General features: G+C 40.1%; 84 protein-coding genes. 30 read left to right on the forward strand and 54 right to left on the reverse strand.

Annotated features, from left to right (window positions below; all coding sequences use genetic code 11):
- Nucleotides 1-842: T9SS type A sorting domain-containing protein (locus CWD91_RS05120; protein WP_157943721.1), on the forward strand; the 842-nt coding region annotated here is incomplete at its 5' end.
- 97 nt (nucleotides 843-939) lie between these two features.
- Here the strand turns inward: CWD91_RS05120 and CWD91_RS05125 are convergent.
- The 9 genes from CWD91_RS05125 to CWD91_RS05165 all read right to left on the reverse strand — a co-directional run bounded on the left by CWD91_RS05125 (nucleotide 940) and on the right by CWD91_RS05165 (nucleotide 12,352).
- Nucleotides 940-2,106 carry an OmpA family protein gene (locus tag CWD91_RS05125; RefSeq protein ID WP_103440495.1) on the reverse strand — a complete coding sequence of 389 codons (1,167 nt, stop codon included), beginning with the start codon at nucleotides 2,104-2,106 and terminating at the stop codon, nucleotides 940-942.
- A 302-nt stretch (nucleotides 2,107-2,408) separates the two neighbouring features.
- Complete coding sequence (locus CWD91_RS05130) at nucleotides 2,409-2,864, reverse strand: hypothetical protein (RefSeq protein ID WP_103439914.1); 456 nt, start codon at nucleotides 2,862-2,864, stop codon at nucleotides 2,409-2,411.
- On the reverse strand, nucleotides 2,864-4,012 hold the full coding sequence (gene bshA, locus CWD91_RS05135; RefSeq protein ID WP_103439915.1) for an N-acetyl-alpha-D-glucosaminyl L-malate synthase BshA: 1,149 nt from the start codon (nucleotides 4,010-4,012) through the stop codon (nucleotides 2,864-2,866). Before bshA ends, CWD91_RS05130 begins: the two co-directional genes overlap by 1 nt.
- 178 nt (nucleotides 4,013-4,190) lie before the next feature.
- Entirely contained in the window at nucleotides 4,191-7,103 is a 2,913-nt protein-coding gene (locus tag CWD91_RS05140) for a glycoside hydrolase family 3 N-terminal domain-containing protein (RefSeq protein ID WP_103440496.1), read from the reverse strand.
- Nucleotides 7,104-7,207: 104 nt separating this feature from the next.
- Entirely contained in the window at nucleotides 7,208-7,690 is a 483-nt protein-coding gene (locus CWD91_RS05145; protein ID WP_103439916.1) for an ABC transporter ATPase, read from the reverse strand.
- A 184-nt stretch (nucleotides 7,691-7,874) separates the two neighbouring features.
- Nucleotides 7,875-8,666: a (Fe-S)-binding protein gene (locus CWD91_RS05150; RefSeq protein WP_103439917.1), complete on the reverse strand. Its 792-nt coding sequence runs from the start codon at nucleotides 8,664-8,666 to the stop codon at nucleotides 7,875-7,877.
- A gap of 16 nt (nucleotides 8,667-8,682) precedes the next feature.
- Nucleotides 8,683-10,008 carry a (Fe-S)-binding protein gene (locus tag CWD91_RS05155; RefSeq protein ID WP_103439918.1) on the reverse strand — a complete coding sequence of 442 codons (1,326 nt, stop codon included), beginning with the start codon at nucleotides 10,006-10,008 and terminating at the stop codon, nucleotides 8,683-8,685.
- 11 nt (nucleotides 10,009-10,019) lie between these two features.
- On the reverse strand, nucleotides 10,020-10,976 hold the full coding sequence (locus CWD91_RS05160) for an MlaD family protein (RefSeq protein ID WP_103439919.1): 957 nt from the start codon (nucleotides 10,974-10,976) through the stop codon (nucleotides 10,020-10,022).
- Nucleotides 10,977-11,032: 56 nt separating this feature from the next.
- On the reverse strand, nucleotides 11,033-12,352 hold the full coding sequence (locus CWD91_RS05165; RefSeq protein WP_103439920.1) for an N-acetylmuramoyl-L-alanine amidase family protein: 1,320 nt from the start codon (nucleotides 12,350-12,352) through the stop codon (nucleotides 11,033-11,035).
- A 129-nt stretch (nucleotides 12,353-12,481) separates the two neighbouring features.
- Between CWD91_RS05165 and CWD91_RS05170 the strand changes: the two genes are divergently transcribed.
- The 10 genes from CWD91_RS05170 (at nucleotide 12,482) to nhaD (ending at nucleotide 31,694) form a co-directional block, all read left to right on the forward strand.
- On the forward strand, nucleotides 12,482-15,187 hold the full coding sequence (locus tag CWD91_RS05170; RefSeq protein ID WP_103439921.1) for a putative LPS assembly protein LptD: 2,706 nt from the start codon (nucleotides 12,482-12,484) through the stop codon (nucleotides 15,185-15,187).
- A gap of 472 nt (nucleotides 15,188-15,659) precedes the next feature.
- Nucleotides 15,660-18,668, forward strand: a complete 3,009-nt coding sequence (locus CWD91_RS05175; protein WP_103439922.1) for a DNA polymerase III subunit alpha — start codon at nucleotides 15,660-15,662, stop codon at nucleotides 18,666-18,668.
- A 281-nt stretch (nucleotides 18,669-18,949) separates the two neighbouring features.
- A complete protein-coding gene (locus CWD91_RS05180) occupies nucleotides 18,950-19,807 on the forward strand; it encodes a LytTR family DNA-binding domain-containing protein (protein ID WP_103439923.1) in 858 nt (285 codons plus the stop codon).
- Between the two features lie 292 nt (nucleotides 19,808-20,099).
- The gene (locus CWD91_RS05185; RefSeq protein WP_239985665.1) at nucleotides 20,100-21,233 is read left to right on the forward strand and encodes a cytochrome-c peroxidase; all 1,134 of its coding nucleotides are present in this window, start codon (nucleotides 20,100-20,102) and stop codon (nucleotides 21,231-21,233) included.
- A gap of 18 nt (nucleotides 21,234-21,251) precedes the next feature.
- Entirely contained in the window at nucleotides 21,252-22,760 is a 1,509-nt protein-coding gene (locus tag CWD91_RS05190; protein WP_103439924.1) for a parallel beta-helix domain-containing protein, read from the forward strand.
- A gap of 71 nt (nucleotides 22,761-22,831) precedes the next feature.
- Nucleotides 22,832-25,918, forward strand: a complete 3,087-nt coding sequence (locus CWD91_RS05195) for a SusC/RagA family TonB-linked outer membrane protein (RefSeq protein ID WP_103439925.1) — start codon at nucleotides 22,832-22,834, stop codon at nucleotides 25,916-25,918.
- A gap of 32 nt (nucleotides 25,919-25,950) precedes the next feature.
- Nucleotides 25,951-27,402 (forward strand): SusD/RagB family nutrient-binding outer membrane lipoprotein, encoded by a 1,452-nt coding sequence (locus CWD91_RS05200; protein ID WP_157943722.1) that lies wholly within the window; start codon nucleotides 25,951-25,953, stop codon nucleotides 27,400-27,402.
- 19 nt (nucleotides 27,403-27,421) lie between these two features.
- Complete coding sequence (locus tag CWD91_RS05205) at nucleotides 27,422-28,327, forward strand: PKD domain-containing protein (RefSeq protein ID WP_103439927.1); 906 nt, start codon at nucleotides 27,422-27,424, stop codon at nucleotides 28,325-28,327.
- 112 nt (nucleotides 28,328-28,439) lie between these two features.
- A complete protein-coding gene (locus CWD91_RS05210) occupies nucleotides 28,440-29,804 on the forward strand; it encodes an aldehyde dehydrogenase (protein WP_103439928.1) in 1,365 nt (454 codons plus the stop codon).
- 624 nt (nucleotides 29,805-30,428) lie between these two features.
- Nucleotides 30,429-31,694 carry a sodium:proton antiporter NhaD gene (gene nhaD, locus CWD91_RS05215; RefSeq protein WP_103439929.1) on the forward strand — a complete coding sequence of 422 codons (1,266 nt, stop codon included), beginning with the start codon at nucleotides 30,429-30,431 and terminating at the stop codon, nucleotides 31,692-31,694.
- A gap of 260 nt (nucleotides 31,695-31,954) precedes the next feature.
- Here the strand turns inward: nhaD and CWD91_RS05220 are convergent, their stop codons facing one another.
- From CWD91_RS05220 to CWD91_RS05255, 8 genes are all read right to left on the reverse strand, one after another.
- A complete protein-coding gene (locus CWD91_RS05220) occupies nucleotides 31,955-32,161 on the reverse strand; it encodes a hypothetical protein (RefSeq protein ID WP_103439930.1) in 207 nt (68 codons plus the stop codon).
- 364 nt (nucleotides 32,162-32,525) lie between these two features.
- Nucleotides 32,526-35,732 (reverse strand): PVC-type heme-binding CxxCH protein, encoded by a 3,207-nt coding sequence (locus tag CWD91_RS05225; RefSeq protein ID WP_103439931.1) that lies wholly within the window; start codon nucleotides 35,730-35,732, stop codon nucleotides 32,526-32,528.
- Nucleotides 35,733-35,745: 13 nt separating this feature from the next.
- On the reverse strand, nucleotides 35,746-36,717 hold the full coding sequence (locus CWD91_RS05230) for a Gfo/Idh/MocA family protein (RefSeq protein WP_103439932.1): 972 nt from the start codon (nucleotides 36,715-36,717) through the stop codon (nucleotides 35,746-35,748).
- The gene (locus CWD91_RS05235) at nucleotides 36,714-37,733 is read right to left on the reverse strand and encodes an NAD-dependent epimerase/dehydratase family protein (protein WP_103439933.1); all 1,020 of its coding nucleotides are present in this window, start codon (nucleotides 37,731-37,733) and stop codon (nucleotides 36,714-36,716) included. The genes CWD91_RS05230 and CWD91_RS05235 overlap by 4 nt, the downstream gene beginning before the upstream one ends.
- 61 nt (nucleotides 37,734-37,794) lie before the next feature.
- Nucleotides 37,795-38,907, reverse strand: coding sequence for a zinc-dependent alcohol dehydrogenase (locus CWD91_RS05240; protein ID WP_103439934.1), 1,113 nt, complete (start codon nucleotides 38,905-38,907; stop codon nucleotides 37,795-37,797).
- 96 nt (nucleotides 38,908-39,003) lie between these two features.
- Nucleotides 39,004-40,158 carry a Gfo/Idh/MocA family protein gene (locus CWD91_RS05245; protein WP_103439935.1) on the reverse strand — a complete coding sequence of 385 codons (1,155 nt, stop codon included), beginning with the start codon at nucleotides 40,156-40,158 and terminating at the stop codon, nucleotides 39,004-39,006.
- 64 nt (nucleotides 40,159-40,222) lie between these two features.
- Nucleotides 40,223-41,272: a sugar phosphate isomerase/epimerase family protein gene (locus tag CWD91_RS05250; RefSeq protein ID WP_103439936.1), complete on the reverse strand. Its 1,050-nt coding sequence runs from the start codon at nucleotides 41,270-41,272 to the stop codon at nucleotides 40,223-40,225.
- A 23-nt stretch (nucleotides 41,273-41,295) separates the two neighbouring features.
- Entirely contained in the window at nucleotides 41,296-42,432 is a 1,137-nt protein-coding gene (locus CWD91_RS05255) for a ThuA domain-containing protein (RefSeq protein WP_103439937.1), read from the reverse strand.
- A gap of 329 nt (nucleotides 42,433-42,761) precedes the next feature.
- On the opposite strand from CWD91_RS05255, the gene CWD91_RS05260 reads away from it, so the two are divergent.
- The 5 genes from CWD91_RS05260 (at nucleotide 42,762) to CWD91_RS05280 (ending at nucleotide 48,606) form a co-directional block, all read left to right on the forward strand.
- Entirely contained in the window at nucleotides 42,762-43,646 is an 885-nt protein-coding gene (locus tag CWD91_RS05260) for an AraC family transcriptional regulator (RefSeq protein ID WP_103439938.1), read from the forward strand.
- 542 nt (nucleotides 43,647-44,188) lie between these two features.
- Entirely contained in the window at nucleotides 44,189-45,433 is a 1,245-nt protein-coding gene (locus CWD91_RS05265; protein ID WP_103439939.1) for an MFS transporter, read from the forward strand.
- 126 nt (nucleotides 45,434-45,559) lie between these two features.
- Entirely contained in the window at nucleotides 45,560-46,402 is an 843-nt protein-coding gene (locus CWD91_RS05270; protein ID WP_103439940.1) for a sugar phosphate isomerase/epimerase family protein, read from the forward strand.
- Nucleotides 46,403-46,449: 47 nt separating this feature from the next.
- A complete protein-coding gene (locus tag CWD91_RS05275; RefSeq protein ID WP_103440498.1) occupies nucleotides 46,450-47,571 on the forward strand; it encodes a ThuA domain-containing protein in 1,122 nt (373 codons plus the stop codon).
- Nucleotides 47,572-48,003: 432 nt separating this feature from the next.
- On the forward strand, nucleotides 48,004-48,606 hold the full coding sequence (locus CWD91_RS05280; protein ID WP_103439941.1) for a c-type cytochrome: 603 nt from the start codon (nucleotides 48,004-48,006) through the stop codon (nucleotides 48,604-48,606).
- 137 nt (nucleotides 48,607-48,743) lie between these two features.
- On the opposite strand, the gene CWD91_RS05285 is transcribed toward CWD91_RS05280, so the two are convergent.
- From CWD91_RS05285 to CWD91_RS05335, 10 genes are all read right to left on the reverse strand, one after another.
- Nucleotides 48,744-49,622 carry an SDR family oxidoreductase gene (locus tag CWD91_RS05285; RefSeq protein WP_103439942.1) on the reverse strand — a complete coding sequence of 293 codons (879 nt, stop codon included), beginning with the start codon at nucleotides 49,620-49,622 and terminating at the stop codon, nucleotides 48,744-48,746.
- Between the two features lie 19 nt (nucleotides 49,623-49,641).
- Nucleotides 49,642-50,661: a zinc-binding dehydrogenase gene (locus tag CWD91_RS05290; protein WP_103439943.1), complete on the reverse strand. Its 1,020-nt coding sequence runs from the start codon at nucleotides 50,659-50,661 to the stop codon at nucleotides 49,642-49,644.
- Between the two features lie 237 nt (nucleotides 50,662-50,898).
- The gene (locus tag CWD91_RS05295) at nucleotides 50,899-52,326 is read right to left on the reverse strand and encodes an exonuclease domain-containing protein (protein WP_103439944.1); all 1,428 of its coding nucleotides are present in this window, start codon (nucleotides 52,324-52,326) and stop codon (nucleotides 50,899-50,901) included.
- Between the two features lie 160 nt (nucleotides 52,327-52,486).
- Nucleotides 52,487-52,975, reverse strand: coding sequence for a YqiA/YcfP family alpha/beta fold hydrolase (locus CWD91_RS05300; protein ID WP_103439945.1), 489 nt, complete (start codon nucleotides 52,973-52,975; stop codon nucleotides 52,487-52,489).
- A 25-nt stretch (nucleotides 52,976-53,000) separates the two neighbouring features.
- Nucleotides 53,001-53,933 carry an SGNH/GDSL hydrolase family protein gene (locus CWD91_RS05305; RefSeq protein ID WP_103439946.1) on the reverse strand — a complete coding sequence of 311 codons (933 nt, stop codon included), beginning with the start codon at nucleotides 53,931-53,933 and terminating at the stop codon, nucleotides 53,001-53,003.
- 69 nt (nucleotides 53,934-54,002) lie between these two features.
- Nucleotides 54,003-54,569 (reverse strand): hypothetical protein, encoded by a 567-nt coding sequence (locus tag CWD91_RS05310; protein WP_103439947.1) that lies wholly within the window; start codon nucleotides 54,567-54,569, stop codon nucleotides 54,003-54,005.
- Nucleotides 54,570-55,067: 498 nt separating this feature from the next.
- Complete coding sequence (locus CWD91_RS05320) at nucleotides 55,068-55,394, reverse strand: DMT family transporter (protein ID WP_103440499.1); 327 nt, start codon at nucleotides 55,392-55,394, stop codon at nucleotides 55,068-55,070.
- Nucleotides 55,395-55,461: 67 nt separating this feature from the next.
- Entirely contained in the window at nucleotides 55,462-56,307 is an 846-nt protein-coding gene (locus CWD91_RS05325; RefSeq protein WP_103440500.1) for an alpha/beta hydrolase, read from the reverse strand.
- Nucleotides 56,308-56,510: 203 nt separating this feature from the next.
- Nucleotides 56,511-57,050, reverse strand: coding sequence for a dihydrofolate reductase family protein (locus CWD91_RS05330; RefSeq protein WP_103439949.1), 540 nt, complete (start codon nucleotides 57,048-57,050; stop codon nucleotides 56,511-56,513).
- A gap of 286 nt (nucleotides 57,051-57,336) precedes the next feature.
- The gene (locus tag CWD91_RS05335) at nucleotides 57,337-58,776 is read right to left on the reverse strand and encodes a S41 family peptidase (protein WP_103439950.1); all 1,440 of its coding nucleotides are present in this window, start codon (nucleotides 58,774-58,776) and stop codon (nucleotides 57,337-57,339) included.
- Between the two features lie 571 nt (nucleotides 58,777-59,347).
- On the opposite strand from CWD91_RS05335, the gene CWD91_RS05340 reads away from it, so the two are divergent.
- From CWD91_RS05340 to CWD91_RS05355, 5 genes are all read left to right on the forward strand, one after another.
- On the forward strand, nucleotides 59,348-62,404 hold the full coding sequence (locus CWD91_RS05340) for a ligand-binding sensor domain-containing protein (RefSeq protein WP_103439951.1): 3,057 nt from the start codon (nucleotides 59,348-59,350) through the stop codon (nucleotides 62,402-62,404).
- Nucleotides 62,405-62,475: 71 nt separating this feature from the next.
- Complete coding sequence (locus CWD91_RS05345; RefSeq protein WP_103439952.1) at nucleotides 62,476-63,108, forward strand: response regulator; 633 nt, start codon at nucleotides 62,476-62,478, stop codon at nucleotides 63,106-63,108.
- Between the two features lie 123 nt (nucleotides 63,109-63,231).
- A complete protein-coding gene (locus tag CWD91_RS05350) occupies nucleotides 63,232-65,316 on the forward strand; it encodes a hypothetical protein (protein ID WP_157943723.1) in 2,085 nt (694 codons plus the stop codon).
- Between the two features lie 197 nt (nucleotides 65,317-65,513).
- Nucleotides 65,514-65,639, forward strand: a complete 126-nt coding sequence (locus CWD91_RS23055; RefSeq protein ID WP_262509675.1) for a hypothetical protein — start codon at nucleotides 65,514-65,516, stop codon at nucleotides 65,637-65,639.
- A 175-nt stretch (nucleotides 65,640-65,814) separates the two neighbouring features.
- A complete protein-coding gene (locus CWD91_RS05355) occupies nucleotides 65,815-66,537 on the forward strand; it encodes a head GIN domain-containing protein (RefSeq protein WP_157943724.1) in 723 nt (240 codons plus the stop codon).
- Nucleotides 66,538-66,747: 210 nt separating this feature from the next.
- On the opposite strand, the gene CWD91_RS05360 is transcribed toward CWD91_RS05355, so the two are convergent.
- From CWD91_RS05360 to CWD91_RS05370, 3 genes are all read right to left on the reverse strand, one after another.
- A complete protein-coding gene (locus tag CWD91_RS05360) occupies nucleotides 66,748-67,986 on the reverse strand; it encodes a PAS domain-containing sensor histidine kinase (RefSeq protein ID WP_103439955.1) in 1,239 nt (412 codons plus the stop codon).
- Between the two features lie 874 nt (nucleotides 67,987-68,860).
- On the reverse strand, nucleotides 68,861-70,318 hold the full coding sequence (locus CWD91_RS05365) for a hypothetical protein (protein WP_103439956.1): 1,458 nt from the start codon (nucleotides 70,316-70,318) through the stop codon (nucleotides 68,861-68,863).
- A gap of 1,612 nt (nucleotides 70,319-71,930) precedes the next feature.
- Entirely contained in the window at nucleotides 71,931-72,188 is a 258-nt protein-coding gene (locus CWD91_RS05370; RefSeq protein ID WP_103439957.1) for a hypothetical protein, read from the reverse strand.
- A gap of 107 nt (nucleotides 72,189-72,295) precedes the next feature.
- Here CWD91_RS05370 and CWD91_RS05375 point away from each other — a divergent pair, with 107 nt between their 5' ends.
- A complete protein-coding gene (locus tag CWD91_RS05375; RefSeq protein WP_103439958.1) occupies nucleotides 72,296-73,039 on the forward strand; it encodes an SOS response-associated peptidase in 744 nt (247 codons plus the stop codon).
- A 73-nt stretch (nucleotides 73,040-73,112) separates the two neighbouring features.
- Here CWD91_RS05375 and CWD91_RS05380 read toward each other — a convergent pair whose 3' ends face one another.
- The 6 genes from CWD91_RS05380 to CWD91_RS05405 form a co-directional block, all read right to left on the reverse strand.
- Nucleotides 73,113-74,117, reverse strand: coding sequence for a phosphotriesterase family protein (locus CWD91_RS05380; RefSeq protein ID WP_103439959.1), 1,005 nt, complete (start codon nucleotides 74,115-74,117; stop codon nucleotides 73,113-73,115).
- A 37-nt stretch (nucleotides 74,118-74,154) separates the two neighbouring features.
- Nucleotides 74,155-75,012 carry a sugar phosphate isomerase/epimerase family protein gene (locus CWD91_RS05385; protein ID WP_103439960.1) on the reverse strand — a complete coding sequence of 286 codons (858 nt, stop codon included), beginning with the start codon at nucleotides 75,010-75,012 and terminating at the stop codon, nucleotides 74,155-74,157.
- A gap of 77 nt (nucleotides 75,013-75,089) precedes the next feature.
- Nucleotides 75,090-75,623 carry a GNAT family N-acetyltransferase gene (locus tag CWD91_RS05390; RefSeq protein ID WP_103439961.1) on the reverse strand — a complete coding sequence of 178 codons (534 nt, stop codon included), beginning with the start codon at nucleotides 75,621-75,623 and terminating at the stop codon, nucleotides 75,090-75,092.
- Nucleotides 75,624-75,760: 137 nt separating this feature from the next.
- A complete protein-coding gene (locus CWD91_RS05395) occupies nucleotides 75,761-76,177 on the reverse strand; it encodes an SRPBCC family protein (RefSeq protein WP_103439962.1) in 417 nt (138 codons plus the stop codon).
- Nucleotides 76,178-76,362: 185 nt separating this feature from the next.
- On the reverse strand, nucleotides 76,363-77,856 hold the full coding sequence (locus tag CWD91_RS05400) for a YfcC family protein (protein ID WP_103439963.1): 1,494 nt from the start codon (nucleotides 77,854-77,856) through the stop codon (nucleotides 76,363-76,365).
- Nucleotides 77,857-77,931: 75 nt separating this feature from the next.
- A complete protein-coding gene (locus CWD91_RS05405) occupies nucleotides 77,932-78,774 on the reverse strand; it encodes a class I SAM-dependent methyltransferase (protein ID WP_103439964.1) in 843 nt (280 codons plus the stop codon).
- A 280-nt stretch (nucleotides 78,775-79,054) separates the two neighbouring features.
- Between CWD91_RS05405 and katG the strand changes: the two genes are divergently transcribed.
- On the forward strand, nucleotides 79,055-81,310 hold the full coding sequence (katG, locus tag CWD91_RS05410) for a catalase/peroxidase HPI (RefSeq protein ID WP_103439965.1): 2,256 nt from the start codon (nucleotides 79,055-79,057) through the stop codon (nucleotides 81,308-81,310).
- Nucleotides 81,311-81,506: 196 nt separating this feature from the next.
- On the opposite strand, the gene CWD91_RS05415 is transcribed toward katG, so the two are convergent.
- The 14 genes from CWD91_RS05415 to modA form a co-directional block, all read right to left on the reverse strand.
- Nucleotides 81,507-83,792, reverse strand: coding sequence for a glycoside hydrolase family 20 protein (locus tag CWD91_RS05415; RefSeq protein ID WP_103439966.1), 2,286 nt, complete (start codon nucleotides 83,790-83,792; stop codon nucleotides 81,507-81,509).
- Between the two features lie 191 nt (nucleotides 83,793-83,983).
- Complete coding sequence (locus CWD91_RS05420) at nucleotides 83,984-84,664, reverse strand: FAD-binding oxidoreductase (RefSeq protein ID WP_103439967.1); 681 nt, start codon at nucleotides 84,662-84,664, stop codon at nucleotides 83,984-83,986.
- Nucleotides 84,665-84,706: 42 nt separating this feature from the next.
- Nucleotides 84,707-85,723: an L-glyceraldehyde 3-phosphate reductase gene (mgrA, locus tag CWD91_RS05425; protein ID WP_103439968.1), complete on the reverse strand. Its 1,017-nt coding sequence runs from the start codon at nucleotides 85,721-85,723 to the stop codon at nucleotides 84,707-84,709.
- 222 nt (nucleotides 85,724-85,945) lie between these two features.
- The gene (locus tag CWD91_RS05430) at nucleotides 85,946-87,937 is read right to left on the reverse strand and encodes a beta-galactosidase (RefSeq protein ID WP_103439969.1); all 1,992 of its coding nucleotides are present in this window, start codon (nucleotides 87,935-87,937) and stop codon (nucleotides 85,946-85,948) included.
- Between the two features lie 259 nt (nucleotides 87,938-88,196).
- Nucleotides 88,197-89,297: a hypothetical protein gene (locus CWD91_RS05435; RefSeq protein ID WP_103439970.1), complete on the reverse strand. Its 1,101-nt coding sequence runs from the start codon at nucleotides 89,295-89,297 to the stop codon at nucleotides 88,197-88,199.
- A gap of 5 nt (nucleotides 89,298-89,302) precedes the next feature.
- Nucleotides 89,303-91,957 (reverse strand): FN3 associated domain-containing protein, encoded by a 2,655-nt coding sequence (locus tag CWD91_RS05440; RefSeq protein ID WP_157943725.1) that lies wholly within the window; start codon nucleotides 91,955-91,957, stop codon nucleotides 89,303-89,305.
- A gap of 9 nt (nucleotides 91,958-91,966) precedes the next feature.
- The gene (locus CWD91_RS05445; RefSeq protein WP_192877639.1) at nucleotides 91,967-93,688 is read right to left on the reverse strand and encodes an outer membrane protein assembly factor BamB family protein; all 1,722 of its coding nucleotides are present in this window, start codon (nucleotides 93,686-93,688) and stop codon (nucleotides 91,967-91,969) included.
- Between the two features lie 13 nt (nucleotides 93,689-93,701).
- On the reverse strand, nucleotides 93,702-94,364 hold the full coding sequence (locus CWD91_RS05450) for an ABC transporter ATP-binding protein (protein WP_103439973.1): 663 nt from the start codon (nucleotides 94,362-94,364) through the stop codon (nucleotides 93,702-93,704).
- A 1-nt stretch (nucleotide 94,365) separates the two neighbouring features.
- Nucleotides 94,366-95,502, reverse strand: a complete 1,137-nt coding sequence (locus tag CWD91_RS05455) for an ABC transporter permease (RefSeq protein WP_103439974.1) — start codon at nucleotides 95,500-95,502, stop codon at nucleotides 94,366-94,368.
- Between the two features lie 5 nt (nucleotides 95,503-95,507).
- Nucleotides 95,508-96,260: a HesA/MoeB/ThiF family protein gene (locus CWD91_RS05460; protein WP_103439975.1), complete on the reverse strand. Its 753-nt coding sequence runs from the start codon at nucleotides 96,258-96,260 to the stop codon at nucleotides 95,508-95,510.
- Nucleotides 96,261-96,545: a MoaD/ThiS family protein gene (locus CWD91_RS05465; RefSeq protein ID WP_103439976.1), complete on the reverse strand. Its 285-nt coding sequence runs from the start codon at nucleotides 96,543-96,545 to the stop codon at nucleotides 96,261-96,263. It lies immediately after the preceding gene.
- A gap of 1 nt (nucleotide 96,546) precedes the next feature.
- Nucleotides 96,547-97,197, reverse strand: a complete 651-nt coding sequence (locus tag CWD91_RS05470; protein ID WP_103439977.1) for an ATP-binding cassette domain-containing protein — start codon at nucleotides 97,195-97,197, stop codon at nucleotides 96,547-96,549.
- Entirely contained in the window at nucleotides 97,198-97,971 is a 774-nt protein-coding gene (locus CWD91_RS05475; protein WP_239985666.1) for an ABC transporter permease, read from the reverse strand. It abuts the gene before it with no gap.
- A 59-nt stretch (nucleotides 97,972-98,030) separates the two neighbouring features.
- Entirely contained in the window at nucleotides 98,031-99,494 is a 1,464-nt protein-coding gene (modA, locus tag CWD91_RS05480; RefSeq protein WP_103439979.1) for a molybdate ABC transporter substrate-binding protein, read from the reverse strand.
- A 681-nt stretch (nucleotides 99,495-100,175) separates the two neighbouring features.
- Between modA and CWD91_RS05485 the strand changes: the two genes are divergently transcribed.
- From CWD91_RS05485 to CWD91_RS22620, 4 genes are all read left to right on the forward strand, one after another.
- On the forward strand, nucleotides 100,176-101,843 hold the full coding sequence (locus tag CWD91_RS05485; protein ID WP_103439980.1) for an L-lactate permease: 1,668 nt from the start codon (nucleotides 100,176-100,178) through the stop codon (nucleotides 101,841-101,843).
- 10 nt (nucleotides 101,844-101,853) lie between these two features.
- Nucleotides 101,854-104,721, forward strand: coding sequence for an FAD-binding and (Fe-S)-binding domain-containing protein (locus tag CWD91_RS05490; protein WP_103439981.1), 2,868 nt, complete (start codon nucleotides 101,854-101,856; stop codon nucleotides 104,719-104,721).
- A gap of 48 nt (nucleotides 104,722-104,769) precedes the next feature.
- Nucleotides 104,770-105,882 (forward strand): pyridoxal-phosphate-dependent aminotransferase family protein, encoded by a 1,113-nt coding sequence (locus CWD91_RS05495; protein ID WP_205164602.1) that lies wholly within the window; start codon nucleotides 104,770-104,772, stop codon nucleotides 105,880-105,882.
- Nucleotides 105,883-106,115: 233 nt separating this feature from the next.
- Nucleotides 106,116-106,328 carry a hypothetical protein gene (locus CWD91_RS22620; RefSeq protein WP_157943726.1) on the forward strand — a complete coding sequence of 71 codons (213 nt, stop codon included), beginning with the start codon at nucleotides 106,116-106,118 and terminating at the stop codon, nucleotides 106,326-106,328.
- A 638-nt stretch (nucleotides 106,329-106,966) separates the two neighbouring features.
- Here CWD91_RS22620 and CWD91_RS05500 read toward each other — a convergent pair.
- The 3 genes from CWD91_RS05500 to CWD91_RS05510 form a co-directional block, all read right to left on the reverse strand.
- Entirely contained in the window at nucleotides 106,967-108,853 is a 1,887-nt protein-coding gene (locus CWD91_RS05500) for a cytochrome-c peroxidase (RefSeq protein WP_103439982.1), read from the reverse strand.
- 128 nt (nucleotides 108,854-108,981) lie between these two features.
- The gene (locus CWD91_RS05505; protein ID WP_103439983.1) at nucleotides 108,982-110,652 is read right to left on the reverse strand and encodes a metallophosphoesterase; all 1,671 of its coding nucleotides are present in this window, start codon (nucleotides 110,650-110,652) and stop codon (nucleotides 108,982-108,984) included.
- The gene (locus CWD91_RS05510; protein WP_103439984.1) at nucleotides 110,649-111,518 is read right to left on the reverse strand and encodes a tetratricopeptide repeat protein; all 870 of its coding nucleotides are present in this window, start codon (nucleotides 111,516-111,518) and stop codon (nucleotides 110,649-110,651) included. The genes CWD91_RS05505 and CWD91_RS05510 overlap by 4 nt, the downstream gene beginning before the upstream one ends.
- A gap of 400 nt (nucleotides 111,519-111,918) precedes the next feature.
- Between CWD91_RS05510 and CWD91_RS05515 the strand changes: the two genes are divergently transcribed.
- The 3 genes from CWD91_RS05515 to CWD91_RS05525 all read left to right on the forward strand — a co-directional run bounded on the left by CWD91_RS05515 (nucleotide 111,919) and on the right by CWD91_RS05525 (nucleotide 114,028).
- A complete protein-coding gene (locus CWD91_RS05515; protein ID WP_103439985.1) occupies nucleotides 111,919-112,779 on the forward strand; it encodes a helix-turn-helix transcriptional regulator in 861 nt (286 codons plus the stop codon).
- A gap of 96 nt (nucleotides 112,780-112,875) precedes the next feature.
- Nucleotides 112,876-113,094: a hypothetical protein gene (locus CWD91_RS05520; protein WP_103439986.1), complete on the forward strand. Its 219-nt coding sequence runs from the start codon at nucleotides 112,876-112,878 to the stop codon at nucleotides 113,092-113,094.
- A 25-nt stretch (nucleotides 113,095-113,119) separates the two neighbouring features.
- On the forward strand, nucleotides 113,120-114,028 hold the full coding sequence (locus CWD91_RS05525; protein ID WP_103439987.1) for an NAD(P)/FAD-dependent oxidoreductase: 909 nt from the start codon (nucleotides 113,120-113,122) through the stop codon (nucleotides 114,026-114,028).
- A gap of 285 nt (nucleotides 114,029-114,313) precedes the next feature.
- Here CWD91_RS05525 and CWD91_RS05530 read toward each other — a convergent pair whose 3' ends face one another.
- Nucleotides 114,314-115,189 (reverse strand): amidohydrolase family protein, encoded by an 876-nt coding sequence (locus tag CWD91_RS05530; RefSeq protein ID WP_192877640.1) that lies wholly within the window; start codon nucleotides 115,187-115,189, stop codon nucleotides 114,314-114,316.
- Nucleotides 115,190-115,343 lie beyond the last annotated feature (154 nt).

Below are 115,343 nucleotides of genomic sequence, written 5' to 3' on the forward strand. Positions count from 1 at the left end.
CCAACAACGAGGTACGGGCCATAACAATAGATGTGGACGGACTGGTATACGTGGGAGGAAATTTTGATGCAGCCGGGGGAAATACAGCGCCCAGGATCGCCGTTTGGGACGGGACCAACTGGGGCACACTGGGAAGCGGGACAAGCGGATTTGTACAGGCCATGGCCATTACCCAGGATTATATCTATGCCGGAGGGAATTTTGCTGTTGCAGGGAACAATACTGTGAACAGGATCGCTAGGTGGGACCGAGCCTCCCTGCGATGGGATGCCCTGGGACAAGGACTCAGCGGCAATGTGAACGCCATGGTCGTAGATGGCGGATACCTGTATGCAGGGGGGAATTTCGAAACGGCCTCCGATGAGCAGGACATCAACAAGATCGTAAACAACATTGCCCGATGGAGCGAGAACAACGGCTGGGAAGCAATGGGCAACGGAACGGAGGTAGGCGTCGACAACATCGTAAACTCCTTGACATTGGACCTCCTAAAATCCAGGTTGTACGTGGGCGGCACATTTTCTTTAGCCGGGGATTCCAATGCAAGCAATATCGCAATTTGGTCTGAAACATTAATTCTGCCACCTACCAATCCTGAAGATACAGAATTGTTATATCCAAATCCATTCGAGCATCTAATAAATGTAGAAGTGAAAAATTCTTCACAATTCACAATAAATGCTTCACTATTTACCATTTCAGGGATATTTGTAAGCTCGAAAAGTTACTCCATTCAAAATGATATGGTTACATTGGAGTTCCCCATCTTATCCAGTGGTCTATATTACTTGAAATTACAAAATGAGGACACGGATAAAGCGTATAAAATTATTAAAAGATAATAATTAAGAATCCTAAAAATATACTTCCTTGTCACTTCTCGAAAATAAAAAAAGGTCCTTGGCGTAACTCAAGGACCTTTTTTATGGTTATTTATATTTAAAACTTAACCACCTCAAACTCCGACCTTCTGTTTAGTTTGTGTTTAGATTCCGGACAATAGGTATTATTGTCACAATCGTTCACCAATTGTGTTTCTCCAAAACCTTCGCCTGTCAATCTAGAGGTATCTATTCCCTTCTTCCCTATCAAATAATCCAAGGTTTGATTAACCCTCTTTTCTGAGAGCCACTGATTATACTTTTCTGCCCCTCTGGAATCAGCATGTGCACCAACCTTTATGGTCACCTCTGGGTTTTCTTCCATTAACACGGCCAACTTGTCCAACAATTCCTTATATGGCTTGCTCAAGTAAGAAGAATTGAGACTGAAGTAAACATAGCCGAGATCCTTGATTTTATTCTCTAAATCTGTCCTTCTCTTGTTCTCGGCATCCAATCTAGCACGCTCTTCCGCCGCCAAACGGGCCTTTTCCTTTTCTTGCACCAAACGCTCAGCCATAAGCCTAGCTTCTTCCTCTGCCTTCTTAGCAGCAACAATAGAGTCTGATACCCTTTGGGTTTCCTCAATTAAAGCTAGTTTTTCCAGTCCTTTTTTACTTAGTCCATTCTCAATATTAAAGCGGTACAGTACTCCAGCCGAATGTTGCAAATGATTGGTCAAGGATTTGTCCATGGTCCATTTACCTGAGGAGCTTAAATCCAATCCAAAACGATCGGACAACCAAATCCTGAAACCTACTACTCCATTGTAGGTACCCCTACCCTCATTGCTTGTATCTGTATAACCCACGCCAACACCCAAATATGGATCAAACCAGCCAGTCTCACCAATTATCTTATTCAAATCATAACTTAATCTAACGTCCATGCCAAAATAGTCCGATTCCGTAGCATTAATACTTCCATCAATCAGTTTTCCCACTTTATACTTATTATAGGTCCCTATTGCTTCAACACCCAAACCGTTTTTAAAGTATCTACCGATGCTAATTCTTGAAGGAAAAGCAACTGCATTCCATTGATCCTTAAAATCAAATAATTCTTTGATCATATCTCCAGAATCATCTACAAAATTATAGCCCAATCCTACCATCCAACTGCTGGTAACAATACTGTCTTTGGTCGTTAATTGTAATTCTTGGGCACTACTGAAATTAAAGGAAATAGCACATAAAAAAGTAATAGCAAATGCGTAGGTTTTCATAACATTGTAAATTTGGGATTCTATAAAATCTTTGTCCAAAGCTATGGCAATGTTAAATGGACGCCATTTATAATCTTTTAAGTGCTGTAAAATTCGTTAAGTGGTTTCCTACAAAAACTGTATTTAGGAATTCCAATTCCCATTAATTTTTCATCCAAGAAAAAGGTATCTTATCGGATATAATTAGCCCATTATATTGGCTGTAGCGGTAGCCCAGAAACAGTTGGTGAAATTCGTCCAAGAAAAAAATAGTGCTCCAATTTTTAATTTATACCCAGCATAAATTGTAGCATTTAAATGATTTATTGAAAACTAATTTCTTTTTGGGTAACTGGCATCTTATAAATATAAATTGGTGTGGTTGCGGCATTAAGGCTTTCCTTTTTGGAAGAGATCCGTTCCTTTAAACCCATAGTAATATTTCCAAGGGATTCTTCAACAACGACCATTTCCAATCTCCCCACACCCAATTCTGTTCCTGAACAATACACCAATAATAGCTCTTCCGAAAAATCTATCTCCGGTATTGGAAGTCCGGGTTTTCTGGTTTTATTGATCTGAAGAAATAAATTCTTCAATGCTTTTGGATCCCTGACAACTTGAAATTCTGGTTGTTCAACCCCTGAATAATTGTCCTCCATCACTAATTGAAGCTCCCTTGAATCCCGTTCAGAACTGTTGTCCACAGAGCTGGGAACAGTTTTTTGACCTACACAGGCAGTTCCCAAAAGACATATTATAAGTAGCAATAATCGCATTAATTCTGCTGTAAACTCTCGTGCCTAGCCAAAAAGGCCTTTTCATAAACTGCCTCATAAAGCGGCAATACCTTCAAAATATCAAAATCCATGGCAACTTTTGCTGCATTGGATTTGAACAATTCCAAAGTTTGGTCGTCACTTAATATCTTAAGAGCATTTTCGGCCATCTCATTTATATTACCTACATCACTCAAATAACCTGTGATACCCTGTCTGTTGACTTCCGGAATTCCTCCCGTATTACTGGAAATAACCGCCACCCTATTGATCATAGCCTCCAAAGCGGCCAATCCAAAGCTCTCTGTCTCAGATGGCAATAAAAACAAATCGGAAAAACATAATATCCTATCTATTTCATTGCTATTGCCCAAAAAGATGACCTTATTGGCTAAACCAAGCTCCTCACATAAACGTTCTGCACCTTCCTTTTCCGGTCCCTCCCCCACCATAATCAACTTGGCAGGTAATTGCTTTTGAATCTTATTAAAAATATGAATTACATCCGGAATGCGCTTAACCTTTCTGAAATTACTGATATGCGTAATAATTTTTTCATCCTCCGAGGCCATCAGCGAACGCTGACAATCCGTGAAATGCATACTGTATTTCCTTTTATCTATAAAATTCGGGATAACCTCAATGTCCTTTTTTATATCGAACAATTCCAAGGTACTCTCTTTAAGGTTTTGTGAAACCGAGGTAACAATATCGGATTGATTTATACTAAAGTTAACTGCCGGTCTATAAAAAGGATGCTTGCCCACCAAAGTAATATCCGTACCGTGTAAAGTGGTTACCATAGGAATATAAATTCCTTCTTCCTCCAACATCTTCTTAGCCATATACCCAGCATAGGCATGGGGTATGGCATAGTGAACATGCAGCAGCTCTATCCCAAATAACTTTATAGTATCTACCAATTTGCTGGAAAGCGCCAGCTCATAAGGTTGGTAGTGAAATAAGGGATATTCAGGTACATGTACTTCATGAAAGTATATCTTATTGCTCAACAACTCCAAACGCACCGGCTGGCGGTAGGTTATAAAATGTATTTCATGGCCCCTATTGGCCAAAGCAATTCCCAATTCCGTTGCCACCACCCCGCTACCTCCAAAAGTAGGATAACATACTATAGCTATTTTCATTTGTTTATTTTTAATGCATTTTAGAGGTTACATGACACATTCATACCTCACGGATCCCATAACTTTTGGCGTCCAAAAAAAATCTTAGTCGAACGAATATGGATAAAATTTCAGAATGCTTAAAACAAAATGAAAATTAGCCCCTATAAACACCCGTTCATATTTACAAATTAAGGATTTAATTTATTATGGCTTCATAAATGGCCTTCTGTATCCGGGTTCTTAACCCAGATTTAACTAAAAGTGTATTTGAAGCCGAGGGGTAAGTCCTATTGGATAAAAAAACATAGACCAAATCCTTATCAGGATCGGCCCAAGTGTAGGTGCCCGTAAAACCACTATGCCCAAAACTTTTTCTGGAAACCAAACTACAGGCCGGACCCCCACCATGCATTTCAGGTTTATCGAAACCTATACCACGTCGCACATTTTGATCACAGAAATAGCAGGTATTGAACTTCTTTACCGTTCTAGCCTCCAAAAACTGTTGTCCTCCATAAAAACCATTTTGTAGATACATCTGCATAATTTTAGCAACATCATTGGCATTGCTAAAAAGTCCGGCATGACCACCTACTCCGCCCTGCATAGCAGCCCCCATGTCATGCACATACCCTTGTACGGTCTGGTACCGATAATAATTATCTTCTTCCGATGGAACTATATCACCTTTTAAAAAATTATCCAGCGGGTTAAATCCGGTATGGGTTGCACCAATAGGCTTATATAAAAACTCCTCCGCCAAACTATCCAAGCGTTCTTTGTAAGTATCCTCAATGTACTTTTTCATTACATAATAGGCTATATCACTATAACGATATCTATTGGATTTAAGGTGTTGCCTACCAATCCTATTATAGATAGAATCCTTATAAATATCCGCTATATAGAGTTGGTCTGCCACCTTAACCGAATACCCATTCGTTAATTGATGCCTATAAAACTCATTGGATGGTTTTCTTTTATCATCCAAAGTATTGATGTAAAAGGCAATCCAAGCGGGCAATCTTCCATAATGGGATAGGGCCTTTAAGACAGTGACATTTTTTAGCTCAGTATTGGAGTAAGCAGGTATAAGTTCCTCAAATGTATTATCCAGTGCAATTTTACCCTCCTCCTCCATCTTCATTACCATGGGCAAGGTTGCCAAGATCTTGGTAATGGAAGCCAAATCATAAATATGGCCTGGCGTTATTTTTTCATCGGATTGATATGTTGGTTTTCCAAAACCTTTGTTATACACTATCTTTCCCTTCCGCGCGACCACAATTTGGGCCCCTGGGAACATTAAAGAGTCCAAACCATTCTGTACCATTTCATCCACTCTGGCCAATTTGGCCGAACTCATACCCACCCTTTCGGGTATACTATACCCCAAGCGCATTAAGGACTCCACTGGAATAGTGGTGTTTACAGGAAATTCCTGATGGGAGCTAACTGGTAAAACCCCTTTGGCCGGAATGGCCCCAAAAATCACCTGTGCCGTTTTTTCTTGGGCTATTTTACTATTTTGATATCCTATGACCACTGCATCTATACTATCGAAAGACGGCACCTCCAACAAGGCATAAGGTTTTGCAAATAGGGCAAGTATAAGATTGGAAGTTCGCTCTCTAGCGATTTCTCCTAACCAGGAAAGTTCATTTTTGCTAAATTTATAGGGTTTCCAAGGACTTTCATTGCTCTTGTGCAACCCAATGATCACCAAATTGTAATCGCTCAATTTTTGTTTAAGGGTGCTTATGTCCTTTCCGTTAATTTGTGTTACGGTAGCGTATTTCTTCATTTCATTTAAAAATGCATCGCTATCTGCATCCCCGAACTTAACATAGGCAATTTTCTTATTCTCCAATTTCTTTATGGCCATCAAGGAAAAATCATTCTTGACCACCGTGATGGCGTTCTCAATAGCCTCCTCATACAGAACATCATCCTCCAAAGAATTTAAGTCGCTAAATAGATTTTTTGTATCTATTGGTTTATAGTTATTTAGCCCCACTTTATATTTCGCCATCAATATCTTCTTTACGGAAGTTGATAGCCTACTTTCAGAAATTCTACCTTTATTATAGGCCTCCAAAAGTTTAGCTTTGGCTTTTACAACATCCACGGGCATTAAAAGAATATCATTTCCGGCCAAAAATGCGGAAAGTTCTACCTCACCTTCCTTCGCAAAAGTAGACACCCCCTTCATATTAAGTGCATCTGTAAACACCAGACCCTTGAAATTTAACTGCTCCTGCAACACATCACCAATAATTTGTTCGGACAAGGATGAAGGATAACCCTCCTTTATTTCCAGGCTTGGCACACTTAAATGCGCTACCATAACACTGCTTAATCCCTCTTTAATCAATTGTCTATAGGGGTACAATTCAATACTATCCAAACGCTCCCTGGTAAAATCGATTACAGGCAACGCCTTATGGGAGTCCACAGCAGTATCCCCATGACCTGGAAAATGCTTTCCACTGGACAAGACACCAGCGCTTTCCATGCCCTTCATAAAAGCAATCCCCTTTTGAGCCACATTTTCGCGGTCCTCTCCAAAAGAACGATTACCAATTATTGGATTCTGTGGGTTGATATTGATGTCTATATCCGGAGCAAAATTAATGTGCACTCCTAATCTATTGGCATGCCTACCTATTTGATTTCCTACTTTTTCGACTATGGAATTATCCTTTATAGCCCCTAAAGTCATGTTCCAAGGAAAGGCATAGGTTGAATCCAACCTCATGGCCAGGCCCCACTCGGCATCCATACCAATCATTAAGGGAACTTTGGAATTTTTTTGAAAATCATTGGTCAGTTGCGCCTGTCGGACAGGACCACCTGTAGAGAATATAACACCGCCAATATGATGTTCCTTTATTAGTCTTTTAGTTTTTTCTGTACTTGCCTTATCTTGATCGGAAGTAACCATAACCATAAACAATTGCCCCAATTTTTCATCCAGGGACATTTGTCCATAAGTGGCATCTACCCAAGTCTCCTGTGGCAAGGCATCTTTGGTAACCAAAGGGTTCATTTGACCTTGAACCGTATAAAAGGAAATTAAAAAAATTAAGACTACGTAATTTATGCGCATAAAAAAATCCATCCTTGATGGTAACTAACAAATGATTGAATTATTGTATTTATTCGAAAGGCGACCAGAACCCTAGATTGAGTTGCATTCTAGGCCGGTGTGTCCTACATAAAACGGGCATGCCAACTTTCCTCTGCCGGTACCTCCCAATGATTTAGGTATTCGTGCTTATTGGTTACCAAGTTATTAAAGACTATGGTGTTTTTGGAAACCGCTTTTTGTTTGGCCATTTTTTTGAAGTCGACTAAAGTTTTGTAAGCAACAAATTCGCCCTGTTTATAGGAAACGTTCATTTTGTCCAATAGTTCCATATTGTATTTCTTCTCCAACCCCTGTATAAAATGTACCGATGCATCAATGGAACAACCGGAAGCAGCATTAAGCGATTGGTCAAGTGCGAGAATAATAAACCTATTATACCTGATTTCATAACCAGCGCGTAAATCGCTTCCATGAGCGGTCCAATCCGCTATAAAAGTATCCAGTTCCTGTCTTAATTGTTGCAATTCTTCCTCTGAAAAACTCCTACTGGCTTGAAAGATCCAAACTCTAGATTCATCCGGCAATGTGTTAAATTCTACAAGCATTTATTAAATTTTTAATGTTCACCCAAACGCTGATTTTCTATATTGATTTAGTTCATCGTTTGATTCTATTCCACTTGGTCTTGATCTTGGTTTTTCTTAGGTCTTGTTGTTATTTACTTTTATACCGATATGGTCAATTCATTAATTTAACACTTTGCCTACTATCATATAGGCTATGATAATTTTATAAATCCTCGGCCATAGCGATCAACTCGGCAATATCCATCACCACCACAGACGATTCTTTTTCTTTATTCTTCACCCCATCGGTCAACATGGTATTGCAAAAAGGACAGCCTGCAGCTATAATATCAGGTTGCGTTTCCAAGGCCTGCTCCGTTCGTTCAACATTGATATCCTTCTTGCCTTTTTCCGGTTCCTTGAACATTTGTGCACCTCCGGCACCACAACAAAGCCCGCGTTTTTTACAATTCTTCATTTCCACCAACTCGGCATCCAATTTTCGGATCAAATCGCGGGGCGCTTCATACACATTGTTGGCCCTTCCCAAATAACAGGGGTCATGAAAAGTGATTTTTTTGCCTTTAAACTGTCCGCCTTCCACACTTATCCGCCCTTCTTCCAATAGTTGTTTAAGGAATTGGGTATGATGTACCACTTCATAATTTCCTCCGAGCCCTGGATATTCATTTTTTAAGGTATTGAAACAATGCGGGCAAGCTGTTACAACTTTCTTTACCTCATATGCATTTAAAACCTCTATGTTGGTAACTGCCTGCATCTGAAACAAAAATTCATTACCTGCCCTCTTTGCCGGATCGCCGGTGCAGCTCTCCTCAGTTCCCAAAACAGCAAAACTGACATTCGCCTTGTTCAAAATTTTCACAAAGGCTTTCGTTATTTTTTTGGCCCTGTCATCAAAACTTCCGGCACAGCCCACCCAAAATAAAACTTCTGGTTGTTGGCCTGCTGCAAAAAGTTCTGCCATGGTAGGCACTTTCAATTCATTTTCCATTTTAGTGGTAATTACTTTAAGATTCCTTGGACCAGTTAAGCCTATCCATTTGGTTGAATGGCCAAGGTGCCCCGTTATTTTCTATATTTCCCATCATATTATTCAAGTCAGATGGCGCAGCAGATTGTTCCATTACCAAATATTGACGCATATCCATAATAATCGATAATGGGTCTATACTCACGGGACAAGCCTCAACACAAGCATTGCAGGAGGTACAGGCCCAAAGCTCCTCATGGGATATATAATCACCCAACAGCTGTTTCCCATCTGGCACGAACTCTCCTTTGTTGGTATCAATATTCCTGCCAACCTCTTCCAACCTATCCCTGGTATCCATCATAATTTTCCGAGGGGATAATTTTTTACCGGTCTGACTGGCCGGACATTCACTGGTACACCTTCCACATTCAGTACAGGTATAGGCGTTCAACAATTGCACCCATTTAAGGTCCATAACATCCGAAGCCCCAAATTTTTCAGGTATTGGCGCATTCTCATCAGGTGCAGCAAAAGGATCCGCACTTGGATCCATCATTAATCTTACTTCCTTGGTCACAGCATCCAAATTCTCGAACTGTCCCTTTGGTTTTAGCTTTCCGAAATAAGTATTTGGAAAAGCCAAAAGAATATGTAAATGTTTGGAATAATATAGATAATTTAAAAACATTAGGATACCCACAATGTGCAACCACCATGCGGTACGTTCAATCATGATTATGGCCGACATGGACATTTCTTGAAACAAGGGAGCAATAAACTGGCTTACAGGAAAGGCTCCTGCCTTAGTATAATGTGCAGCTTCCATTTGTTGTAATTGATAATCCGAGGCATTCATGGTCAAAAACAGTACCATTAGGACCAATTCTATATAAAGAATTAAATTTCCATCTTTTTTTGGCCAACCGCTCATCTCAGGATTCAAGAATCTCCTCAATTTAATAACGTTCCTACGAATCCAAAAAATAACAACCGCTACAATAACCAATAAGGCTAGAATTTCAAAAGAACCTATTAAAAAACTGTAAAATCCTCCGAAAAATGAGAAAATCCTATGGGTGCCAAAAAGACCATCTATGATGATCTCCAACACCTCAATATTAATAATGATAAAACCTAGATACACTATGATATGTAGAATTCCAGGAATAGGACGCACTACCATTTTTGTCTGGCCAAGGGCAATTCTGAACATATTGTTCCACCGCTGCGATTTATTATCGCTGGTGTCAACATCTTTACCCAATTTAATATTTCGGGTTAGTTTTTTAACGTTACTCGCAAAAAAAACAATTCCCCCAAAAAGTATAATTGCAAAAATAATATTAGGAATATAATCCATAATGTACTTCTCTATTTTTCGGCCGGGTCTTCATTAGGAAGGGCGTAATCTATTTGCTTTTTACCAAAAACGGAAACATTTACATACCGTTTGGGATTTAGGCGAAAATCTTGTAATAATAAATCCAATTCCCTAGAGGCGTTGGCGAGATTGTTATATAACGCTTTATCATTTACCAATTTCCCCAAAGAGCCCTCACCACCTTCAATTTTCGACATCATGTCATTAATGTTGCCCATGGTGGATTGCAAATTTTTGATAGTCTCACCCAAACCGGCATTGACAAGGGTATCGGATAACTTATTAAAATTCTCTGTGATGACACTTAAATTGGAGATGGATTTGTTCAGATTATCTTGATTGTCCGCCAAAAGACTATTTAGCGAATTGGCACTGCCCTGAAAACTTTTCACCAAGATGTTTAGACCCGCTATACTTTCCCTCAAATCCCTTTTTGTTTTGGGACCCAAAATATCATTTACATTCATTAACAACGAATCGGCATTGGTTACGGCCCCTTCCACTTTAGCCTGCAAAGGGGTCAAACGTTGCTGGACCAATTCGGTAAGTCCCGGTCTTGTACTGGATAGCAAGGTATCTCCTGATTTGGCTACTAGGGAACCATCGAAAACTGGCTTGATCTGGATTCCTTTGCCACCTATAATTCCAGTGTCATATAATTCCGCATGACTGTTTTTGGAAAAAGAGAAACTATTGTCAACGGTAAAGGTTACCAATAGGTTGCCTTCAGCATCATTGAACCTAATATCATTTACTTTGCCCACAGAGAATCCATTTATTGTAACCTGAGTGCCAGACTGTAATCCTCCCACATGATTGTACACGGCATAGAAGGTTTTACTATTATCAAAAAGTGGTGTGGATTTTAAATAACTAAAACCAAGTATAAACAAAAGGATGCCCCCTAAGACTACTATACCGGTTTTTATTTCCCTAGATATTTTCAAAAGATTCTATTTTCAGTTCCTAACAAAATTAGAAATAATTTTTAGAAGAGTGACTATTATTCCGATACGTATTTAAGAGCTTCCGTTTCCGAGATACGCACCCCATCTTTATAGGCTACAATATAAGAGGTGTTATATCCTTTTGCATCAGCATTGCTCTTTAAAAGTGTTGCCTGAAAATGGGAATCCGTATTACCATACATGTAACGATATAAATTGTTGTATGGTTCTTTGGAAAGGGTGTTAAGTCCTTTGAAATTCTCCGAATGCAATGGAATATTTTTTGAGCTAGCAAAAATTTGCACCTTAAAAACAATATTTTCCGATTTTTTAGTCGGCTTTTCCACTACTTGGGGCTGCTCTTTCTTTATTGGATCTTTGGCCAACTCCTTGGTCGTATTATCTGTTTCATTCTTTACAACCAATACGGTTTTAGGAATATTCTTGACCGGTTTCTGCTCCAGGACCAGTTGTTCAGATTTTTTGTCCTTTGCACCGGTCTCCTTAGCAACAGTTTTTTCTACAGGTTCCTTAACGTCTCCCTGCTTTGGTTCCGAATTAACTGGGGAACTGTTCAAGGCTACCTGATCATTGCTAGATATCATGTCACCCTTATAAGCTAAAATGGCATCGGCTATGGCCTTGCCCATTTCAATATGCCCTTTTTGAGAATTTAAATAAGCACCTTCATCCTTATTGGTCAAAAATCCTGTTTCAACCAAAACGCTGGGCATAAAAGTCTGATGAAGAACAATAAAACCGGCTTGCTTTACCTTTCTATCGGTTCTTTTCAACTTGTTTGCAAAATTATCCTGCATCAATTTGGCTAGATTAATACTTTGATCCAAAAACTCTTCCTGCATAATGGTTAGGCCAATTATGGATTCTGGGGAATTTATATCGTATGCCGCATATCTGCTCTCATAATTATCTTCCAGATAAATTACCGAGTTTTCCTTTTTAGCTATTTCAAAATTCTGTTTATTGGCGTGCAGTCCCAATACAAATGTTCCCGCTCCATGGGCATCTGAACTATGCGAATCACAATGAACCGAAACAAATAGATCTGCATTGGCCTTATTGGCAATTTCCCCCCTAAGATATAGGTCCACAAAAGTATCATCCTTTCGAGTATAAATGACCTTAATATTGGGATTCTTCTCCAAAATCTCGCCCACTTTTAACACAATCCTTAAGGCTATATTTTTTTCCAAATAACCATTCCCCAAGTTGCCGGGGTCATGGCCTCCGTGCCCAGCATCCAAAACGACTACAAATTTTCCGTCATTGTCATCGACATTCACATTTTTGCCAAAAGAAGTCAGAAAAAATGTTAAAATTATAAAAGGAATAATATAAAACAGTTTCATATTCATATCACTAGAGATAATTTGATCTTTTAATTAGGTTAAATTTATCGCAATACCCTACAGGCAGAACAAAAAATATATGTAAGTTTGAACCCAAAATGTAGCTAAACCGTTACAAAAATAGGATATATAGCTTTGCAATCAAATAAACATCATGTACTTTTCCTATTGCTCCTATTATTTGGTGCCATCACTGCATCTGCCCAAGAAGACCGGATTAAACCACTGCCCATTGTTGCCCAACGAGATACAATAATTGCGCCACTTTTGCCCGATCCAAAATTAAAGGATACCATTTTAAACGACAGTACGAAAATAGACTCTTTAAATGGCAAACAACCTCTTCTCCTGGATAAAATAAAATATAAGGCCAAGGATTATGTAAAGATGAGCCAAAAAGATCAAAAGATTTATCTTTATAACGAAGCAGAACTCTATTATCAGGATACCGAATTAAAGGCCGGGATAATAATAATGGACTACATAAAAAACGAAGTCTATGCCGGGCGAATAAAGGATTCACTTGGGAATTACTCCCAACTGCCATTTTTTAAGCAAGGAACAAATGAGGTTATCCCAGACTCCATAAGGTTCAATTTTGATACTCAAAAAGCCATTATTTGGAACTCCAGAACAGAGCAACAGGCCGGTTTGGGTCAGTTGGGAAGTGATAACATGAAGGTCTACGCAGAGATTACCAAAAAGGAAAACGATTCCGTTTATTTCCTAAGTGAAGGTAAGCTTACTACCTCCAAAGATACTGTTAACCCAGATTATTATATTCGTATTAAAAAGGCCAAATTTGTACCGGGAAAGAAGGTAATCGCAGGATTCAGCAACCTATATATTGCCGATGTGCCCACCCCCGTAGCACTTCCCTTTGCGTATTTTCCCTTGACTACTGGCAGGTCGGCAGGACTGATGATGCCAACTTTTGGCAGTGATAACACTAGGGGATATTTTTTACAAAATGGAGGATACTACGTTCCTATAAGTGACTATGTTGATCTAACCCTAACGGGAGATTTATATAGCAACGGAAGTTATGGTCTTAGAACACAATCTATTTATACCAAAAGATACAAGTATAGGGGAAATGTCAATTTTAGATATGAAAATTTAGTTACCAGTCAAAAAGGGTTCAGTGATTATAGCAGAACCACTATATATAACATTCAAGTTTCACATTCCCAAGACCAAAAAAGTAATCCCAACTCCAGATTTCAGGCATCGGTAAACCTTGGTAGTAGTTCTTACTACAGGAACTCACTGCTACAGCAGAACCTACCAAATACACAGGTGAACAATTTATCTTCATCTATATCCTATTCCAAGACGTTCCCAGAATATCCGTCCGTAAACCTGAGTTTGACCGCCACGCATAACCAAAACACCAATACTGGCGCCGTTGATGTAACCTTACCCACCTTGCAGGCCAGTATGGAGCGTATATTTCCGTTTGCCCCACGTGAAGGAATAAAAAAGGGTATCATTCAAAATGTAAACTTTCAGTATAACCTAAATGCCAGAAATAGCATTAAGACCACTGAAGAGGATTTTTTGACCAGTAGAATGTTCGAAAATTCACTTTTTGGGGCAAGGCATACCATACCCCTTAGCACCAACTTTAAAGTGGCCAAGCATTTTAGTGTAAGTGTTGGCGGTTCCTATGAAGACATTTGGGCCATAGAGACCTATGAAAGAGGTTATGACCAAGAGACCAAAAGAGAAGTTGTTACGGATACCCTTAATGGATTTGACCGCTACAACAAGTATAACTTTAGTGCCAGTATAGGAACAACTTTATATGGACTGGTCAATTTTGGCGAGGACAAAAAAATTCAGGCCATACGCCACGTTATGCGTCCGTCCGTTAGTTATGGCTATGCACCGTCATTTGAACAGTATTACGACAGCTATATTGGTGCCGATGATGAATTGGAACTTTATAGTAGATTTGAAGGTACTCTGAACGGAGCTCCAGGCCTAACCAAATCCAGTTCAATGAGCTTTTCTCTGGGCAACCAGTTTGAAGCCAAAGTCCGCGACAGAGATTCAACCGCGACAAAACCAAAGAAAATATCACTTTTGAGCAACCTCAACCTCTCTACCGGATATAATTTTGAAGCGGATTCCTTAAAACTAAGTGCGGTTAATTTGACCGGAGGAACCAATATACTCAACAACAAAATGGCCATAAACTTTGGTGCCAGTTTGGATCCCTATGCCATAGACAATAATGGAACACGTATAAATACCTTTAATGTGGACAATGGAGGTAGTCTGTTTAGACTTACTTCTGCCAGGGCAAACCTCAGCTATTCTTTGGACAGTAAGACTTTTGGAAAAAAGAAAGAAGAAAAAAAGGAGGACGACAAAGATGAATACGACTATGTTGCATCCAGCGGCGGTAGGGATGATGACCTTTTTGGTAGGGCAAATGACTTTAACGAAAATAGACCTGGCGATGAAAAGGAAAATGACACTGAAGATGTAGAAAACCCCATTTTTGGAACAAAATTGCCCTGGGACCTGCGATTGTCATATGCAGTAAATTACAGCAATTCCAACCGCCAAAACACCATTGGCAGCCATTCCTTGATGTTTTCCGGGAACATCCAACTTTCCCCAAGATGGAAAATCGGTGGGTCTTCTGGTTACGATTTCCAAAATAAAGGGTTCACACTAACGCAATTGCGCTTTGAACGGGATTTGAAGAGTTTTAGGATGAATTTCAACTGGACCCCATTTGGAACCTATAAACGTTGGTACTTCTTTATAGGTATTAAGAGTTCCATTTTAAAAGATTTGAAATGGGAGAACAGGAGTAAATCCAACTAATTGCAGTTAAAGTTTTTAACTCCTTCTTCTCTAACAGTTTATAGACCATTCCATTAATCATTTTTTCCTTAATCTACTTTTGTCCCTATTCACCTTGGCTATAGTTTGCAATTAAAATCACCCAACTGTCAATTAGGTGGGTTAATAAATTCTTACCTTTAACAATAGGATTTTATTGGAGTATTGGCTTTGAGAATTACTGGCGATACACCGCCCTGTGGTGAAAATGGCAAAGACCTATTGGTCCGATTTTTATTATTCCCACAGGAATCATTATGTGGATATCGACCTCTGAAATTGAGTCCATGGCTAAGCCAGGTGTAATGCATATCGGCAAAACAAAGGGTAGAAAAATCTACTGGTATTCATCCTAGCTTGCCCTCAAAAATTTATTAAGAAATAAGGGTCATTTATATACGCCCCAAAATAAATCCATTTACCATTAATGTATCTATTCATTGTGAAGTAAAAAATGTACTTAAACTGCCATACATATTACAGCCTAAGATTCGGTACCCTATCCGAGGTGGAGCTCTTGAAATTGGCCCAAGAAAACCATGTGAATCATCTGGTACTTACAGATATCAACAATACGTCGGCAGGATTAAATTTTGTAAGAAAAGCGCAGGAATTTGGTATTAAACCTATTTTAGGAATCGACTTTAGAAATGGGGTAGATCAATGCTTTATAGGTATAGCCAAAAATAATAATGGATATCAGGAACTGAACAATTTCTTGGCCGACCACCTGCATCATGAAAAAAAATATAAATGCCAAGCTCCTGCCTTTAAAGATGCCTATATAATATATCCGTTCCAAAAAGCAGTGTTGAATAAACAAAAATCCTTTTTGGAAAATGAGTATATAGGTATTTCCATCAGAGACCTAAGACGTCTTCCCTTTTCCGAAGTTTTGCAGTACAGGGATAAATTAGTGGTGCAACAACCGGTAACCTTTCGCAATAAACGCGATTTTAATGCACACCGTTTATTACGTGCCATTGACAATAACATACTGCTAAGTAAACTGACCCCGGCAGAAGAAGCAGATCCGGAAGAAAAAATGCTTCCCTTAGATGATTTGAAATCTGCTTTTTCCGAATATAATTTTATACTGGAGAACACGGAGCGGTTAATGCATTCCTGTAACATCTATTTTGATTTTTCAGATGAACGAAAACCACAAAACTTAGTCACTTACCTTGGCGATACCTCAAAGGATGAGGCTTTATTGGAAAAATTATGTCAAGAGGGTTTGCCCGTAAGGTACAAACATACCGCAATAGGTCCTGTGATTCTGCAGCGACTTCAAAAGGAATTGGATTTAATTAAAAAAATGGGATTTGTGTCCTACTTTCTCATTAATTGGGATATTGTATCACATGCCAGGAAACAAAACTTTTTTTATGTAGGTCGTGGTAGTGGTGCCAACAGTATAGTGGCCTACCTACTTCATATTACCGATGTGGACCCAATTGAACTGGACCTTTATTTTGAGCGTTTTATAAATCTATACCGTGTTAATCCACCTGATTTTGATATCGATTTTTCATGGAAGGACCGCGAAGCCATGACCCAATACATTTTTGACCGCTTCCCCAACGTTTCCCTACTGGGCACTTATGTTACTTTCCAAGAAAAAGGAGTGATACGGGAATTGGGCAAGGTGTTTGGACTGCCCAAAGAGGAAATAGATATATTGTGCGATAGAAAATACAATGTTTCCCAATTGGATAAAGTAGCCTTATTGGTACTTAAGTACGGACAATTGATACAAGGAATGCCTAATTATTTAAGTATCCATGCCGGCGGTATCCTTATTACTGAAAAACCCATTCACTATTTTTCTGCCACCCACCTCCCACCCAAAGGTTATCCTACTACACATTTCGACATGGTGATTGCCGAAGATGTTGGCCTTTTTAAATTTGATATCCTGTCCCAGCGCGGTTTGGCAAAAATTGAAGAATCCCTGGAAATCATAAGTTATAACCAACCAGAGGCAATAAGCACCTTCGATATTCATGATGTTGCCAAATTTAAAAATGACCCTGTCATTAATAATTTGGTAAAGAGCGCCCAATGTATGGGCTGTTTTTATGTTGAATCACCTGCGATGCGGATGTTATTGAAGAAATTAGAGGTCGATAATTATTTGGGATTGGTTGCCGCAAGTTCCATTATCAGGCCCGGAGTGGCCAAAAGCGGAATGATGAGGGAATATATACTACGCCATCGGGATCCACAACGAGCCAAGGAAAGGGCACATCCCGTAATGTTATCCATTATGCCCGAAACTTATGGCGTAATGGTATATCAAGAAGATGTAATTAAAGTGGCCCACTATTTTGCAGATCTTACTTTAGGAGAAGCAGACGTTCTAAGAAGAGGTATGAGCGGTAAGTTCCGCTCCAGGGAAGAATTCCAGAAAGTAAAGGATAAGTTTGTGGACAATTGCCAAAAAAAGGGGTACGAAGATAAACTCATTTTTGAAATATGGGACCAGGTAGCGAGTTTTGCCGGCTATGCCTTTGCCAAGGGCCATTCGGCATCCTATGCCGTTGAAAGTTATCAGACCTTATTCCTTAAAGCTTATTACCCATTGGAATATATGGTGGCCGTACTTAACAATGGAGGTGGATTCTATAGCGCCGAATTCTACATCCATGAGGCTAGGATGCTGGGAGCCAAGATACATTCTCCCTGTATAAACAAAAGCTTTATGCTCAACTGCATTTATGAAAAGGAACTGTACCTGGGATTTATGTACCTAAGGGAATTGGAAGGAAGGGTGGTAGAACAAATTACAACCGAACGAAATGCCAATGGACCTTATTTATCATTGACCGACTTTTTGGATAGGGTCTCCATATCCATAGAACAATTAAGTATCCTTATCCGTATTGATGCCTTTAGATTTAGTAGAGTGAATAAACATGAACTCTTATGGCAAGCACATCTTTCCATATCCAAAAACACTAAATTGGAGCATCCCAAATTGTTCACCACAAAACATCAACATTTTGAAATCCCTAAATTGTACTCCACCGACTTGGAAATGGCCTTTACCCAATTGGAACTTATGGGATTCACCCTCTGTAGTCCATTTGATATTTTGGCAGAACCCCCAACAAACCTATTGGGCAAGAGAGACTTGGAAGCCTATTTGAAGAGAAATATTGATATTTACGGATACTTGGTGACAGTAAAGAATACTCGTACCCATAAAGGAACCCGTATGAATTTTGCCACATTGGTAGACCAACATGGAGAAGTTTTTGATACCGTACTGTTTCCTCCAATAGCTGCAAAATACTACTTCAGGGGAAAGGGCATTTATCGATTTTATGGAAAAGTGGTGAGCGAATTTGGCTTTTTAAGCATAGAGGTCATAAAAATGCAAAAGCAGGATTACATTCCCGATCCACGCTATGCCGACATGAAAACCAGCGTTTTAAAGCTAAATTCCGATAAAAAATAAAATTCCACCATCTGACCACTACAACAGGTTAATGAATAGCAAACATAGACTCCTTTACTGTACCACTAGATTAGAATTTTAAGATTGTTTCCATTTTTTCCGAGTTCTTTCATAAAAAAGCAAAAAATCAGGAAAATACTCATTCTATACTTGGTAGTTTAAATATATCCTGAAGACGGCATTCTTATAAAAACTATTTTCACTAGATTCGATGTAGTTATTATTTTCAACCTGTAATTCCCAAAAATTACAGAGATTTGATTTCGTAACCGATCCAACCTATGAGGAAGCGTATAGAAGCAATATTAAAACAGGAAATCCCTTATTTGGATTCCGTTGGAAGCAAACTCTTATTGATTGGCTTTATCAGCCTGTATTCTTTCATTTTCATCAACATATATGCGCCTTACAATATTAATAAATGGGGGGAAAATTATTATTGGGAGTTTATCCTTATTGGCTTTAGTGTACTAATTTTCAGTCAGTTTATACTGCGTACCATATTTGGGCCCAAAAGATTCAAAATCTATAGTTTACTCCCTTGGGGACTAATGGAAATGGGATTAATGGCCTTTATATTTGAGATTACCTATAGTCCGCCAATGCGAACGCTTCAGGAACAAATTTCGGAATTCCTGCTTACCTTGTGGCAAATAGGTTTAGTAGTGGTGGTGCCCTATACGCTGTTTTTGTGGTATGCCCAAATCAAACTAAAATTATCCTCCTTCAAAGAGGAAATTCAATACAACCTTGAAAATACAAGTATTGAAGGAAACAATGAATTATTGATTTTAAATGGCGAAAACAATAAGGTGGTACTGGCCATAAAATACAACCAATTATTATATATTAAGTCTGCAGGAAATTATCTGGAGCTCTTTTACTTTACGGGAGAAAAAACCAACAAGGAACTTATTCGAATGAGTTTCAAGGAATTGGATGAAATTATCACGGACCCTAAGGTAATCCGCGTCCATAGGTCCTATATGGTCAATACGGTATATATCAATTCTGCTAAGAAAACAAAAAAAGGGTATGCCCTTAATATCCAATATATTCAAGAGGAAAAAATTCCCGTTTCATTTGGTTATAAGACCGAGTTTGAAAAAGCCCTCCAACCAAAAAAAATGTCCCATTAATCCCAAATAGGGATATTTCATCACAAAATATCATAGACATAACAGTTAGTTGAAGCACCATTGTTAATTTGTGCCAATACAGTGTATTTGCACAGCCCGATGAATCCAATTATTACATCCGTAATGCTATAAATGTTAAGCTATTTATTTCAAAAACGGTCTATGATTACGACAGGAATTTGGGATTTAATGGTTCAAAATTTTAATGAATAATCAAAATATAATTTAAAACCAGGTGATATTAAGTAGGGTCATATTAAAGCTAATTATATCAGGGTCAATTATTGGAATCTTGGCACTGGTTTTCTTTTCCGGACAAAAATCCACTGCCTATTACCCAGTTCCACTTTTAAAAAGTACCTGTCCTCCCGGATTTAAATTGAATGCCAATAATGAGTGTATTGCAAAAAATCTTTATAATCAGTATGCAGTGACCAACAAGGCCGGTGTAGGAGGTTTAAAGTCGGCCCTACCAGAGATTCGCGATGGTTTTTCTCCCCAAGAAATAGACTTGGGAAGGTATTTATTTTTTGACCCTGCTCTTTCTGCCGACCAAACCATTTCCTGTGCAACATGCCATGATCCCACCAAAGGATTGGGTGATGGCTTGGCAACCAGCCGGGGTAAGGATGGACTTAGATTAAAAAGAGCGGCCCCTTCCCTTTATAATGTTGGCTATTTAAAAAAACTCTTTTGGGACGGTCGTGCCTCAACTTTGGAAGAGCAAATGCTGGAACCCTTGTTTTCCATGCAAGAAATGGGAAATACACCGGAAAACTTACTCAAGACCATAAATGACATTGAGAATTATAGAAAATTATTTACGGAAGCATATCCTAATAGGAATAAGGCCGCCCCTATTGCACTCGAAGAAATTACCAATGCCATAACGGCTTTCCAATCTTCCCTGATTTCCTTAAACAGCAAATATGACCAATATGCCCATGGGTACGATGAAGCATTGAATAAAAATGAAATTGAAGGCCTTAATGTATTCAGGTCCTTTGTGGCCCGTTGCGCTGAGTGCCATACCCCTCCCCTTTTTACAAATCAACAATTTGCCGTTATAGGCACCCCCGAAACAGATGGATTACCACTAGATCCTGGAGCCGAAATCCCTTTTAAGGACAAAAGTCTAAGAGGGGCATTTAAGGTTCCAAGTCTTAGAAACATAGCACAAACCCCTCCTTATATGCATTCTGGGAGATTCAAAACCCTTCGTGAAACCGTTCAATTTTATACAGACGGTCGTGGGCATGCCATACCGGAAGGTGAAAACTTATTGATTCACTGGCATATTTGGGAACCGAATTTAACGGATTACGAATTGGACCGTCTAGTGGATTTTCTTAAGACCTTGACAGATGAATCCTTTAAACCAAAAGTTCCCGAGGCACTTCCTTCGGGGCTTAAAATATCGACTTAATTAACAATCAATTGGAATATGAATAAAAAATCGCCTTTTATAAAAATTATTACCTCTATCCTGCTCATAGGAGTAGGGATATTCATTGGAAAATCGTTCTTTGGACCAAAAAGTGTGGAGACCGTTCCAATACCGTCCACCATGAAGTATAGAAACATTGGACTTTCCAATGACACAACACAGGTTGCTTCAAGTCAAGAATTCACCGGAAATATAATAGAGGTCAAAAATGGCTCCTCTATCCAGAAGGCCGTAAAAGAGGCCAATCCCGGAGATCTTATTCGTGTTTACCCCGGAACGTATTCGGAGAACGTATATATTGACAAAGATAATATTAGCCTACAAGGAGTGGTCATCAATGGAGATTGGCCAACATTGGATGGTAAAAAGGAAATTAACGACGCCTTCCTTTATTCTGGCAATGGCATTCTTATTGAGAATTTTAAAATCATTAATTATAAAGGCAATGGTGTCATGGGCCAGGCTGGCAACAACTTTATAATACGCAACAACTGGATCATAGATACCGGTGTTTATGGCATTTTCCCACAATATGGTAAAAACGGACTTATTGAACATAATGTCCTAAGTAAAATAGCGGATGCGGCCATTTATGTTGGTATGTGCGATAATGTTGACGTACTACATAACGAAGTATTTGATAATGTTGCGGGTATTGAAATTGAAAATTCAAGACATTGCCTGGTAGAGAATAATTATGCCCACAACAATACAGGTGGATTACTTGCCTTTGTAACACCTGGGCTTCCTATAAAAACCACTTTTGATGTTATACTGCGCAACAATTTTGTGGTAAACAACAACCATGAAAACTTTGGGGCACCGGGATCTACTGTTTCAGGAATTCCATCCGGTACAGGAATTCTAATAATGGCGGCGGATGATGTAATTGTAGAAAACAATATCATAACAGGGAATAACAATACTGGGATTACCATTGTTGACCTTGCAACAGGCGACCCAAAAGCCAATGACCCCAATTCTGAAGGAAATCCTGACAGAGTAGTAATTCTCGATAATATCATGTTTAATAACGGGAATGACCCTACTGGTGAAATAAAGACCATCATGCTTACCCAATTGGATAGCAAGGGGCCTGATATTTTCGCCTATGGCGGAGGCACTGGCAGCACGATCAGGGATAAGAACAGATATCGAACTTTTGGTTTGGATAATTACGGAATAGCACAAATAACAGATACCAAGGACATACCAACAATGATGACTCCGTCTCCGGTACCACCCAGATCGGTTTCCAAAGAAGAACTGGGGGAACTAACGTATTATGGAGTTTGCGCCGGTTGTCATGCTTTTGGCACAAGATTGATCGGTCCTCCAACTGATATCATACAAGCAATTCACAATGATAATCCACAGGGTATAGTAGATTATATTACTAATCCCAAAAACCTTAGGGAAGACTATCCGGAAATGCCGCCACAGAATTATTTGTCTGAGGAAGCCAAAATGGCCGTGGCAAAATATATCCTGGCGCTGAAGAATTAAAATTTTACAATATGCAATGAAATTTAATAATTGCCAGACAATAACATAAATAAACCACCAAACACAATTATATGAACAAACTAATTCTAATATTGGCCATATTCGGTACTATAATTACCGCCGGGGCTCAAAAAACCATTTCCGGTCAGGTGCTGGAAAAAGACACCAATACGCCGCTTTTAGGGGTAAGTGTATTGGTAAAGGGTTCCATGACTGGGACCACAACAGATTTTGATGGTAATTATACACTCGCTGATCTAAGCACAGACGCTATTATTGAATTCTCCTATATTGGGTATACCACCCAGGAATTTACTATTGGCGATCAAACGACAATTAATGTCTTCCTTGAAATTAATGCCGAGCAGATGGACGAGGTAGTGGTTACTGCACTGAACATCCAAAGGGATAAGGAGTCACTTGGGTATTCTATCTCCCAAGTATCGTCGGAGGAGGTCAACGTGGCCAGAGAAAATAACGTAATGAATTCGCTTTCGGGAAAAGTCTCAGGCTTACAGATTACACAATCCAATACCGGAGTTGACGGTTCCAGTCGGGTACTCTTAAGGGGTATCACTACTATTAACGGTAACAATAGACCCCTAGTTGTAGTTGATGGTATTCCTATAAGCAACGGTTCGGGTGGGGCAGGTGCAAGCGGGGGTATCGACCGGGGAGATGCCCTATCGGATATCAATCCAGATGACGTTGAAACCATAAGTGTCCTAAAAGGGGCAGGTGCAGCCGCGGCTTATGGCTCATTGGGCATGAACGGGGTGATCTTGATTACCACCAAATCGGGAACCAAAAAGGCTGGGGTTGGAATTTCTTTAAATTCATCCTTCTCATTTTCGGATGTTGCCTTAACTCCCGATTTTCAAAACGAATACGGCGCCGGGGCATTTGGCGATTTTGCGCCGATAAATGCCGATGGAAGACCCGTGTTGGATTATCCCTTTTCATGGAGTTGGGGACCAAAAATGGAAGGACAAACCTATACCAACTGGTTGGGACAACAAGACAACTACACTCCCAACTCAAAAAGGAATCCATATAAGGAGTTTTATCAAACCGGATTTACAATGTCGAACACGTTGGCTTTTGAAGGCAGAAATGATAAAGGTTCCTTTAGATTGTCAATAACCGATGAGGATGGTCAAGGCATTGTGAGTAATAATACATTGACAAAACAGACATTTAGCTTAAGAGGTTCTTCTAATTTGACCGATAGATTTAGTATTGATGGAAAAATGACCTACATCACTTCCAAAGTAAGCAATAGACCACAACTGGCAGAAGGAAGTGGAAATACCGCTTTACAACTTTCTTTAATGCCACGGGATATACGATTGGACGATGTAAGAAACAATACTGTGAATGCAAATGGGGAAGAAATTAAATGGAATTTGGACAATACTTTTAACAACCCCTATTGGGCACTTGAAAATGCAGGAAATGTTGATGAAAAAGACCATTTCCAAGGCTTTATCTCCGCAAATTGGGAGATTGATGACAAATTCAATATCACTGCAAAATCAGGGATGGACTATATTATCAACGATTACACTAGTTATGGGGCCACCGGGGCTCAAGCCATTCAAAACGGATTAGGCTCCTACAATCATGACGGTGATCAAAGCAGTATTTGGAACTCCGATATATTAGGGACGTATTCTACAGACCTTTCGGATTTTAACATAACCCTTAGTTTGGGGGCCAACTATCGCAATGAATATAGTAACTATAAAAATATTTCTGGCAATGATGCCAAGGTTCCCAATTTCTATAGAATAAGTAATTATAAAAATTCATTTTCCTCTGAAGGAATTTCAGAAAAAGCTATTTATTCCTACTATGCCCTGGGACAATTTGGTTACCGAGGCTTTTTATATTTGGACGCTACTATTAGAAACGATAATTCATCCGCCTTGCCCCAAGCCAATAATTCATATTGGTACCATTCTGAGAACATGAGTTTGTTGTTCACTAAATTGCTGGGCATTAATTCCAATATATTAAGTCAGGGTAAACTAAGGGGCTCATTTGCCAAAGTAGGTAACGACACCAGCCCGTATAGAACGCAGGCTGTATACAGCGTTGACCAAACAGTAACATTGCCCTATACCGTGGCTTCCATTTCAGAAAGTCTTCCCTCTTTTGATTTAAGACCCGAAACCTCCGAATCTTGGGAAATTGGCGCGGATCTAGGTTTTTTAAAGAATCGTATCCAATTGGATGTTACTTATTACAAGACCAACACTACCGATCAAATTATGGCGGTTCCAATTTCAGGAACAACTGCCTATTCATCAAAGGTCATCAATGCAGGAGAAATTGAAAATAAGGGTATTGAGGCCCAATTGAATTTGATTCCTTTTGACTCTGAAAATTTTTCATGGGACCTGGGATTTAACTTTACAAAAAGTAATTCTAAGGTAATTACATTAAATGAAGGTTTGGAGAGTATTTCCCTTGGATCTCTCTGGACAGCTTCTGTTGAGGCCCGACCAGGGCAGGAATTCGGGACCATTTATGGCAACGATTTTTTAAGGGATAATTTCGGGCGAAAGATAATCGGCAATGATGGCCTGGCCAAACGGGGCGATCGCGTAGCCCTGGGAAATATAAACCCGGATTGGTATGGTGGTTTTACCAATAAAATACGCTATAAGAATTTCACCTTAAGTTCGCTTATCAGCGCACAGGTCGGTGGGGAGTATTATTCATACGGTAGAGGATATCGTCTATTTTTTGGAACGGACGAACGCAGTTTAGTGGGTAGGGAAAACGGCCTTGTTGAAGAAGGCATCAATGAGTTTACTGGTTTTGAAAATGACAATGAAACCAGCGCTCTACTAAAACAGTTTACAGATATATTTTCAAATGAAATTGCTACCGATATCATTCTAGATGCCACCAACGTTAAACTTAGAGAGGTGGCCTTGACTTTTGATTTTCCAAAAACCATGCTGCGAGACACATTTATACAATCGGCGAGTCTATCGGCCGTTGGTAGAAACTTACTCTTTCTATATAATGCCGCAGGCGATATAGACCCTGAGGCAACCTATAGTAGTGGCCCGGCCAGTACCGCCTTTGAACATTCATCACTGCCTTCGACAAGGAGTTATGGCGTGAATTTAAAAATCAACTTTTAATATAGATGACTATGCAAACGATATATAATTCAATGAGAAAAACAGTAGTTGTCGCTGTAGTAGGAATGTTGTTACTTTCATGCGAGGGCCATTTGGAAGACCTTTATGATAACCCAAATGCCGTTACTTCGATTGACGATTCTGCATTATTTACCAAATCCGTCAGAAGTTTATTTCAGGCAACTACGGATAATGGCTCAGCCCATTTTGCTGGTATGCATGCCCATTACTATGTGGCAGGAAGTACTTGGAGGGCTCCCGATCAATATGGAGATGGTCATGATGGGGATTACAATAGTATTTTAAATGATGGTTATAGCGGCACAATCCGACATATTGAAGAAGTTTTGGAACTGACTTCTTCCGCAAACACCCAAAACAATATACGGAATGCCCTTGCCAATATTATTGCAGTGTTGGCCTATGCCAAGGTTACCGATGCATTTGGCGATGTACCTTACACAGAGGGAGGAAAAGGCAAGTCACAAGATATTTTGCTGCCAAAATATGATACTCAAGAGAGTATTTATAAAGATATGATTGTTAGGTTGACAAACAGCATTGCAATTTTGAAGACCGCAGATCCTGCAATGGCATATCCCAATTCCGACCCGATTTACAACAACGATTTAGGCAAATGGGTGCGATTCGCCAATAGTGTCCGACTTCGACTTGCGATGCGCATGCGCTATGCAGACCCAAGTGCATCACAATCCACTGTAGCGAAATGTTTATCCGAACCGTTGATGGAAACCCCAGGGCATGATGCTTTTATGATTGAAACCGAAGGTACTGGAAACGCATGGTTTAATAGAAGAACAGGATTTCCGTCCATTAAAATGTCAACATTGCTGATCGATCAATTGCAGGGTACCAACGATCCGAGGTTGGCCGTGTTTGTGAGTAAGGACGGTACCGGACAGTATTCGGGTATTGTAAACGGACTTACCGACCAAGCTTTTGGAAATTCCAATTTTGCCAACTTATCCGATATGGGTCTTGCCTTATCTTCCCCTGAAAGTAAGCTATATATAATGACCGCTGCTGAAACTTGGTTGTTACGGGCAGAGGCGGCCTTGGCCTATGATAATGACCCCGCAACGGCCAACATATTATATAGAAAAGGTATTGAAGCTTCCTTAAACCAATGGGAGGTTGATGCTGCCGAAATAACTAGTTTCATGGCCTCGCCTACCGCTACTTTGGCAGGTGTCAACGATGAGGAGCAAATTGGAGTGCAAATGTGGTTGTCACTAACGCCAAATTTCTTTGAGGGATGGTCGCACATACGTCGAACAGGATATCCTATTATACCCGTTCGAACTAGTGAAGATTTATCCAAAGGTGTAACCAACGGTATTATGCCAAGTAGGTTCAATTACTCTTCATTTGAGCAGGGTGCGAACAGCTCCAACGTTCAAGAAGCCATTTCTAGACAGGGTGCCAATAAAATAGATACACCTGTATGGTGGGATAAAAACTAATAGCTAAAAAAACATTCAGATGAAAAATAATAAGATATTAAGTTTACTACTACTAGCCATAATATTGGTTAACTGTAGCGACGATAATGAACCACTCTTACCCCTCTCGGATTTTCAATTTTTAGTTGAAGGCTCTGTGGTAACCTTTAACGGAACAGTCGAAAATACCACTTCCATTAATTGGGATTTTGGCGACGGTAATACCAGTACCGAGGAAGATCCGGTGTACGCCTTTGCCAGTCCCGGAACATACAATGTTGTCATGACGGTAAGTGGTCCAAATGGTACCTTTTCTGAAACCAAAAGAGTTACTATTCTTCCTACACTTGATATTCTATTGACCGGTGGTCCTGCCAGACCTCAAGGTAAAGCATGGAAGTTAAAAAAAGCATACACCGCAGGTAAGGAAGGTGCCGGATTGATAGAGAATAAACTTGGACTCTTGATCGCTTCCTTTGATAATTTACTGGGAGCTGTAGGGTTGGGCGCATCGTATGAAGATACTTTTACTTTTGTTCATGATGGAACCTACAAAGTAGATAATGTTGACGGCCAAAGTCTTATGGGCATTATACACGCCAGTGCATTTCACGCAGCCAATATTACTGCCGTTTCGGCAGATCTAGCGAACGTGCCCCTTGCCCATGCTATCTATACACCTGTAACCGACGCCAAATGGGAGCTTAATGAAGAGGACTTTACAATTAATACCTTGTATCCCCAAGTAGGACCAGTAAGTATAAATTTCACAGGTAAGCAACGTCTAATTTTAGGAGAATACCTTGGTTACAAAGAAACCAGTAACATTGTAATCCTAAAGGAAATTACAGAAACAACTATGAACGTGGCTTTGGGAATACATACGGAACAAGATTTTTATGATACGCCAACATTATTCTTTCATTTGACTTTGGAGTCTTTATAAATTCCAAAAATTGCAATGGTTAAATACTCATAATGATGTTATTTAATATATAATTTTGATGATATCCCCAAATGAGTATGATTAGGGATGTTTTTTACCTTAGTTTAATGCCATGAAAATATTACATAAACAACGTGCTTTTTTTGCTACGCAAAAAACCAAGGATGTTGCATTTCGAAAAGAAACCTTAAAGCGATTGCAAAAAGAAATAATTGCGCGTGAGGATGACATTGCACAAGCTATTTACAACGATTTTAAAAAGCCCAAGTTCGAGACCTTGGCAGCAGAAACGCAATTCGTATTGGCGGAACTAAAATTGACGTTGAGAAATATTGACAATTGGGCAAGGCCTGACAGAAAATCTGCCACCTTGATGAATTGGCCCTCCTCTGATTGGATCTATAAGGAACCCTATGGAACCGTACTGATCATTGCTCCATGGAACTATCCGTTTCAGTTGGCATTTGCTCCCATGATCGCGGCTATAGCAGCAGGAAATACGGTTGTAATCAAACCTTCGGAAGTTACATCCCATACTGCAACGATCATCTCGGAAATTATCAATGAGGTATTCGAACCGGCACATGTTACCGTCGTGGTAGGAGGTGTGGAAGTATCCCAGGAGCTTTTGAAGGAAAAATGGGACTACATTTTCTTTACAGGTAGCACTCGGGTCGGGCAAATCGTTTATGAATCCGCGGCAAAACACCTTACACCCGTTACCTTGGAATTGGGAGGTAAAAACCCTACCATAGTCGATGAAACGGCATCAATCAATTTGACGGCAAAACGGATTGTTTGGGGAAAGTTCTTAAATGCAGGCCAAACCTGTATTGCAACGGATTATATACTTGTACACAAAGAGGTAAAGGACAAGCTTGTTGCGGCACTAAAACATAACATTATCAAGAGTTATGGAGAAAACATCGAAAAATCTCCGGATTTTTCACGAACGGTAAGCAAAAACCATTATGATGGTTTAAAGGCTATGCTGGTGGGTGAAGAAATTCTTTTCGGCGGTGATAGCAATGATGAAGATAATTTTCTCGCCCCAACATTGGTCAACGAGCCCAAATTGGACAGTAAACTGATGCAAGGCGAAATTTTCGGGCCTATACTTCCCATTATTGCCTATGAACATGAGGCCGATTTAGAGCGGCATATCATGAATTACGGCAAACCCTTGGCAACCTATATATTCTCTAACAGAGAATCTTTCCAGAAAAAAATAATCGATAAGTATAGTTTTGGTGGGGGTGCCATCAACGACACCGTAATTCAAATCACAAATAAAAGGCTCCCTTTTGGCGGAGTTGGCGCAAGCGGAATCGGAGCCTATCACGGCAAAACATCCTTTGACATATTTTCACATCAAAAGGCTATTGTAAAAAAAGCAAATTGGTTTGATGCCCCACTCCGATATCCACCTTATAACCTGCCTATGCAGATCGTAAAGAAAATAAAGCATCTGTTCTAATCAATTGGAATGGTGGAAATTGTGATAAGGCCATGTTTGAAGAACCGTCCTACACAACTGCGTCTAGGGGTCCTCAGCTCTGGATTATGTAGTTAAAATCGGTTCGGACCCATCACTCTAATACTGAAAACCAGATTTTTATATTTCTTAAATTCAATGTCGCAACCTTGACCATGCACACCTCATCCTTTTAAAACTATTTATTTTTATGATGTTAATGTGCATTCATAATTTTTAACAAAGCTCCATGCTTTATTTATTCTGTGAACTTATATTTTTAACAATCTGTTAACGATTATTGTTTATACCTTAGAGTTAATAATTTGGACTAAATAATGAACGCGTTAAAGTCAATTCCTTTTTCACCGTTTCGTCTTGGTGTAAATCTATTCGTTGCTTACAAGCTCCCTAATTCCATATTTTTTCACTTTTTAAGCGCTACCGGTCCTTAAAACAATTGGGCTATAGTCCATTCGTGATAAAAAAGACCCTCCCAAGTTCAAACTGTCTGAGGAATAAAAACTATGGTAAACTAAAAATTTGCTCTAGTGCCTTACTGTAAAAGCACGGAGCATAAATATATCCTTATATGAGAATCAAGTTTAAAAATCCCAATACATTGTCATGCTGATTACCACCCTTCTTTTTGTGGCTGGCTATATGATCATAGCCTTGGAGCATGTAGTAAAAATAGACAAGGCAGCAACGGCATTGTTTATTGGAGTAGTACTATGGGTCATTGTCGCCCATACAGGAGTGGATTTTTCAGAAACCCTATTGAAGCTCAAGGAACATTTTGAGGAAATTTCTGAAATCTTATTCTTTTTACTGGGAGCCATGACCATAGTCGAATTAATTGACATCCATAACGGTTTTGAAATTATCCTTAGGATACTCAAAACAAAAAGCATGTTGATACTACTTTGGGTGCTATGTCTACTAACTTTTTTTCTTTCTGCTGTTTTGGATAACCTAACCACCACCATTGTAATGATGGCTATTTTAAGAAAGTTTCTGAACAACAAAGCGGACCTCTGGTATTTCGCAGGGTTTATCATTATTGCAGCCAATGCGGGCGGGGCCTGGTCTCCTATAGGGGATGTCACCACCATCATGCTATGGAATGGTGGCCAAGTTTCTACCAACATTATCATTAGTGAGGTATTTTTACCTAGTTTAGCTTGTTTACTGGTCCCATTACTAATCGTTTCTTATAATTTTAAAGGGAAAACTATTGAAGCTATTGCACCAATTCCCCAAAATGTTCAACAAATAAGCCCTAAGGAAAGTAACTTTATATTGCTCATGGGGATAGGGTTGCTATTGATGGTGCCAGTGTTTAAAGCCATTACCCATTTGCCTCCATTTTTGGGAATGCTATTTAGTTTGTGTCTTTTATGGTTAATTACTGAAGTATTGCATAAAAACAAACCAATTGAACTAAAACACCATTTATCCGTAGCTGCAACGGTTCAAAAAATTGATACTCCCAGCATACTTTTCTTTCTAGGGATTCTATTGGCCGTGGCCGCCATTGAAACAAATGGTTCCCTTGAATATATAGGAAGTGCCCTAGAAACCACTTTTAATGATTTTCATATTACCAATACCTTATTGGGACTTTTGTCCTCATTGATAGATAACGTACCCTTGGTGGCAGGTGCCATGGGAATGTATTCCATGGAAACCTATCCCCAGAATCATGAATTCTGGACATTTTTGGCCTATTGCGCAGGGACGGGAGGAAGTGTACTGATTATTGGTTCTGCTGCTGGGGTAGCCGCAATGGGAATTTTAAAAATTGACTTTTTATGGTACCTTCGACGTATAGCCTGGCTGGCTCTAATAGGCTATTTCTCAGGTATTCTGGTCTTTATATTAATAAATTGAAGATCAATTTCGGAATTAAACCTAAGCAGATACTAATTCCCAATACTGACGAAAATCGAAAAAAATTAGCAATACAATTTACTTTAACACCAACAGATGTCGACGTTTCAAATTTGGAAATCACATAACTGTTTTATGCTGAAAGATTCCAGATAACCTTATTTATACTTTGGATAAAACGCGAAGTAAAGTCTTTGTCCAAAAAATAAACCCTGCCCATTGGAGCAGGGTTTCATATACCTTAAATGAATCTTGACGCGTTAACGTGCCAAATCCATCATTTTACCATTTTTTAATTCACCAAGCACAGTAACGTCCTTGCTTTTCTTGTACTCTTCAAGAGCGTAAAGCATTTGTTCTTCTGTATCCCTTCTGATTTTTATACCTCCAGTTTTCTGATTTTTATTTCGAACTTCAATATAATATCCGTCCTTAAGTTCCGTTGGTTTTGTCGCCGGCCTTCCCATATTTAATAACTATTTTTTACTGTTCAAATATTAATTATTCCTGTACTAAAAATTCATTAGTCGTATAAACGTATGAAAACTTAACACAATAATCTCGAATATTATGGCTTATTAATGTATAATCCTAAAAAACATAGATTTTTAACAAAATCTTGGCATGAATAAACCCATTAAGGTTTGCAATTTAAATTTAATTAACGCTTAGTAAAAGCCTTTTTAACAACTTAAATAGGCTGCCCAAAATTGTAATCATACCATAAAAGGCCTCTTGGGCAACCAAATATTATTTTGAACAGTAAAAAGGTTGGTAAAAGAATACTCTTTCACCAACCTTTAATCAAAGACTTAATACAATTGCCCTAATTTACTTCATCGGATGCTCTTTTAATAATTCCTCTGGGGAATAAAAGCCCTCCTTATCCTTAATCTTCCCACGCACTTCCTTCACTTTATCCGTAGAAATCACAGAGGCCTTATTTCCAAAGGTATTTCTGACATAAGTTAATACGGCCGCAGTTTCATCTGCGCTAAGTAAATTTCCAAAAGGTGTCATAGGTACTTGTCCAGGATAGGACTTGCCATTAACTACTATAGGTCCCATAAGTCCATTGGTAGTTAATTTTATAAGCCTATCCTCACTACCCGTGACCCATTCAGATCCAGCAAGTGGAGGAAAACCAGAAGCTTCCAGACCTTGACCATCGGCTTGGTGACAAGTGGCACAAAAGCCATCCCTCATATATATTTCCCTTCCTGCAACCATAAGTTCCAAGTCTTTTCCTTTTAGATCGGTCTTGATAACCTCTTTTGGCTCCTCCCCTGCCTTGTGGCCATTTAAATGGGCCAGGGCAGATTCATAAGGTTTTTCCATCCATTTGTCCAATCCCTTATTTCCTGCTTCTGTGATAATGGGAATCCCCGCATCCCTACCCAACCAAGAAGCAGCTACCAAGGCTTCCAGTCTTACCCGTGGATTGTCATCCTTGGCGGCTTGCATTAAAAGTTCGGCCTGATCTGGAATTTGATGTCCGGCATAGCGAAGAACACCTACAGCAGCGGCACGGGCCTTGAAATCTTTTGCGTTAAGTACTTGTTTAAGTAATGGTCCATCAACTTTATCCAAGCCCCAGGTCACCCATAAAGCCTCCAATAAGTTGTGTTCATATCTAGGCTCATTTTTATCCAAGCTTGCCACCCAAGTTTTCAATTTTGACAATACTTCGGAGGCATCCCTAGCTCTCAATTCCCTTTTTGTTCTGTATCGGGTACGGTATTCGGGAAGTTTAAGGTTATCCAATAATTCATCTATACTGGCATCAACAATCTTGGCAGGTTCCACCAAAGGCCTTGATGGGTAGGTAATACGGTATACCCTACCGTGTGCATGATCTCTTAGGGGATCACGCGCATTGTGCTGCATGTGTCCAATAAGCACATTGTGCCAATCTATGACGTACAAAGAACCATCAGGAGCAAACTCCAAATCTACAGGTCGAAAATTTTTATCGGTTGCTGAGATCAAATCCTCTTGATGCTTGCTTACATAACCGGCAGTTTTAGGGTCATCAACCATTGAATGTTCCTTAATACCCAAGAATCCAATAGTATTGGCAATCAACATATTGCCTTGTGCGGCATCTGGAAAATGTCTGCTCGATACGAATTCCAAACCAGAAGTTGGTCTCACCAAATGTTTCTTTTCTATAAGGTTTTCGGGTAATGGTGAACTTACCCCGTACCGTGGTACAATTGTTCCTGGCATCATCCAAGTAGCCGCTGGACCGGAGGTATGTTCAAAAAATGGTTGCCCCCAATCATCGAAAGCAATACCCCATGGGTTTGGAATGGGCAATTGTGCCGTACGCTCCAAATGATGTCTTTGTGGGCTATACCTATAGAACCCACCATTAGTTCCTCTAACAGTACCATATGCAGTTTCCACATTGGTATGCAAAAACACTCCTTCTCCCATATAGATCGCTCCTGATGGATCGGCTGTAAAGGCGCTTATTGCATGGTGCGTATCGTGATCATCGAATCCACTTAAAATGATATCCTTTGCATCGGCCTTGTCATCACCATCTGTATCCTTTAACAATACCAAGTTGGTACCTTGAGAAACATACACTCCTTCTGGCGCAAATTCAAATCCTATAGTTAGATGAAGTCCGTCTGCAAAGACAGTTTGCTTATCTGCCTTGCCATCGTTGTCGGTATCTTCCAATATTAACAACTTATCATTGGGCTTACTGTCGCCAGGCTTATAATGAGGGTAACTTGGCATTACCCCTACCCATAGCCTTCCTTTGTTATCAAAGGAAATCTGTACGGGATTGGCCAGGTCAGGAAACTCTACCTCAGAGGCAAAAAGTTCTATCTTATAACCGGGTGCCGCCGTAATTTTATCCAGTGCATCTTTCCCATATAAATACTCTGGGGTTCCATTTTTATCACTTGGCTTATAGTTTGTTTGTACTTCAGGTAATTCTTTGGTTTGAGCATCACTTTTGGCCAAATCCATTTTTTTTCCCTGTAGTGCTTCCCAAATAGCAGTATCTCGAATAGCAGTCATCTGACGTATTTTCTCTATCTCAAAAGGATAGTTATCCGGACCGTATGGATCATAACGCCTACCATAGGCATGAACACCGTTGGGAATTTTAAAATCGTTATGCCAGAACCAGTTTTTTTCATTTACGGCATCCAGCACCAATTCACGGTTTTCTTCTACCTTACTTTCTTTGACACCGAAAACTTTATCTGCCAACAGCTTGGCAAACTTCTGGTAACCCAAATCGTTTAGTTGAAAACCGTCCTGCGTTAAATCTGTACTTTCGGATTGATACCATTCTCTTGTGGGGTCAAAAGCATTCACAAAAAGAACACCTTCTTCCGCGGCTACTTCCTTCATTGCCGCAGTGTACAACTCTAGGTTCCCATTTTCTTTTTGTCCATTGGGCAGGTCCATCTTATCGGACAGATCTTCAAAAGCAATGGGTGACACAAGTGCCAATTGCGGAGGCGTGGCGCCATTATATTTTTGACTTAGGGTATGTTTAATAAACGCCCTTAATTCCTCCTTATAATTGTCCAGGCCTTCTTGCCCTTCAAAAGACTCGGAGTAACCAAAAAATCCTATAACAATGTCTGCCTTTAAACTGGTAATCCATTCATCCGGAGAAGGAAAATGGCCAATGGGACCGGACCGGCGTCCGTCTTCACCGTCAACAAAATGTATGGCTTGCCCCGACTCATGCTGATATTTATCAGCTCCAGGAAACGCCCAAGGTGAATTTCTTGAGGAATGCGGCCTAAAACCAGGTGTATTACCACCATCACACATGTTTCGAATGTAAAGTGAATCATTGGGGTAACGAAGTTGCATTTCAGTTTCGAAATGCCCAAAGTTCATCATACGAGATCCCAAATTATTACCCACCAACACTATATGGGAGTTAGGTTCGATTTTTAAGGTATTGTCTTCCTCCTTATTACAGCTGTAAACGGTAAGGACTAGGAAGAGCATTAGGAAAATCTTTCCCCAAGCAACTTTTTTACTGATATTCATCATTTTTGGTATATAATTAATTGATATTCACGTGAATTCCTTCTTTTACAGACTTTTCACAAGCTTCTATAATTCTTTGGCAGGTAACGGCATCTTCAAGACTCGAAAGTGGTGCCTCATTATTCCGCAATACATTGTTGATAAAATGTGTTGCTGTATTTTTGATCGATTCCGGGTAGGAATGGTAGGTTTGGGAGTGCGCACCATTGCGCTCATTTATAACCCAATCCCGGTAACTATAACGGGTACTACCCTTGGTTCCAATTACTTTTATGATACAGGTCCATGGGTCCCCTGCATGGTCATCATTTGCAAAGCTCGCCGATAAGTGACTTAGGGTACCATTCTGCATTTGAATATTGGCCATTGCCACATTTTCCTGTGGGGCTATAGTGGTGTCAACGGTATGTTTTAGACAGGATACGGTTTTAGGCTGACCGGCCAAATACAGCATGGTATAGCTATGATGGGTCAAAATCTGACGGATAACACCTGGGTAACGTGCCCTGATTTCTTCAGCGTGATGAATATTGTACATCATATAAAATTGGGAGATGTCACCCAATTTACCGTTTTCAATCATGGATTTTGCCCTTTTTATACCAGCTTCGTAGATATAATTGTGAACGGGCATACATTTTACCCCGGCCTTATTAACGGCATCCTGCATTAGTTCCAATTCAGCAATACTGGAGGCTGCCGGTTTTTCCACCAAGATGTGCTTTCCTGCCTTTGCTGCTCTTATTGTATAATCGCAATGGGTTTCCATATTGGTCAATATAAAAACGGCATCAACTTCAGCATCGCCGAGCAGATCATCAACGGAGTTGTACGTCTTACACCCAAATTTTTCGGCTTTTTTCGCCCCCTTTTCAAAGGTTCTATTCCAAAGTCCCACAAGTTGGGCCCCTGCCAAACTATTAATGGCCTCGGCGTGTAGATCGGCAATATCCCCTGCTCCTATAAATCCTATTCCTATATTTTTCATGAGGCAGCTGTAGAATATTTCAATGTGCCTTTTTCTGCCATCGTCTTAAACTCCAACAATGAATTTTTTATTCCCTCGGCTATTCCGGTCAAAGGCAAATCTTTGAAAGTGCCTGCAATTTTTGCATGATCCAAATCGCAAACAAAAAGGTTAGGTGGCGCACCATCGGTTACGGACAACGAAACATAGTCGCCCATGCCCAAAGACGTAGCTTGTTCTTTTATAATTTCTAAAAATGAGGTAATGGGGATGGTTTCCCCTTGGATGTTAAAAGCGCCAAAACCTTCATAGGGCTGAAGTACACAGGCAGCGAATTGCGCACCCACATCTTCAACAAAATGATAGTTTTCCCGACCTTGATATGGCATTTCAAAAGGAATCACTTTTTTGGCCACTGCACCTAAAACAATTGCCTTCAGGGCATTGGTCGGGGCAGAAGTTTTTCCTTTATCCCTACCCTTGCCATAAGTAGTATTTAACCGTAGACAAACCGTTGGCACTTTGGTGTTGTCATGAAATAAGCGAGCAAGATGTTCACCGGCCAATTTCCATATCCCATAATGATTGGGCGGGGCCAAAGGAACATTCTCAGAAATAATGGTTTCCGAATACATTGATCGCATACCATAAACTGCGGCAGAACTTGCAAAAACAAATCGCTTAAGGTTAGGTAATCTTTCGGCAGCATCAAAAAGTGCCATAGTACCCCCTGTATTTATTTCCATTCCCCCTATGTGATCGCGGGAACAATCCGGGCTTTGGTACGCCCCTAAATGTATAATATGGGTAGGGTCCACTTCAAACAAAACCCTTTCTATCTCTTTATAGTTAGAAACATCCAGAGTAACGAACTCCAAGCGCGGATCCAAATCATCCGGGAGCCATAATTTTAATGGATCCACATTGTTAGACCGCGATGCAACAACAATTTTCCCAACCTCCTTTGATTGTAAAAGTTTATAAATAGTGACCGATCCTATACAGCCCGTACCTCCGGTAATAAATATTTTGTGCATAATTTTAAAGCTTATTTTTTTTGATATTATGTTGCAGGCCTATACGAGACCTCATGAATTATTAGTTCATTTTTACAACGGCCTTCATATTATTAGCTTTTATAGAATCCTCAAAAGCTTGATTGATGTCTTTAAAATCATAGTAATCCGTATAGTGTTCAGAAGGGAAAATTCCGGTGACCATAAGTTTTTGTGCGGCCATATAATCGGCCCTGCAAGACCCCATGGATCCCCTCATATTTAAGGAGGTACGGGTAAGGTGAGTGGCATTGATCTGTACGTCCGTGCCGTAAGTAGCTATAACACATATGTCCCCTTCCGGTTTAACAACACCAATTGCCTCTGTTAGCACTGGAGGGACACCGGAACATTCTATAAGCAAATCTATTTTTCCGTTAGAGCCAAAGGGAACACCTTTATCATCGGTAATACCATTTTGTAGTTGTGTGGTCAAGGAGTTCTCCGGTGACACTTCTATGGTAATGAAACCCCTTTCTTTTGCTCTTTTTAAACGGATGTCACGATCATGGGCAATACCCGTAACAGCAACCCTTGCTCCTGCCGCCCTGGCAACTTCGGCAGACATCATTCCAATGATACCGCAACCTGTTACCACTACGTCCTGACCAGGCTTAATATCGCACTTATTATAAAGTGCGTTGGTGATAATGGACAAAGGCTCTACCAAGGCACCTTGGGCCGGTGTTAAGCCCTTCATTAAAGGGACAACCCGATCCGACTCCAACACCACTTGTTGTCCGAATCCTCCGTTTCTATGGAATCCTATGATTTCCTTTTTTGGACATAAATTCCATTTGGACACACTGCAGGCAGGGCAATCTTCTTCCCGGCAACCTAACATGGCCAAAGGCGTAAAAATATCGCCAACCTTAAGGTCGCCATGGTCCCCAGGCCCCAATTCCAATACTTCGGCACTAAATTCGTGCCCAATAACCCGGGGACGCTGCACCCAATCAAAATTGGCCTTGCCAATAGTTGCGCTATTGTCTGAACCGCAAATTCCTGTGTACAGTGTTTTTGCCAATATTTCCCCTTCCTTTAATGGGGGAATTTCCATTTCTACTACGGCCGAATTACTCAGTACTGATTGGCCAGAGTTCGGATATATTTTTTCGTTGCTCTGAAGACAAAAGCCTTTTATAGAATTACTCATCGGGATAATATATTATTTTAATTCAAATTAAATTTCAAGTGGAAAAACTTACCAGCCAACTTTACACCAAAGCATTCCCATTAGGGAAATTCAATGTTACCATTGGACACCAGTATCTTTCCAACTTTTAGTTTTGGCAGAATCTAAAACTGCTTCACAAACCTTCTGTGTTTCCTGGGCCTCCCTAAAGGTAGGCGAACATGGTTTTCCTTCTTCCAAGGCTTTAAGAAAGTCCGCTATTTGATGTACAAAGCTATGCTCATACCCAATTGATAATCCTGGCACCCACCATTTATCCATATAGGGATGGTCACCATCCGTAACGTGGATTGAACGCCAGCCCCTTTCCTGTGACTCATCCCTATGGTCAAAATACTCTAACCGCTGAAGGTCGTGCAGGTTCCATTTTATGGAGGCATGTTCCCCATTTATTTCAAATGTATATAAAGCCTTATGTCCCCTGGCATATCGTGTAGATTCAAAAAGGCCCAAAGATCCATTATCAAAATGGCAGTGAAACATACAGGCATCATCAATAGTTACCTCTTGTTTTTCGCCGGTACCGGTATGTACACGTTCCTTAATAAAGGTTTCAGTCATTGCTGAAACATCCTTTATACCACCGTTCAACCACATTGCAGTATCTATACAGTGTGCCAATAAGTCGCCTGTTACACCAGATCCGGCTGCGTCATTATCCAATCGCCATAACCCTTCCCCGCCTTGTGGAAGTTCTGGACTTATGGTCCAATCCTGTAAAAAGTTGGCACGATAATGAAATATTTTACCCAGCTTTCCCGCATCAATCAGTCGTTTTGCAAGGCTTACGGAAGGCAGTCTTCTGTAATTAAAATAAACCGTATTGGGTACTCCCGCCTTTTCAATGGCATCTACCATAGGTTGCGCTTCCGCAACGGTACGAGCCAAAGGTTTTTCGCATAAAACCATTTTTCCCGCTTCTGCCGCTGCAATGGCAATATCTGCGTGCATATTGTTGGGAGTACAGATATCTATGGCATCAATATCATCACGGGCAATCAGCTTTTTCCAGTCGGTTTCTACTGATTCATAGCCCCATTGATCGGCAAAGGCTTGCGTACGTTCCAGATTACGCCCGCAAATAGCTTTTAATATAGGTCGATATTTCAGTTCAGGAAAAAAATTGCCAACCCTCCTATAGGCATTGGAATGGGTTCTGCCCATAAAACCATATCCTACCATTCCTATTCGTAATTCTTTCTTACTTGACATGTATACTCTATTTTTTAATTTAAATTGAATTCATCATTGAACAACCGAGCAATAAGTATTAATCTTAAGTTGCTTCGTACCAACCATGCAGTTGACGTACTTTGATCATAGCCCCTAAAATATCGTTCCAAGTTTTAGGCTGCATCATAACATCATTGGGAAACATACATCCATCCCAACAGATGTGTCTGATTTTTTTGGTCAGAATACCGTTTTCATCACGCAACCAATGGCCTGCATCTACAGCAATATCCAATTTGCCGTTAGGGTCCGAAGCCTGGCAATGTCTTCCCGTTTTGTCATGTGATCCAGATCCGAACACTGTACCATCATTTTGGGCCACGTGAAAATCAATGGTCCATGGGCGAAGGGCGGCGGTTACACTTTTAAGACCTTCCGTCAATGTAGCCCTATCGCTCCAATCAAAATCCTTGGGCAATATTCTTTCATCCTCTTTATTATACCCCAACAGATATAATAAGGTATGCGCCATATCGGCCTGAAATCCAATATTGGGGCGATCTACCGCCTCAAGGGTATTCACCATGGTTTTCCAACCGTGCATTCCACCCCAACAAATTTCACCTTCAGCAGCCAGTGACTCTCCGTAATCGGCAGCAACATCGCATGCCTCGCGAAAAGTTTGAGCTATTAATTTTGTATTGGCCACGGGATCTGCTGCCCAACTATGTGGGTCAACGGAGGAATCGATGCGAATTACACCGTTGGGTCGTATTCCAAGGTCCCTTAGTTTTTTCCCTATTTCACAGGCTTTACGTACCTGTGTTACAAATTGATTGCGTTCTTCTCTAGATCCCATAGCAGAACCTCCACCAGTTCCTGCCCATACCGGAGCTACCAAACTTCCAATTTCCAGATTTTTAGCCCTGGCCTTATCAGCCAATTTTTTAATGCCGTCATCATTGGAATCGATATCCAAATGGGGATCGGCGGCAAATAGATCGAATCCATCAAATTTAACCCCGTCTACCTCGGCATTGGCCGTTAGCTCGATCATGGTATCTATTGAAATTGGTGGCTCTGAATCAGGTCCTTTTCCTACCACACCTGGCCACGAAGCGTTGTGGAGTTTAGGATAGTTGTTTTCTGGCATAACATTAATTTTAATAGTTCTTATTATTTTCTTGGCATTATTACAGATTCCCAACCTTCTAGGTCGGAAGGTTTTACATTTTTCTGGTAACCCTCAAAGTTAAATGTGGTTGGTTCAAATCCTCCCACAAAATCAATCGGATTGTCCGCTTTAATCTCTTCTTCCATTTCCAGTCCCCAAAAGCAGGCATTAAGGAGTATTCTTCTAAAACCTTCATTCAAAATATCTTCCGAAGCCCCATGGGTTGTAGTAAAGGCACGTCCAGGAGTACCTGACTCCAATTGGTAAGTGCGTACCCATGCTACCGGAAGTTCTTTCTTGGTAGTATCTGGATCGGCATCGGGAGTCATTCCGTTCAATACCCTTCCGCGAGCTAGGATTTTCAGATCCTTTCCTTGAGGATAGGCGTTATAGCCACCGCACTGCGCCCAGGCACTACCAACTCCTCGCAGTATTGGATGTTCCTTATTGGTTGCCTCCAAAATCAATTTGGATGCCTGTTGGTGATTCTTTCCGTAGTGCCCTACCCAGGTCTCTCCCAAAACCACCTCTCCAAATCCTCCGTGCCATGCGCTTTTTTCACCTTCGTATTTATAATCATAATGACCCCAATTGGGGTTATCCGAATTTTTAAAGGCATGGGTAGACGTCCTTAGGCCTACTACTGGTCCTCCCCTATGCAGATAATCGTCTATTTCTTGCATTTGCTTATCTTGAAAATCGGCAAACCTTGTAAATATTACCATAAGATCTGCTACTTTAAGTACGTCCAAACCTTTCAGGTTTGAACCCCCAGGGAAAATATAGCCCTTATCGTCCAAGGCCCACACCACCGTACAGGTAAATCCATATCTTTTGGCTAAAATCCTGGCCAGGGCAGGTAAGGTTTCCTCTCCTCTATATTCGTGATCGGTAGCAATAAACACAATTTGCTTACCTTTTCCGGGTCCTTCCTCTCCTTCATAGGTTACGCGGTACTCTTCTGCATTGTCCTCTGATTTCAACTGTTGCCCTATCTCCCGATCGCTTACCTGAGCAACCAGTTCGGAATTTAAACCGAAGGAAGTTTTCCTATCATTATCTGCACAGGAACAAGCAAAAATAATTATTGCGAAATACCATATTGTCCTTCGCCGGATAATTGAAAATAAAGAAGACATAAAAATTAATGATTCTAACATAATAATACAAATCTAAAACACTCTATTATCATTTTTTTCAACCTAAACCTGCCATTATTATAAGAAATCAAAGTTTGAATACTGCATTAAGAAATATTTAGCTTTTCCGAGCACTAAAGTTTATCAATATCCAATTTTTTTATCATATTTTATGCACTATCCATAAAATTTATATCCATAAAATCTAACTATTAAAACTTAGCCCTACAAATCTAAAATACTATCGGGATTGATATTCCCTATATTTTACTAAATGATGACACTTTTTTGTCTTAATTTAGCCAAAATAAAATCCAAACTGGAAATTTATGAGTACCCCCAACATTGAAAAAACACTCACTACCAAGGAAACTTTTATATTTAAAGATATTGTGGGGCCTTACTTTAATCCCAATTGGCACTTTCACCCAGATTACCAAATATCTCTGATCGCCGAGGGTAAGGGAACCCGGTTTGTTGGTGATCATGTACAGTCTTTTGAAAAAGGAGACCTAGTGGTCACGGGTCCCAATCTACCTCATTTATGGCGGAGTGATGAAATTTATTTTGAAAAAAATAGTAGACTCACCACAAGAGGTCTGGTCATTTATTTTGACCATGAACTCTTTAGCGAGGCCTTGTTGGGCAAGGAGGAATTCTATAACGTAAATAAATTCGTTGAAAATTCGGTAAGGGGAATGGAATTTTATGGGGAAACCCAAAAAAAAATAAATAAACTTCTGCTTAAAATAAACAACGAACAAGGGTTTCGAAGAATTATTAAGTTATTGGAAATAATAGACATCCTTGCCAATAGCGAGGAATACCACCTACTTTCCAGCCCGGGCTACACCAATGTATTTAAAGGTGACGATGCAGATAAAATGCGCATCGTCTATGAATATGTCATGACCAATTTTAAAACCAAAATATCCCTGGAAGAAATTGCCGAAATGCTGAATATGACTACAACCTCCTTCTGCAGGTATTTCAAACCTAGGGCCAACAAAACATTTACCCGTTTTGTAAACGAGATACGCATTGGTCATTCCCGCAAATTATTGCTGGAGGATAATTTCAATATTTCCCAAATAAGCTACGAATGCGGTTTTAACGCCCTGTCCAATTTTAATAGACAGTTTAAATCCATTGTACATATGAGCCCCCATGAATATCGCAAGTTGTTCCTGAATATCAAAACCAGCATTTCTTAGCAAAAATGTAAATTTTTATAAAACATTCCCTTAATCCTCAAACCAAGAAAAGAAGTAAAATCCCAAAGCAATCATTAGTGAGCTAATCATTTCATCAACAAGGGCCCTAATTGAAATTATCTTCAAATAATAAGCAAATTTTATCCTTCCCATAAAACCCCTATTCCATAACATTTAAGTCAAAAATTAATCGGCCACTGTTAGTATTCCTATTATAACTATATAGGCCATACTTTAGAACGCCAATGCCACTAAATTGAACCCATGGCAAAAAAGTACCATTATTTAGTAGGATACAGGAACTTTTAAAATTCATTTAGGTTTAAATTTATCAGCTTTTAATTCCGGATACATTTAATCGCAGTAATGTCAGGAACAAATGGCTTAGGACACAGGTGCTAATTGTGCAATATAAACGGTCTTAAATTTTATATTTGACAAAACAATTAAAAATAAATTATGATTATTGTCAAAAAGAGATTAAACTTATAGGCTGAAATTTAAATAACAATCAACTTTTAATTAAAAATTAAATCAAACCAATGGAAAATTCAAATGATCAACAAAAAACTAATGCCAACAGGCTATTTTATGGTAGCTGTTTTGCATTAATTACTACAGCATTTTCTTTTAGTATAAGGGCAGGAATTCTTCCACAACTGGGAGAAGAACTAAGCTTATCCGGAGAACAACTAGGCTTCATAAATTCTATGTGGTTTTTTGGTTTTCCCATATCAATGGTAATCGGAGGATTGATCTACCATAAAGTGGGAGGGAAAGCGATAATGCAATTTGCATTTTTTGCGCACGCCCTAGGAATTATATTGACTATATATTCTGGCAGCTACATAGGCTTACTTATTTCTACCTTATTAATAGGTCTTGGTAATGGTTGTACAGAAGCCGCCTGTAACCCTATGATCGCTGACGCCTATTCGGGCACAAGGATGAGCAGAATGATGAACCGTTTCCATATGTGGTTCCCAGGGGGTATTGTTATTGGTAGTCTTGTTTCCAAATTTATGACCGATGCAGGCTTGAGTTGGGAAACACAAATCTGGGTGATAATGATTCCTACCTTGATCTATGCTTATCTCTACTTTGGACAAGCTTGGCCAAAAGCCAAAATTGAAGCAGCTGCCACTCTTAGCGGTAATTTGAAAGCCATGATTTCTCCCTTATTTATTTTTATGGTCATATGTATGTCCTTAACTGCCATCTCCGAATTCGGGCCTCAACAATGGGTGGGTCTTATATTGGCCAAGAGTGGTGCTGAACCTATGATTATATTGGCTCTGGTTACTGGATTAATGGCCGTAGCACGTTATTTTGGTGGTGAAGTCGTTCATAAATTTGATCAAACAGGGGTCCTTTTGGGCTCAGCGGTTCTAGCTACAATTGGTATCTATCTTTTTAGCACACAAACTGGAACTATGGCCTATGTTGCGGCAATCTTCTTTGCACTGGGTATCGCCTATTTCTGGCCAAACATGATCGGATTTATCGCTGACAAAATACCTAAAAGTGGTGCCTTGGGAATGTCTATTATCGGTGCTGTAGGTATGTTCTCTTCCTCCATATTCCAACCTATCATTGGTGGATGGATCGATTCCGATAAGGCCGAAGCTGCAGCAGCCGGACTTACCGGTGATGAACTGGAACTTGTTTCTGGACAGGCCACTTTGGGCACTATGGTTGCATTTCCGGCAATTTTGATTGTCTTATTTACCATTCTGTGGTTTTGGGTTCGATCAAGAAAACAAGCTCAAGAAGCAGCAGTGGTTTAACAATTATCTGCGATTAGCTGAACAATTAAACAAACTATTACCAGTTCCTCTAAGGTTAGAAACCTTTTTCCTAACCTTAGAGAAATATGGAAAGAATAATTATTTCAAAAAATTAATTAATTAAGGATGAAAATTGGAATGAACATGTTGCTTTGGACGAATCACGTTACTGAGGAACACTACCCTATCGTTGATAAGATAAAAGCAGCAGGATTCAACGGTATTGAATTGTTTTTAGGGGAGGGCGATGTGAAGCACTATTCAAAATTGGGCAATCATTTCTCCAATATAAAAATGGGTGTTACAGCCGTTGCAGCTTTGGCTCCGGAAGAGAATATAGCGAGTCCCGATCGGAAAACTAGAGAGGCCGGTCTTGATAAATTAAAATGGTCCATTGATGTGGGTGCTGCTGCCAATGTAGAAGTGATTTGTGGGCCTTTTCATTCCACATTTGCGTATTTCACCAGGCAACCTCCTACTTTGCAGGAAAAACAGTGGAGCAATGAAATGTTGCGTAAAGCTGCTGATTATGCCCAGAATGCGAATATAATGCTTGCTCCCGAGGCGGTCAACAGATTTGAATGTTATCTATACAATACCATGGCGGACTTAGGGGCTATGGCAAAGGAAGTAAATCATCCCAATTTAGGAGCAATGTTCGATACCCACCATGCAAATATTGAAGAAAAAAGTCAGGCAGAGGCCATTAAAACCATTGCCCCCTATCTAAAACATGTGCATATTAGTGAGAACGACAGGGGAACGCCAGGCAGTGGACAAGTTCATTGGGACGAAGTTTTTAAAGCATTAAAGGAGGTGAAGTATGACGGTTGGTTGACCATTGAGGCATTCAGCACCATTATTCCTGAATTTGCCAATGCCATTAATGTATGGCGGGATTACTCTCCATCGGAAGAAATCTATACCAAAGGCTTGAAATTGATCAAAGAAGGAATGGGCATTAAATAATTAATCCAATTCCAAATATCTAAATTGAAATAATGAAAAATCATCCAATGAAAAATCTATTACCTATTCTAGTTTTCCTTTTTATGTTTGCCTGCAAAGAGCAAAAAGAGGCCAAGTCCAATGAAGCTGTGACTGTGGAAACTACAGATACGCCACAGCAATGGCTAACTTTTGAAGGTAGTGATAAGAATGCAAAGCATATAGTTTTGATTTCGGGAGACGAAGAATATCGTTCCGAGGAATCGATGCCGCAGTTGGCAAAAATCCTGTCGAAGCACCATGGTTTTAACTGTACCGTATTATTTGCACAGGATCCGGCCCATCCAGGTGTAATTGATGCAAATTATGGTAAAAACATCCCTGGATTGGAGGCCTTGGATAGTGCCGACCTTATGATTATTTCTACAAGGTTCAGGGCTTTGCCGGACGACCAAATGAAACATATAGATGATTACCTTGTACAGGGAAAACCTGTAATTGGACTTAGAACTGCAACTCATGCCTTTAATTTCAAGGAGGAGGATTCCTCCAATTACAAACACTACGGCAATTCATACAAAGGGGACAAAACTGAATGGAAAGATGGATTTGGCAGACTTGTTCTAGGTGAAAATTGGGTAAGCCATCACGGGCACCATAAACATCAGAGTACTAAGGGCTTTGTTACCGATGCCGGTAAGGCTACCGGGATAACCAATAGTATCGCTGACGGTGATGTATGGGCCTCCTCCGATGTCTATGAAGTTCGCCTTCCCATGGTTGGAGACGCCCAACCCATAATATACGGAAAGGTAATGAACAGAAAAGGCGAATTCGACGAAAATGATATCTTCTATGGTATGAAACCCACCGATGATGAGGCTGCGCAAACCAATAATAACGGCAAAAATGTTAGTGAACCATTAATGCCGGTAGCTTGGACAAGAACCTATCAGATTCCAGGGGGCAAAAAAGGCAAAGCTTTTACCTCCACAGCTTTTTCTGCCGTAGATTTCACCATTGAAGGAACTAGAAGATTGGTTGTAAACGCAGCGTATTGGACACTTGATCTTCCTGTACCCACCAAGACCAATGTTGAATTGGTCGGCACCTATAATCCCACCACCTATGAATTTAGAACGGACGAATATTGGGATCAAAAACAATTAAAAGTATCCGACTTTAAATAACACCAATTAACCAACCTAGCTTAAATTAGCCAATAGATTTAATCCTATTGGCTTTTTTTTATCCATAAAAACTTCAAACGGACCAAAAAATTATTTCAATTTTATATCAGAAAATTTACTAAATTTAGTCCATTGACCTAGCACCAGTGGGTAAACTTAACCATTGTTTACCTTCACTATTTTTTGTAGCTAGGCTATTGCACAAAATCCCCCCCTATCAGTTATAGATTTTGTTTGTCGGCATATTAAGGAACCGGGTGATCACACAAATTGTTTTTGACCTATATAATTGGCCTTAGCGGTCAACAATTGCCAGCAGAACAGAAGTTTGCGCCAACTTACGTCCTCAATTCAAGGGCGTTTGATTATCTAGAATTATTCCAGAAAATTAGTTGACTAATCAACTCTACAAACGATTTTAATCTAAAAATTATGACTAAATGTTATTTGGCATTAAGCCTTGTTGTACTTATGTTTATTGCCTGCAATTCACCAAAAGAGAAGGAAGTTTTAAAAAAAGAAGTGGCAAAAGCCGAAACCAATTCTACGGTCGATTTGGTAAAAAGAGGTGAGAACCTAGTTGCCTCAGTTGGTTGCAACGATTGTCATTCTCCAAAGATTATGACCGACAAAGGTCCTGAAGTGGATCCAGAAAGAAGATTATCCGGACATCCTTCCTATGAGAAACTGGCTCCTTATGACAAAGAAACTGCAAAATCGTATGTGTTGTTCACTATGGGGCTTACTGCCGCTGTAGGGCCTTGGGGAACCTCTTTTGCCGCAAATCTTACTCCCGATGAAACAGGAATCGGCAATTGGTCCGAATCACAATTCTTAAAGGCTATAAAAGAAGGGAAATTTAAAGGCATGGATGGCACAAGACCGCTTTTGCCGCCGATGCCATGGACAGAATACCGGCATTTTCCCGATGAAGATCTTAAGGCTATTTTTGCATACCTAAAAACCGTTAAACCAGTAGATAACGTAGTACCTGCTCCAATTCCACCTTCACCACAATTATTGGGAGCTAAATAGAAATTAATTGGACGACCTTAATAATTTTTAAAGAGGGTTTAATTATCACATCCATTCCCAACAACTCTGGGAGGGGATGTTATATTGACTATAGTTAAGATTAAAATGTTAGGATTGTCCTTAAAAATAATATAAGTCTAATCTTCCTTGGGCAAGAAGGCAGATGATGTCTTTTCATATGCTTTTTCGCCTCCAATTAAGGTGAATTCCTCCTTGATTTTTTCTCTGTTTGTCCAAACAATCCATTCCGTAAGTATGGGAAGATAGCGAATTATTAAATTGGCCATAACCCCTAAACGTGTTAAGGTAATTCTCTTTTTTCTTTTGTTGATCATGTCACAAACGCTTTTGGCTACGGAATGCGGGGATGCCAGGTTTACATTTGTTCTTTGGGGCAGATAGATCCATGAACCATCTACGTCCAGTATTTTTTTTTCTGGATCGTTTACTGTAAAGCCTACATGGGCAATACCCACATGGATACCATAATCATACCACTCTATTCGCAAAGCATCCACCAGGGCCGCCTGGGCCAATTTTGATGCTGTATATGCGGAATTATAGGGCATTCCACGAAAACCACCGGCACTATTAATAAAAACTACGTGTCCGCGAGTCTTTTTCAAATAGTCAAGGGCATATTTGCTAAGATAGGCGGAGCCATTAAAATTGGTTTCCATAAGCATTATGAAATTGGAAGTGGACATTTCCTCTAAGGAACCCCTACTACTAATACCTGCATTGTTGACTAGAATATCCAGTTGACCGAAACACCTTATAGTCTCTTGTACAAGGTAGGCACATTGATCCGGAAGACGAACATCTGCAACAAATGCCTTGACCTCATAACCCTTTTTGGAAAGCTCCTCTTGGGCTGTGCCCAACTTATCCTCTTCCCGTCCATTTAGCACTACTTTTGCACCCCTTTGAGCCAACTCAATGGCTATGGCCTTACCTATGCCCATGCTAGATCCGCTCACCAAGGCCACCTTATCCTTTAATGAGTGGTTCTTCATGTCTTTATGTCTTTCCGCTTTACCATTTCACTACTATTTTTCCCATTGATTTTCTTGATTCCAAAAACTGATGTGCTTCAGCCAATTGTGCCACATTATATTCCCCCCCTACAAAGGGTTGAATAATGCCTTCTTCAGCCAATTTGATAACGGCCTTCATGGCCCTGGCCACTTTCTCAGGGTTCTCTTCCCCCATTCCAAGCATGTTTACCCCTATCATTCCCCTAGAATTACTCAAAAATTGGAGTGGGTGATAAATTCCAAATTGGGCCAACACCTTTATTTTTCCAAAAATTGACTTAGTCTTATTCATAGAGGAAACACCGTATGTCAACAATCTTCCACCAGCGGCGAGTAGTTTATATCCTTTTCTTACAGAAAGGCCACCAACGGGATCAAATATAACATCCAATCCTCCTTTTTTCAGGATGCTTTGAATCTCGGATGCAAAATCCTTTTTCATATAATTAATAGGATGATGCACACCACAACTTCTGAGATATTCCATCTTATCCGAGGAACTACAGGTCCCAAAAACGAGACACTTTTTGTGTAGAGCCAATTGCACCAAAGCCGTACCAACACCACCGGCTGCGGCGTGAACAAGTACCTTATCCCCCTCTTGAATATTGGCCATTTCATGTGATAAAAAATATGCCGTTGTGTACTGGGTGGCCAAGGCCACAGCCGTTCCGGCTGACATAGTTTCCAGTATTCCATAAACTACTTCCTTTTGCGCAACTGCATATTCCGCATATCCCCCAAAACGGGTTATTGCGCTAACCCGATCTCCGACCTTTACATTATGAACATTGTTCCCACACTTTTCAATATACCCCACCACTTCATATCCGAGCAAGGCTGGTAAAGGGGGAGCCCCTTTATACAGTCCCATCCTGGCCATTACATCCGCAAAATTAATTCCAAATGCTTCTACCTTTATCAGTACCTGATCATTTGATATTTCCGGGATTTCCATTTCCCTAATTTCAAATGCCTTTTCTGCCTTTCCGTATTTTACCAAATAAGCGGCCTTCATTATTTAAAATAAATCGTTGTACAGGTAAGGTAGTCAATTAAACAATGTAAAAAGTCCATGGCAACAATTGTTTGGCTTTGAATAGATTTAAAATTAAGATTTTATAACACACTTGAATAACGACGGGTGCAGAACAAAAGTTTGACATTCTTTCCAGAACTTAAACCCGATAAGGAAGATTAAAGACCATCTTCTTAATTTTACATGTTACTATAATTTGAAAAAAAATCCAATAAGTTACTTCTCTGTCAGACGATCCACAGATTTTGGACATGCATGGAGAGAAGGTAGGTCCTGCACATAATCTATAAAAATATCTTCACCATCACTTCTCCTTAAATATCGCCTTAGGATTTTTTGGATGTCATTGTTATCGGCCAAAGGAGTAATCAGTTTATCATAATCCATAAAGGTCTTTATTCTTTTTCTTTTGGACATATAACCAAATCCCTTGTATATTCCATTTTCCACCACAATGACCGCCTTTTCATTCTTGTTTCTTCCTTCGGCTTTTATGATGAAGGTATTTTTATCATCCTCAATCGGCGTTAAAGCTTTACCAACTCGTTTGTTATAGGATTCCACAGATTCAATTTCCCTACAGATACCTAGGCATTTTTTGATATGAAAATGAAAACAGGCTCCAGTAATTTGCTGCAAATTGCAGAACCGCGGACATAGGTCATAAGTCTCGCACAATTCCTCCAAAAAAGCCCTGCATTCCCCTTGGTTATAGAAACAAGCCAATGGGGATTTTATCTTGCCTAGGCGATCATAGAATAAGTTGGTTATACCGTTTTTGTCTATATCTGCACCTACCCCATAGCGATATCCTATTCGTTTTTGTGCTCGATTGAATTTAGGAAGGTGTTTTTTTATTTCGTCGGATTCCAAAAGCAATGCCACAAGCTCACTGCCTGTGTGGGTATAATCAATATGGGTAGTTTCAAAACAAAGTCGCCTCTCCTTGTGGCCATTGTTATAGACATGGGATAATACACGTTGTTTAATATCCTTGGCCTTTCCAACATAGATAATCTTTCCTTTTGCATCTTTAAAATAATACACCCCAGTAGAATTGGGCAGTGCCGCAACCATCAATTTTGGCCATAGGGGAGGAACTGCTGATTGCCCCGGTTTTGGCCCCAACATGAAATTAAAAACCCCGTCCTTGTCCTTTTCCCATAGCTTCTCCAATAAGCCTACCGTAGCCTCGGCCTTGTCCGTGGCATTTTGCCCTTGGCCGATATTGACGCCCAAAAAGTTGCACATGGCGCCCAAACTATAACTTTGTTGGCCGGGAATAACTTTTCGGGATATTCTTAAAGTTGAAATTTTCTTTCGTTTAAAAACACCACCAAGGGATGCCAGTTCATTTTTTATGCCGTTAAAATTAAAATTCACATGGTGAGAAACAAAAATACAGTCATTGGTCAGCTCTACAACCTCCTTGGCTATTTCATAGAATTTCGGCGCAGTGTGAAGCTTGTCATTATTAATCCCATTACGGCGAGACGTCCTATATTTGATGGACATTTCGGGATTTACTAGGGAGGTAAATTTCTTTATTACCCTTTCGCCATCGTGGATCAGGATACAGATTTCCGTGATCTTATTATCCTCTCCCTTTAATCCTGTGGTTTCTGTTTCAACTATGGCGTACACTATGCAACTATATTTTAAGAGAGAAAATTAACGAATAATCAGGGCAATGGAATGGCTTTTGGCAGATTTAACTTTTTAGCTACTACTACCATTAAAAATGGCGGGACTACCTTCCCCTTTAGTGAATAAAATGATAAAAACTATCTAAGCATTTGTTCTTTCACAAACTTTTAAAAAAAGCCCGTACTTCTTCCTCAAATATTTCCAAAGGAATACGATGCGCCAAATCTTGCCGAAGACTAATGTGATAATCCGTATTATCCTTTACTGTTTTGGATACAAATTGAAGGGTTCCGCTTGGGTCCACTACTTGATCTTGCGCTCCCAAGACCAATCGTTTAAAAGAGCGATGTGGATTGTTGTACTCTGGAACATTTTGATTTACGGAACGAGAAGCCAGTGCGGGGTTGAACAAGAGGGCCGGTCTTCCAATAGCAATGGACAGATAAAACCCAACAAAACCACCGATACTGCTACCTATAAGTACATCTACATCCTTATCCTGAAATTGCTTCCTTAAATTCTCAATACTATCATCGTCCAATTCGTAATTTATCGATGGAGATTGAACAATGCCATAGGTTTGAAGAATCTTCCTTTTTTCTTCACTTAAACTTCCATTAAGACCATGTAAGTAAAGTATATTCATTTAAGAGGTATATATAATTCCTGTACTACTCCAACAAATTGCGTATCTCCTTTTCCAACATTTCAGATTTGCCCTTCGCCTCCTTTAATGATAGTCCCACATTCATTCCCGGTCTTTTATGGCCAATTGAGCTAATCCATGCGTCCTTCATTATCCTTTGTCTCTCCTCTACCAACTTTAATATTTCATTACCATTCGTAAATTGTGATACGACCTCTTCCATGCCATTAACTTTGGATACTTGTTCCTCACCCAAATACAAAAGTAGCTGTTTGGCCATTATCCAATGACCTGTATCATTGGGATGAACGCCGTCGTTGGCCAATACATAATTATCATTGGTAATACGCTTATCTTCCAGGTATTTTCTCATGGGCCAGTGGAGGTCTATTACCTCCCATTGGTCGGTATACCGATTACTGATAAGCCAATCCGCATATATATCCAGGACATTGGCGTAGGCTTCCCCCTTACGATCGTCGTAAATGGGAGGGGTCATATGTACAATGGAAGCTCCGGATTCTACAACCTTGTTAGTTAACCAAAGAATGCCTTCCCTATATTTTTGAAAACGGCTTTCATCAAAAGGTAAATATATTCCATCGTTCATACCGTAACAGGCAAATACCAAATCCGGTTTCACACTGGCCAGAATACGGTCCAAGCGTTCATGAAGGTCGGGACGTGGAAATTTTCCGTCCGCATGTCCGGGTTCCGAAAGCCCCGATACCGTTTCACTTGGCAAGCCAACATTGATAATTTCAAAATTCCTTTCCGGGTATCGCAAGCTTAAATAGGCATCGATATAGGACACATATTGACCTGAATAGGTGATACTATTGCCTACAAATAGAATTCGTTTAACTTCCTGCGGAATTTTATATTGGTTTTGGCCATGCACATTGAACTGAAATCCAATAATAAAAACGACAATCACTTTTAAAAAATTATTAGTCATTGTACTCGTGGGGTTAGCTGTAGTAATATTAATTCTGTTTTTTGTCAAAGGCACACTTAAATTTTAGGATTAACTGACCCTTCTTTTGTTTAAGGTCTTAATCCCGAAAATTACCATTGTAATGATCAATGCTACAAAATAAATTGTAGTGGCCATACTTTTTACAATGGTAAACGTATTGGTCAAGCCCATTGATAATTGCGATACTTCCGGATAGCTATTCAACATTGTTATAATACCGAAATTTTCCAAATAATCCGCTATTCCAGCTACAATGGGAAGCAAAGTCAGATAGAAATAAACAGTGTCCAATTTTTGAAGCTTTTGGAGAAAATATCCCATTACCAGGCAATAGCTAATTGCAAAAAGACCAGGGTAGATCATATCTACTGGAATTTGTTGATATAAATAAACACTACGGCCCACTTCACCAAGATTGCCGAACAACGTTTTAATGTACTCCGAATTATAGCCACCAGGCATCATATCCAATAACTTCAGTCCTTTTGAAAATCCCATGGTTTTAGGAATTGTTACAGCCAACATAAACACATAGACCAGATTTACCAGAATAAAAAGTAGCAGTACCTTCTTTCCAGAAATATTCCTTTTTATTAATTCCTTAATGCTTTTCATTTCTAATTTAAATTATTATTGCAATAAATGTTTATTTAGGATTCCGAGGTAGAAAACAACTGTTTTCCTGTACGGATTGCCCTATAAAATGGTTCGAATCAAAACTATAACCAGCCCAATAATGTAAAGGGTTGTAAAAATCAACTTATTATATCTCGCCAACCAATTGGGAAGAAAAATATCAAAATTATTTTTAGTGGAATCGGAATACTTCCTTGCCAAAATAGTAAGGGGGCAAAACATTTTGAACACCAAAAGAACAATGCCTTCCAGTATAATTAACCCAATTCCAATCCAAGTATAAGTATTGATATTATTGGATATACCGGAATACAAAATATAGAAAATCACGACTACAAAAAATAGCCAAATTAAGGAATGTATCCATTTTATTACAAGAAGCCTATTCGTTGGATTCATAATATACACAAACCAGATGTTTATCTTTATCTATTAACAGACGCAACTTTAACAATTAAACAAATAATTGACCTTACATTAATTAGACACAAATTTCAGCCCAATAATGGAACCTATTAAAGTGGTAATAAAGAACATTCTCCAAAAGGTGGCAGGCTCTTTAAATACAAATATGCCCACCAATACCGTGCCTACGGCACCAATTCCAGTCCAAACGGCATAAGCCGTCCCTATGGGCAGTTCCCTAGTTACTTTAACCAGTAGAAACATACTTATCCCCAGGCACAATAAAAAACCAAGATACCAATAGGTTGCCTCCGCTCCAGTAGCCTCTTTTGCTTTGCCAAGACAGGCCGCAAAAGCCACTTCAAACAGACCTGCAATAATCAACAAAAACCAATTCATTTGTTTACTTTGTCCAATGATTGTAATATGTAATGTTTCTTGGTCCATTACTTAACCTCAAGCTTCATTAGTCTATGACTACTTTGGGTTTTGCATCTAAATAACCCAATGACAGCAAAAACCGATCCGCCTCTGAAACGGTATTTTTATAAGCTTTAAAATTCTTGTAATTAAAAAAACCATGCCCCTCATCTTCATATAATTCTAGATCGCACCTACTTTCCACTTTTTCCATCACTACTTTATAATATTCGGCTGTTTCCACTGGAATCAAATGATCCTTGGTACCCAGAAAAATTATGGTTGGGGGCGCCCCTTTTTTAATATTGTGAAGTGGGGAGAAACTTTTATACTCATCCCCGATCCTTTCAAATCCATAACCACCCGGACCGTTGTCCACTACTGGATTAAAAAGCACTAAGGCATTGGGGACACAGCTAATTAGTAAATTATCGGTTGATTCGTTGTAAGCTTCGATCAAAGCTGTAGTAGCCGCAAGGTGACCTCCTGCAGAACCTCCAGAAGCAATTATTTTTGCAGTATCGACCTTAAATTTGGTTGCGTTCTCCCTAATAAATCGGATGGCAGATTTTGCATCTTTGACAGCTTCGAAAGGAGTTGTTCCATTTATTTTTGAAGTGCGATAGTCTGCCAAAAAACAGACCATTCCCCTTTTGGCAAAATACTTGGCCTGATTTAAAAATTGGGCACGTTGGCCACCCACCCATCCTCCGCCAAAAAAGAAAACCATGGCAGGATAATTTTTGGTTGAATCCATCATAGGTGGATAATGCACTTCCAAAAATAATTGGGTAGTATCTACCTTTTTGTAAAGGACTTCTTCTTGGGAAATACAGATTTGGGTAGTGAATACGACACTAATTATTAAGACAATTAAAAATTTTATACGCATTGAAAGCTTTTTTATATTGGCCAGTTGAAATGGATTGCCCATCAACCTAAATTAAGCTTCTAAGATAGGAAAACCTTAAAACTAATGCACAGTATATATTACATCATTTAAATTTTCAATAGACCTTAGAATGGCTTTGGGTAAGGTTCACTATAAAAATCTACATAACATTTTAGTGGGATAGGAAATATTGTATACCGAGCTTACTTCTTCCTTCGGTAATGATTCTGGACTATCTGATTTAAAAACACCTTGGACTCTACCAGACTAAATTCCAAATCTTTGGCAAGTTTTGAGAATAACGGACTTCCTACACCCAACATAATTGGGATAGTTGTGATTGTGAGTTCATCTACTAGGTCCTCCTTCAAAAAGTTCTGAATGGTTAGCCCTCCGTCTATATATAACCTGTTGTACCCTTTGTTATGTATTTTTTCCAACACCTCTGTTAAGCTTCCTTTTACCAATTCTGCCTTGTCCCTATATTCCTCAGGGAGAGTATTCAAAGTACCACTCAATACAAAAACAGGTTGGTTGTAAGGCCAATCACCATCAAAGCCACAGACCGTTTCAAAGGTATTACGCCCCATTACCAGGGCATCTACCTGTTCCACAAATTTTTTATACCCCATATCCAATTGCCCAGGGTTGGGAACGGAATTAAGCCAATCCAATCCACCATTTCTATCAGCGATAAACCCATCCAAGCTTGTTGCGATAAAAACCATATTTCTTTTTTCCATTACGTAAATGTAAAGTTAAAGGAGATACTTTTCATTAGGAAATTAGCCTTAGCAAAATATAATGGACTCTCTTTTTAGTTAAGACCTTACCAATCCCCGTTTTCAAAATGTTCCACCGGTCCACAAGAGCATTCCCTGTAATTTAGAAAGTTGCTAATTGCCGAAAATTGTCATTTGAGCATTTCGGCATTACATGGGACCAACCATAGAATCTATGCTCTATTTACCATTTTTCACTCCCATACTTCATTATATTTCCACATTATTTCCAGGGCAGGAATTTCATCTATCTTTTTTTGATGATTTTCATTGTCCGTTCCATAACCTCATCCCTACCTGATAAAATACCCATAATCGTTGGTTGCACCTGGTAATGGGGCATAATTCCACGATCTATAAATTCATAATTTTGCACCGCTGTATAATAGGCCATCAAGGGAATACCAAGCTTTATTTTGGAATTTGGCAGGGTGACTATTGCAAAGGCTCCACTATTATTCCCATAATACCCACCACCGGTTTCATCCCCTATGAATGTTGCTCTACCCAAGTAATGTGCTACAGCACTGAACTCGGAGGTTACCGAGAAACAAGCCCCATCTATAAGTACAAATACCTCACCGGTAAACCGATTCTCCTGTGGGGTATGAATTTTAAGGTTTTCATTGTGTTCCCATCGGAACTCCCCATCCTCAGTCTGGGTTATCAAGGCCCTTAACTGGTCATAACCTTCTGGTAACTGGGCATGCTCCACAAAAGAAAATCTTTCGTTGGTTGCCAGTTCAAGTTTATCGTAATACCTAAATTCGGCATCCATTAAATAGGACAATAACAAGGCTCCATAGCCATCCTTCCCTCCTTCATTACCTCTTAAATCCAATATTAAATTCTGAATGCTTTGATCTTTGATAGAGGCAAAAGATTGCTTTAAAAACCCTTCAAAATTATATTTCTCCTCGTCTGGCCAAAAGGTTCGTAATGTCAAGAGAGCGGTATTGCCGGCCTTGAATTCCAATTGATAAGGTATTTTATCCTCTTCCTCGCCATCAATATCCTTTATCCTTTGGTAAGAGACCACAGGTAGATCCATACTACCCTTCTGCCCGTGGTCCTTATATGTAATACTAATCTTGTCTTTGCCCTTTCCTTCCTTTGAATAAAAATTAGAAAATAAGGCACTGAAGTACCTATTCAGTTCATAATACTTAAAGGTCTGATTGTGTCCGTCAGAATACAGATTATTCAACAACCTGTTAATTATATCCTTTATCGCCATCCCATTAATAGCGATAATTTCTGTTCCTGGTTTAATTTTAATGGAACTATCATAGCTAGAGAGTACAAAAGCCTTGTGTCCTTCCAAAAATAATTTTAAGGGAAATAGGTATTCAGTATTGTAATAATACATAAACCCTTTATCCTCTGAAGGCATTAGCTTGGTATGTCCACATCCAATTTTTGCCACTATAGGATTCAATTTCTTATAAAACTCCTGCTGCGTCATTGGTCCAACTAGTGCTTTGGAAAGAACATCAAAGCTGTCATCCAATACTGATTTGGTTTCATATCTATATATTCCGGGGTGTGCTTCTTCCAAAGCTGTCCTGAAGATTTGAAAATCTTCCTTTAACTGGGGAAGTGTCAAGATACTTTGTCCGGCTACGTTTAGGCCACAAAGGATGTTGGCCAGTATAAAACAGCACTGTAATATTACTTTTGTTTTCATAAATTTTAATTTTTGTATAGATTACGACCAAAAATATCCTCTTCACATTAGCCCATCTTTTGGACTTCCCCAGCGCAGAGGAAACTGCAATTTGAGTATACAAAGATCTAGAGATAGGTAAGACCACACAATCACATAAGAATGTGGTATATAATTCGGGGTATAAAAAACTTAACGAAAAATCGTTGAATGATTTCATTGTCCTAATTTATTTCCAGAATTGTGAAAATCTATTTTCACATATTTATGCTATTTCCTGAATTGCCAACATGGCCTAAATTTGTTCTGTCCGAAGCCTTTGTTTTTAGTGGAAATTGAAAAAAATCCAGAAACGCACTGAACTCGACAAAACCAAAGGGGTTTATTCATCAATCAAAAAAAAGACAATCATGTTAGTACTGTTTCAATTTCTGATCAACCTATTAATGGACCTGTGGATTACACTATTATTTTAAATAATACTTGAATCTTTCTCCACAAGTGATGACCTCCTGTACAATAAATCATTTAGGATTTTTTATAGATTGGATGTCAAATCTTTGCGTAATTTTAATATAAACCATATGGTTGCATGAGCATAAGAATTCTTTTTTGCTTGTTGTGTTTCCAAACCTACATATTTGGACAGAGCTCTTATGTTTTCAATAGATTTTCTACCGCCGATGGGTTGGCCACCAACAAGGTTAAATGTGTTTGGCAAGACCCAAAAGGTTTTCTTTGGATAGGCACCGAGGTAGGCATACAGCGCTTTGATGGCAGAAAATTTTTATCTTATGTTGGTCCCGAAAAATACCAATTACCTCCAAGCATCGGTGTAGATCAAATTTTAGATGCTGGCAATGGCGACCTTTGGCTCTTACAAGGAGGCCAGATCGGAAAATTCAATACAGTAGATTTTCATTATAGTCCCGTTCCAATACGAAGTTTTGGCAACATTCCCCCTAGATCGGAATTCAAGCTCTATGTAGACAGTAAGAATCAAGTATTCTTATGCGCTTCCAAATATGGTCTTTTATGGTACGATAAAAATTCCAATTCTTTTGTTGAATCCAATTTACCCATAAAAATTCCCAGAGGCTGGGGTGTTGGCTCCCTTTTTGAGGACAAGGAAGCAGGGGAATATTGGATCTGTAGTGAACAGGGGCTTGCCGTATACCGCAGTGGCAGCGGTGAGGTATTCCATAGCCACAATAATCCGGAGGGCATACCCCTGTTGAACAACAAGTCAATTACAAACTCTGGGGATTTTATTAAAGACAAAAATGGTACTTGGTGGGTTACGTATTGGGACTACAGTCCACATAGGGAACACCCTGTTCTTCTTCATTTCGACCCAAATACCAACAAAATTCTACCGGATACCTTGGGAAGTAAATGGGCTACAAAAAAATATACCGTTCTTAGGCAAATTTTGGAGACCAGTTCAGGACAGATATGGATAGGAGGCGAAAATTCACTGTTGAGCTATGACAATGACCTTCAAGGTTTTTACCAACATCTTAAGTCCAACCCTTTAGAGTTCGACATTAAATGTAATCAGACAAGACATATCTTTGAGGACAGGGAAGGCAATATTTGGTTGAGTACTGAAAATGGGCTTTATGTTATGAATCCCAATCAAAAGGATGTTTATAGTCTGGTGGTTATAGATGGCCTAGGGCTGGACTCCCCCGTAAATGCCATACTGGAAACCAAGGACAATGAAAACTGGATTGGTACTTGGGGCAAGGGTATTCTATTTTATAATGACAAATTTATGAAAGTGGATGCCCATCCTTATATTGGTCTGGGGACGGAATCCTTGACCAAATATTCTGCCATCTGGGATCTTCAACAACACAGTGAGACCGAATATGTTTGGTCTGCCTGCCAAGGCGGCGGATTGGCTGTATTTGACCCGCAAAGGAAAAAGGCATTACATTGGTTGCATCCGTCTGTTTTTAAGAATTCCACCGTTCGTCAGCTTAAAGAAGACCGCAATGGAAACCTTTGGTTTGGCACCCAAAGCGGGCGTTTGGTAAAATGGAACAAGAGGGATCCCATTGCCGATGAAAACTTTGAGGAAGTGCATCATTTCAACACCATTATTTACAGACTCTTTGTTGATAATCAAGGTAGATTATGGGTGGGGACGCATAAGCAAGGGCTATATGTTATTGACGTAAATACAAATGAAATTCTGTTTCATTTCAACAAGGAATTCAGCGACAGTTATGGGGTTTCGGACAATACTATTTACGATATCCAGCAGTATAACGACAGTATTTTTTTTGTGGGGACCGAGGCTTTGAACATACTCAACATTCATGCGACTACAGTTAAAAAAATTACCTCCTACGAGGGCTTATATGGGTCAAGGGTATTGCAGTTGATGTTGGATCGCGAAGGCATTGCCTGGATGATTACAAGTAATGGCCTAAGTAGTTACAACTATGACAAGAATATAATTAGTTCCTATAGTAACCTTCATGGGGTAATCTATGCGGAAAAGACCAACAGTGCCAAATGGATGATGCAAAATGGGGAAATATGGTTTGGTGGTGAGGATGTTGTGTTTGGTTTTTCACCCGAAAAACTGAATTTTAAACAAAAGCCCCCCAAAGTGAGCATCACCGATTTTAAGCTCTTTAATACATACTTGCCTGTGGACTCGATAATGACCCAAAAAGAAATCATTTTTAATCATTATCAAAATTCGTTTACTTTCTATTTTTCCGCCCTGAGCTTTTCGCAGCAAAGAAAAATACAATACTTCTATCGTATTCCTGGAATTAACAAAGATTGGGTAAAGGCGGAAAGAGATTTGGCTGCAACCTACACCACTATGCCTTCAGGAAAATATACCTTTCAAGTAAAATGTATGAACCTACAGGGACTGGAACCCGATGAGATCACCAGTATCGATTTCCGAATACTGCCTCCCTTCTATCGGACTTGGTGGTTTATTTCCTTAATTCTATTAACGGTATCGGGAATTACATACTTTATGTATCAACTTAAGGTAAACCGCATATTGGCCGTTGAAAATTTAAGGAACAAAGTGGCAAGGGACCTTCATGATGACATGGGTTCTACCCTAAGTACTATAAACATCCTCAGCTCCATAGCCAAGAGCAAAATGAACAATGATACTGTAACCAGTAGCAACTACCTTTCCAAGATTACCGATAACAGCCAAAGGATGATGGAGGCAATGGATGATATTGTATGGAGCATTAAACCGGACAACGACAACATGCATAGGGTAATTGCAAGGATGAGGGAATACGCTACTGGAATTTTGGAGGCGCGGAACATTGAGTTCAACTTTGAGGTAGACGATAAAATAAACGATTTAAAACTGGATATGGAAGTCCGGCGCGACCTCTTTCTTATTTTCAAGGAAGCCATCAACAATATTGCTAAATACTCCAAAGCCAAACGTGCAGAGGTTCATTTTACTTTTAAGGATAGATGGTTGGCAATTCAGATCCAGGACAACGGAATTGGGTTCGAGGCAGAAAAGGTAGATAGCGGTAATGGCTTGGACAATATGGTTAAAAGGGCATCTAACTTAAAAGGGCAATTGAAAATAGAAAGTACACCAGATCTGGGTACAGAAATTTATTTGGGCATTCCCGTGAGATAAAGGCCAATATAACATGTTTATGTGATTTTATCCCATGGAATTCATGCCTAACTTTACAAAAAGCGACAGTTATGATAAGGGTAGTAATATATGAGGATAATCCACAATTTCGTGAGGGACTTACCATGTTGATCAATGGAAGCGATGGATTTTCCGTTTTGGCCTCGTACAAAAATTGTAACAATGTTTCCGAAGAAATTGAAAAATGGTCGCCCGATGTAGTTTTGATGGACATAAACATGCCTGGGACAGATGGATTGGAAGGCCTTAAAAGTATAAGGGAAGTAGATACAGAAGTTAAAGTGTTGATGCTAACCGTCTTTGACGACAATAAAAATGTATTTGAGGCCTTGAGGAACGGGGCCAATGGTTATTTATTGAAGAAGACCCCACCGGCCAAACTATTGGAATATATACAAGATGCCACCTTGGGAGGTGCTCCCATGACATCCTCCATTGCCACTCAAGTCCTAAAAATGTTCCAGGTAATTCCGCAAACCAAAAACCAGGACTATTGCCTAAGTGAACGGGAGACCCAGGTACTACAACTTTTGGTAGATGGCTACAGCTATAAAATGATTTCTTCAGAGCTCTTCATCGCCATAGATACCGTACGGTCCCACATTAAAAAAATCTACGAAAAACTTCATGTAAATAGTAAAAGTGAAGCCGTTGCCAAGGCTTTTAAGGATAGACTATTATAACATATCCTTGATCCAAACCCACTAATAATCCTTCAAATTCACATACTTATGCGATTGTAAGAACTAAAGTTCCTGACTTCCTTTGTCCTGAAAAAATTAAAACAATAACTCAATATCAGGATAATGAAAACAAAACTAATTTTACTTTCCATCTTCTTCTTAATGATAATCGGCTGTTCTGAGGACGACAGCAGTGAAATTCCAGCAAACACCTTGGAGGCAGATGCCTTTAGTGAGTATCAAGGAGAAATTCTCACCGGTGAGACCGTGGTCTTGGATGGTTCCAAATCCAAGGATAAGGCCGGTAAACCGTTCCAGTACTTATGGAAAATAAAGACCAAGCCTATGGGCAGTTTTACCGAATTGGAGGAAGAAACAACGGCCAAGCCTAAATTTACTCCGGACAAACCAGGGAATTACTCGGTTGAATTAAAAATTTTCAATACCGAATTCTTTGATACGGATGAACTTGCAATTTTAGTAATAGACGGAGAAAACCCTCCTTTGCAGGAGACTATTATTATTTCGGAGAACATTACGGAACGTCTTCATTTGTCCAATGTATTTGACGACCCTGACAAATTTGATTATTTGGTGACAGGCGATATACATGTTAAGGCCCTACTTACCATAGATCCAAACGTTGTTATTGCCTTTGAAGAAAATACTGCAATGTATGTAGACAATCCCGGAGCCATTATCACAACTGCTGCCGCCAGCTCGTTTACCACTTTTACGGGTAAGAACAAGGTTCCTGGCTACTGGAAGGGATTGATTATAAATTCCAATAGTCCATTAAATAAGTTAGACCGTGTAACCATTGAATACGGCGGTGGTGCCATTGCCCAAGGTATGGAGGTTGCTACTAGTTTGGGTATCGATAATGAGGGTCCAGGTCATCTTGACCTGGTCTCCTCCATTATTCAGTATAGTGGTGCCTATGCTATGGCCGTAGAAGTTGGTGCTAAATGGAATACGGAATCCTTTAATGTGTATAGGGACAACAACAAAACTATTAGGGTACCGGCATCACAGTTTGGGATTGTATCCAGCCTTTCAGAATTCCACAATAATGAAGAGAATGTTATTGAGATTATAGGCGATCCAATTCACAGCACGGTAGAAACATTGTGGAGCCCTCTAAACAATAACCCGATTGATCTGAAATATATAGTGAAAGGAAAAATAGAAGTGGTTTCCGGTCTAAGAATTATGCAAGGATTGGAGTTCTATATGGATAGGGATTCAGAAATCAACATTACTACAAGCGGGTATTTAGTGGCTCAAGGAAGTAATCAATATCCCATTAAATTTCGTGGAAATGAATCCCTGGACGGAGGTTATTGGAAAGGCATCTCCATAATGTCTGCCGATAAGAAAAATGAAATGAATTACGTAGAAATCCAAGATGCCGGAAGTGAAATCATGGGTAGCTTACAAAACAAGACTGCCATTGGACTGGGCGGCGCCAATGAAGCCAATTTAAAACTCAATAGTACCAAAATTACCCACAGTGGTGGTAACGGGCTTTACGTTGAAAATGGAGCTGAAATTATATCCTTGGATTTTGTGAAATTTCATAAAAACCAAGGTCCAGCTATGTCTATGGCTGCAAACCAAGTGACAAAATTGAATAATGCAGCGGGAATGGAATTTATAGACAACGGTCATAATGGTGTTGAAATCTTTGGATCTACCTTGTACAGTCCAGATGTTAACGAGACCGTATGGCCCGCCTTGCATTTTGGCGCTAGCTATCTGGTGAGTGGCAATTTAGGAATCCAATCCGGCTTAAAAATACTTCCCGGAGCTGTATTTAAATTTGCCGAAGATAAAATGTTAGGGGTGTTTCCAAACGGATATTTAATTGCCAAAGGCACAGATGCCAACAAGATTGTTTTTACTGGGGCCAATGCCAGCAAAGGCTTCTGGAACGGAATCCGTGTTCAATCGGGCAACGTTAAAAACCTGCTAGACCAAACGGAGGTGCTCTATGCCGGAAAAACGGAGATGCCAGGGGTAGCCAAAATAGCAAGCATTGGCCTGGACGGGGATTACTTGGCCAATTTAACCATTAAGAATTCGAAAATTGCCCATGGTCACGGCTACGGCATTGCCTTGGAAGACCACAGAACCTCCTTGAATTCGGATTATGACATGGTAAATATTTTTGACGATCTCAGCCTTGGAAATGTATACCTACCCTAGTGAAAATATAGTAGTTATAACGCACCCTACTCCTTTCAAACATGAACAAGGGAGGATTTAATGGGAATGTTATTTAATATGTGATTGACGTCATAAGTAGGATGGGGAACCATCAATCTTCCACATACATATGCGATTGTGGGCCGCGGAATTCCAAACGATCTTTGTTTCAATTATTAATCAAAAAAAATGAAGTCATGAAAGCATTTGATAATTACAGAAGAATACCCACTGAGTCCAATAAGCATTTTTTCTTTTCACAAATGAAATATGGCAAAAGAAGTAAGTGGTCGGCCTTAAGACGTTTCACGGCCGCTTTTTAAAAACAGAAAAATGGTGGTGTCTTAGGCACCATTTTAACTTAAAATCTCTAAATAAATGTACTATGAAAAATCTAGGTATTGAATTTTACAGAAGATGTATATATGTCCTATATACTGTTTTTCTAATATATCTACTGTTATCAGCAAAGTAATAATCAATCTAAAAAAAAAAGAAATGAGTACAACATCAAAAATAAGTTTTGTAATTGCTTTTTCAATTCTGCTTTTATCCTGTGAGAAGGATACTATAACGGCCTCAGAGGAAATTACTACAAAGGACTTTGATTTCTCCGGCTATACTGCCTTGGAAGTAAACGATAATTTTAAGGTCTATTTAAACTTTTCGGAAACCGAGGAAAAATTGAGAGTTCAGGCGAACGACAACCTTCATGAGTATATCATAGTTGGCAAGGAAAGCAACAAGTTAACCGTAAAATTGGACAACGTTCGTAGAATAAAAGGAAAGGAAACCTTAAACGTTTTTATTACCACCAAGAAAATCAATAATTTTACCGTTGTGGGTAACGCTAAATTGGTATTGGAAGATCCTTTGGAAACAGATAACCTAAAAATAAATCTAACCGGAAATAGCAATATTTCCGGCCCTTTGGAAATTGAAAACCTTGACGTGGATGCTTCCGGAAACTGTATGATCGATTTTTCAGGAAGTGTAAAAACAATGGATGTGGAACTAAGTGGCAACTCTGAAATATCGGATTATGATTTAAGCGTTGATATGCTGAAAATTGACCTTTCCGGTAACAGCAATGCCTATCTTACGGTAAACAATTCAATTTCAGTCGATGGTAGTGGAAATAGTGTGCTATCCTACAAGGGCAATGCGACCATTGTTCATCAAAAGCTTTCCTCAAGCTCCAAAATTGTAAAAAAAGGATAATAGAGAAGTTTTGTCCATAAATTCTTGACACTCCATGTGAAAGTACAAGGTCCAAGTTCCAATTTTAAATTCTACTTGTTGAGATTGAAGTCGGAAGAAATGGGTACTTGGAAACAGGATGTTAAGACGTACCAATAGGGACATTAAAAATATAAGGCCCGTGATTTTGCAACTATTTGCAATCTGCATGGGCTTTGTAATTTTAAAGACTTAATTCAACGGTAATGTAAATTTAAAATCGCTTCCTTTACCTTTCTGACTTTCAACCCAAATTTTACCACCCAATTTTTCTACAAATTCCTTACACAAAATCAATCCAAAACCGGAGCCTTTTTCGTTCAAGGTACCTGGCAAAGGCGTATTGGTTGTTATACCGAAAAGATTTTCAAGTGTTCGGTCATCCATTCCTACCCCTGTATCGGAAATAATAATTTTAACTTGGTTCCCCTCTTCAACTGCAAAGATTCCAATACTACCACCCGGTTGGCTGTATTTAATAGCATTGGATATAAGATTCCTAATGATAGTTTTAAGTATTTTCTTATTGGAAAACACTTCTATTTCATCTGATTGGGTCACATTTATGGTAATACCTTTGGTTTTGGCTATGGAACTTGAAAATTCCAATATTTCTTCAAAAACATCAGCAACCTTTACTTTTTCCGACTTAAAACTGATTTGTCCTGATTGTGATTTAGCCCAATCCAATAAATTTTCAAGTAGTACAAGTGTATTTCTGGCAGTAGAATTGATAAGTCCCAAATACGTTTCAGATTTTTCAACTTCCGATTTTTCAATGGATATATTCAAAATCTCGCATAATGATAGTATATTATTGAATGGACTTCTTAAATCATGGGCAATAATTGCAAACAATTTATCTTTGGTAGCATTTAGTTCCCTCAATTGAACTTCGCTTTCCTTTAAGGCCTGATCTGCCAATTTGCTTTCAGTAATATCCCGTATTACCCCAACCAAGAATTTTTTACCATTGCTATCAATAAACCTTGATTTCCTGGTAGAAAGAATTTTCTTTTGGTTTTTCTCAAGAGTCAGGAACTCCTCATTGGTATTGTCTATTCCGTCTGAAAGCACTTGCCTGTCTATTTCCAAAAAACATTTCATCTCATCAAGAGGAATATTTTCAGCAAGGGTCTTACCTATAATTTTGGCTCTAGGGAGGTCCATCAGCTCACATAAGGCATTGTTAACCAGAAGGAACCTACTTTCATCATCCTTAACGAATACAGCATCGCCCATATTATTAAGAATGGTATTGGCATATTTTTCACTTCCGTATTCTTTTTCCTCTTCGTTGTGAAAGGATAATAGCGATTGTAGAATTTCATTCTGCTTTTGAAGTTCGGTAATCTGATTCTCCATTTCGCGAAAGGACTTGTCCTTCTTTGTCTTAAGACGCTTAAATCGGCTGTGTAAAGGAAACCACATCAAATTATAACTATTTTTAGGCTAAGACCGTAAAGCTACGATTTTCATCAATTATAATGATACCTAATTATCATAGTTTTCCATTTTAACAGTAAAAATAAGTTCAATTCAAAGTTTTGGATAATGCTATATCCGCATGGTTTTCCATGAACCTTTAATACGAAAACCTATTGGAAGGCAAATTATTGTGGGCCAGGGTATTCAATTCTTCTGAGACACATTGACCCAAGTGTGAACTTTAGGATGAATTCTTCAATTCGAAAAGCTATGACAACTAAGCAATCTAAAGCAAGAATAAACAGATTGCTTCGACTGCGCCTACCTGACGGCAGGTAAACTTGTAATGATGGGATAGCCAAAAGGCAGAGTCTATAGAAAAAAGAGGAAAGAATAAAGAGACCGACCGGAGTCAAAAGCATTTAACTTCTATTTTCTAGGCTCTAGTTTCTATCGTCAGTTCGAGTGAAATGCCGATAGGCATTTAGTATCGAGAACATGTTTGGTGCACGCCGTCCACTTCTCGATACATTCCTCCTTCGTCGGATCACTCGAAGTGACGCCTTTCAACTTTTAAACATTGGACATTGAACTATTGCCTATTGGCCAATGCCTTCAGGCTGAAGAACACTGCCCACTGAATACTGATTACTTCTCGATACAATTTGGCTCCAATTCGTTACGCAAAACCACTCGAAGTAACGGACCTTGAACCTTGAACATTAAATTTTGAACTGTCAACTGCTTACTGAAAACTGTTCACTGAATACTGCCCTCCAGCTACTTCGATTTCGACTACGCTCAATCTCCATGAGGACTTTAGACTTATAGATAGCGGTGTATCCAATAAGAATCAAATAGATACCATTTGATATCCTTAATTTAAGGACACCTTTATACCTGAAATAAAGTAATCTGGATTGTCCGTCCCAAAAGCCATAAAAACATATAGGGTGTTATTCTTGATAATTGGAGAGACAAAGGCCCCTAAGTGATCCCAAGCCCAATCATATTCAGGGTACTTTGTGTACAATTGCACTGGGTTTACCAATAATGGACTTCGGCTGTCATGGTCCCAACTACCTCCGTTCCACTTCACCAGTCCGTATTCCCTATTCCTCGAAGTTAAATAAGTAGACCCCAACTCTTCAGCCCCAAGAAGTATATAGAGTTCCGAATTAAATTCCATATATGCCGCATCATCGGCTTTCCCCCTTAAATAACCACTGCTGGCATTTCCTTTGTGGATAATATTGGAAGAGATAATACTTTGATTTAAATTAAGGGCATCGAACAAATTTGAAGCTACTATCTCATGGATTTCCCTATCTATAAAACTTGGATTTCTGCGGTGAAATAATATCCTATACTCATTATTAAATTTTGTGATGGATAGAGGAAAACTGTTTTGTTCCAAGCCGTTCCATTCCGGAATCATAATTTCGGTCGGTTGTTGCAAAATATTCAGATCTTCATCCAAAATCATATATGCAGAAGTATAATTATTGTTAGGCTGCTGTACCCCCAGCAACACCAGTAAACTACCATCTTCCAACCTAAACGGATTTCCCGTAGAAAACACGTTACCATTTGCTTTGGCAAAGGGGATGGTCATCGTCTCCAATACCAAGTCATCATGAAAGGTCCAATCTTCCAAATTGGTACTGCTGGCATAATAAATACTTCTTTTGGTATGTGGCCCGAATACTACAGGAGTCAATAGAATATAGGTGCCATCAGATTTTTCAATGATACCGCCAGGTTGTATATAATGGAGGTTTTCTTCGGATGCAACCGTAGGATAAGGACTAAATAATGGCCTATCATTTATAATTTCGTAGTTGATAAAAGGATTAAAAAATTCCAAGGTCGCACCAATTCTGGTATTTAAACTTCCGAGATATGTATTGCCAAGGCCGATCCAACCCTCTGTTGTATTTACACTTACAATTTCAACTACGGTGGAAGCTTCAGCATTTTGGGTTACAAACCAACTTTGATTATTGGTACCCTGTTCCAATAGGTTTTCCAAGTTGGAATAATTGGTTTTAATCCTATTAAGTTCCTGGTCATATTCTATAATCTGTATGGGATGATTTCTGGCAATATTGCTTGATCTATCAGAGATTAGACAGTTGGAAAAAAAACTGTTCAAACTCCCAGCCGGGAAAACCTCTTCTGGTAATAAAACCTCTTCCACAGGCACTTCCTCCTCTTCCTCTGGTATTATCTCTTCCTCTGTGGGAATTACTTCTACATTTGTTACTGGGACAACATTGTCCGGATTACAGGAAATAATAAAAAAAAGCATTGAATAAAGAAGTGGTTTTTTCATTAACGGGGTTGGTAGGTTACCCTAAATAGGATAGGTTGGAAGATCGAATTAATTCCTTTATATCCCGGGAATATTGGGGTCATACTTTGGATTAAAGTTGGGGTTGGTTTTATATGAACGTAAACATACGTTGTTTTAGTGGAACAACACTGAACAAAATTAAAGTCGGTTCATGTTTTCATAATGGGTCAAAACCACTTATGAACATACCTTAGAAGAATATTGACTACTGCACACTCCCTAACCCCTCCAAAAGGCGGGGCAGGCACTTACGCTAAAAAGTGGGATAGGTTCCCTTAATAGGGGAATTTGTTGCATACTGATAAAATTCATCATTGCGAGGAGTTTTAGCGACGAAGCAATCCTCTCACAAGAATAAAGAGATTGCCTCGCTACGTTCACAATGACGTCTATTAATAATGCTAAACTAACAAGCTAATACTGCATAGTGGCTAATGGTTTTTGCCTGAAGAACACCTACCACTGATTACTGAAAACTGTTCTCTGAAATCCCTTCTCGATACTATCCTCCTTCGTCGGATCACTCGAAGTGACGGGCTTTCTATATTAACATTATTCACCATTTATCGGGCACAGTAACAAGCAGATTGCCGCGCTTCGCTCCCAATGACGATAGCAAGGGCTCCTTCCCTTGGTTAAGGGAAGGTGGCTTCGCCACAAGCGAAGTCGGAAGGGATTGAAAGTGCGGTCCTTGGAATTAGGACAATATATAGAGGATTGGTTTAGGGTTCGGGATTTCAAACTCCCCTTTCTTTCCAAGAGGGGAGCCGTTAGCGGATTTACACCCAGAAAGTTCTCTCCCGATAGATATCCGAATGCATTCAAACGGACAATGTAGGTCACTTCGTCAGAGTCCCTTTTCGGGACGAGAGAAGTCGCACATAATAGGCTGGAGCTGCTTGTGCGATTTCTCATATTCATTCGAAATGACTGGTTCCGCAAACTTGAAAATTAGACTGAACATTGCTTATTGATCATTGCAAACTGTAACAATCTGATTGCCGCGCTGCGCCTACCTGACGGCTGTTAATAATATTAAACTAACATATTAATATTGCCTAGTGGCTAATGGCTTTTGCCTGAAAAACACCTACCACTGATTACTGAAAACTGTTCTCTGAAATCCCTTCTCGATACTATCCTCCTTCGTCGGATCACTCGAAGTGACGGGCTTTCTATATTAACATTATTCACCGTTTATCGGGCACAGTAACAAGCAGATTGCCGCGCTTCGCTCGCAATGACGATAGCCCGGGCTCCTTCCCCTGGGCCTGTGCTGAACGGAGTCGAAGCATAAGGGAAGGTAGCTTCGCAAGGACGAGTTTAATTCTATCGTCTGTTCGAGTGAAATGCCGCTAGGCATTTAGTATCGAGAACATGTTTGGTGTGCCTTATTTACTTCTCGATACAATTTTGCTCCACTTCGTTATGCAAAACCACCTGCCTGCCGGCAGGCAGGCTCGAAGTGACAACTTTCAACATTTAAACTTTCAACATAAGTCTATAGTCCAGTATCTAGATTCTAATCTCTCCCCTTTTTCACTTCTCACCACTCAATTCTCAATACCATCCATCCAACATCCAATAAACCTTACTCCAAATTAACCCGCTCCCATCCCGCTTCAGGGAGTTCATAACGGTCCAGTTTCATGACCTTTCTTTCTCCATCGTAATATTTGTATACCAGGTACACACAATCATCCGAACTTTCAATATAGAACAGGCCCAAGCGCTTTGGAAAAGGCAGTCGCATCAACTCGCATTCCTTGTTCAATTGGTGCGCACCTATTTCCATTAAGAGACGTTTAAGAGCATATCGATCATGGTTTCTGTACACAATATTTTTCATTATTTGGAAATAATCCTATTTTATGGATTATTTCCAAATTTACAATTTTTTGATTTTGAAGTCAATCCTGAAAAGTTAAATTCTTAAATTAGGGTAAAACTATTTTTATGTGTTTCGGTACCAGGGTAACCACCTCTATTAAGGACGTGGAAAAATTTTACAATGTTTCCAAATTAATGGGCAAGACCCCAATAGAAGGAGAACTCACCTATCACCATGCCAACGGATGGGCACACCCCTTGTTATGGATCATTCCCCAAGAAAGTAGTGATCATATTACCCCCTCTATGTGGGGCATAATGCCACAAAACGGTATGGGGGCCGATTTTAAAAACTACTACAAGGACGCGGCCAGGTTTGGAGCGGGACTCAATGCCCAATCTGAAAAACTTTTTGATCATTTTATTTATCGCTTCAGTGCAATGACCAAACGTTGTGTAATTCCCGTAAACGGATTTTATGAACCCCATACGGCACCCAAAAAATTTAAGATTCCTTTTTATTTTGAACGGAAAAATGAATCCCTTATGAGCCTGGCCGGACTCTACACTACTACCAAGGACGGTTATAATACCTTTACCATCCTGACCAAGGCGGCCACTCCCCTTTTTAAAAAAATACACAATACCAAAAATAGAAGGCCCATTATACTGAGGGATGAGGATGTGGACGTATGGTTGAGCAACGACCTCAGCGAAGAAGAAATAAGTAATGTTATGGAAGATGATTTGGAGGATGTAGCCATAAAGGCCCATCCCATAAGCAAGGATCTTTACAACCCCAAAATAGATTCGAACAGGGCAGATATTATCGAGGAAGTAAAATATGAGGAATTGGAGATTGAGTATTAGGCACTGCGCCGGTCCCATAAATTAAGCCACGCCTGGTACAGTAATTTAAAACCAGCTTCTATCTGGCACTTAATTATTCCCTTTCTATACCATAAGCCTTGGCCGGATTCACAGACATCAATAGATTAATATCCTCTTCTGTAAATCCTCGTATCCTAAGTTCTGGAAGGAGTTCGGTAAAAATATTCGTATAAGGGGTAATAGTCTGTTGTTGCTTTTGGGGGTCGTACCAACCCGCATCATGGGATATGAGAATGCGATCTAAAATGCTGTGTTCTTTGGCAAACAACAGTTTGTTAAGGTGCCTGTCCACATCCCATCCCAATCCGTCGAGACTTATCCAGCAACCAATGGCTGCCGCCTTTAGATATGTATTGTTATCATCTTCCGCCTGGGCATGTACCCATATAAATGAGTTTGGGGAAACTCCCATTTCTTTAAGAATCTTCAGTTGCGGCCATAGGCCAATTGCTTTTCCGGTATGGGAGGCTATGGTTAATCCCGTTTCTAAACTAGTAAGGGCAGCGGCTTTCACCAATTTTTCGTGTAGGGTATCCAATGGGTCGGCAGTATCTACCCCGATCTTGATAAAGCCAGGTTTTATAGAAGTACCATCTATGCCGTTCTTAAATTCACCAATCCACTTTTCCGCTAAATCTTCCGCGCTTATTTCTTGGACATATTGGGGAAGGAATTTATTATTGCGAGCACCATACAGCCCGGTATTGGTGATGACCCTCAGTCCTGTCTTCACTGCAAGTTTTTCTAAGAGCGAAACATCCCTCCCTAAATATGTAGGGGTGGCATCCACAAAATAATTCACTTTAAAGGCTGCCAGTTCATCTAAATAAGGAGATACTTCTGCAATTATGGCATCGTGGTTCCAGGAATCGGGCTGAATACTATCGGCTCCAATAAAATCGACCAAAATATGCTCGTGAGACAACCAGATTTGGGTGAAGTCTACAGGGCGACTTCCTTGTACATCCTGTATATTGGTTTGTTGACCGAAAATAGCACCACCAAAAACCATCACTAAAGTAAAAATTGGAATTTGGTATTTTGGAGGTGCATTCATCTTCGAAATAATAATTATTATCGCATAATAGCCAAGCTTATTTTATGACGTCCAATGCACCGTTTACATATCCCACGCATTCGGCAAGGCCTGCAAAAACATCATCGGTATCCTTTTCAAATTCCATGGCCATTACACCTGTATAGTCAATTCCTTTCAAGGCCTTGAGAACCGCAGGGATATCCAAGACCCCTCTTCCAAACTCGACCGACTTGCCATCGGCCTCCGACTTGTCCACATCTTTGAGATGGACATCATACAAGCGATCAGCATATTTTTTAATGTTCTTTACTGGATCCAATCCCAGTCTTTGAACGTGACCTACATCAATACATAGTCCTATACGGGAGTCGAGCATTTTAATTTTATTGTAGACCACTTCAGGTGTTGGGTACACCTCATCTCCTGGTCCATGATTATGTATGGCCAACTTTATATTGGTCTCTTTTACTTTCATTTCCACCAAATGCAATAAGTCGTGATTGGGTACTCCTATGATCATCTTCATTTTGGCCGCTTTGGCGTAGCGAAAAGCGTTTTCAACTTCTTGGGCCGTTTTCATATAGATTACTCCCGCTCCATAAAGGTTTATTCCTGCCTTATTAAATTTTGCAGTAATGCTTTGGATCTCTTCCTCGCTGCTCTCCAATGGCATATGCATGCTTTTGAGCGCAATTTGCTTAAGATTTAATCGGTTGGCCATTACCAGTGTTTCGTCCAAACTAAATTTTCGCGTGGAATAGGATGCCAATCCCAGCGTAAGACTTCTTGCTTCCGTGCCTGTATGACTTGCCCCTAAAAGATCCTTGAATGCACTAGCGGTCAAAACTGAACTTGTAGCCAATAAGCCACCAAGACCAAGTGTTTTTAAAAATGAATTTCTTGAGTATTGCATTCGAAATGGTTTTAAAGGGTATGGTTTTTAGCACTGTTCCTATTATTACCGTAAGATATAAAATCTTTTGTGTACTATTAACGAATGGAGTTATCTAGCTCATAAATAATATTATCCTCATCAGCGGAGTCTTTTCTGCTTGCATTCCATTTAAAATGATTTCTAAGCAGTAGTTTTTTGGAGCTTTCATTTTGTTTGCTGGTGAATGCCTCCACCAATTCCAACTTCAATTTGTTGAACCCAAAATCGAGCACTGCTTTCATAGCCTCGTCCATGATGCCCTTGCCTTGAAATTCCGGACTTAGGTCGTACCCCACTTCTGCTGTTTTCCGATCCTTGGAAAAATTCCAGAGGACGATATTTCCTATCATTGCAGGACTATTTTTCAAGGAAATACACCATTGAAATAGTTGCCCATTCTTTATATCATTGTTGGTCTTGGCTATAAAAGCAAGTGCCTTTTCCTTAGTTTCCGCAGGCTGTCTTTTAACAAACTTGTTTACCTCCCTATCCGAACGCAGATAACGGATCATCTCCCAGTCCGTCTCCTCCAACCTACGTAAGAGAAGTCGGTTGGTTTCCAATACCTGAAAATTTTCTGTTGTGGTCATATCATAAATATACAATCTTCCGTTTTGTTTAAGATTGGAAGGCCTATTATAAGTTCTCCTCGTAGTTGTAGTAAATATATAGAAGGAAGAAAAGCCAATATTGCCTCCATCTTTTCCAATCAGATATTACCCATTATTCAATTGGACTCTGTATACTTTTTAAAGTTATCGAGGATGGCCTGCCAACCTCCCTTCTGCATTTCTATAGAATTTTCGGATTCAGCATCAAAGCTTACTTTTACATCTGTCTTGGCCCCTACCTTATTGAAGTTAACCTTTACCTGTCTCCCATCTGGCATGGTATAGGAAAACTTCTCTCCAGGAACCACTTCATCATAAATTGCTTCAAAATCGAACCCAAAACTACCATCCTTGGCTTCCATTCGAGCAGAATATTTTCCACCTACATGCATTTCATTTGAGGCATGTGGGCATTGCCAGTCGTCTGCAGCAAAATTCCATTTTGTTATGTGTTCCGGATTGGTGTAGTAATCCCAAACCTTATTTTTTTCTGCAGAGATGGTCGCTTGGACCAAAATTTTTGTCTTCTCCATCTTTACTTTTTTTAAATACGTTGCTCAGTAGTTGTTGTAAATTCTCTTCCACCCTAACAACAGGGATTCCCATATTTATGATTACGGAATTCTCTCAAAATTACTAAAGTTAATTATTTGGCTGAATTTTTTATAAAAATTTTAGGAAGAAGACCATCGTAATTTTCTGCGATTTGAATTTTATTTCACAATACAGAAATAGTCAAAAAAATCATAGTGGTAGCCGTTAGTATTAAAAGAAGGGGAACAATAAATTTTAACCACCTATCAAAACCAATTTTTACTATTGCCAAGGCTGCCAGAATTAAACCCGTGGGATTGATCAGATAAAATAAGCCCATCCCATATAAATAAGTGTCCACAATTACTTCCCTGCCTAAATTTACCGTATCCGCCAAGGGAGAAAAAATAGGCATGGTCAAGACCGCCATTCCTGAAGACGAAGGCATAAAAAAGGAAAGGCCCCCATAAATAAAGAGCATTACGTTTGTAAATATGCCTTTGTGCATACCTTCGGTGACGGTGCTGGCATAATACAAAATGGTATCACTAATAAGTCCATCCTCCATTAAAATGGTTACTCCCCTTGCGATTCCCACTATAAATGCAACACTAAGCAAATCGGCAGCACCTTTGGCAAAGGCCTCCACAAAATCGCTTTCCTTTATTCTGCCAATAAAGCCGATTATTATGGCCCCTACTAAAAATGTGGAGGTCATTTCTACAAACCACCAATCCAAAAAAGAAACACCTATGATCATGACAATGAAGCACAATGAAAACACTACTGTAATTAGCCTCAGTCTATTGGTAAATTTTACCGTAGTATCCATAGTATGCATTCCAAACAGTTTGTCTATAGTCTCTTTTTGATCATAAATAAGCGATTTTGATGGATCGGCTTTTACCCGCTTGGCATACCTAAGAATATAAACAATGGTAATAGTGAGGCATAAAAGCAACATAATTACTCGATTATTGAGCCCAGTGGTCCAACTTATTCCCGCTGCATCCGAAGCTATAATTGTAGCAAAGGGATTTATGGTAGAACACATGGAGCCTATACCAGAACCCAGAAATACACAGCTAAGTCCAACCATGGCATCATACTTGGCCGCTAGAAAAACCGGAATCAAAATTGGATAAAACGCCATGGTTTCCTCAGCAAGACCAAAGGTTGTCCCCCCAAGGGCAATAAGAGTCGTTACCGTAATTATAAGAATATACTCCCGCCCTTTGAGCGTTTTCGCCATCCAGGAAATTCCGGCATTGAAAGCACCAGTTAGATTCATGATGCCGATGAGGCCACCAATTATAAGGATTAAAAAAATAATGTCGGACGCGGAGATTATCCCTTTAATGGGCGATTTTGCCAGGGCTGAAAGACCTTGGGGATGGGACTTCATTTCCCTATAAGTATTGGGAATGCCTATAGGTTTATAGATATCCCCGTTTGTGAATTTTTCTATTGGGATCTTTATTCCCAAATCTTCCAGCGTTGTCTGTGTCGCAGGTAATACCAAACTTTCTTCAGGGCTTATTTTAGTAAAACTATTGCTTTTGACATCATATGCCAGACTATCATATTTGCCGGCGGGAACAAGCCAGGTTAATATGGTTACCAATACCGCAATTAAAATAAGAATTGTTTGGGCCGTTGGAAATTGAAGTTTTTTCATGTTTAGGTTTGGTCAATGTTTGGTAAGCGCTCAAGGTACATATTTTTCATATACCCTTAAGACAGAGGATATTGATTAGGATTTCATTTTTTGCAAGAGATAGAAATTTTCATTTAAGATAAGTTCCTTTTGTAGTCTAATTTTATGGTTATACGTCTTGGAAAGACTAAAGTAATCTTGATGGTCCATTAAGGAATAATTAGCTCTTCTTTGGTAAAACTCATCCTTTACAGTTTGATAGTCGCTCGCCTTTGTCTTAGCAACCTTCTCCCCAAAAAAGCGCAGCAAGCGTTTAAAGGCCAAAGATTCCTTTAATTCGTCCTGAAAGGATGCACTGCCAATGATATCGCCCGTATTTTGAATGCTGTTGAAGAGATCGAACAAATTATCCGTTTCTTCACGGTCCAAAAAGAATAAAACCCCTTCAATAAGTATAAAGCACTTTTTATTGCCCTTAATTGCTTTAATGGTGGTCAATAATGCATCCTTATACGCTGTACTAAAATCAACTCCTATAAAATGTAAATTTCGCTTGGGAAGCACATTGGTTTTTTGCCATTGCTCTATTTTGGGTTTTTTGTATTCTACAACTTCCCATTTATCAATTTCAATGTTGATTGTCTTTTTGTCCAACAGAAACGGATACATGCTAAACCCGGCTCCAAAATTTATTAATACCTCAATGCCGTTTGTGCCAATATTCTCCTTTATACTTTCTAAAAAATATCTGTTCCTTAGGCAATGCGTAAAAGTTTCTTCTGAAGAAACCTTCTTTAGATATTCCCGTATCCATTTTTCGGTTTTGGGATTTCTCCATAAATAGGCAAAAACATCTTTACTTAAGATTACATCTGTAGCCCTAAAGGTGGAGGTTACAAATGCCGTTTCATGTATTTCTATATTATTACTGTCCAACATGGTTCAATCAATCTTAGAACAACAATTACAACTGGCTGTGAAACATAAAACCAGGGAAACCTAAAGTTATTAAATCTTTTATTTACCCCTAAAGAATATTTTCAACCGGAGATTCATTTAGTTTTTACATTGTTAAGCGCTCCTAATTGACGAAGTAGCCCATGCCTGGTAGGGTCATAAGTTTTCTTGAACTCCCATAAGTTTAAGTTATAAAGAAATCAAATCCATCAGAAAATATTATCGTAAATTTAAAGGGACAATCAGATAAAAACTATCGAAAATGGAAAATAAGACACATTCAAACCCTTCATCAAACGGTAAAGCATGGGATGTAAGCGAATCGAGTGCCCAATGCCCTTTTTTAAACGGAGAATTACATCAAGTCGCTGGTGGAGGTACAAGCAACCGCGAATGGTGGCCAAATCAATTAAAATTGAATATACTTCGCCAAAACTCTTCTTTGGTAGACCCCATGAATCCGGATTTCAATTATGCAGAGGAGTTTAAGAAGCTAGATCTGGCAGCGGTAAAAAATGATCTTTACAAATTAATGACAACCAGTCAAGATTGGTGGCCAGCTGATTATGGACACTATGGCCCCCTCTTTATTCGTATGGCCTGGCACAGTGCAGGCACCTACCGTATTCAGGATGGACGTGGTGGTGCTGGTTCGGGATCACAGCGTTTTGCACCTTTAAATAGCTGGCCGGACAACGCCAATCTGGATAAGGCCCGTTTATTGCTGTGGCCAATTAAAAAGAAATACGGCAAGAAATTATCCTGGGCCGATCTATTGATATTGGCCGGGAACTGTGCACATGAATCCATGGGATTAAAAATGTTCGGTTTCGCCGGAGGTCGTGAGGATATATGGGAATCCGAACAGGATGTCTATTGGGGTTCGGAAACGGAATGGATGGGAAATAAGGAACGCTATTCAGAAAACGGTGAATTGGAAACGCCACTTGGAGCTGCCCACATGGGGTTGATCTATGTAAACCCTGAAGGTCATAATGCCAATCCAGATCCGGTAGAATCTGCACATTATATTCGCGATACCTTTGGCCGTATGGCCATGAACGATTATGAAACGGTGGCCCTTATTGCCGGCGGACATACCTTTGGTAAAACCCACGGTGCCGCAGACCCCTCTAAATATGTAGAGGCAGAACCTGCAGCTGCTGGTATTGAAGCTATGGGATTGGGATGGAAGAACACTTTTGGTAGTGGAAATGGTGCGGATACCATTACCAGTGGAATAGAAGGGGCATGGACCAATACCCCTACCAAATGGAGTCACACCTTTTTTAAAAATTTATTTGGTTACGAATGGGAATTAACCAAAAGTCCTGCCGGAGCACATCAATGGAAACCGAAAAATAATGCAGGTGCTGGAACGGTTCCGGATGCACATAATCCGAATGTAAAGCACGCCCCGTTTATGTTGACTACGGATCTATCATTACGCATGGATCCTGTCTATGAGAAAATATCAAGACACTTTTTGGAAAATCCCGAGGAATTTGCAGATGCATACTCACGTGCCTGGTTTAAACTGGTGCACCGTGATATGGGTCCTGTATCCAGATATCTTGGGCCTGAAGTGCCAAAAGAAGAATTAATATGGCAAGATCCTGTGCCAGCCGTTAATCATGAATTGATCAATGATAAGGACATTGCCGATCTGAAATCAAAAGTATTGGCATCCGGCCTATCCATTTCACAGCTGGTATCTACTGCTTGGGCATCTGCTTCTACCTTTAGAGGCTCCGATAAGCGGGGGGGTGCAAACGGAGCACGCGTGCGTCTGGCACCACAAAAAAATTGGAAGGTAAACAACCCTGCCCAATTGGCCCTAGTACTGGAAAAATTAGCTGGTATCCAAAAGGAATTCAACAATTCACAATCCGGGAATAAGAAAGTTTCCTTGGCAGACCTTATTGTGCTGGCAGGAAATGCTGCTGTAGAGAAATCTGCGCAAAATGCAGGTAAGAAAGTAAATGTACCTTTTTCCCCTGGACGTACCGATGCAAGCCCAGAGCAAACCGATGTAGAAGCATTTGAAGTACTTGAACCACGGGCAGATGGTTTTAGAAACTACGTAAAGGACACTTACAAGGTAACCGCAGAGGAAATGCTTGTAGACAAGGCGCAATTATTGACCTTGACAGCTCCCGAAATGACAGTGCTTCTTGGTGGAATGCGGGTTCTCAACACCAATTTTGACGGGTCACAACACGGGGTGTTCACCAAACGGACAGAAACCTTAACGAACGATTTCTTTTTGAATTTGCTTGACATGGGTATCACTTGGAAGTCGGTTTCAGATTCCCAAAATGTTTTTGAAGGGCGGGACCGAAAGACTGGAGGACTTCAATGGACAGGCACCCGAGCCGATCTTATTTTCGGTTCCAATTCTGAACTTCGTGCCATTGCAGAGGTGTATGCCTGCGAGGATTCTGGAGACAAGTTTGTAAGGGATTTTGTGGCAGCATGGAGCAAAGTGATGAATCTTGATAGGTTCGACTTGGCGTAATGAAAAAAATCAGTTTAAACGGAATATCCCAATGGCAGGACTATACGGGAATTAAAGTTAGATTAAGTCAGGATTATTTCTAAAAAATCCCTCCATGAACTTGTCATGGAGGGATTTTATTTAGAGGCCTATGTTCTTACAGTTTTACCCCAAAATAATTATATCGCTACGGATTTTCAATTTGGAGTCCCTAAAATTATTTTACGGATATCTCATCTGCAAATATCCAGGCCGGACCTTTTCGTAAATGCCATTCAGGAAGGACCGATCTATTTTTTGCGATTATTTTTATATACGCCACCTCTTGCTTTTCAAATTCAGATCCAATATGCTTAATAATGGGCTCCCTTTTTTCTTGGGTCGCAATGGATTCATCCAATACCGTATTATAATTTTCACCATCCATTGATATGGAAATAATCACTTGGGTAGGTAACATTACCGATGTGGCCCCTATATCCTGAAAGAAGTTTAGGCCCACATATGACAGTTCAGTGGCACTTCCCAAATCAATAAGAACCTCAAAATCCTTTTGTGGAATTCCCTGCCAACTTGGATCATCGCCACGGGCAATAGCAAATTTATTATCGAAAAGTGCCTTATCCCCACCACCGCTATAGGTTTCATCATAGGCATTGCCATATATAACCTTGCACTGATCTCCAAAACCCGTTGAAAACATTTTTTTCAATGGAAAGCCAATAGGTTTTCCATTTCTAAAACACATCGCATTTAGTTCTATGGAAGTGGCATATTCAATGGGTCCTGCATATAATTCGGAATGCACTGTTGGGTTGGAACCATCCAACGTATATCTAATTTCGTAAAAGTCCAATTCATTGTGTAATGATAGGCCGAAAACTTTATTGATTTTATCATAGCTAACGTCGTAATCAGGAGTTAAGGAACTTCCGGAAAAATTATAGCCCAATTCTTTAAGTCTGTCAAAATGGACATCCAATTTTTTTATAAAGTGTTCTTTGTTCTTTTTATCTGCCTTGGTCCAAAGCGCTTCGGAAAGTGCACTAATTCTTGGAAGCATCATATATTGGATATGGCTTAAGCTTTTCACTTGTTCGGTCCAAAGATTTCCCTGTGCGCCTAGTATATGTTGTTTTTTGTCCAGAGCAATATCCTTTGGAATTGGGTCAAAATCATATATCTTTAACACATTGTTATAGCCGCCCCATGATGGTGGTTCATATTCACTTTTGCCTTGACTATGATCCAAATACAATGGGTCACCTGGAGACATTACCACATCATGTCCGGCATTTGCGGCTTCAATACCCCCTTCAACACCTCGCCATGACATAACCGTTGCCCTTTCTGGCAAACCGCCTTCCAAAATTTCATCCCAGCCAATAAGTTTTCTGTTTTTGGAATGAATAAATTTCTCCATTCTTTTAACAAAGTAACTCTGCAACTCCTCCGCAGTTTGCAAGCCTTCCCGTTGCATCCTTATTTTACATTTATCGCATTTCAACCAGGACTCCTTCCCTACTTCATCTCCGCCGATATGCAAATACTCATTGGGAAACAATTCCACTACCTCGCTTATTATATTTTGTAAAAATTGAAAGGTCCCATCGTTCCCGGCACAATAAACTCCGGTAATCACATCGGTATCGCAAGAAAATTCCGGATAACATTGTAACGCCGCCTCGGAATGGCCGGGCATTTCTATTTCAGGAATTACATCTATGTACCTTTCCCTGGCATAGGCAACAATCTCCCTAATGTCTTCCTTGGTGTAATAACCACCATATACTTCACCCTCGGCATCCTTGGAGGTAATCTCAAAATCCTCCCAAGGTTTCTTATCCCCCTTTACCTTCCTCCAGGCACCTTTATTGGTAAGTTCGGGATAAGCATCGATTTGAATTCTCCAGCCAATACCATCTACCAAATGCCAATGAAATTTGTTCAACTTGTGCATTGCGAGGATATCTATGACTTTTTTTACTGAATCTTTGGGAACAAAATGTCGTGCTACATCCAACATCATACCTCTCCATTTATATGCGGGCGAGTCTTGTATGGATACAAAGTTGAGCACTGGTTCTTTTACACCAACCTTAGGCGATAACATTTGCTTTAATGTTTGGACGCCATAAAAAATCCCCTGGTCCGTACTTCCTTTGATCACAACACCCTCCTTCCCAATGGTCATACTATAAGCTCCATTCTCCCCATCCTCTCCAGATTTAATCAAATGAATTGCATTATCCTGTACCACCGTGGATAATTCAAGTGATAAATTGAAATTATCCTTTAAAAATGAACCTAGTTCATTGGTAATCTGAGGGGCCTCAATGTTATTCCCTACGAAAATTACAGTTTTGTCATTGATAGCAAAAACACCTTCCTGATACTTTATTTCACTGGGTTGGGGAATGATTCCCATTTTTGGCTGCTCTGTATTTTTACATGCAGTAACAACCAATAATAGGATCAAAAGGGTTAATCTACTAAAGTCCATATTTTATTGCTTTATCCTTTCACTTAAAAAAAACTCAAATATAAAGTAAATTACATATGGCTGATTTTAGTTAAAATACATTGACGTGTTGTGTTTGAAAGACCTTTGGGAATAGCACAAGCACTGCCTTATGATAGGGAAGGAAAGGTCCATGTTGCCTATTGTGCTCTGTCCTTTAAAGCTATCTTTACCTATTCTTCAATTATGACCGTCTCGGCCGTGGCTCCAAGTTCCATCAATAGATCGGTAATATTTACTACAAACTTTTTGGGACCACATAGATAAAAGTTCTGTCCAAAGTCGGAAATATTATCGATTAGGAATTTGCGATCTATTCTATTTCCCCTAAATCCAACCACATTCTCGCGGGTAAATATTTTTATAAAATTTCCATCCAACATCTTTTGCAATTCTTCTTCCATAATAACATCTTCCGAGGTCTTATTGGAATAGATCAATTTATTGCCATGAAGGTTCTTATGGGTATAAAGATGTCTGAAAATGGATATAAAGGGCGTAATTCCAGATCCACCGGCAATAAAAACACCGGGTCCCTTGTACTGTATGGCCCCAAAAACCTCATGTAGAATAAGTTCTGCCCCCGCATGTGTACGTCCCAACATTTTGGTGACCCCATCATGATCATTGTAGATCTTGATCATAAATTCAAGAAAGCCATGCTCCATTATTGAGGTAAAGGTAAAAGGCCTTAATTGGTCCTTCCATTCCGGAAGGTTAATGGAAACCTCCGTCGCCTGTCCCGGAATAAAATCATAACCCGCAGGTCTTTCCACCACAAAACGCTTTACGTCATGGGTAATATAATGTGTCTCCAATATTTTAACAATATGGGTCTTCTTCGCTTTCGCCATAATTATGCTCTAATTGAATATTTCAAGGTAATAAATTATTCATTATCCCAAAATTCCCTCTATCTCCTTTAATTCCGATTCGCTAAAGCCGATATTCCTTAAACCTTCAATATTGTCCAGCAATTGCTCTGTGCGACTAACACCTACAAGTACCGTGGAAATACGCTGATCCTTCAACAACCAGGCAATGGCCATTTGGGCGAGACTTTGGCCCCTATTTTCGGCCAGTTTATTAAGTCTGCCCACCTTGTTCAAAACTTCAGGTGTAATTTGCTCTTCTTTTAAATAACGACCATCCTTACTGGCCCTACTATCTTTCGGAATACCTTTTAAATACTTCTTGGTCAAAACACCCTGTGCCAATGGGGAGAAAGCAATAGAGCCAATCCCCTGCTCTCCCAATACCTTTAACAAGCCGTCTTCCACCCAACGGTCGAACATATTATATCGCGGCTGATGAATCAATAAGGGCGTACCCAAATCCTTCATTATTTTGGCTGCCTTGGCCGTTAATTCCGCAGGGTACTGGGAAATACCAGCATAAAGAGCCTTACCTGTTTGAACCAGATGGTGAAGGGCTCCCATGGTTTCCTCCAAGGGGGTATCAGGATCAGGCCTATGATGGTAAAAAATATCTACATAATCCAGCCCCATCCTTTTAAGACTTTGATCTGCAGATGCAATTAGATATTTACGTGAGCCAAAATTACCATAGGGCCCGGGCCACATATCCCAACCAGCCTTACTGGAAATTATAAGTTCGTCCCGATAAGGCAGAAAATCCTTTTTAAAGATCTGTCCGAAATTTTCTTCCGCAGCACCATAAGGAGGTCCATAATTATTGGCCAGATCAAAATGGGTAATTCCGTTATCGAAGGCACAGCGTAAGAGATTACGGCCCATCTCGAGATTGTCCGTATGACCAAAATTGTGCCAAAGCCCCAATGAAATTAAGGGCAAAAGGATACCGCTGTTGCCACAGCGACGGTATTGCATTGTATCATAACGTTTATCATTGGCCCTATAATGGCCGGGATCGAAGGAGTCGTTTATTTTCATTTTTACTTTTATCTAACAAATTTGAACAAACCCCTAAGTTAGCAAATCTTTTAAATTGAGAAAGGATTCATGAATCCCATTGGTGGACATTGTAAAACCTATAACCTTGACCACGCCCTTTCACCGGATTGTCTTTATCCATTACAAAAGCAATATTTAATTTGAACTTCTGACCAAGGTAAAGGACAATAATGGCTATGAATATTTTAGAAAGTCCATGTTCTAATTCTTTAAAGGATTTACCCTTAATAGTACAGTTGATTTGGGTTTCAAAGTCAATTTGAACTGTCTAGTGGAATCGTGCAAAATTTTATTCTCCAATGGATCTATCACTTGGGCGTTAAACGGAAAATTGATGGTCCGTTCACCTCCTTCTATGGTGTGTATGCCCATCCAGTTTCGGCCTATATAGAATACATCTTCCGTATCAATATACCTATGTACACCTGCTTTATCCCATGTTGCTCCCAATTCCGAGGCCGACCATTTAAGTTTCCCATCCAGAAACAATTCCCCACCATTTGGATCAAAGATTATAGTTCCTTTACCGTTCGTCCAAAGCACGGTTATACCCTGTTCCGTCCACTTTTTTATGCTAGCCTCCTCTATTGAATTTAATTCAAGCACGCCCATAAGCCAAACTACCTTGTATTGGGCGGTTGGCATGCTTTTTAGGTCCGTTCGAAGGAATAGGTCGTATGAAGTCCCTGTTTTTGCCAACGGATAACGATTGGACAAGATATTCTCGGTTAGTTGACCATAGGTCGGGTCCCAAAAAGAGATTTCTTCATCTACCACTACCCCGACCTGGGATTTCATTTTTTCACCTATTGATGGTGGGAATAAAGTGTGCAATTCCTGTGTTTTCTCCAATACCTTCAACAGTTCGGGACTACTGAACCACCCTCCCCACATATCGAACCACCAACCTCCATACCCATAGGCCAGCATTCTTGCCGTATTTTTCCATAAAAGGGATACCGAGGTTTCCATGTCCTCCGGACCCAACCATACACCGCTCTCGTACTGTCCTGGAGGCGCTATACCGGTTGAACGGTCTTTCAACAAGGTGGTTATGGATGTACGTGTATCGTTCTCCGTAAGCCATAATTTACCATGGAGGTGAACCGAGTTGATTGCCGCCATTGCCGGCCAGTCCTCCCCTATCACCCGGTTATAGACATTTGGGCTGGACAGATAGTCCAGGTCCGGACAATCCAACAGTTTTGCCAGGGCACCGTGTCCGCGCCTTGCATCCCCAACAAAATAATGGTATCCAGAAAAGGCTCCCGTCAATAGATTGCCATGGCTCTTTTCCTTTACGATTTTACTGAAATAGGCAATATTATCTACCAAGACCTCGGCTTGGAAGCGATAAGTATCTATATAGTTCTGTTCCCTATCCGGATTCCTCCATTCCTTGCGCTTTACAGGCTCATCTATATTGGCCAATTGGGCATTTTCAAAAGTAAGTGAAGGGCTGTTCCAAGCTTTTCGCAAGGCATCATTGTCCTTATAACGGTCCTTTAACCATTGCCTAAAAGTCTGCAATCGGGCAGGGTTTTGATCTTGATATTGTTTGGGGTGATAAAACCATTCTTCCGTAAAGCCACTGGCAACATGTATTCCAGCCAAATATTTGGAGTATTGGGAACCTAAAAGCCAATCCAAACAGTCACGGAATACCTCCGCTGTTTTTTTTCGCCAAATTTCCGAGGCAAAACACTGGCGAAAAGTAGTGCCGTCCGGTAAATGGGCCGAGGCTTCTGGATATAATTGTGTCCACCATTGCGGGGGATCCAAATAAAAACGGATAATAACTTTTGCCTTGGGATCAGCTTTTATGATCTTTTCAAAATCCTTTATCAATCCGCTAAAATCGTATTTGCCTTCTCCTAACCAAATGGGAGTCCTAAAAGCACCAATACCGGAAATGGTATTTATCCCCCCTTCTCCCAGATAGGCCGGAATATTAAAAATATGGATACCGGTCCCCGCTATTTCCTCGTAATATTCCTCCTCGCCCAAATAGGACATATAGGCATATGGCGGATAGGTTTCACCGTCTATTACCAGGGAGGGATTACCTTCGGTCCATTTTATTTCTGCCTTGGATTGGGCATGGACCAACCCATTGCCAATAAACATCATGAATATTAGGGAAAACAAATGATACGGGTAATTAAATAAGGTGCAAGTAAAAACTTTTTTCATTTTATAACATTATAATCTCTTCTAAGAGGTTTTGGCCCAATCCAACCATGATCAAGATGTAGATCAAGAGATTGAAAAATAAAATCTCTATTCGTGAAAGCATCCTAGCCATAAATGTCACTGAAAAACAGAAAACTACAAATGTCGCTGAATACATCTATAATACACGACTTCGTAGAATCCGACCAATAATTATACAATTGCCCTATCAACTATTCCAATTACAAATCCCAAATATGGAGGAAACTTGAATTTAAGATTATTTATTTTTCCTTTTTAAAATAATAAAAAGTCCTAAGAGAAGAGCAATTGCCAAAAATATAATGGCATATGTTACAGTTTGTTCAATTTTAAGTTCACCATCTTTTTCAACCTTGATTGGTTGGTGCATAATTTCAGGAATCTCATTGAACTCCTCGTCCAAATCCAAAACCAAGGGTTCGAAACTAACATTATTGGGATCTTTTGGCACTTTGTTCTCAATAGCCAGAATTCTACTCATTTCGGCCAAGATCATAGGATTATCCACATCAAAGCCCAAGTCATCACTTAAACCCTGCCTTATGTTTTGAGGCCAATTTAAGGGTATTTGGTAACCCAGCATCCATTTTCTATCCAAACCGCATTCGCAATCTGCCCCAATAATGGACAGTAGTTTATATATATGGTCATTTTTAATATCCTTCAGACCTATCTTTTCCCCCATGATTCTCCCGCGGCCATACACAATGAAGGCAATAGGTTCCTTGGGCGCTTGTTCTATTCCCAAACTCCAGAGCAGTGACTTCTCTTCCTCAAAATTATTTTGGGAAATGACTTTCATATTGGGACCAATTTTAACCAACTTCGGCATATTGGGTATAATATTATTTATACGTTCGCAAGCCTTGAGAATATGGTTCCTAGCAGCTGAATTATCCGCATCGTTATGCCCTTCTATTAATATTACAGAGGCATATATATGTGGTAATTCTGCCAATAATTGGTTTTGTGTTGGTGAAAATAGTACCGATTTGCGCTCCAAGCCTTCTAGGTAGGGTGTGGACAAAACCAACATTCTTCCTTCGGGATCTACCAATATATAGGCTGGTAAGGGCAGATTGTTCTCTTCAACAAAATTTGTAACGGGATTTGAGGCATCTTCCTTAAGACTCAGACCCATGGGTTTTACATTGGATTCTGCAAAACCTTGAGCCTGCTGTTTCGGAAAAAGTCTGGAATTTTCATCCACCTTGTAAATCACATAAGTAACCTTGGACAAAGTAGAAAATCCTATTTCCCGAATGGTATACCTACAAGCTTGCGATGTAGTAACATACAGTGCAAAGAGGAACGCCAAAATTATTTTTAAATTTTGCATCTATATTATTTAGAGTGGTACAATAGTTCTGCAGGGATGGCGGCATTTTTCATGTTGGGGCCTTGCAATTTCAAATTAATTCCCTGCGCTTCGTTCCCCACAAAATAATCGGCCATTAGTGCATGTAACCCCTTCTTTAATGGCACCACAACACTTTGATCCCCGGCCCCTGGTTTCGTCTCCAAAATATTTTCGTCTGATAAGTAAACTGTACTAAAGGCTGCCGCGGTGACATTGCTAAAAGTATACATGCCATCCGTTGGAATATTAATATATCCTTTAAACCTTAGTCCGTACATTTTGTCTTGATCGAATGTCGCAAGATCTATTTCATTGACCAAATCTGATTTCTTAGGAACCATTGCTCCTAAATCTGGAAGTTCATTTCCCGTTTTCCCATTGTTTTTATAATAATTCCGAATAATTCCAGGTATGGCATCAATATTTACGGCATCGATCAGCTCCGGGATAATTACCTCCAAACTATTTTCTTCACTTTTTAATACTTCATTGCCCTCCTTCCAAAACGTTATGGCCCTTACCAAGGTATTATCTGAAATAGCAACAGGATTTCTGTATTTTGGGGAATTCAGGGATGGCGTTGTTCCATCGGTGGTAAAATGAATTTCACCTGAGTTGCCCTTTCTTTCCATGGAAAAACTCCACTTTCCGTTATTAAGCTCAGGAAGCGCAGTAATGGTTGGCTCAGGCCTTAACCTAGTAAAGTTTCTTGTCCTCACATAAGATGCTTCTCTTCCGCTTTTGTCAACATATATTATGGATTTTAAGGTAGTATTTTTATTTATTACAATAGGTTTCTTGTATTGAGTGGATCTTTTGGTAGGCTCACTTCCATCCAATGTATAGAATAGGGTATTAAAATTACCATCCTTAGTTTTTATGTTGATAGAAAGGGTATCCATAAATTCTTCATTCTCGTAGAGATACGTAATTGGGGCTCTTGATTTTGGTGCAAAAACCATGGAAGTTTCCAACCAATTACCACAACTACAACCCCCGCCAGCTTCCGGCGAAAGTATCATCCCCTGAGCAGGTATGGTGCTTAACCAACAATCTGGTCGCAATCGCTCCCATTGTGTAAACTTATCGGTATCAAAATTAAATTGGGTAACACTATAACCGCGGTAAAAGGCGGATTGTTCCGTTAGGGCATAAGAGGCACATCCGTGACCGGCCTTTGGCACCTCCTGTTCCAGCAACTCTCCGGTATCCAATTTAAAAATACCCGGTTTTACGATTAATCTATTGCCTACAATGGCTGGCTTGGAAAAATGTGCCCCATGATGGTTTGCTGGCCATTTTAGCTGATTTTCCCATACAAAATCGCCAGTTTTGGAATCATGGTTATAGATGTAATACATTCCCTCATAGGAGGAAACAATAACAATCCTATCGCTACTTCCGGCCATAAAAAATGCCGCCAAACCTGGTTGTACCTGTAAGGGTTTTTCCCAATTTACCTTTCCTGTATCGGGGTTTAAGGAAACTAAAAACGTATTCTTGAAAATCTTTGGCCCTGCCCTGCCCTCATCCGATAATTTAAACCCAGAATTCCTGGATTCCACAAAACAAATCTGATTGTCCGTAATGGTGATCGTTGAATTGATGATATGGGATTTTGGTTTTTTATATTCCCATATATTATCGTTCCCATCCTTTTTCTTCGCAAACATGGAAAAACTAACCACTTGATGTGCCAAGGGTCCTGATTGCTTGTCATACCAACCTTCACCTCCATAATAATTGGTGTAGTTACTTCCCTTGGGAATGGAGGTGCCAATAATGTTATCATTTAATAAACTAATATATCCCCAATCAGTCTCCATCAAATCAACATCTTCCGTCACAGGAACTATATTGGTCATATTTCCATTGCTATTATTGATCTTTAGCAGGTTGCTTTGGTGGGCTATATATACATAATTGTCATCTGCAGACCAATTACTACAGTCCCTAATAATGTTCATTCTTGAAAGCCCAGGAATCTCCTTTGACCAAAAAACACTTCCATTATAGGCATCTACTGCTATAATCCGTTCCCTTCCCTGAACGAACATCTTGCCGTTTACCGCGAGTGGAGATGGCTTTCTACCACTTCTATCTGTTTGGAATCTTGGTCCGGGACGACCCATCCATTGTATTTCAAAATCGTTCGTAGTGGTGGAGCCCCAAAGACTTTCACCTCCAAAGGCACTATTATTCGGCAAACCATATTGATGGGACCATTCGCCGGTGGAGTCATGTGGCGCCTTACTTAAAACTTCCACTACTTCATTTTTTGTGTGGCTCACCTGCCAAATATTTTTTGCTGCTGCCAACCAATCCGCATATTGTACCTTTTCGCGCTTCAACACCCCATAACCTTTTGGTTTTATAAGGCGGATTACTTCGTCTGCACTGCTTCGATCCGCTGTGTTGACTACAACAACATTGGCTACATCGGATGTAATTGGTAGTGCGTTATAGCTATCCGTATGCTGAATGGTGATTTTGCCCCCATATAAGCCCGTACCCTGCCATGCCTCGCGCAGTTTTTTGACTTTATTCTCCGAGGTTTCAAATACGATAACCTTTAAGGGTGTATGTTCTGCTATTTCAAAAGCAATGGCCTCATTATCCCCACCAAAAACCAACGCCAATCCTTTTTCCTAATTATTAAGATTTTTTATCTCCTTTAGAAACTTACTTTCATTGGTCTCGTTATCATTTGTGTTTTCATTGTAGGTGAAGTTGAAAAAGTTATCAAATTCCAAGGCCTTGGTCTTCCCATCCCCTACCGATAATTGATATTGATAGGTAAAATCTTTACGTATATCCTCAACAATAATCTTATGCTCCTTACTGGGTGAATCTTCTTTTATTACTCGACGACCATAATCATTTCCCCAATCCAAACTGGCAATTACAGGCTCTTCCGTAATAAAATGTACTTCCACCTTATTGGGCCCTAATATATTTACAAAGGGACCTGCTGCAAACTCCAAATTGCCATCCTCCAATTTTACCATTTCTTGTACTTCGTTGTCTATAACGGCCGGTTTGTCCTTATTCTCGGCATATAAACTATTGTCGCCCATATTGGGGGCAAACTTGTATATATGACCCTCCCCAGTAGAGGCAAACAAGGCGTTATTGGCAACTGCCAAAGCGTATACCGTTCCATCAACGGAAGCTTCCCATAAAGCATGCCCGTTTTTGGTGCTTACCGCATAAACCTTGTCCGTTCCTCCCACATATAGCATATCGCCAGAGATAATGATCCTATGTGCCAAATAATTTCTTTTGGACCATATTACTTTCTTGGCATTTCTATTGTAAGCCGAAATGGAATTATCCGTCAGGATATAACTTATACTATCTTTAACCACCATTTCTTTGCCGCCTTTAAAAGACATGAAATCGGCCTGCTTGGCATTTTGACCTTCATCTAAAATACGGTTATCCGCAAATGTTTCCATGATGCCCTTTTCCCTGGATGATTGGGGGTGTACTATATTTTTTTCAGGCGTTATTAGAACAAAACAACCACCGGTACCTGCGAGTTGACCATTACTTGCACCGGTTTGCTTGTTAAAGAACATAGGCGACACCCTGCCCTGAGGTTGTATAATTTTTGTCCCCGTGGAAGCCATAGCACCTTCCAAAGTAAGGTCTTGGTATTTTTGAACATAAGTACCTTCTTTGCCAATTTTCCCCGTTTTTATATCCACCGCACAGAAGTAAGAATCTTTCCACGGCAATAGGGAGGCGCCAAAATAGGCCACCTCATCTTCTACCAAAACACCAGTTCTTACAGGCCAAAAGGATATGAGGGAATTGTTGTTCATTACCTTTTCCTTAATGTCCTGGGAAGGCGAAAATTTCCACACCAATTTACCGTTGGAAGCTTTTATACAATATCCATAACCGTCATCGGACCCGAAATACAATTTTCCAGAATGAAAGGTAGGCGCTACTCGTATTGGTCCCCCAGTGGTAAAAGTCCAAAGTTCCTTGCCCGTAGCTACATCCAAACAATGAATGGCATCATCCGCGGTAGAACCATAATACAATTTATCGCCTACTATTATTGGATAATAGGACAAATCATAGTCCCTCATAGAGGGCAATGGACCACTATTGGCGTAGGTATCTTCCTTGGCAGGGCCGTACCAGGCCGGTACGGGCATTTGAGCCGCCGTATATACCCAATCCTCACCTAAAGTAGCTGCATCCAATTGCACGGAAGAATTACCACTTCGGTAATTGTCCTTTTTAAATTGAGGCCAATCCTGTGGTGTGCTTTGCTGTTCTGCACAACTGTGGAAAATGATTATTGCAAGGAGTGGCAACAAGGCATTCTTCAAACTGCTTTTTATGGATATTTTCATGATTGCGGTATATCTATGATTTATTTTTAATTTTTCCCTTATGTAGATTAACGGTTCTAGTGGCATAACTATCGGCTAAATTTCCATGGGTCACCATAACTACCGTTCCTCCATTATCCTGAAACTTTTTTAGGTAGTGTAAAACCTCGACCGTATTTTTTTCATCCAAATTTCCAGTGGGCTCATCGGCCAAAATTATGGATGGCTTTGTAATCATTGCCCTTACCAAGGCAACCCGCTGTTTTTCGCCAGCACTCAATTCGGAGGGTTTATGGTAGAGACGGTCCTTTATTCCCAGTTCCTCCGCAATTAGTATCACCTCTTCCTTGCTTATTGCAATATTGTCCAGTTTGTTCAATAACAAGATGTTGTCCATTGCGTTGAGATAGGGCAACAAATGGTATGACTGGAATACAAAACCTATTTCCTTGGCTCGATAAATTGCACGTTCTTTTTCCGATAGCGAAAAGAGATCACGCTTGTTTACCACAATTCCTCCGGAGCTAGGTTTCAGCATACCGCCCAAAACAAACAAAAGGGTAGATTTACCACTGCCACTTTCGCCCTTCACCAAAACAAATTCCGAGATAGCAATAGTAAGGTCTATTGAATCCAATGCCGTAACCTGATTTTGGCCTGCCGTATAGGATTTGGTAATTTTTTGAATAGATATCATTTTAGTGCTCGTTTAATAATTTGGCTGAATCCTGGTTTACCGCCCAAACAATTGGCAACATCGAAGCCAACACTGCAAACAAAGGTCCCAATAGTACGGCTAGGTATAGCAAATTAAACACAGGATCAACAGCTACCATAGTAACATTAAAAATTTTTGGTCCCAAGTTCATGGAGACCAAGGTACCTAGGGCGAATCCTAAAACAGATCCAACTACCCCTATTACAATTGCCCTTTGTAAAAATAGACTACTTATTTTCCAGGCTGAAAAGCCCAATGCCCGCATAATTCCAATTTCATGGGTCCTGTCCTTAACGTTCCCCATGGCCACAGACCCCAACCATATCGCACAGATAATCAATATAATGGGAAATAAAAGGGCGAAGTATTTGTCTGTCATTTTTCTTTGGTTCTCACGGGCATCCGCAATCGTGGAATTCATGATCACTTTGGCCTCAGGGGCTATTTTGGCCAGCTCCTTTCTCAATTCGGTCAAGGGGTCCCCATTTTTCGTGGAACACATACAGTTCAATGCCATTACTTCATTGACCCGCCCCTTCATATTTGTCAAATCCTGTAAAGTTGCCAAATCGAAATAGACCCTAATATCATCCTCGCTTCCAACTTCTGAAAGCGTTTTTATAACTTCAAATTCCTTATCAAAAAAAGTGATGGTTTCCCCCTCCGCTAGGTTAAACTGCTGTGCCAATTCATACCCTAAATATACTTTCCCCGGTGGGATGGCAAATATCATTTTGGACTTGTTGGAACCCATAGGTTCCCGCTCTTCCTTGGAAATTCCTGATAAAATAATTTCTTTATCCCTCCAATGTATCCGTTTGTGCAAGGTGGCCGTGAGATGCGAATAATTCACCGATTTTTGTTCGATCATTTTGTCCACCACTTTCTCCGACATGGTTAGATCGGAATAGCCTTGTAGCCAAAATTGATTCATATCCGATGCCACTGGAATTATTCGCACATTGAACCCCATATTCCGAGTGAGCAACCTAGTCTCATCTTGGGTGGCTTTGGTTATAGTATAAAAAGCTACTACCAGGGCCACAATGGTTATCATTGCCAACAAGCCCATTAAAAAATTGAATTTTCTATGTATTATCTCTTTAAATACCAACATAATTTTTAGCTTACTTGTTGCTCCTGACAAATTTCACACCCTTTTCTTGTTTGAATATTTATGGTATTGAAGGTCATAGTTCTTAAATCCATTGTCAATAGCCTATTCTTTAAGGCTTCCCCAAAACCTGATATTAATTTAATGGCCTCCATAGCCCCTAAACAGGCTACCGTACCAGAGACAGCCCCGAATACGGGAAACCTTCGTTGCCAAGCCGCAGGTTGGGCAGGATACAAACAGGACAGGCATGCAGTTTCTCCGGGAACGATGGTAGTAATTTGAGCTTCCAGCTCATACATGGCACAATCCACCAATGGTTTCCCCTGCCGAACTGCCTCCCTATTCATTAAAAACCGCTCTTCAAAAAGTGGCGCCCCATCAACAACTACATCGGCCATGCCCACTAAATTGGCTACGTTGTCCTCATTAATATTCTCAGGAACGCCGATAATATTTATATTGGGGTTCAACTCCCTCAACCTTCTTTCAACCGATTCAATACGTGGTTTTCCCAACCAATCATGTGTCATTAGTAATTGCCTGTTAAGATCGCTGGGTTTTACGTTCCCAGCGTGAGCCAACACAAGAGTGCCAACTCCCGCAGCTGCCAGTTCATAGGCCACTACACTGCCCAACCCCCCGCATCTGGAAACCAGCACAGTACTATTCTTTAATCTTTCCTGTCCTTCCTTACCATGCCCAGGGACATCCAATTGCCATTCGTAAATAGACAGCTCTTCCTTTGTCAGTTTTTCCATCTATCCTCCTGCTATTGGTGACATTAACATTAATTCATCACCCTGGTTCAAAGGAGTATTATCGTCATAGTTCACCTGTATTTGATTCACTGCAATAAGGTTGAAATTCCTGTAGCTCCCATCGGCATTGAACAATGTTGATGTAATCCCCGGCCCATAGCGCTTAGAGATTTTTTGCAAAACAACTTGGACATGTTCATCATCATCAATTGAAATAGTATCCACATCCACGCCGGTATGTGTTTTTATTTGCGCCGTAAAACGTAATTTTATTTCCTTCTTCATCTTATTTTTTTTTACTTACTTCAAGTAGTTTTCCCTTTTCCAATCTCAATACCCTGTTGGCCAATTTACTGGCTTCCAATTGGGAATGCGAGACGTGCAAAACGGTAATCTTAAGTTTGTCTTTTAGTTTTATCAATAAATTATACATATCCTCCTTGGTGTTTTCATCCAAAGCGCTCAAGGGTTCATCCAAGCATAAAATATGTGGGTAATAGCTCAATGCCCTTCCCAGGGCGACGCGCTGTCTTTCTCCCCCACTTAGATTATGCGCCCCACGCTTCAACAAATGATCTATACCCAACATAACGGCCAGCTCGGTTACGCGTTGATCGATTTGAGTTTTGTTCCACTTTCTAATTTTTAAGGCAAACCCAATATTTTCTGCAATGGTCATGTTCTTAAACAAAGCTCCATCCTGCGGTACATAACCAATTCCACGCAGCCCAGGTACCAGGTCGGTTATATTAATCCCATTTAACCAAATTTCCCCTTGCTGTATTTTTCGCAATCCACAAATTGCTTCCAATATGGTAGACTTGCCACACCCAGTTTTGCCCATGAGTACTACATATTCCCCCTTTTCAATTTTAAAATTGACATTGGATAGTTCAAAACTTCCTTGTTCAATATATAAGTCCTTACAATGTATCATTTACAGAGCTGTTGTTTTGTCCCCAAACATTCTAACCACCATTAAAACGGCAAAACCTGCAGCTATCATAATCAATGACACTGCCACTGCGGCTTCAATATTTCCTACGGACATTTCCAAAAAAACCGTTGTCGGCAATACCTCGGTACGCATCCTGGTAGCTCCTGAAAAAATCAATATTGGACCAAATTCTCCCAATGCCCTCGCCCATGCCAAGGAAGCAGCCGTTAAAATCCCATTTTTGGCCTGGGGCAATAGAATATGAATAAAAGACTGTTGCTGATTACATCCCAATGTCAGCGCTACCTGTTCCTGTCTGTTGTTTATTTGCATAAAGGTTACGTGCATGGTCCTTACCGCAAAAGCACAGGCAACCATGAACTGTGCAATTACAATACTATAAACGGTATAGGTAATTCTTAAGTGACTCTCAATAAATTGACCTGGTGCCGTCTGAAACAAAATGAGTAAGCTTAAACCAATGACCAAAGGAGGCAATACAATGGGGATATCCAGAACCGCATCGAGAAATTTTTTCAAACGAAACTCGAATCTTGCCATAAAATACCCTATGGGAATTGCGACCACTACACTTAAGACCATGGTAATCGTACAGGTAATCAAGCTTAACTTTATGGCATATTGAATTTCCCTACTGGCCAGGGCTTCCCAGATATGACCTGGGCTTGTATAGGAAAAATCCGCTACCATCATGGCCAAAATCAAAATGATATAGGTTGATCCAATGACCCCCATGACCAAGTAAAAAGGCACATTGGACCTTAGCTTTAATTCCTTGTTATGTACATTTAAACTTTCGATATTATGCTGATCTAAATTTTATCAAATTCCCAATGAAAGCCATTTTTCAAGTATTGCTCTCTTGATGCTGTACTGGTAATGGACTTAAGCAAGCGTTTAAGTAAATACTGATGGTTGGAATTCACCGATATCCCAAAGTTCTGTAAGGCACTGGCTTCTTTTTCGGTAAGCTCTACCATATCCAATTTGTCCCTAACTTGAGCAATATTGGCTTCATAAACAACTACCGCATCCAAAGATCCCGTACGGATCTGGTTCACCAATAAATCGGCCGTCGGGGTCTGAGATCTAACATTTTTATACACATCTTCCCAAAGCCCTTGACTTTCCAAAAGTTTTTTCGTCAAAGCTCCCAAAGCGCTCTGATCGTGGTTACAGACACCAAGTTGCAGATCCTTCTGGGTCAAATCCTTTAAATTTCCAATTTTTTTAGGATTCCCTTTTTTAGTGGCGATTACAATTTTAGTATTGGAAATATCCGTTATGTCCGTGAACTTAGTCTCTACTTGAGTCATAAACGAAACATCGCAGGACAGATAGGCATCCGGACGTTGACCGGCCTTAATCTGTGAAACCAAAATACCACAACCGTTATATACTCGGTCCACTTTTACCCCTTCACGTTGTTCAAAAGCATTGATGGTCTGATCTACGGCCACTCGGTTCACCCCTCCACTATAAAACAACAAACGTGGGTTTTCGTCCCACAAATCACCCTCTATTGGACGGTAGCCCATGTCTTTAAACGCTATTAATCCCATATCACTTGCGGAAAGGTAACGCATAAATTTTAAGGCTTCTGTCGGTTGCTGAGAGGACTTTAGCACTCCTATGGTTATGCTTTTATCATATTTGGAAAATTCTTCATTTTCAATAATGTCAATTTCACCGTATTGATTGGCCGTTGCGTCCCAAATTATACCCACATCTGCCGTTCCCAATTTAAGTGTATTGGCCACTTCGTTAACAGTGGGCATCTGTACCAGTAAATTACTTTGTAGGGAATCCCAATGTCCTAATCCTGTAAATATCTTTTTTGTTAAACGCCCTATAGAGGCAGCGTCAGGATTGGCAATGGCCACTTTTATATTCTTATTAAAAAGGTCCTCGATTTTTGAGATTCCTTTAGGATTTCCTTTGGCAACGGCAATTACAGGTTGCATATGAGCCAGTGCTTGTGTTTCTTGAACCAAACCAAAATTAATGGCCTCATCTATATAACTTCTGTCCCCAGCAATATAGAGGTCTCCTTGTTTTGCCACACGTAGATTGGAAAGTAAGGTACCGGAACCTCCATATTGCAAATCTACCCGCACACCATACTGCTTATAGTATTCCTGGGCAACCTTTTCTACCACAGGTTTTATCCCAGCTGCGCAATACAATAAAATAGAAGTATCACTTTTTTTTGAAGTGCAGCCAAGCAAACCTAATATAATAACCCAAACTAGCCCGAAATGTATTCTTAAGCCCATCGTAATATTTTTAAATTTTTAGCCCGATCTTTTGGGCTATTGCAATAGGAATTATTTCCTTTAGCCTTCCAATTACCAATAACATTTGTTTTTACACTACTTCTTACTTAAAAAACTTAATTAATGGTTCATTAAACGGAATACTACTTAGCATTTTCGCTAAAATATATATAAATATTTTACTTATAGTTAAATATATTGACTATTTTGAATTTAATTGAGGAGTATTGGGACATACAAACCGCTTCAGGTCGGAATGTACGGCTTAGTTAAAATCATATTATAAGTTGCCCCTAAGATTTTGAAGAGGCCAATGGGCTTATTGTTAGAATTAAAAAATGTTATTCAAATATTGCCTTATTTCCAGGAATGCCTACAATACTACTTTATTCTTTCTTGATTAACATAATATTTTTTTTATCTTTCCTTGAAGCTTAAGTAGAGCATTGAATATTTTTTTTTAGAAATCCCAGGCCAAATTCTTAATTAAACTGTGGCTTAGGAGCGATGCGCTATTTACTCCTTCAAAGGATGAAGAGTTTCTTAGGCTGGCTTTCGAAAAAGTGGCCCGATATGAATGCAACGAGACCGGTCAGGGTTTAGATGACATGTGGGTTGACCATTCGTTTCTTTTGTAAATAGACATAGTACCAACCAATATAAATAAATAACCCACCAAGTATGTCACCATCTGTTATAGCATTTTTGGCGGTCGTTCCCATCTTAACGGCCGCAATTCTTTTGGTAGGATTTAGAACCCCAGCTAAAATAGCCATGCCCATTTCCTTTTTGGTCACTGTGTTTGTTGCCTTTGCAGCTTGGGACATTGCCATCATCGATATTGTGGCCTCCAGTATCCAAGGGTTGTTCATCACCTTTGACATTCTGTATATTGTATTTGGGGCTATTATCCTCCTGAACCTGCTTAAATATTCAACCGCACTCCGGGCAATTCGCAAAGGTTTTGCCGATATATCTGAGGATCGCAGGGTACAGGTCGTTATCATTGCTTGGTTGTTCGGTTCCTTTATCGAAGGGGCCGCCGGCTTTGGAACACCCGCTGCAATTGTGGCACCCCTATTGGTAGGGATGGGATTTCCAGCATTTTGTGCGGTAATGTTGGGCATGATGGTACAGAGTACTGCGGTATCCTTTGGAGCAGTGGGTACGCCCATATTGGTTGGTGTAAGTGGGGGTATCCAAAGTCCCGAATTCACTGCCGAGCTGGCTGCATCCGGTCTTCAACTTTCAGATTACATACAGATGGTAACCTCCGAAGTAGTGGTCCTTCACGGAATCACCGGCACGCTTATGCCCACGCTCATGGTCTGCATGATGACCCGCTTTTTTGGAAAGAACAAGTCTTGGAAAGAAGGGCTTCAGATTCTACCCTTTACCATTTTCGGGGGACTTGCATTTACAGTGCCCTATGTGCTTACAGGCCTATTTTTGGGACCCGAATTTCCTTCTATGCTCGGTGCATTGGTAGCCATACCCATAGTGGTATTCGCAGCAAAACGCGGTTTCTTGGTGCCTAAGAAAACCTGGGACTTCGACAAGGAAAAGAATTGGCCTTCCGTTTGGTTCGGTACCTTGAACGTAAAATTGAACAGCGATAAAGAAGAAAAAAGAATGTCCTTGGTCAAGGCATGGTTACCTTATATTATTATGGCTGCCTTGTTGGTACTTTCCCGACTTCCACAACTCCCTTTAAAGGCGTGGCTTACGGATATCAAGATAGCTTGGACCGGGATATTGGGTACCTCCATATCAGCATCCAGTAGCCCACTCTATTTACCCGGCACCATTTTACTCTTGGCGGGAATCATTACCATCTGGCTACATAAAATGAAATCTGGCAAGGTCAGGATTGCCTTTAAGGACAGTGCAAAAATGTTGTTGGGTGCAGGGTTTGTACTCATTTTCACCGTTCCGATGGTCCGCATCTATATCAATTCTGGCTTAAACCCATCCAGACTTCCCGGAATGCCTATTGCCATGGCAGAATGGGTGGCCAGTAACGTGGGCGATATATACCCTATGTTCGCTCCTTCAATAGGTGCTTTGGGAGCCTTTATTGCAGGTAGTAATACTGTAAGCAACCTAATGTTCACCTTGTTCCAATATGGAGTCGCCGTAAAACTGGCGATGCCCTCTTTTATTGTAGTCGCACTCCAAGCCACGGGTGCAGCGGCCGGCAATATGATCGCTATCCATAACGTTGTGGCCGCTTCGGCTACCGTAGGTTTCCTAGGTAAGGAAGGCCTGGTACTTAGAAAGACCATACTGCCGACCCTATATTATTTGTTTGTAGTGGGTATTTTAGGTTTAATCTTTATTTTCTATTAATTCTATAATTATGAAAAACATATTTGATGTCCTAGGGAATTCAATCAAAGGCGAAGTGCTAACGGACAACTACACCTTGGGCATGTATGCCACTGACGCCAGCATCTACCAGATTAAACCGCTAGCAGTTGTTTTGCCAAAGGATTCAGAGGATGCAAAAAAAGCCGTTGCCGTGGCATATGAAAACAAAATAACGATACTTCCCAGAGGCGCCGGCACCAGTCTGGCAGGGCAAACGGTTGGGGAATCCATGATATTGGATTTTTCAAAACACATGAACAGCTTGTTGGAAATAAACGAAGCTGAAAAATGGGTACGGGTACAACCGGGCATGGTCAGGGACGATCTAAACGAGGTCTTAAAGCCCTATGGCCTGCATTTTGCCCCAGATCCCGCAACCAGTAGTAGAGCAAACGTAGGGGGAATGGTCGGCAACAATTCTTCAGGAACCAAAAGTATATTATATGGTAAAACCGTAGACCATGTTCTTGAAGCTTCCGTGCTCTTGGTAGATGGCACCCAATTGCAGCTAAAGAACTGTCCATCAATGGAATATTCAGAAAAGGCCTCGCAAACGGATAGGGAAGGTGAAATTTATGCCTCCTTTAAAAAACTGATACATACCCATTCCGAAGAGATTAAAGAACGTTTTCCTAAAGTAATGCGCAGGGTCGGTGGCTATAATTTGGATGAATTCGTGTATACCGACCAATGGAATTTGGGCAAATTGATCTGTGGCAGCGAAGGCACATTGGCAACTACCTTGGAGCTAAAACTAAATTTAACGGATCTGCCCAAACACAAATCTGTCTGTGTGGTACACTTTACGGAAGTCCTGGAGGCCATTTCGGCAGTGGAATCCATGTTGCCCTATGCTCCTTCGGCCATTGAAATTTTGGACCAGACCGTAGTGGACCTCAGTAGGCAAAATTTAACCACAAAGCATCATAGTCACTTTATAGAAGGGAATCCCGGGGCCATATTGATCGTAGAATTTTATGGGGACACCATGGAAGATGTTATGGACAGGCCGAAGCGTATGATCGCCCAATTAAAGAACCATGGCGTTGGATATGCCTACCCTCTTTTTCCGGAAGGGCAGGCCTATGAAGATGTATGGGTCATCCGCAAAAAGGGATTGGGACTCATGTTGGGCATTAAAGGAAATAAAAAACCGTTGGCCTTTATTGAGGATGCCGGAATCCCATCCGAACACCTGGCCGAATATATAACCCAAGTTTTGAAGGTTTGCGAAAAACATGGCACAAAGGCAGCGATGTACGCCCATGCCAGTGTGGGCGTAATCCACGTACGCCCCATATTGGACCTAAGACTGGCCGAAGACATTGAGCGATTAAAGGCCATTACGGAGGATACATTTGAACTCGTAATGAAATACAAGGGATCTTGGAGCGGAGAGCATGGCGATGGTCTTGTACGAAGTGCCTATAACAAACGCTTCTTCGGAGATATCTTGTACGGCGCCTTTTTGGAAATAAAAAAACTTTTCGACCCCGATAATCTGATGAACCCCGGGAAAATTGTCGAGGCACAGTCCATAGAGCACAATTTGCGCTACGGTACGGGGTATAAAGATCTGCACGTAAAAACCGAATATCAGTATAAGTCCGAAGAAGGTTTTGCTGCCTCGGTACATATGTGCACCGGGGTTGGGGAATGCCGAAAAATACTGGGTGGGACCATGTGTCCCAGTTTTAAGGCCACACGGGAAGAGGAACATTCCACCCGTGGCAGGGCCAATGCACTAAGAATGGCCATGTCCAATCAATTCGGATTGGAGGGACTTGCGAGCAAACGCCTGCATGAGGTCATGGATCTCTGCTTATCCTGTAAGGCCTGTAAATCCGAATGCCCCAGTAATGTGGATATGGCCAAAATGAAAAGCGATTCCCTTCAAATGTACTATGATGAACATGGTATCACCTTTAGGGATAAATTGATCCGCGGATCGGCAAAAGCAGCTGCGAATATCTCTGGTTGGAAGGCCGGTTTGGTAAACAGCATTCAAAAGAGTGTCCTATTCCGATCGCTTTTGGAGCGTACCGCAAAATTCGACAAACGCAGGAGCTTGCCCGATTTTGCAAAAGAACCTTTTTATAAATGGTTCGAAAAAAATGCCAAAAAAACGAATACAGGCAATAAAAAGGTGGTGCTGTTCGCCGATACCTATCTTAATTATCACGAACCACATATTGGGATTTCAGCTTTGGAATTATTAAATTCCTGCGGATATGAAGTCATTTTGGCCAATGTAGGCTGCTGCCAAAGACCAAAAATATCCCATGGATTTTTAAGGGATGCGAAAAAAGAGGGGGCCAAAACCATAGAAGGCTTAAAGCCATTTCTGGATCAAGGCCTAAAAGTGGTGGTTTGCGAACCCAGTTGTGCTTCCGCATTAAACGATGACCTACTAGATTTAATTGCTGACCAGGACATAGCCGATCAATTAAAGAATGGCGTAATGATGATCGACGTTTTTTTAGCCGACGAATACGAAAAGGGTCATTTGGAGGTCCATTTCGAATCCGTTTCGGAAGGTGTTGCCATTCACGGACATTGTCATCAAAAAGCGCTGTACGGCACAAATGCTATGAAAGCCTTATTAAAGAATTCCAGGCATGTTTCCGAGATTCCATCGGGTTGTTGCGGAATGGCGGGTTCCTTCGGCTATGAAAAGGAGCACTACGATTTATCCAAAAAGATTGGAGATGAAATTCTGTTCCCGGCAGTAGAAAAATTGCAAAAAGACCATAAAGTAGTGGCCTGTGGATTCAGCTGCCGCCACCAGATTCAACATTTCACAAGTACCAGGCCAATACATTTTGTTGAAGCCATTAGAGCCGTGAAGAAAAACTGAAATATTTTAAATATAATTATATAACCATCCATATAAAAAATTACAATAATGGGAAAAATTGATGAAATGAAAACAAGTACAAGGGTCCTGATGGGTCCTGGGCCAAGTGATGTGCATCCTAGGGTATTGAGGGCAATGGCTACCCCTTTGGTAGGGCATTTGGATCCCGAATTTTTAGTAGTGATGGACGACATCAAGCTTATGGTACAAGAGACCCTTCAGACCAAGAACGAACTTACCTTTGTGGTATCCGCTCCAGGAAGTGCCGGAATGGAAACCTGTTTGGTGAATTTGTTGGAACCTGGCGATGAGTCCGTAATCTGTATCAACGGGGTTTTCGGTAACCGTATGGCCGACATTGTAGAACGTTGCGGGGCAAAAGTGATCAAAGTGGAAGCTGATTGGGGGAAAACCATTGATCCCGAAGATGTAAAAAAAGCCCTGGCAAGTTGTAATCCCAAATTATTGGCCATTGTGCATGCCGAAACCTCAACGGGCGTTTTACAACCTTTGGAGGAGATCAGTAAACTGACAAAAAATGCAGGTGCGTTGTTCGTCGTAGATGCCGTAACTTCCTATTGCGGAACCCATTTAAAAGTGGATGAATGGGGAGTAGATGCACTGTATTCCGGGAGTCAAAAATGCCTGAGTGCTCCTCCTGGCTTATCGCCGGTCACATTTAGTCAGGCTGCGATAGACGTCCTGGACAATCGGAAGACCAAAGTACAGAGCTGGTTTTTGGATCTGACCTTGGTCAAGAATTACTGGGCCGGAGCCAAAAGGGCCTATCATCATACAGCACCCATATCGGCCATGTACGCCATGCGCGAAGCACTGCGAATAGTTCTTGAGGAAGGCTTGGAAAAACGTTTCGCCCGTCACCAAAAAAATCATGAACTTTTGCGCGATGGTCTCGAAAGTCTTGGTTTTGAATTTTTGGTTGAAAAACAACACCGACTGCCCATGTTAAACGCTGTGCGGATTCCTGCTGGCGTAAATGATGCGGAGGTTAGAAAGCGGTTGCTTGAAGAATACAATATTGAGATCGGTGGTGGCCTGGGGCCATTTGCCGGAAAAATATGGCGCATTGGACTAATGGGCGAAAGCTCCAACGCCAATCATGTGAATATGTTACTGGCGGCATTGAAGGATGTAATGTGAAATAGCAATTAGAAAACGAAGACTGAATTTATCGGATTAAACTTCTATAAATTTAATAATGCTTATTTAATAGGCCGTCGAGACCTCAATTTAAAATATAACTGCCTTAAAACTCTCGACTACGGTACCTATGAAGTAATAGCCATAAGGGACAATGCTCAAGAAATAACCTCGTGGGCAAAAATAGACAGGCAATGATGATAGCTGGGGCTCCTTCCCTTAGATAAGGGAAGGTGGATCCTCCGCTAGCTGCGGAGGAGACGGAAGGGATTGACAGCCCATGTCTTCGGGGAGGTGACAATAGATTGGGGATAGGTTTAGGGTGCGGGATTTCCAACTCCCCTTTCTTTCACGCCAAATGGCGCAAAATTCATTCCAGTCTACGTTCCAAGAGGGGAGCCAATAGTTTTAGCATACAAAAGGAGTTCTTTCCCGATAGTTCATGACTCCGCTCGACCGGACACGGCAGGCACTTCGACATGAGCCCTTTTTCGGGCGATTGAGAAGTCACACATATTTGGTCAGAGCCACTTGTGTGATTTAGCTCATGCCGTATTTATTCTAGGGGTATTCGTGAACCTTCGCTAAAGCTACGGTTTCTCCTCCCTCTGGTCGTTCGAAATGACTCCTACATCCCTACTTACTCCGATTTCGACTACGCTCAATCTCCGCAAGGACTTTCAACTTTCAACTTTCAACTTTTAAACATTGAATATAATCATTGTTCATTGTAAGTAGCAGATTGCCACGCTTCGCTCGCAATGACGGAACCAAGGGCTCCTCCCTTCAGACGAAGGGAGGTGGCTTCGCCCTAGCGAAGACGGAGGGTTTGACAGCCCAGGTCTTCGGGAAAGTGACAATAGATAGCGTTTGGGTTGAAACACACCCCTGACCTCCCGCTAAAAAGCGGGACAAGCTCTCTCAAGAGGGGAATTTGTTTGTCGCCAATAAGTCTAGCATCTAGATTCTATGTTCTTCTTCTCAATACTACCGCACAACTTCGATTTCGGCTCCGCCTGCCTGCCGGCAGGCAGGCTCAATCTCCGCAAGGACTTTCAACTTTTAAACTTTGAACATAAACAAATTAATCCCCCCTGCCCCCATAGTCGCGTACTTCCGTTAGGGTTTCCATAAAGGCAATAATATCCTCAATTTCCTGCTGGGACAGACCCAAGGGTGCTTCGGGCAGCGTTTGGTTTTCCACCTGCAAGCCCATCCCTGCGCCGCCACCTAGGTTGTAAAACGCCAGAACATCTTCCATGGTAGCAAATAAACCATTATGCATATAGGGTGCTGTCAAGGCTATATTTCTTACAGTAACCGTTTTGAAGGAATTCTTTAAAAAAGGATGATTGTCCATTTTTAGACCATTGCCCATGCGACCCAAATCCGTATCCAATTTGGGGGCAATGGAATCAAAACCCTGGGTAACGCCCAACACCTCCGATTCCGATTCCAGATAAAAAGGAGGAATGGTGCCATTGAAGACCGGGGCAAAATGACAACTTCCACAGGCCGCTTTCCCCATAAACAAATTAAATCCCCGTTTGGCATTCTCGGGGTACTCCTTTGTTTCGTTACGCACAAATTTATCAAACGGACTATTGAAGGATTTTAAAGAGTTTACATAGGCCGCTATGGTATTGCTTATGGAACGCTGATTAATGTCCTCTTTGTCGATACCGCCATAAGCCTGCTTAAACAATTTATTATAACGGGCATTCTTTTTCAGTTTAGCAATAATCGCATCAAAATCCGTATTGAACTCCAAATCGTTATCAATCACATGTATCACCTGTTTTTCAAGATCCAAGGCGCGCATGTCCCAAAAATATCGTGTGGAATAGCCTGCATCCATCAAAGTTGGGGCATTCCTAGCGGTAAAAACACCTTTTTGATTGGATACACTTTTAGGCAAACCATCCGAAAAACCTTTGTTGGGGTTATGACAGCTTATACAGGCCATGTCATTGTCCTTGGAAAGCTGGGGATCCTGGAACAATAATTCACCCAAGGCTATGGTCTTAGGGTTATCCAAAGGCAGATAAACCAGTTCCGAATAAAAATCCGTATTCAGAAAATCTATGTCGAATATATTCTTGGCCTTATAGTTTTGGGCATGCTTTTTATATGGCTCCAGCGCAATGTTGTTCGCATTTTGAAATTCCAACAAGGCCGCATACAAGGGGTTTACCACTTCCTTTAAAAATGCCAATCTATCAAAATCATTAAAAGTGGTGTTGGCGTTCAATATTTTATTGCCCTTGGTAAAGTCATTTTTGATGACTTCAAATTCGTCCATGGCTTTTGGGGAAATCCCTGATTCAAAATATAGAAATGTAGTTTCCATACTTTGCCAGCTCACAACACTTTCTTTCAAACCATTAACAGACCCTGGGGTATCGTATCCTGTTAATCCAAGGGTAAAAATCCTGACTATACCGGATCGAATACACTCGATGATCTGGCTCGACTTTAAATGAAGTGGTAAATGTATTTTTTCTATAAAATCTACCCGCTCCCTAAGACCGTTGGCCAACACTTTTATATACTGCAAATTTTCAATTGAAGCTTCGCCATAAACAGCTTCGTCCAATGCCTGTAATCCGCCAGGTGGAATCACCTTTTCGGCTTCAAAATACTCACTTACCTTGGGCAAAGGCGCACCATTGATATAAGTGCCATTGTAGTAGGTTTGGTAATAATCAAAAATAAACTCGATCTCCTTATAGACCAACCTAGTCTTTTCAACCTGGCTTTTCAGCCCCTCCCATTCCTTAACAGAACTTGACTTATTGGCAAGGGCGGTCAAGGCATTGACTTCATTTTGAAATTTGTGAAAATTGGCCGCATATAAGGCAGCTACCTTTTCCGGAATAGTATCCCTTTGATATGGGATAGCCATTTGCCTCCCGGACAACATCAACAGACAAATAAAAAAAGATCCCAATAAAATGCTTGTCCTTTTCATATTCAACAACCGCTTTTTATCATCATATGGACTTTTTAATACGTCTAGCCTTGATTTCCCACTTGGGGCAAATCCATTCTATTGGATACTAATGAATGGTCATTTTAAAAAGCACCCTTTTGGCCAAACTATTCAATCGTAATCGACTCGGTATACGCCTTTTTGCTTGTAATGACTTCAATAACATAAAGGCCTTTTGACAGCTTGCCGACATTGATGGTTTTCTTTCTACTTTTCTTTACCAATTTCCCAATGCTGTTATAGAATTTAACTTTCTTTAGTCGCTCATTGTCATCCAATTTAAGTTTTACCTCATCCTTAGCTGCATCATAAAATAGCCTTCCACTAATTAGTCCGGACGCAGTGCCATCGGCCTGTAGCGCTATACCGGATTTGTTGATGGTAAAATAATCCTCAATGTCATCATTTTCCCTAATAAATTTTACGGTCAGGTTCTGTCCTCCCCTACCGTCATCTTCCACCTCCATAACACAGGAGCCCAATTGGTTCAGGGACACGGACATGGCCTGGTGGTTTAGGTCTCCTCCGGATATTTTACCGGCAGAGCCCGTTGTTATATAAACGGCACCCTCAGCCGATGTACTGGCTTTTTTGTAGGCCCCATTGCTATCCACTTTACCGTCCCCATAGCCATTGGATCCAACGGTATTGCCACCTTTCGAAATTTCATCCGGGTTAAATGTATTGGCAAATCCATAATGTCCGTTCAAGAAATACGAGCGTTCGTAAGAATGGCTATGCCCGTTTAAGATTAGATCCACTCCGTTAGCCTCCATCATGGGCATAAAGTTTAGTCGCATTTCTATAAGTCGGTCCTCGGTATCGGAGTCATGTGACCCTTTAGTGTATATTGGATGGTGAAACAAGGTCACGATCCAATCTTGTTTGGTGTTTTGAATATCGGCCTGTGTCCAGTTGTACATGGCGCCTCCAACTTCACGACTGGTATGATGGGAATCTAATATTATAAAGTGGATATTGGCATAATCAAAGGAATAATAGGCCTCTGTGCCCGAGGCAGTACCTCCTGCCTGGGCAGCGGTAGGGAAGGTAAATATATCATAATAAGGGCCGGATTGTGTAGCCGAATCGGCCGACTTGCCATCATGGTTTCCCAAGCAGGACCATGCCACGGACTTTTTCAACATATCGTCATAAATGTCGAACAGGGCATTTTGATATTCCTCATCCGTACCACTGCCATAGGCGTTATCCCCTAAAAACAACATCATATCGGTCTTACCGCTATTTTTGGGAGCAGCGTCCACATAATCGTAATAGGCATCCCTTACGTTCCGCTGATTGTTATTGGCCGTACCTGCATCACCTAAAATCCAAGCGCGAACAAATTGTTTGGTACCTGCTTTAGGGGCAGTTATTATGTACATCTCGCCTGAAGCACTTTCCGACAGCACACCTGATTTATTACCAATATTGAAATAGTATTTTGTATTAGGTCTTAGCCCGGATAAGGAAACTTCGTGTTCAGTGGTCAAAGCAGAGTTGCTTGCTTTCTTGGATAATGAATTTAATGTTTTTCCGTAATTCACCACGGATTGGGTCGCGATATCCGTTCTCCATTTTACCACAACAGATGTTGGGGTACCACTCTGTAAATAAGGGCCCCTTACTACAGATACCGAAGCGGAATTCTGTGGAAGGCCTACAGGGTTGGTTACTGCAACAGCACTTACATTGGGAAGATCTACTTGGGCGGTTTGGGCAATTGAGACCACCGAACATAGGGCGGCAAGCAAAAAGGTACTTTTTTTGATCATGATTTTTGGTTGTTAATGGAGCTTTCCAAGCTTTTTATTTGTTCTTTTAATTCTATTACGGGGATCATTTTTTTAAACTTTGCATTCAATTGTTCAATGGCAACCGAAGCCAATTTTAAGGATATAAAGGCCTCATGTGGTCTTTTTATTTTCGCTAAATACTTTGCTTTTTTATAATACCAGAACTCGTTTCTGTTGTATTCCTGGATAAAATAATTGTATTGTTCCAACGCCTTTTCGGTTTGACCGGAATCTTTTAAGATGTCCAATTTTCTAAGTTGAAGCGATATGGTGTGTGGGCCAAGTTGGTCCAGGCCATATTGGATGGCTTTCAAAGCCCCATTATAATTTTCGTTGTTTTCGGCAAGTATGATGTTGCAGTATTCCAATATATCCTCTGGCCGAATGTCCTTCATATTATGAATAACGTAATGATAGCCTTCCAAGGATTTTTTGTAGGATTTAAGATTGAAAAGTATTTGGGCCTGCAGTTTTTTAGCACTTAGGTCCATACTGTCCAATTCCAAATAGGAGTATATACTTTTTAAGGCCTCCTTGTACTCTTCCATTAAATAGTGAACCTCGGCCAATTGATAATGTAGCGCTTTGGTTGTATTTCCCAAGGATAGGGATTTAAGGTAATCTTCCAGCGCATAGTCGTACTCCATGTGCTGTTGATACAACATGCCTCTTTGGTAGTACAGTTCAAAATTATTTGGATCTTCGGATATCTCAATCGTTTTTTCAGCGATACGTATGGTTAAGTCCCCATGGGCAAACATTGGCAAGGACAAGGATAAAAACAGCAATATGGGTAGCGTTCTTTTGATTACGAAATGTAGATATCTCTTATTATTAAAAATCATTTCCAATGCTTAACATATTTTCCATTTACCAAAACTTCCTCCATAAAGCAAAATTTATAAAAGGGACACCGCTACTGAGGTACATTTTCAAGCTATGTATGCCCAATTTTGGTTTAATTGCTCATTTTAAGATGGAATTTTGTCATTATTAAGGGCACTAAGGTCCCGTCATCAAACGTATTGAAACAATATTACATGTGTTTTTCTGCTGAGTTAATTTTTTGTTAAAAGAGAAACGAAAATCTTAGGACTGGCATTCCAAAAGGAGTAGTTTTTAAAAATCACGCTATGTCCATTTATCATAAAAATTAGATAGATGTAAAGACTTTCTCTTAAATTTATATTGGCAAATAGCATTCCCCCTGTCATTTAAACTCTAGTCCAACAACATTTAAATAAAATGCATAACATCCCCATAAGGTCACTTCCAGAAAGCAATCAAGAGCCAAGCTTGGTGGGCAGTTTCAGTATTAGAAGTCTCGAAACCATACTTGATGGAGGAGATATGGTGGAGGAGCTTCATCGGCATGATTTTTTTTTAATGCTAATACTCATAAAAGCTAAGGGTTTACATGAAATTGATTTCGTGCCCTATGAAGTAGACCCTAATTCCATTTTTTTATTGAGGCCTGGGCAGGTACACAAACTCAGCCTTAAACATGGAAGTACTGGTTATTTGGTTCAATTTAAAAAAGCATATTTCCTTACCCACAACAAATCTTCCAAACAGTTGCTACGTAAGGTGTGCAACCAGAACCACTATCCATTAAATGCCGACATATTTAAAAAGTTGGATCCCATATTGTCATCCATTTTATTGGAATATAATGGGAAGCAGGAAGAATTTCATGAGGTCATAAAAGCCAATTTGAGTATTTTGTTTATTGAACTTTTAAGGCAGCGGGAAAGTACCGGAGCAAACAATATTAATGCACCATATCAGCAGGAGAAACTTGAGAAATTTTTGGAACTGCTAGAAGAGAATATTACCAAATACAAACAAGTTTCACAATATGCCGATTTACTGAACCTAACCGTGTATCAGCTTAATGCTATAACCAAAGCATTATTGAACCAGAATGCCTCACAACTCATAAACGAATACATAATTCTGGAGGCCAAAAGAAATTTATTGGCAACCTCTAATCAAGTGAGTCAAATAGCCTATCATTTAGGGTATGAGGATGTCTCCTATTTTATCCGGTTTTTTAAAAAACATACGGGTTATACGCCCGATGCTTACAGACATAATTTTAATTAAGTACCATCCAACTTCAGTTTTGTCCTATTATGATTTTCCTATGTGAAATTACTTTTACATCAGAAAATAATCCAATGTAAAATTAATGACATAAACATGAAAACAAAAGTAAAACTCCTGGCATCCCTAAAAATATGGATTGCCATTTATCCTTCCATCACGGCCTTTCTTTTCCTTTTTGGAAATCAATTGGCTACACTTCCCCTCTACCTTAGAACCTTGGTGCTTACTATTGTATTGGTCCCATGGATCGTATTTGTAGGCGTACCCTTCATAGATACATTAATGAAGAAAATGCAACGAAGAAATGAGTAACTCAACATTTTAAAAATACAACACCATGAAAAAGGAAGAACATTTTGATGTCATCATCATTGGAGGTAGCTATTCCGGTCTTGCAGCAGGAATGGCCTTGGGGAGGGCCTTAAAACGGGTCTTGCTCATTGATGGCAATACGCCCTGTAACAGACAAACCCCCTATTCCCATAACTTCATTACTAATGATGGCAAAACCCCTGCTGAAATAGCGGCATTGGCAAAACAACAGGTAGAAGCCTACCCTACGGTTAAATTCTTTAACGGACTTGCCGTGCAGGGCGCTAGAAGCCATAAAGCCTTTGAAATTACAGTATCCTCCGGTGAGACTTTTCGTGGCGACAAATTAATTTTTGCAACGGGCATTAAAGATATAATGCCCAATATTGACGGATTTTCGGAATGTTGGGGCATCTCGGTATTACATTGCCCCTATTGCCATGGCTATGAAGTGAAAAATGAAATAACAGGTATTTTGGGCAATGGGGATTATGCCTTCGAATTTGGAAAACTAATCTCCAATTGGACCCAGCAATTAACCATCTACACCAATGGCAAATCTACCTTGACTGCGGAACAAACAGCCAAATTAGGAGTACATAATATTAGCGTAGTAGAAACTGAAATAGAACGTTTGGAACACCACAAAGGGCTACTGCAGAACATCATTTTTAAAAATGGTTCCAAGGCCGCCGTTACAGCCATTTATACCAAAACAGCCTTTGAACAGCAGAGCATTATTCCCGAAGCCATGGGTTGCGAGCTGAACGAAGAAGGCTACTTAAAAACTGATGCCAATTTACAAACCAATGTTACTGGAATATATGCATGTGGTGATAATGTATCGCGTTTACGAACAGTAGCCAATGCTGTTGCCATGGGTACGGCGGCCGGAATGATGGTGAACAAAGAGCTAGTTTTTGAGAAATTTTAATGATTTGGTAAGCGAAATTAGTACCGCGCTGGAAATGGCTACATATGGAATGAAAAAAATGTGAAGTCAAGGGCAAGTTTGCGAATCTGGTATGGATCTGTTATTTGTGCGAAAACTTGACTGCCGAAGGGGATTAATAAAAACAAAAGGAAAAATTGAAAGAAGTATCTTTTCATGGCTTTAAAATTTGTGGTTAATCCTTTTTGTATCTGACGTTTTGACTATTAACAGTAGTATTCCGCATGGTGCTTTTACTCATAGGTTTTGTTGGCGGTTGTTTGGTCTTTACTGGTTTTTATGTTTCTGTATCTCTTCATCTGTTAATCTAAGGAATCTTGCAGCGTTGTTATAAAAGATATCTTCCTTTTGTTTTACGCTTAGAAAGTCAGCTGCTCTAATATTACCAACGGAAATTTTAATTGACTGAGGCCAAATCATCTCATCCGAACCATACATAATTCGCTCTCCATAACCGGCCTCAACAATTCTTCTTAAATAATTATGAAATTCAATCTGTGGCAAAACCCAATTGATTACAGCGACTTCGACGTAGACTTGTGGATGAGCCCATAGAAGTCCAATGAGTTCGTCGATGAATGGATATCCGGCATGCATAATGTAGATTCTCAATTTTGGATGTTTCACCAATACTTCTTCCAATAACAGAGGATTGCTAAGGCTCATTCTGTAATTTTTCATTCCTATGTAGGCTGCTCCTGGAGGCCCTGGTCCCATATGAATTCCAACTGGAATGTCAAGTTCCTCAGCTAAGGAAAAATACGGCTCAAGTTTCTCGTCATTGGGAGCTAATCCACTGTACTGCGGACCAAATTCCGCCATGATTTTATAGGTGCCTTCCTGAAACCATTTCCTTAAGGAATCAACAGGTGTAGAGGAGTCACCCCAGGCTGGAATAAATCGCCCTGGATCTCGACTTTGATAGTCCAAAGCATTTGGCCCATCAACCACAGCTTTAACGATATTAAATTCTTTCAAATACTTGAATGTAGAATCTCTATAGCTTGGTTGGTCTATATTCGATCTAAGTTTTGTTACCGCTTCTAAAATATCAGGTCCCGCATATCCAGAATGCAGATGCATGTCAATAATGGGGGTATTCAACATAGTGTTTTTCCTTTGTCCAATACTGGGAATGCTCATTAACACCACAATTGTCACTAAAACATATTTTTTCATATTGATTTATTCTATTGTTTATATGATCAAATTACCACCAACGTATGGATCTATACCGTTACATATAATTCCATTTGAACTGGGCTTGCAGAAATACATTTAAGTGACTATAATTCAT

The sequence above is a fragment of the Arenibacter hampyeongensis genome, from assembly GCF_002909255.1.
Lineage (GTDB): Bacteria > Bacteroidota > Bacteroidia > Flavobacteriales > Flavobacteriaceae > Arenibacter > Arenibacter hampyeongensis.

Coding starts and splice junctions, on each gene's coding strand:
- CWD91_RS05460 (WP_103439975.1), bottom strand. CDS start 96,260: ATGGAAAAACTGACAAAGGAAGAGCTGTCTATTTACGAATGGCAATTG.
- CWD91_RS05485 (WP_103439980.1), top strand. CDS start 100,176: ATGTCACCATCTGTTATAGCATTTTTGGCGGTCGTTCCCATCTTAACG.
- CWD91_RS05320 (WP_103440499.1), bottom strand. CDS start 55,394: ATGAATTGGTTTTTGTTGATTATTGCAGGTCTGTTTGAAGTGGCTTTT.
- CWD91_RS05365 (WP_103439956.1), bottom strand. CDS start 70,318: ATGAAAAAACCACTTCTTTATTCAATGCTTTTTTTTATTATTTCCTGT.
- CWD91_RS05400 (WP_103439963.1), bottom strand. CDS start 77,856: ATGAAAAAACTTCAATTTCCAACGGCCCAAACAATTCTTATTTTAATT.
- CWD91_RS05375 (WP_103439958.1), top strand. CDS start 72,296: ATGTGTTTCGGTACCAGGGTAACCACCTCTATTAAGGACGTGGAAAAA.
- modA (WP_103439979.1), bottom strand. CDS start 99,494: ATGGGCTTAAGAATACATTTCGGGCTAGTTTGGGTTATTATATTAGGT.
- CWD91_RS05145 (WP_103439916.1), bottom strand. CDS start 7,690: ATGCTTGTAGAATTTAACACATTGCCGGATGAATCTAGAGTTTGGATC.
- CWD91_RS05455 (WP_103439974.1), bottom strand. CDS start 95,502: ATGTTGGTATTTAAAGAGATAATACATAGAAAATTCAATTTTTTAATG.
- CWD91_RS23055 (WP_262509675.1), top strand. CDS start 65,514: ATGAAAGCATTTGATAATTACAGAAGAATACCCACTGAGTCCAATAAG.
- CWD91_RS05505 (WP_103439983.1), bottom strand. CDS start 110,652: ATGATCAAAAAAAGTACCTTTTTGCTTGCCGCCCTATGTTCGGTGGTC.
- CWD91_RS05350 (WP_157943723.1), top strand. CDS start 63,232: ATGAAAACAAAACTAATTTTACTTTCCATCTTCTTCTTAATGATAATC.
- CWD91_RS05200 (WP_157943722.1), top strand. CDS start 25,951: ATGAGAAAAACAGTAGTTGTCGCTGTAGTAGGAATGTTGTTACTTTCA.
- katG (WP_103439965.1), top strand. CDS start 79,055: ATGGAAAATAAGACACATTCAAACCCTTCATCAAACGGTAAAGCATGG.
- CWD91_RS05415 (WP_103439966.1), bottom strand. CDS start 83,792: ATGGACTTTAGTAGATTAACCCTTTTGATCCTATTATTGGTTGTTACT.
- CWD91_RS05270 (WP_103439940.1), top strand. CDS start 45,560: ATGAAAATTGGAATGAACATGTTGCTTTGGACGAATCACGTTACTGAG.
- CWD91_RS05150 (WP_103439917.1), bottom strand. CDS start 8,666: ATGGAAAATGAATTGAAAGTGCCTACCATGGCAGAACTTTTTGCAGCA.
- CWD91_RS05465 (WP_103439976.1), bottom strand. CDS start 96,545: ATGAAGAAGGAAATAAAATTACGTTTTACGGCGCAAATAAAAACACAT.
- CWD91_RS05140 (WP_103440496.1), bottom strand. CDS start 7,103: ATGCGCATAAATTACGTAGTCTTAATTTTTTTAATTTCCTTTTATACG.
- CWD91_RS05335 (WP_103439950.1), bottom strand. CDS start 58,776: ATGAAAACAAAAGTAATATTACAGTGCTGTTTTATACTGGCCAACATC.
- CWD91_RS05370 (WP_103439957.1), bottom strand. CDS start 72,188: ATGAAAAATATTGTGTACAGAAACCATGATCGATATGCTCTTAAACGT.
- CWD91_RS05510 (WP_103439984.1), bottom strand. CDS start 111,518: ATGATTTTTAATAATAAGAGATATCTACATTTCGTAATCAAAAGAACG.
- CWD91_RS05490 (WP_103439981.1), top strand. CDS start 101,854: ATGAAAAACATATTTGATGTCCTAGGGAATTCAATCAAAGGCGAAGTG.
- CWD91_RS05330 (WP_103439949.1), bottom strand. CDS start 57,050: ATGGAAAAAAGAAATATGGTTTTTATCGCAACAAGCTTGGATGGGTTT.
- CWD91_RS05175 (WP_103439922.1), top strand. CDS start 15,660: ATGTACTTAAACTGCCATACATATTACAGCCTAAGATTCGGTACCCTA.
- CWD91_RS05125 (WP_103440495.1), bottom strand. CDS start 2,106: ATGAAAACCTACGCATTTGCTATTACTTTTTTATGTGCTATTTCCTTT.
- CWD91_RS05530 (WP_192877640.1), bottom strand. CDS start 115,189: ATGAGCATTCCCAGTATTGGACAAAGGAAAAACACTATGTTGAATACC.
- bshA (WP_103439915.1), bottom strand. CDS start 4,012: ATGAAAATAGCTATAGTATGTTATCCTACTTTTGGAGGTAGCGGGGTG.
- CWD91_RS05500 (WP_103439982.1), bottom strand. CDS start 108,853: ATGAAAAGGACAAGCATTTTATTGGGATCTTTTTTTATTTGTCTGTTG.
- CWD91_RS05250 (WP_103439936.1), bottom strand. CDS start 41,272: ATGCCAGAAAACAACTATCCTAAACTCCACAACGCTTCGTGGCCAGGT.
- CWD91_RS05300 (WP_103439945.1), bottom strand. CDS start 52,975: ATGAATATACTTTACTTACATGGTCTTAATGGAAGTTTAAGTGAAGAA.
- CWD91_RS05180 (WP_103439923.1), top strand. CDS start 18,950: ATGAGGAAGCGTATAGAAGCAATATTAAAACAGGAAATCCCTTATTTG.
- CWD91_RS05340 (WP_103439951.1), top strand. CDS start 59,348: ATGAGCATAAGAATTCTTTTTTGCTTGTTGTGTTTCCAAACCTACATA.
- CWD91_RS05195 (WP_103439925.1), top strand. CDS start 22,832: ATGAACAAACTAATTCTAATATTGGCCATATTCGGTACTATAATTACC.
- CWD91_RS05230 (WP_103439932.1), bottom strand. CDS start 36,717: ATGAAAAATATAGGAATAGGATTTATAGGAGCAGGGGATATTGCCGAT.
- CWD91_RS05385 (WP_103439960.1), bottom strand. CDS start 75,012: ATGCAATACTCAAGAAATTCATTTTTAAAAACACTTGGTCTTGGTGGC.
- CWD91_RS05260 (WP_103439938.1), top strand. CDS start 42,762: ATGAGTACCCCCAACATTGAAAAAACACTCACTACCAAGGAAACTTTT.
- CWD91_RS05205 (WP_103439927.1), top strand. CDS start 27,422: ATGAAAAATAATAAGATATTAAGTTTACTACTACTAGCCATAATATTG.
- CWD91_RS05210 (WP_103439928.1), top strand. CDS start 28,440: ATGAAAATATTACATAAACAACGTGCTTTTTTTGCTACGCAAAAAACC.
- CWD91_RS05380 (WP_103439959.1), bottom strand. CDS start 74,117: ATGAATGCACCTCCAAAATACCAAATTCCAATTTTTACTTTAGTGATG.
- CWD91_RS05130 (WP_103439914.1), bottom strand. CDS start 2,864: ATGCGATTATTGCTACTTATAATATGTCTTTTGGGAACTGCCTGTGTA.
- CWD91_RS05495 (WP_205164602.1), top strand. CDS start 104,770: ATGGGAAAAATTGATGAAATGAAAACAAGTACAAGGGTCCTGATGGGT.
- CWD91_RS05395 (WP_103439962.1), bottom strand. CDS start 76,177: ATGGAGAAGACAAAAATTTTGGTCCAAGCGACCATCTCTGCAGAAAAA.
- CWD91_RS05255 (WP_103439937.1), bottom strand. CDS start 42,432: ATGTCTTCTTTATTTTCAATTATCCGGCGAAGGACAATATGGTATTTC.
- CWD91_RS05220 (WP_103439930.1), bottom strand. CDS start 32,161: ATGGGAAGGCCGGCGACAAAACCAACGGAACTTAAGGACGGATATTAT.
- CWD91_RS05280 (WP_103439941.1), top strand. CDS start 48,004: ATGACTAAATGTTATTTGGCATTAAGCCTTGTTGTACTTATGTTTATT.
- CWD91_RS05420 (WP_103439967.1), bottom strand. CDS start 84,664: ATGGCGAAAGCGAAGAAGACCCATATTGTTAAAATATTGGAGACACAT.
- CWD91_RS05445 (WP_192877639.1), bottom strand. CDS start 93,688: ATGAAAATATCCATAAAAAGCAGTTTGAAGAATGCCTTGTTGCCACTC.
- CWD91_RS05470 (WP_103439977.1), bottom strand. CDS start 97,197: ATGATACATTGTAAGGACTTATATATTGAACAAGGAAGTTTTGAACTA.
- CWD91_RS05520 (WP_103439986.1), top strand. CDS start 112,876: ATGAAAACAAAAGTAAAACTCCTGGCATCCCTAAAAATATGGATTGCC.
- CWD91_RS05285 (WP_103439942.1), bottom strand. CDS start 49,622: ATGAAGAACCACTCATTAAAGGATAAGGTGGCCTTGGTGAGCGGATCT.
- CWD91_RS05235 (WP_103439933.1), bottom strand. CDS start 37,733: ATGCACAAAATATTTATTACCGGAGGTACGGGCTGTATAGGATCGGTC.
- CWD91_RS05345 (WP_103439952.1), top strand. CDS start 62,476: ATGATAAGGGTAGTAATATATGAGGATAATCCACAATTTCGTGAGGGA.
- CWD91_RS05435 (WP_103439970.1), bottom strand. CDS start 89,297: ATGCAAAATTTAAAAATAATTTTGGCGTTCCTCTTTGCACTGTATGTT.
- CWD91_RS05310 (WP_103439947.1), bottom strand. CDS start 54,569: ATGAAAAGCATTAAGGAATTAATAAAAAGGAATATTTCTGGAAAGAAG.
- CWD91_RS05325 (WP_103440500.1), bottom strand. CDS start 56,307: ATGCGTATAAAATTTTTAATTGTCTTAATAATTAGTGTCGTATTCACT.
- CWD91_RS05355 (WP_157943724.1), top strand. CDS start 65,815: ATGAGTACAACATCAAAAATAAGTTTTGTAATTGCTTTTTCAATTCTG.
- CWD91_RS05275 (WP_103440498.1), top strand. CDS start 46,450: ATGAAAAATCTATTACCTATTCTAGTTTTCCTTTTTATGTTTGCCTGC.
- CWD91_RS05305 (WP_103439946.1), bottom strand. CDS start 53,933: ATGACTAATAATTTTTTAAAAGTGATTGTCGTTTTTATTATTGGATTT.
- CWD91_RS05515 (WP_103439985.1), top strand. CDS start 111,919: ATGCATAACATCCCCATAAGGTCACTTCCAGAAAGCAATCAAGAGCCA.
- CWD91_RS05265 (WP_103439939.1), top strand. CDS start 44,189: ATGGAAAATTCAAATGATCAACAAAAAACTAATGCCAACAGGCTATTT.
- nhaD (WP_103439929.1), top strand. CDS start 30,429: ATGCTGATTACCACCCTTCTTTTTGTGGCTGGCTATATGATCATAGCC.
- CWD91_RS05190 (WP_103439924.1), top strand. CDS start 21,252: ATGAATAAAAAATCGCCTTTTATAAAAATTATTACCTCTATCCTGCTC.
- CWD91_RS05290 (WP_103439943.1), bottom strand. CDS start 50,661: ATGAAGGCCGCTTATTTGGTAAAATACGGAAAGGCAGAAAAGGCATTT.
- CWD91_RS05225 (WP_103439931.1), bottom strand. CDS start 35,732: ATGATGAATATCAGTAAAAAAGTTGCTTGGGGAAAGATTTTCCTAATG.
- CWD91_RS05525 (WP_103439987.1), top strand. CDS start 113,120: ATGAAAAAGGAAGAACATTTTGATGTCATCATCATTGGAGGTAGCTAT.
- CWD91_RS05450 (WP_103439973.1), bottom strand. CDS start 94,364: ATGATATCTATTCAAAAAATTACCAAATCCTATACGGCAGGCCAAAAT.
- mgrA (WP_103439968.1), bottom strand. CDS start 85,723: ATGAAAATAAACGACTCCTTCGATCCCGGCCATTATAGGGCCAATGAT.
- CWD91_RS05155 (WP_103439918.1), bottom strand. CDS start 10,008: ATGGATTATATTCCTAATATTATTTTTGCAATTATACTTTTTGGGGGA.
- CWD91_RS05390 (WP_103439961.1), bottom strand. CDS start 75,623: ATGACCACAACAGAAAATTTTCAGGTATTGGAAACCAACCGACTTCTC.
- CWD91_RS05360 (WP_103439955.1), bottom strand. CDS start 67,986: ATGTGGTTTCCTTTACACAGCCGATTTAAGCGTCTTAAGACAAAGAAG.
- CWD91_RS05430 (WP_103439969.1), bottom strand. CDS start 87,937: ATGAAAAAAGTTTTTACTTGCACCTTATTTAATTACCCGTATCATTTG.
- CWD91_RS05165 (WP_103439920.1), bottom strand. CDS start 12,352: ATGAATATGAAACTGTTTTATATTATTCCTTTTATAATTTTAACATTT.
- CWD91_RS05405 (WP_103439964.1), bottom strand. CDS start 78,774: ATGTTGGACAGTAATAATATAGAAATACATGAAACGGCATTTGTAACC.
- CWD91_RS05240 (WP_103439934.1), bottom strand. CDS start 38,907: ATGAGTAATTCTATAAAAGGCTTTTGTCTTCAGAGCAACGAAAAAATA.
- CWD91_RS05245 (WP_103439935.1), bottom strand. CDS start 40,158: ATGTCAAGTAAGAAAGAATTACGAATAGGAATGGTAGGATATGGTTTT.